Annotated in this window: 99 protein-coding genes and 2 pseudogenes (2 of these 101 running past the window's edge); 72 read left to right on the top strand and 29 right to left on the bottom strand. The window is 71.3% G+C overall.

The window, feature by feature from the left end:
• The 6 genes from ACZ5VQ_RS10300 to ACZ5VQ_RS10275 all read left to right on the top strand — a co-directional run.
• Positions 1–319, top strand: partial view of an aspartate aminotransferase family protein gene (locus ACZ5VQ_RS10300; protein ID WP_469104508.1) — the 3' end only. It extends 1007 nt beyond the left edge of the window; only the last 319 of its 1326 coding nucleotides appear in the window; its start codon lies off the left edge, out of view; it ends in the stop codon at positions 317–319.
• Between the two features lie 100 nt (positions 320–419).
• On the top strand, positions 420–1997 hold the full coding sequence (locus ACZ5VQ_RS10295) for a PucR family transcriptional regulator (protein WP_469104507.1): 1578 nt from the start codon (positions 420–422) through the stop codon (positions 1995–1997).
• A gap of 180 nt (positions 1998–2177) precedes the next feature.
• Positions 2178–3020, top strand: a complete 843-nt coding sequence (locus ACZ5VQ_RS10290) for a nitrilase-related carbon-nitrogen hydrolase (RefSeq protein ID WP_469104506.1) — start codon at positions 2178–2180, stop codon at positions 3018–3020.
• Between the two features lie 164 nt (positions 3021–3184).
• Entirely contained in the window at positions 3185–4588 is a 1404-nt protein-coding gene (gene hydA, locus ACZ5VQ_RS10285) for a dihydropyrimidinase (RefSeq protein ID WP_469104505.1), read from the top strand.
• Between the two features lie 18 nt (positions 4589–4606).
• On the top strand, positions 4607–5626 hold the full coding sequence (locus tag ACZ5VQ_RS10280) for a TIGR03842 family LLM class F420-dependent oxidoreductase (protein WP_306936677.1): 1020 nt from the start codon (positions 4607–4609) through the stop codon (positions 5624–5626).
• Between the two features lie 214 nt (positions 5627–5840).
• Complete coding sequence (locus ACZ5VQ_RS10275; protein WP_362084703.1) at positions 5841–7418, top strand: NCS1 family nucleobase:cation symporter-1; 1578 nt, start codon at positions 5841–5843, stop codon at positions 7416–7418.
• 28 nt (positions 7419–7446) lie between these two features.
• Here the strand turns inward: ACZ5VQ_RS10275 and ACZ5VQ_RS10270 are convergent, their stop codons facing one another.
• Both ACZ5VQ_RS10270 and ACZ5VQ_RS10265 read right to left on the bottom strand, forming a co-directional pair.
• Complete coding sequence (locus ACZ5VQ_RS10270) at positions 7447–8109, bottom strand: hypothetical protein (RefSeq protein ID WP_362084706.1); 663 nt, start codon at positions 8107–8109, stop codon at positions 7447–7449.
• A gap of 111 nt (positions 8110–8220) precedes the next feature.
• The gene (locus ACZ5VQ_RS10265; protein WP_469104504.1) at positions 8221–9273 is read right to left on the bottom strand and encodes a carboxymuconolactone decarboxylase family protein; all 1053 of its coding nucleotides are present in this window, start codon (positions 9271–9273) and stop codon (positions 8221–8223) included.
• Between the two features lie 167 nt (positions 9274–9440).
• Between ACZ5VQ_RS10265 and ACZ5VQ_RS10260 the strand changes: the two genes are divergently transcribed.
• The 11 genes from ACZ5VQ_RS10260 to ACZ5VQ_RS10210 all read left to right on the top strand — a co-directional run bounded on the left by ACZ5VQ_RS10260 (position 9441) and on the right by ACZ5VQ_RS10210 (position 32350).
• Complete coding sequence (locus tag ACZ5VQ_RS10260) at positions 9441–10541, top strand: sensor histidine kinase (protein ID WP_469104503.1); 1101 nt, start codon at positions 9441–9443, stop codon at positions 10539–10541.
• A 5-nt stretch (positions 10542–10546) separates the two neighbouring features.
• Positions 10547–11215, top strand: a complete 669-nt coding sequence (locus ACZ5VQ_RS10255) for a response regulator transcription factor (RefSeq protein WP_362084758.1) — start codon at positions 10547–10549, stop codon at positions 11213–11215.
• A 106-nt stretch (positions 11216–11321) separates the two neighbouring features.
• Positions 11322–11957, top strand: a complete 636-nt coding sequence (locus ACZ5VQ_RS10250; protein WP_469104502.1) for a DUF4232 domain-containing protein — start codon at positions 11322–11324, stop codon at positions 11955–11957.
• A 126-nt stretch (positions 11958–12083) separates the two neighbouring features.
• Complete coding sequence (locus tag ACZ5VQ_RS10245; RefSeq protein ID WP_469104501.1) at positions 12084–14162, top strand: gamma-glutamyltransferase family protein; 2079 nt, start codon at positions 12084–12086, stop codon at positions 14160–14162.
• 149 nt (positions 14163–14311) lie between these two features.
• Positions 14312–15178: an inositol monophosphatase family protein gene (locus ACZ5VQ_RS10240; RefSeq protein ID WP_362084718.1), complete on the top strand. Its 867-nt coding sequence runs from the start codon at positions 14312–14314 to the stop codon at positions 15176–15178.
• A gap of 110 nt (positions 15179–15288) precedes the next feature.
• Complete coding sequence (locus tag ACZ5VQ_RS10235) at positions 15289–16698, top strand: phytoene desaturase family protein (protein WP_469104595.1); 1410 nt, start codon at positions 15289–15291, stop codon at positions 16696–16698.
• Positions 16695–17204, top strand: a complete 510-nt coding sequence (locus tag ACZ5VQ_RS10230; protein ID WP_469104500.1) for an O-acetyl-ADP-ribose deacetylase — start codon at positions 16695–16697, stop codon at positions 17202–17204. The genes ACZ5VQ_RS10235 and ACZ5VQ_RS10230 overlap by 4 nt, the downstream gene beginning before the upstream one ends.
• Before the next feature lie 215 nt (positions 17205–17419).
• Positions 17420–21427 carry a glycoside hydrolase family 2 TIM barrel-domain containing protein gene (locus ACZ5VQ_RS10225; protein ID WP_469104499.1) on the top strand — a complete coding sequence of 1336 codons (4008 nt, stop codon included), beginning with the start codon at positions 17420–17422 and terminating at the stop codon, positions 21425–21427.
• 107 nt (positions 21428–21534) lie between these two features.
• A complete protein-coding gene (locus ACZ5VQ_RS10220; protein ID WP_469104498.1) occupies positions 21535–30267 on the top strand; it encodes a type I polyketide synthase in 8733 nt (2910 codons plus the stop codon).
• A 74-nt stretch (positions 30268–30341) separates the two neighbouring features.
• On the top strand, positions 30342–31838 hold the full coding sequence (locus ACZ5VQ_RS10215) for an AlkA N-terminal domain-containing protein (RefSeq protein ID WP_469104497.1): 1497 nt from the start codon (positions 30342–30344) through the stop codon (positions 31836–31838).
• A gap of 20 nt (positions 31839–31858) precedes the next feature.
• Complete coding sequence (locus ACZ5VQ_RS10210) at positions 31859–32350, top strand: methylated-DNA--[protein]-cysteine S-methyltransferase (protein WP_469104496.1); 492 nt, start codon at positions 31859–31861, stop codon at positions 32348–32350.
• A gap of 44 nt (positions 32351–32394) precedes the next feature.
• Here ACZ5VQ_RS10210 and ACZ5VQ_RS10205 read toward each other — a convergent pair whose 3' ends face one another.
• From ACZ5VQ_RS10205 to ACZ5VQ_RS10195, 3 genes are all read right to left on the bottom strand, one after another.
• On the bottom strand, positions 32395–33120 hold the full coding sequence (locus ACZ5VQ_RS10205; protein WP_469104495.1) for an SIR2 family NAD-dependent protein deacylase: 726 nt from the start codon (positions 33118–33120) through the stop codon (positions 32395–32397).
• Between the two features lie 219 nt (positions 33121–33339).
• Entirely contained in the window at positions 33340–33834 is a 495-nt protein-coding gene (locus ACZ5VQ_RS10200; protein ID WP_469104494.1) for an NUDIX domain-containing protein, read from the bottom strand.
• Positions 33835–33891: 57 nt separating this feature from the next.
• The gene (locus ACZ5VQ_RS10195) at positions 33892–35004 is read right to left on the bottom strand and encodes an ADP-ribosylglycohydrolase family protein (protein WP_469104493.1); all 1113 of its coding nucleotides are present in this window, start codon (positions 35002–35004) and stop codon (positions 33892–33894) included.
• A gap of 138 nt (positions 35005–35142) precedes the next feature.
• On the opposite strand from ACZ5VQ_RS10195, the gene ACZ5VQ_RS10190 reads away from it, so the two are divergent.
• Both ACZ5VQ_RS10190 and ACZ5VQ_RS10185 read left to right on the top strand, forming a co-directional pair.
• Positions 35143–35397: a hypothetical protein gene (locus tag ACZ5VQ_RS10190; RefSeq protein ID WP_200395008.1), complete on the top strand. Its 255-nt coding sequence runs from the start codon at positions 35143–35145 to the stop codon at positions 35395–35397.
• 166 nt (positions 35398–35563) lie between these two features.
• Positions 35564–36685 carry a glycerate kinase gene (locus ACZ5VQ_RS10185; protein WP_469104594.1) on the top strand — a complete coding sequence of 374 codons (1122 nt, stop codon included), beginning with the start codon at positions 35564–35566 and terminating at the stop codon, positions 36683–36685.
• A 223-nt stretch (positions 36686–36908) separates the two neighbouring features.
• Here ACZ5VQ_RS10185 and ACZ5VQ_RS10180 read toward each other — a convergent pair whose 3' ends face one another.
• The gene (locus ACZ5VQ_RS10180) at positions 36909–38105 is read right to left on the bottom strand and encodes a PucR family transcriptional regulator (RefSeq protein WP_469104492.1); all 1197 of its coding nucleotides are present in this window, start codon (positions 38103–38105) and stop codon (positions 36909–36911) included.
• 180 nt (positions 38106–38285) lie between these two features.
• On the opposite strand from ACZ5VQ_RS10180, the gene ACZ5VQ_RS10175 reads away from it, so the two are divergent.
• From ACZ5VQ_RS10175 to ACZ5VQ_RS10155, 5 genes are read left to right on the top strand one after another with little or no spacing between them, the layout of a single operon-like run.
• On the top strand, positions 38286–39119 hold the full coding sequence (locus ACZ5VQ_RS10175) for an ABC transporter ATP-binding protein (RefSeq protein WP_469104593.1): 834 nt from the start codon (positions 38286–38288) through the stop codon (positions 39117–39119).
• Positions 39120–39127: 8 nt separating this feature from the next.
• The gene (locus ACZ5VQ_RS10170) at positions 39128–40168 is read left to right on the top strand and encodes an ABC transporter ATP-binding protein (protein WP_469104491.1); all 1041 of its coding nucleotides are present in this window, start codon (positions 39128–39130) and stop codon (positions 40166–40168) included.
• The gene (locus ACZ5VQ_RS10165; RefSeq protein WP_307520277.1) at positions 40165–41055 is read left to right on the top strand and encodes a branched-chain amino acid ABC transporter permease; all 891 of its coding nucleotides are present in this window, start codon (positions 40165–40167) and stop codon (positions 41053–41055) included. Before ACZ5VQ_RS10170 ends, ACZ5VQ_RS10165 begins: the two co-directional genes overlap by 4 nt.
• Positions 41048–42181, top strand: coding sequence for a branched-chain amino acid ABC transporter permease (locus ACZ5VQ_RS10160; RefSeq protein ID WP_469104490.1), 1134 nt, complete (start codon positions 41048–41050; stop codon positions 42179–42181). Before ACZ5VQ_RS10165 ends, ACZ5VQ_RS10160 begins: the two co-directional genes overlap by 8 nt.
• Positions 42178–43443: an ABC transporter substrate-binding protein gene (locus tag ACZ5VQ_RS10155; RefSeq protein WP_469104489.1), complete on the top strand. Its 1266-nt coding sequence runs from the start codon at positions 42178–42180 to the stop codon at positions 43441–43443. Before ACZ5VQ_RS10160 ends, ACZ5VQ_RS10155 begins: the two co-directional genes overlap by 4 nt.
• Positions 43444–43504: 61 nt before the next feature.
• On the opposite strand, the gene pssA is transcribed toward ACZ5VQ_RS10155, so the two are convergent.
• The 9 genes from pssA to ACZ5VQ_RS10110 all read right to left on the bottom strand — a co-directional run bounded on the left by pssA (position 43505) and on the right by ACZ5VQ_RS10110 (position 54570).
• Complete coding sequence (pssA, locus tag ACZ5VQ_RS10150) at positions 43505–44323, bottom strand: CDP-diacylglycerol--serine O-phosphatidyltransferase (protein ID WP_362077027.1); 819 nt, start codon at positions 44321–44323, stop codon at positions 43505–43507.
• Between the two features lie 22 nt (positions 44324–44345).
• Positions 44346–45002, bottom strand: coding sequence for a phosphatidylserine decarboxylase (locus tag ACZ5VQ_RS10145; RefSeq protein ID WP_055612050.1), 657 nt, complete (start codon positions 45000–45002; stop codon positions 44346–44348).
• A gap of 170 nt (positions 45003–45172) precedes the next feature.
• Entirely contained in the window at positions 45173–46378 is a 1206-nt protein-coding gene (locus ACZ5VQ_RS10140) for an acyl-CoA dehydrogenase family protein (protein WP_362076979.1), read from the bottom strand.
• Positions 46379–46380: 2 nt separating this feature from the next.
• The gene (locus ACZ5VQ_RS10135; protein WP_469104488.1) at positions 46381–46893 is read right to left on the bottom strand and encodes a MaoC family dehydratase; all 513 of its coding nucleotides are present in this window, start codon (positions 46891–46893) and stop codon (positions 46381–46383) included.
• A 4-nt stretch (positions 46894–46897) separates the two neighbouring features.
• Complete coding sequence (locus ACZ5VQ_RS10130) at positions 46898–47863, bottom strand: HpcH/HpaI aldolase/citrate lyase family protein (RefSeq protein WP_055612052.1); 966 nt, start codon at positions 47861–47863, stop codon at positions 46898–46900.
• Positions 47860–49908, bottom strand: a complete 2049-nt coding sequence (locus ACZ5VQ_RS10125; RefSeq protein ID WP_469104487.1) for a protein meaA — start codon at positions 49906–49908, stop codon at positions 47860–47862. Before ACZ5VQ_RS10125 ends, ACZ5VQ_RS10130 begins: the two co-directional genes overlap by 4 nt.
• Before the next feature lie 10 nt (positions 49909–49918).
• On the bottom strand, positions 49919–51256 hold the full coding sequence (gene ccrA, locus ACZ5VQ_RS10120) for a crotonyl-CoA carboxylase/reductase (protein ID WP_362076972.1): 1338 nt from the start codon (positions 51254–51256) through the stop codon (positions 49919–49921).
• A 442-nt stretch (positions 51257–51698) separates the two neighbouring features.
• Complete coding sequence (locus tag ACZ5VQ_RS10115) at positions 51699–52514, bottom strand: TetR family transcriptional regulator (protein ID WP_469104486.1); 816 nt, start codon at positions 52512–52514, stop codon at positions 51699–51701.
• A 238-nt stretch (positions 52515–52752) separates the two neighbouring features.
• Positions 52753–54570, bottom strand: coding sequence for a 3-hydroxyacyl-CoA dehydrogenase family protein (locus tag ACZ5VQ_RS10110; RefSeq protein WP_469104485.1), 1818 nt, complete (start codon positions 54568–54570; stop codon positions 52753–52755).
• Positions 54571–54929: 359 nt separating this feature from the next.
• On the opposite strand from ACZ5VQ_RS10110, the gene ACZ5VQ_RS10105 reads away from it, so the two are divergent.
• The 4 genes and pseudogenes from ACZ5VQ_RS10105 to ACZ5VQ_RS10090 form a co-directional block, all read left to right on the top strand.
• Positions 54930–55523 (top strand): adenylosuccinate lyase, encoded by a 594-nt coding sequence (locus ACZ5VQ_RS10105; protein ID WP_469104484.1) that lies wholly within the window; start codon positions 54930–54932, stop codon positions 55521–55523.
• 391 nt (positions 55524–55914) lie between these two features.
• Positions 55915–56364 carry a hypothetical protein gene (locus tag ACZ5VQ_RS10100; protein WP_469104483.1) on the top strand — a complete coding sequence of 150 codons (450 nt, stop codon included), beginning with the start codon at positions 55915–55917 and terminating at the stop codon, positions 56362–56364.
• Positions 56365–56374: 10 nt separating this feature from the next.
• Positions 56375–56956 carry an RNA-guided endonuclease InsQ/TnpB family protein gene (locus ACZ5VQ_RS10095; RefSeq protein WP_469104482.1) on the top strand — a complete coding sequence of 194 codons (582 nt, stop codon included), beginning with the start codon at positions 56375–56377 and terminating at the stop codon, positions 56954–56956.
• Between the two features lie 205 nt (positions 56957–57161).
• Positions 57162–57434: pseudogene (locus ACZ5VQ_RS10090) on the top strand (sensor histidine kinase); the annotation flags it as partial.
• 49 nt (positions 57435–57483) lie between these two features.
• On the opposite strand, the gene ACZ5VQ_RS10085 reads toward ACZ5VQ_RS10090, so the two are convergent.
• The 4 genes from ACZ5VQ_RS10085 to ACZ5VQ_RS10070 all read right to left on the bottom strand — a co-directional run bounded on the left by ACZ5VQ_RS10085 (position 57484) and on the right by ACZ5VQ_RS10070 (position 61494).
• Complete coding sequence (locus ACZ5VQ_RS10085) at positions 57484–58047, bottom strand: GNAT family N-acetyltransferase (protein ID WP_469104481.1); 564 nt, start codon at positions 58045–58047, stop codon at positions 57484–57486.
• A gap of 81 nt (positions 58048–58128) precedes the next feature.
• A complete protein-coding gene (locus tag ACZ5VQ_RS10080) occupies positions 58129–58527 on the bottom strand; it encodes a RidA family protein (protein WP_469104480.1) in 399 nt (132 codons plus the stop codon).
• A gap of 66 nt (positions 58528–58593) precedes the next feature.
• The gene (locus ACZ5VQ_RS10075; RefSeq protein ID WP_469104592.1) at positions 58594–60132 is read right to left on the bottom strand and encodes an alpha/beta hydrolase; all 1539 of its coding nucleotides are present in this window, start codon (positions 60130–60132) and stop codon (positions 58594–58596) included.
• A gap of 327 nt (positions 60133–60459) precedes the next feature.
• Positions 60460–61494 carry an Rv2578c family radical SAM protein gene (locus ACZ5VQ_RS10070; RefSeq protein WP_469104479.1) on the bottom strand — a complete coding sequence of 345 codons (1035 nt, stop codon included), beginning with the start codon at positions 61492–61494 and terminating at the stop codon, positions 60460–60462.
• A 183-nt stretch (positions 61495–61677) separates the two neighbouring features.
• Between ACZ5VQ_RS10070 and ACZ5VQ_RS10065 the strand changes: the two genes are divergently transcribed.
• The 19 genes from ACZ5VQ_RS10065 (at position 61678) to ACZ5VQ_RS09975 (ending at position 85207) form a co-directional block, all read left to right on the top strand.
• A complete protein-coding gene (locus ACZ5VQ_RS10065; RefSeq protein WP_362076942.1) occupies positions 61678–62121 on the top strand; it encodes an SRPBCC family protein in 444 nt (147 codons plus the stop codon).
• 220 nt (positions 62122–62341) lie between these two features.
• On the top strand, positions 62342–64738 hold the full coding sequence (locus ACZ5VQ_RS10060; protein WP_469104478.1) for an MFS transporter: 2397 nt from the start codon (positions 62342–62344) through the stop codon (positions 64736–64738).
• A gap of 218 nt (positions 64739–64956) precedes the next feature.
• On the top strand, positions 64957–67404 hold the full coding sequence (locus tag ACZ5VQ_RS10055; protein ID WP_469104477.1) for a SpoIIE family protein phosphatase: 2448 nt from the start codon (positions 64957–64959) through the stop codon (positions 67402–67404).
• Positions 67405–67606: 202 nt separating this feature from the next.
• The gene (locus ACZ5VQ_RS10050; RefSeq protein ID WP_469104476.1) at positions 67607–68329 is read left to right on the top strand and encodes a class I SAM-dependent methyltransferase; all 723 of its coding nucleotides are present in this window, start codon (positions 67607–67609) and stop codon (positions 68327–68329) included.
• Between the two features lie 195 nt (positions 68330–68524).
• Complete coding sequence (locus tag ACZ5VQ_RS10045; protein WP_469104475.1) at positions 68525–69703, top strand: NAD(P)/FAD-dependent oxidoreductase; 1179 nt, start codon at positions 68525–68527, stop codon at positions 69701–69703.
• A complete protein-coding gene (locus ACZ5VQ_RS10040; protein WP_362076927.1) occupies positions 69700–70008 on the top strand; it encodes a (2Fe-2S)-binding protein in 309 nt (102 codons plus the stop codon). Before ACZ5VQ_RS10045 ends, ACZ5VQ_RS10040 begins: the two co-directional genes overlap by 4 nt.
• On the top strand, positions 70001–71425 hold the full coding sequence (locus ACZ5VQ_RS10035) for an FAD-dependent oxidoreductase (RefSeq protein ID WP_469104474.1): 1425 nt from the start codon (positions 70001–70003) through the stop codon (positions 71423–71425). The genes ACZ5VQ_RS10040 and ACZ5VQ_RS10035 overlap by 8 nt, the downstream gene beginning before the upstream one ends.
• Before the next feature lie 50 nt (positions 71426–71475).
• Positions 71476–72381, top strand: a complete 906-nt coding sequence (locus ACZ5VQ_RS10030; RefSeq protein WP_469104473.1) for a dihydrodipicolinate synthase family protein — start codon at positions 71476–71478, stop codon at positions 72379–72381.
• A 115-nt stretch (positions 72382–72496) separates the two neighbouring features.
• Positions 72497–73498, top strand: coding sequence for a proline racemase family protein (locus ACZ5VQ_RS10025; RefSeq protein WP_469104472.1), 1002 nt, complete (start codon positions 72497–72499; stop codon positions 73496–73498).
• An 87-nt stretch (positions 73499–73585) separates the two neighbouring features.
• Positions 73586–74263: a GntR family transcriptional regulator gene (locus tag ACZ5VQ_RS10020; RefSeq protein ID WP_469104471.1), complete on the top strand. Its 678-nt coding sequence runs from the start codon at positions 73586–73588 to the stop codon at positions 74261–74263.
• A 91-nt stretch (positions 74264–74354) separates the two neighbouring features.
• Positions 74355–76175: an immune inhibitor A domain-containing protein gene (locus tag ACZ5VQ_RS10015; protein WP_469104470.1), complete on the top strand. Its 1821-nt coding sequence runs from the start codon at positions 74355–74357 to the stop codon at positions 76173–76175.
• Positions 76176–76221: 46 nt separating this feature from the next.
• Positions 76222–77058 carry a M55 family metallopeptidase gene (locus ACZ5VQ_RS10010; RefSeq protein ID WP_326758580.1) on the top strand — a complete coding sequence of 279 codons (837 nt, stop codon included), beginning with the start codon at positions 76222–76224 and terminating at the stop codon, positions 77056–77058.
• A complete protein-coding gene (locus ACZ5VQ_RS10005; RefSeq protein ID WP_469104469.1) occupies positions 77051–78403 on the top strand; it encodes a M20/M25/M40 family metallo-hydrolase in 1353 nt (450 codons plus the stop codon). Before ACZ5VQ_RS10010 ends, ACZ5VQ_RS10005 begins: the two co-directional genes overlap by 8 nt.
• A 6-nt stretch (positions 78404–78409) precedes the next feature.
• Positions 78410–80389, top strand: a complete 1980-nt coding sequence (locus ACZ5VQ_RS10000; RefSeq protein ID WP_469104468.1) for a prolyl oligopeptidase family serine peptidase — start codon at positions 78410–78412, stop codon at positions 80387–80389.
• On the top strand, positions 80386–81309 hold the full coding sequence (locus ACZ5VQ_RS09995; RefSeq protein WP_469104467.1) for a S66 peptidase family protein: 924 nt from the start codon (positions 80386–80388) through the stop codon (positions 81307–81309). The genes ACZ5VQ_RS10000 and ACZ5VQ_RS09995 overlap by 4 nt, the downstream gene beginning before the upstream one ends.
• 151 nt (positions 81310–81460) lie before the next feature.
• Positions 81461–81709 carry a LapA family protein gene (locus tag ACZ5VQ_RS09990; protein ID WP_469104466.1) on the top strand — a complete coding sequence of 83 codons (249 nt, stop codon included), beginning with the start codon at positions 81461–81463 and terminating at the stop codon, positions 81707–81709.
• Between the two features lie 21 nt (positions 81710–81730).
• On the top strand, positions 81731–82276 hold the full coding sequence (locus ACZ5VQ_RS09985; protein ID WP_469104465.1) for a GNAT family N-acetyltransferase: 546 nt from the start codon (positions 81731–81733) through the stop codon (positions 82274–82276).
• A 5-nt stretch (positions 82277–82281) separates the two neighbouring features.
• On the top strand, positions 82282–83181 hold the full coding sequence (locus ACZ5VQ_RS09980) for an arginase family protein (protein ID WP_469104591.1): 900 nt from the start codon (positions 82282–82284) through the stop codon (positions 83179–83181).
• A gap of 40 nt (positions 83182–83221) precedes the next feature.
• Positions 83222–85207 (top strand): DUF5107 domain-containing protein, encoded by a 1986-nt coding sequence (locus tag ACZ5VQ_RS09975; protein WP_469104464.1) that lies wholly within the window; start codon positions 83222–83224, stop codon positions 85205–85207.
• 23 nt (positions 85208–85230) lie between these two features.
• On the opposite strand, the gene ACZ5VQ_RS09970 is transcribed toward ACZ5VQ_RS09975, so the two are convergent.
• On the bottom strand, positions 85231–85584 hold the full coding sequence (locus ACZ5VQ_RS09970; RefSeq protein WP_307520235.1) for a VOC family protein: 354 nt from the start codon (positions 85582–85584) through the stop codon (positions 85231–85233).
• Between the two features lie 138 nt (positions 85585–85722).
• On the opposite strand from ACZ5VQ_RS09970, the gene ACZ5VQ_RS09965 reads away from it, so the two are divergent.
• The 14 genes from ACZ5VQ_RS09965 to ACZ5VQ_RS09900 all read left to right on the top strand — a co-directional run bounded on the left by ACZ5VQ_RS09965 (position 85723) and on the right by ACZ5VQ_RS09900 (position 96740).
• Positions 85723–86283, top strand: coding sequence for a phage holin family protein (locus ACZ5VQ_RS09965; RefSeq protein WP_469104463.1), 561 nt, complete (start codon positions 85723–85725; stop codon positions 86281–86283).
• Positions 86284–86544: 261 nt separating this feature from the next.
• Positions 86545–88215: an NAD(P)/FAD-dependent oxidoreductase gene (locus tag ACZ5VQ_RS09960; RefSeq protein ID WP_469104462.1), complete on the top strand. Its 1671-nt coding sequence runs from the start codon at positions 86545–86547 to the stop codon at positions 88213–88215.
• Entirely contained in the window at positions 88212–90059 is a 1848-nt protein-coding gene (locus ACZ5VQ_RS09955; RefSeq protein ID WP_362076885.1) for a transketolase, read from the top strand. The genes ACZ5VQ_RS09960 and ACZ5VQ_RS09955 overlap by 4 nt, the downstream gene beginning before the upstream one ends.
• A 101-nt stretch (positions 90060–90160) precedes the next feature.
• Positions 90161–91090 (top strand): non-homologous end-joining DNA ligase, encoded by a 930-nt coding sequence (ligD, locus tag ACZ5VQ_RS09950; RefSeq protein ID WP_469104461.1) that lies wholly within the window; start codon positions 90161–90163, stop codon positions 91088–91090.
• A gap of 94 nt (positions 91091–91184) precedes the next feature.
• The gene (locus ACZ5VQ_RS09945) at positions 91185–91541 is read left to right on the top strand and encodes a gas vesicle protein GvpO (protein WP_469104460.1); all 357 of its coding nucleotides are present in this window, start codon (positions 91185–91187) and stop codon (positions 91539–91541) included.
• Between the two features lie 142 nt (positions 91542–91683).
• The gene (locus tag ACZ5VQ_RS09940; protein ID WP_143640955.1) at positions 91684–92109 is read left to right on the top strand and encodes a gas vesicle structural protein GvpA; all 426 of its coding nucleotides are present in this window, start codon (positions 91684–91686) and stop codon (positions 92107–92109) included.
• Positions 92106–92855, top strand: coding sequence for a GvpL/GvpF family gas vesicle protein (locus ACZ5VQ_RS09935; RefSeq protein ID WP_469104459.1), 750 nt, complete (start codon positions 92106–92108; stop codon positions 92853–92855). Before ACZ5VQ_RS09940 ends, ACZ5VQ_RS09935 begins: the two co-directional genes overlap by 4 nt.
• 70 nt (positions 92856–92925) lie before the next feature.
• The gene (locus tag ACZ5VQ_RS09930; RefSeq protein ID WP_469104458.1) at positions 92926–93192 is read left to right on the top strand and encodes a gas vesicle protein GvpG; all 267 of its coding nucleotides are present in this window, start codon (positions 92926–92928) and stop codon (positions 93190–93192) included.
• Positions 93189–93887 (top strand): DNA primase, encoded by a 699-nt coding sequence (locus ACZ5VQ_RS09925; RefSeq protein ID WP_469104457.1) that lies wholly within the window; start codon positions 93189–93191, stop codon positions 93885–93887. Before ACZ5VQ_RS09930 ends, ACZ5VQ_RS09925 begins: the two co-directional genes overlap by 4 nt.
• The gene (locus ACZ5VQ_RS09920; protein ID WP_469104456.1) at positions 93880–95022 is read left to right on the top strand and encodes an SRPBCC family protein; all 1143 of its coding nucleotides are present in this window, start codon (positions 93880–93882) and stop codon (positions 95020–95022) included. The genes ACZ5VQ_RS09925 and ACZ5VQ_RS09920 overlap by 8 nt, the downstream gene beginning before the upstream one ends.
• Positions 95019–95381, top strand: a complete 363-nt coding sequence (locus tag ACZ5VQ_RS09915) for a gas vesicle protein (RefSeq protein ID WP_362076865.1) — start codon at positions 95019–95021, stop codon at positions 95379–95381. The genes ACZ5VQ_RS09920 and ACZ5VQ_RS09915 overlap by 4 nt, the downstream gene beginning before the upstream one ends.
• A complete protein-coding gene (locus ACZ5VQ_RS09910) occupies positions 95378–96178 on the top strand; it encodes a GvpL/GvpF family gas vesicle protein (protein ID WP_469104455.1) in 801 nt (266 codons plus the stop codon). The genes ACZ5VQ_RS09915 and ACZ5VQ_RS09910 overlap by 4 nt, the downstream gene beginning before the upstream one ends.
• Complete coding sequence (locus ACZ5VQ_RS09905) at positions 96175–96363, top strand: gas vesicle protein (RefSeq protein WP_143640948.1); 189 nt, start codon at positions 96175–96177, stop codon at positions 96361–96363. The genes ACZ5VQ_RS09910 and ACZ5VQ_RS09905 overlap by 4 nt, the downstream gene beginning before the upstream one ends.
• A 68-nt stretch (positions 96364–96431) precedes the next feature.
• On the top strand, positions 96432–96740 hold the full coding sequence (locus tag ACZ5VQ_RS09900; protein WP_469104590.1) for a gas vesicle protein K: 309 nt from the start codon (positions 96432–96434) through the stop codon (positions 96738–96740).
• Positions 96741–96772: 32 nt separating this feature from the next.
• Here the strand turns inward: ACZ5VQ_RS09900 and ACZ5VQ_RS09895 are convergent, their stop codons facing one another.
• The 3 genes from ACZ5VQ_RS09895 to ACZ5VQ_RS09885 all read right to left on the bottom strand — a co-directional run bounded on the left by ACZ5VQ_RS09895 (position 96773) and on the right by ACZ5VQ_RS09885 (position 99427).
• Positions 96773–96943, bottom strand: a complete 171-nt coding sequence (locus ACZ5VQ_RS09895) for a hydrophobic protein (RefSeq protein WP_143640947.1) — start codon at positions 96941–96943, stop codon at positions 96773–96775.
• Between the two features lie 44 nt (positions 96944–96987).
• Entirely contained in the window at positions 96988–97803 is an 816-nt protein-coding gene (locus ACZ5VQ_RS09890; RefSeq protein WP_469104454.1) for a class I SAM-dependent methyltransferase, read from the bottom strand.
• Positions 97804–97933: 130 nt separating this feature from the next.
• Complete coding sequence (locus tag ACZ5VQ_RS09885) at positions 97934–99427, bottom strand: phosphatase PAP2 family protein (protein ID WP_469104453.1); 1494 nt, start codon at positions 99425–99427, stop codon at positions 97934–97936.
• Between the two features lie 165 nt (positions 99428–99592).
• Here ACZ5VQ_RS09885 and ACZ5VQ_RS09880 point away from each other — a divergent pair, with 165 nt between their 5' ends.
• Together ACZ5VQ_RS09880 and ACZ5VQ_RS09875 are read left to right on the top strand one after the other, a co-directional pair.
• Positions 99593–101212 (top strand): ABC-F family ATP-binding cassette domain-containing protein, encoded by a 1620-nt coding sequence (locus ACZ5VQ_RS09880; RefSeq protein ID WP_469104452.1) that lies wholly within the window; start codon positions 99593–99595, stop codon positions 101210–101212.
• Positions 101213–101359: 147 nt separating this feature from the next.
• Positions 101360–101596, top strand: coding sequence for a DUF6158 family protein (locus ACZ5VQ_RS09875; protein WP_200394963.1), 237 nt, complete (start codon positions 101360–101362; stop codon positions 101594–101596).
• A gap of 91 nt (positions 101597–101687) precedes the next feature.
• Here ACZ5VQ_RS09875 and ACZ5VQ_RS09870 read toward each other — a convergent pair whose 3' ends face one another.
• The 3 genes from ACZ5VQ_RS09870 to ACZ5VQ_RS09860 form a co-directional block, all read right to left on the bottom strand.
• Complete coding sequence (locus tag ACZ5VQ_RS09870) at positions 101688–102227, bottom strand: type 1 glutamine amidotransferase domain-containing protein (RefSeq protein WP_469104451.1); 540 nt, start codon at positions 102225–102227, stop codon at positions 101688–101690.
• A 118-nt stretch (positions 102228–102345) separates the two neighbouring features.
• Positions 102346–102792: a CBS domain-containing protein gene (locus tag ACZ5VQ_RS09865; RefSeq protein ID WP_469104450.1), complete on the bottom strand. Its 447-nt coding sequence runs from the start codon at positions 102790–102792 to the stop codon at positions 102346–102348.
• An 85-nt stretch (positions 102793–102877) separates the two neighbouring features.
• Positions 102878–103297: a DUF2795 domain-containing protein gene (locus ACZ5VQ_RS09860; protein ID WP_469104449.1), complete on the bottom strand. Its 420-nt coding sequence runs from the start codon at positions 103295–103297 to the stop codon at positions 102878–102880.
• A 184-nt stretch (positions 103298–103481) separates the two neighbouring features.
• Here ACZ5VQ_RS09860 and ACZ5VQ_RS09855 point away from each other — a divergent pair, with 184 nt between their 5' ends.
• Positions 103482–103643, top strand: a complete 162-nt coding sequence (locus ACZ5VQ_RS09855; protein ID WP_362076838.1) for a hypothetical protein — start codon at positions 103482–103484, stop codon at positions 103641–103643.
• Between the two features lie 202 nt (positions 103644–103845).
• Positions 103846–104637 (top strand): RNA polymerase sigma factor SigF, encoded by a 792-nt coding sequence (locus tag ACZ5VQ_RS09850; protein ID WP_362076835.1) that lies wholly within the window; start codon positions 103846–103848, stop codon positions 104635–104637.
• Between the two features lie 114 nt (positions 104638–104751).
• Here ACZ5VQ_RS09850 and ACZ5VQ_RS09845 read toward each other — a convergent pair whose 3' ends face one another.
• On the bottom strand, positions 104752–105882 hold the full coding sequence (locus ACZ5VQ_RS09845; protein ID WP_469104448.1) for a GAF domain-containing protein: 1131 nt from the start codon (positions 105880–105882) through the stop codon (positions 104752–104754).
• 111 nt (positions 105883–105993) lie between these two features.
• On the opposite strand from ACZ5VQ_RS09845, the gene ACZ5VQ_RS09840 reads away from it, so the two are divergent.
• From ACZ5VQ_RS09840 to ACZ5VQ_RS09825, 4 genes are all read left to right on the top strand, one after another.
• Positions 105994–106710: an ANTAR domain-containing response regulator gene (locus ACZ5VQ_RS09840; protein ID WP_362076829.1), complete on the top strand. Its 717-nt coding sequence runs from the start codon at positions 105994–105996 to the stop codon at positions 106708–106710.
• 202 nt (positions 106711–106912) lie between these two features.
• Positions 106913–107761 carry a hypothetical protein gene (locus ACZ5VQ_RS09835; protein WP_469104589.1) on the top strand — a complete coding sequence of 283 codons (849 nt, stop codon included), beginning with the start codon at positions 106913–106915 and terminating at the stop codon, positions 107759–107761.
• A gap of 174 nt (positions 107762–107935) precedes the next feature.
• Entirely contained in the window at positions 107936–109159 is a 1224-nt protein-coding gene (locus ACZ5VQ_RS09830) for an aminotransferase class I/II-fold pyridoxal phosphate-dependent enzyme (protein WP_469104447.1), read from the top strand.
• Positions 109160–109173: 14 nt separating this feature from the next.
• Positions 109174–110313, top strand: a complete 1140-nt coding sequence (locus ACZ5VQ_RS09825; protein ID WP_469104446.1) for an MBL fold metallo-hydrolase — start codon at positions 109174–109176, stop codon at positions 110311–110313.
• A 57-nt stretch (positions 110314–110370) separates the two neighbouring features.
• Here the strand turns inward: ACZ5VQ_RS09825 and ACZ5VQ_RS09820 are convergent, their stop codons facing one another.
• Positions 110371–110997 (bottom strand): DedA family protein, encoded by a 627-nt coding sequence (locus tag ACZ5VQ_RS09820; protein ID WP_362076817.1) that lies wholly within the window; start codon positions 110995–110997, stop codon positions 110371–110373.
• 68 nt (positions 110998–111065) lie between these two features.
• A pseudogene (locus ACZ5VQ_RS09815) lies at positions 111066–111833 on the bottom strand (MBL fold metallo-hydrolase); the annotation flags it as partial.
• An 85-nt stretch (positions 111834–111918) separates the two neighbouring features.
• Here ACZ5VQ_RS09815 and ACZ5VQ_RS09810 point away from each other — a divergent pair.
• From ACZ5VQ_RS09810 to ACZ5VQ_RS09800, 3 genes are all read left to right on the top strand, one after another.
• Positions 111919–112344 carry a hypothetical protein gene (locus ACZ5VQ_RS09810; RefSeq protein WP_055615362.1) on the top strand — a complete coding sequence of 142 codons (426 nt, stop codon included), beginning with the start codon at positions 111919–111921 and terminating at the stop codon, positions 112342–112344.
• A gap of 174 nt (positions 112345–112518) precedes the next feature.
• Positions 112519–114603, top strand: a complete 2085-nt coding sequence (locus ACZ5VQ_RS09805) for a phage holin family protein (protein ID WP_469104445.1) — start codon at positions 112519–112521, stop codon at positions 114601–114603.
• A gap of 136 nt (positions 114604–114739) precedes the next feature.
• Positions 114740–115343, top strand: the 5' portion of a protein-coding gene (locus ACZ5VQ_RS09800) for an ATP-binding protein (RefSeq protein ID WP_469104444.1). It continues 458 nt past the right edge of the window; 604 of the gene's 1062 nt are visible here — the first part of the coding sequence; its start codon is at positions 114740–114742; its stop codon lies beyond the right edge, outside the window.

Here is a 115343-nt window from a genome sequence, read left to right as displayed (position 1 = left end):
GGGCAACGCGCGCCGTGTCGGCGGCCTGCTCATCGAGCGGCTGCGGGCCATCGCGGCGCAACTGCCGGGCGTACGGGAGGTCCGGGGCCGGGGTCTCATGATCGGCATCGAGCTGGTGAAGCCCGGCACGGATCAGGCCGACCCGGACGCGGCCGCCGCCGTGCTCGAAGCGGCCCGCGAGGGAGGCCTGTTGATCGGCAAGGGCGGCGGGCACAACACCAGCGTCCTGCGCATCGCCCCACCGCTGTCTCTCACCGTCGCGGAGGCCGAGGAGGGCGCCGCGATCCTGGAGCGCGCTCTGCGGAGCACTCAGTTCTGAGGCACTCGGTTCTGAGGCACTTGGTTCTGACGGTCAGTCAGTTCTGGGGAGCAGTCAGTTCCGAGGAGCGTTCAGCAACGCAAGATTGAAGGTTCGCCGCATGTCCACCGCCTTGGAACCCGCCCTGTCTGTCCGTCAGGTCCTCGCCCTGGAGCGGGTGCTCGCCGGGGAACCCGAGGTGGTGGCCGGCGCGAGCCAGCTCGACCGGCCCGTGCGCTGGGTGCACGTCGCCGAGGCCGCCGACGTCGGCGTGATGCTCAGCGGCGGCGAGATGGTCCTCACCACCGGGGTGCTGCTCGCGGGCGACCCGGAGGCCCAGGCCGAGTACATCCGCTCCCTGTACCGCGCGGAGGCCTCGGCCGTCGTCCTCGGACTCGGCCGGGCCTTCCCGACCCCGCCCGAGGTGATGCGCCGGGCGGCCGAGCGGTGCGGGCTGCCGATGGTGGTCCTGCACCGCCCGTTCCCCTTCGCGGAGTTGACCGAAGAGGTCCAGTCCCGGCTCGTACGGAGGAAGTTCGCGGCCGTCAGCCTTTCGGAGTCCGTCCGGACGGCGCTGACCGGGCTCATCACGGCGGGCGCTCCGCTGCAGCGGATGCTCGACGAGATCGCCTCGCACAGCGCGTGCCCCGTCGTCGTCACCAACCTCGCCCACCGCGTCCTCGCCACGGCGGGGGAGCGGTCCGCGGTCGACGACGTGCTGCGCGACTGGGAGCGCATCGCGCGGCAGGCCGGCGGCAGCGAGGGCGACGGCTGGGTTCGCGCCGAACTGGGCGGACGCGGCGAACGCTGGGGCCGCATCGTGCTGTGCGGCTACCGCGGCGACGCCGCCACCGGACGGCTGCTCGCCGACCGCGGGGCCGAGGCACTGGTCCTGCACCGCATGCTCGGCGGCACCGTGCACTCCTGGGAGGAGCAGTCCGCCGAGAGCCTGCTCACCGACCTCGTCTCCGGAGTCGTACCGGCCCGTCAACTGCTGCCCCGGGCCCGGGCGGCCGGACTGCCGGTCAACCGCCGGACGTTCGTGCCCCTGGTCGTACGGGACACGGAGGCGGCCCAACTCGACCGCGTACTGCGCCTGTTGGGGCTCCCCGGGCTCGTCGCAGAGCTGGCCGACGGGGTCATCGCCGTACTGCTGAGCCTGGCCAGGGACCAGGACGCCGAGGCGCTCGCCGCCCACTTCGCCACCCGGCTGCGTACGGAGTCCGGTGTCGGTGTCGCGGACGGCGGCAAGGCGGTCGTCGTCGCGGCGGCGGACGCGCGGACCGGGTGGGACGACGTGCCCGCCGGGCTGCGCGAGGCCCAGCACGTGGCCGACGCCGTCGCCGAGAGCCCCGCGGGGCTCGACCTGCCGGTCGTGGTGCGGCTGCGGGACGTGCATCTGCGCGGGCTGGTCCGGCTGCTGCGGGACGACCCGCACGTCCAGTCGTTCGCCGAGCGCGAGCTGGACGGGCTGCTGTGCGGGGCCGACGCCGAGTCGGAGCTGCTGCCCGTGCTGCGGACGTATCTCGCCACCGGCCGCAACAAGTCGCGCACCGCACAGCTCCACCACGTCTCGCGACCCGCGCTGTACCGGCGGCTGGAGGCGATAGAGGCGCGGCTGCGGGTCGACCTCGACGACTTCGAGCAGGCAGCCTCCGTGCACATCGCCCTCCTCGCGCACGACGCGCAACAAGGCTGAGACTCTCGACGCGCAACAGCTCCGAAACATGGGAAGACCTGGGAAAACGGTGGTGAAACATGGGCCTTGGCAAGGGTGACACCGTGGAACGCCACACGCCCTCAGACGTGACACGCTGCAACTCAAAGCCGCTCGCTGGTCTTCCTAAGCTCGCCGCACACCGAGCGACCGGAGGTCCCGATGAGCAGAGTGATCCGCGCCGCCGTCTTCCAGACCGCATGGACGGGCGACAAGGAATCGATGATCCAGGTCCACGAGCAGGCGGCCCGCGACGCGGCCGCACAGGGTGCTCAGGTCCTGTGCTTCCAGGAGCTGTTCTACGGGCCCTATTTCTGCCAGGTCCAGGACAAGGCGTTCTACGAGTACGCCGAACAGATCCCCGAGGGCCCGATCGTCCAGCGCTTCCAGGCGCTCGCCAGGGAACTGGGCATCGTCCTCGTACTGCCGATGTACGAGGAGGAGCAGCCCGGCGTCCTCTACAACACCGCGGCGGTGATCGACGCCGACGGTTCGTACCTCGGCAAGTACCGCAAGCACCACATCCCGCAGGTCGAGGGCTTCTGGGAGAAGTTCTACTTCCGCCCCGGCAACGCCGGTTGGCCGATCTTCGACACGGCGGTCGGCAAGGTCGGCGTCTACATCTGCTACGACCGGCACTTCCCGGAGGGCTGGCGCGCCCTGGGTCTTGCCGGGGCCGAGATCGTCTTCAACCCGTCGGCCACCTCGCGCGGACTGTCCGCCTACCTCTGGCAGTTGGAGCAGCCGGCCGCGGCCGTCGCCAACGAGTACTTCGTGGGTGCCATCAACCGTGTGGGTGTGGAGGAGCTGGGCTCCAACGACTTCTACGGCACCTCGTACTTCGTGGACCCGGAGGCCCAGTTCGTCGGGGAGGTGGCGAGCGACAAGGAGACCGAACTCGTCGTCCGCGACCTGGACATGGCCAAGCTCCGAACGGTCCGCGACCGCTGGCAGTTCTACCGCGACCGCCGCCCCGAGGCGTACGAGCCGCTGACGGCTCCCTGACCGGGGATCACGTCGGAGGCTCCCCGCGCCCCGGGTTTTTTAGGGGCGCGGGGCTGCGACATCATGCGGCTCCGCCGCGTGGGCGCGACCAGCCACGACGCACCCGCACGTGCCCACATGCACCGCACGCGTTCCACCGGGGTGCCACGACAGGAGAGGAAACCATGAGCAGCCGTACAGTCATCCGCGGTGGCCTAGTGATCACCGCGTCGGACGAACTCCACGCGGACGTCCTGGTAGAGGACGGCCGCATCGCCGCCCTCGCCGCGAGCGGCACCCCCGCCGCGGAGGCCTGGACGGCCGAGCGGACCATCGACGCCACCGGGAAGTACGTGATCCCGGGCGGCGTCGACGCCCACACCCACATGGAGCTGCCGTTCGGCGGCACCTTCGCCTCCGACTCCTTCGAGACGGGCACCCGGGCCGCGGCCTGGGGCGGCACGACCACGATCGTCGACTTCGCGGTGCAGAGCGTCGGCCACTCGCTGCGCGAGGGCCTCGACGCCTGGAACGCCAAGGCCGACGGCAAGTGCGCCATCGACTACGCCTTCCACATGATCGTCTCCGACGTGAACCAGGACACGCTCAAGGAGATGGACCTGCTGGTCGAGGAGGGCGTCACCTCCTTCAAGCAGTTCATGGCCTACCCCGGCGTCTTCTACAGCGACGACGGCCAGATCCTGCGCGCCATGCAGCGCTCCGCCGAGAACGGCGGACTGATCATGATGCACGCGGAGAACGGCATCGCGATCGACGTGCTGGTGGAGCAGGCGCTGGCCAGGGGCGAGACCGACCCGCGCTATCACGGCGAGGTCCGCAAGGCCCTCCTCGAAGCCGAGGCCACCCATCGCGCCATCAAGCTCGCCCAGGTCGCCGGAGCCCCCCTGTACGTCGTGCACGTCTCGGCGCAGCAGGCGGTCGCCGAGCTGGCACGCGCACGCGACGAGGGCCTGAACGTCTTCGGCGAGACCTGCCCGCAGTACCTGTTCCTGTCGACCGACAACCTCGCGGAGCCCGACTTCGAGGGCGCCAAGTACGTGTGCTCGACTCCGCTGCGGCCCAAGGAGCACCAGGCCGCCCTGTGGCGGGGCCTGCGGACCAACGACCTCCAGGTCGTCTCCACCGACCACTGCCCCTTCTGCTTCGTCGGCCAGAAGGAGCTGGGCCGCGGCGACTTCTCGAAGATCCCCAACGGTCTCCCGGGTGTCGAGAACCGCATGGACCTGCTCCACCAGGCCGTCGTCGACGGACACATCTCGCGCCGCCGCTGGATCGAGATCGCCTGCGCCACCCCCGCCCGGATGTTCGGCCTGTACCCGAAGAAGGGCACGATCGCGCCGGGCGCCGACGCGGACGTCGTCATCTACGACCCGCACGCCGAGCAGGTCATGTCCGCCGAGACGCACCACATGAACGTCGACTACTCGGCGTACGAGGGCAAGCGCACCACCGGCCGCGTCGAGACGGTCCTCTCGCGCGGCGAACTCGTCATCACCGAGCGGGAGTTCACCGGGCGCGCCGGGCACGGCGTCTACACCCCCCGCTCCACCTGTCAGTACCTTCTCTGAGCGACTAGGAGTGGCGCCATGGACTTCGGACTCGTCCTGCAGACCGACCCCCCTGCCTCCCGCGTCATCAGCCTGATGAAACGGGCCGAGCGCAACGGCTTCACGTACGGCTGGACGTTCGACTCCGCCGTGCTCTGGCAGGAGCCGTTCGTGATCTACAGCCAGATCCTCTCCAACACCACGAAGCTGAAGGTCGGCCCGATGGTGACGAACCCGGGCACCCGCACCTGGGAGGTCACCGCCTCGACCTTCGCCACGCTCAACGACATGTTCGGCAACCGCACGGTCTGCGGTATCGGGCGCGGCGACTCGGCGATGCGCGTGGCCGGCCGCAAGCCCAACACGCTCGCCCGGATCAGCGAGGCCATGAAGGTCATCCGGGCGCTGGGACGCGGTGACGAGGCGGACCTCGGCGGCACGGTGATCAAGTTCCCGTGGATCAAGCCGGGCGCCGAACTCCCCGTCTGGATGGCCGCGTACGGCCCCAAGGCGCTGAAGATGACCGGTGAGGAGGCCGACGGCTTCATCCTCCAGCTCGCCGACCTCTACCTGACCGAGTACATGGTCAAGGCCGTGAAGACCGCGGCGGCCGAGGCCGGACGCGACCCCGACGACGTCAAGATCTGTGTCGCCGCGCCCGCCTATGTCACCGAGGACGACTCGCCCGAGGCGCTCGCCCACGCGCGTGAGCAGTGCCGCTGGTTCGGCGGGATGGTCGGCAACCACGTCGCCGACCTCGTCTCCAAGTACGGCGAGCACTCCGCCGCCGTACCCGACGAACTCACCGACTACATCAAGTCCCGTGAGGGATACGACTACTCGCACCACGGACGGAGCGGCAACCCCGACACCCAGTTCGTGCCCGACGAGATCGTCGACCGGTTCTGTCTGATCGGCCCGGCCGAGAAGCACATCGAGAAGCTGAACGCGCTGCGCGAGCTGGGCGTCGACCAGTTCGCCCTGTACGACATGCATGACGCTCAAGAGGCGGTCATCGAGGCGTATGGATCAACGGTCATTCCCGCCGTCAACGGTTGAGGGCCGGCCGCGGCCGTTGACGATCTGTCCCAGTGGTTGATGGTCGACCCATCCATCAACCATTGACGGCATTCGCTCCACCCTGCTCCATCCACTCAAGTCGTCCCCTTCCCACCTCCCCGGGAAGGGGGCCGCACCACCGCACACCGCACCACCACCCCCACGGCGCCACCCGCACGGCCTTTCCCGTCCCGCCTCATTGATTGGCCTGCCCATGACCGAAACCGTCCCCACGGGGCCGCCGATATCCCAGTCCGCCGACGCCGACGGCCGGATCGAACTCAGCCCCGGGGCCTTCCCCGCCGACAGTCCCTTCGCCAACGAGGACCTGCGTCCCGTCCCCGTCTCCGAGCGCAAGTGGACGACGTACAACTTCGCGGCGCTGTGGATATCCATGGCCCACTGCATTCCCAGCTGGACCCTGGCCTCCGGCCTGGTCGCCCTCGGCATGGACTGGAAGCAGGCCGTCTTCACCATCGCCCTGGCCAACATCATCGTGCTGCTGCCGATGCTGGCCACCGGTCACGCGGGACCGAAGTACGGCATCCCGTTCCCCGTACTCGCCCGCGCCTCGTTCGGTCTTCGCGGGGCCAACATTCCGGCGCTGATCCGCGCCGCCGTGGCCTGCGGCTGGTTCGGCATCCAGACCTGGATCGGCGGCAGCGGAATCTTCGCCCTGGGCTCCAAGCTCACCGGCGGTGAGTGGGAGAACGCGGGGAAGATCGCGGGCAACCCATGGCCGCTGTGGCTCTGCTTCCTGCTCTTCTGGGCGCTGCAGATCGCGATCATCTACCGCGGCATGGACTTCCTGCGGCACTTCGAGAACTGGGCCGCACCCGTCGTGATTGTCGGCGCGTTCGCGCTGCTCATCTGGATCGCGGTCAAGGCCGACGGCTTCGGCGCGCTGCTCGACCAGCCCTCCAAGCTGGGCTGGGGCGCGGACTTCTGGCCGGTCTTCTTCCCGTCCCTGATGGGCATGATCGGCTTCTGGGCGACCCTGTCCCTCAACATCCCCGACTTCACCCGCTTCGGCGCCAGCCAGAAGGCGCAGACCTGGGGGCAGTCCCTCGGTCTGCCCACGACGATGACGCTCTTCGCGATCCTCGCCGTGCTGGTCACCTCCGGCTCCGAGGCCGTCTACGGAGAGGCGATCTGGGACCCGGTGGCCCTCGCGGCAAAGACGGACAACGCCTTCGGTCTGCTCTTCGCGCTCTTCATCGTGTTGATCGCCACGATCTCCGTCAATATCGCGGCGAACGTGGTCTCTCCGGCCTACGACCTGTCCAACCTGGCCCCGAAGTTCATCAACTTCCGTACGGGTGCGCTGATCACGGGTGTCATCGGCATCCTGATCTTCCCGTGGAAGCTGATCTCCACGCCCGAGTTCTACATCTTCACCTGGCTCGGCGTGGTCGGCGGTCTGCTCGGCACGGTCGCGGGCATCCTGATCGCCGACTACTGGATCATCCGCCGTACGGTCCTGCACCTCGCCGACCTGTACACGCCCGGCGGACGCTACTGGTACTCGAACGGCTGGAACTGGCGCGCGGTGCTGGCCTTCGCGGTCGGCGGAGTTCTGGCGATCGGCGGCTCGTACTCGAACGTCGACGCCAAGGGTGCCAAGCTGGGCCCGTTCCCGACGGACGGACTGATCCCGTTCCTCAAGCCGCTCGCGGACTACGGATGGGCGATCGGCCTCGCCTCGTCGCTCGTCCTGTACGTCGCGCTGATGGCGCCGTTCGCACGGGCGGAACGGGAGGAGCGCGCGGTGAAGGCCGACCAGGTCGTCTGACGACGACGGGCCGCGTTGGGAGCCCCTCTTACTGAGCGGCCTCCAGCGCGGCCATCGCCTCCTTGGCGGCCTTGATGGCGCCCTTGTTGATCTCGTCCGTACTCGGCGCCTTCTTCGACTCGAAGTCACTGCCGTTGTACGTGACGACCAGCACGGCGTTGGACGCCTGGACGAACACCTGGCCCTCGCGCGTCTGCTGCTTGTCCTCGGTGGTGAGGTTCACCACCGAGTAGGCCGCGTCCCCGAGACCGGGAACCACGCCTCCGCCGCTCTTCTCCGTGGTGCGCTGCTTGTAGGCGGCCTGCGCGGCCTGGTCCGATTTCTTGATTTCGTACGAAATGTCGAGCCAGCGGTAGTCGAATCCCTTGAGCGCGTTCCACGAACAGGTGCGGCGCAGCGACTCGTCCGTCGACGGGATCTCCTTGCCGGCCGTCTTGGCGTCCGGCACCAGCGAGGTCACCGTCTTCTTCGACACGCCCGTACAGGGCGCGGGCGAGGCACGGTACGTGCGGCTCGCCGCGGCGGTGGACGGCGCGGACGGTGATGCCCCGCCGTCGGGGGCCGCCTTCTTCTCCGCGGCCGGGGTCGCGGCGAACGGCCCGGACGACAACGACCAGCCCGCCAGGGCGAGCACGACAACCGGCAGCAGACGCGCGGTGAGAGCGAGTGGAAGAGAACGCACGGCGCACATTTCGTGGGGGACGGTGCGGAGAGTCCGCACAGCGGACGGGACGCCAGTGTCACATGCCTGCCTGTGGGGCGGTAGTACAAACTCGCTCCGTGCCCGGGTGGTGACAGGGACTCACCCTTGACGGTCCATGACCTCGTTCGATACCGGTGCACCGAGGGGCAATGCCCGCTCGATGCGGTCAACGGCGGCGAACGCACCGTACGCGACGAGCCGGACCAGACAGCGGTCCGTGTACGGCGGCTGCTTCCACGCCGCCACATCCTCGTCGGTGATCCGGTACGGAGCCAGCGCGGCCAGTAACGCCAGCCGCGCCCCGGGCCTGTCCCGCCGGTCGGGCAGGGCGTCCCACACCAACGGCTGATGCGTACCGTCCCACGCCGCGACGACGCTTCGTACGAGGTCCTGGTCGGCCTCGGTCAGCAGGCCGGCGCCCTCCGAGGCCGCCGTCCGCAGTGCCGCGTAGGCGGGGCCGACCGTCGTGCCCGCCGCCCAGGACGGCCCGCGGCCTGGGTCGCCGTCGAGGAGGGCGAGGCTCGTGCCCGGGGTGAGACGCCGGCGCAGGGTCTTCGCCAGGGAACGGCCGGCGAGGCTGCGGACCGGCCTGAACCGCTGGGTGTTGCCCGGCAGCAGGTTCTCCGTCAACAGGGCCGAGACGATCCGGTTGATGAAGTGGAAGGACAGGGCGGTCCCCACGTACGCGGCGGTGTGCCGGGCGAAGAAGGGCAGCGGGGTGAGATCCGGGTGGCCCGGGACGCGGGTCGCCTCGCCCCAGGCGACCATGCGCGCCTGCACCTCCTTGTCCGGGGTACCACCGCGGGCCAGCCGCTCCGCGAGGGCGTGGTTGCCGGTGGCGTGCAGCAGGACGGTGTGCGCGTCCACGCAGAACGGGCACTTGTTGGCGCGGGAGACCCCGAGCGCGGCCAGCTCCTTGCCGGTGCGGCTGCCGTCGCCCGCGAGCAGCGACTCACGCATCAGGGCCCAGGTGGCGGCGAGGAGTTCGGGCGCGGAGGACAGGACGACGAAGGTGACTGCGCCGTCGATCCCGAAGTCCTCGGAGAGCTGTCGGTAGACCTCGGCGGTCCGGCCGGTGGCGGACCTGGGCGGCGGAGGTTCGGTGTAGCGAAAGGGCGTGGTTACGAACGGGTAGCTGAAGGGTGTGGTCATGCCGAGAACCCTCGCTCCCGGGGGTGCCTCCGGGCGTCGTACGGCCGAAGGCAGTTGGCGCTGGTCCGACGCGACCGCGCCGGGCACCGGACTACTGCGCCGGGAGTAGTCGCGGGGCCGTCCACAGGGCTGACGACCCTGTCGGTACGGCGGTCTACGGTACGGGCATGGACGCGGACCAGGTCACCCTCAAGCGGCTCGCCGACGTGGCGCTCGCCGTCGTGATCGGCGCGATCGTCGTGTCCGTGGCGGCCTTCGACAAGGACACCGGGACGGTCGACTACGTGCTGATCGTGACCGGTTCGCTCGCGCTGGCCGCGTACCGGAAGGCGCCTCGCGCGGTGCTCGCCGTGACCACGGCCGCGCTGGCCGGCCATGTGCTGCACGCCGAGCCCGGGCCGGTGGCCGCCCTCCCGGTGATGGCCGCGGTCCACACGGCGGCACAGGCCGGGCACCGGGGCGTGGGCGCGGCCGCGGGCGGGGTGTTCCTCGGGGCCTGGCTCGCGACGGGAGTCACCTCCCAGGACACCGTCGAGCAGACCGCGTTGCTCGCGGGCTGGTTCCTGTGCGCCGTCGTCACCGGTCTCGCGGGCCGCAACTGGCAGGCGTATCTGCGCCAGACCGAACAGCGCGCGCTGGAGGCCGAACGCACCCGCGAGGAGGCGGCGCTGCGCAGGGCGGGCGAGGAACGCCTGCGCATCGCCCGCGAGTTGCACGACTCCCTCACGCACAGCATCTCGATCGTCAAGCTCCAGGCGGGAGTCGCCGTCCACCTCGCGCGCAAGCGCGGCGAGGAGATACCCCCGGCCCTGCTCGCCATCCAGGAGGCCGGCGGCGAGGCCATGCGCGAACTGCGCGCCACCCTTGAGGTGTTGCGCACCGACGAGCCGACCGGGACCCCGGCCCTGCTCGTGGAGCGCGCCCGGGCGGCGGGCCTCGCCGTCGACCTGACGGTGACCGGAAACGAGCGCCCGCTGACGGCGACCGTGGACCGCGCCGCGTACCGCATCGTCCAGGAGGCGCTGACGAACGCCGCCCGGCACGCGGGGCCCGCCAAGGTGGCCGTCCAACTGGACTACGAAGAGCGCGAGTTGACGATACGCGTCGACGACGACGGCACCGCCGAGCCGTCCCGGCCGCCCTCCGAGGGCATCGGGCTCACCGGCATGCGCGAACGCGTCGCGGCCCTCGGCGGCACCCTGCACGCCGCCCCGCGCGCGGAGGGCGGCTTCTCGGTACGGGCCCGAGTGCCGCTGGACCTGCCGTGAGCGGCCTGATCAGGGTCGCGCTGGTCGACGACCAGGCCCTGATGCGCGCCGGGTTCCGGGCCCTCCTGGACGCCGAGGAGGGCATCGAGGTGGTCGGCGAGGCCGCCGACGGGGAACAGGGCCTGGCGCTGGTGCGCGCGCATGTCCCGGACATCGCCCTCGTCGACGTCCAGATGCCGGTGATGACGGGCATCGAGGCGACCCGCCGCATCGCCGCGGACCCGGAACTGTCCGGCGTGCGTGTGGTGATGCTGACCAACTACGGCCTGGACGAGTACGTCTTCGAGGCGCTGCGGGCCGGGGCCAGCGGGTTTCTGCTCAAGGACACCGAGCCCGCCGACCTCCTCCAGGCCATCGAGGTCGTCGCGCGCGGCGAGGCCCTGCTGTCGCCGTCCGTCACCCGCACGCTGATCGGCGAGTTCGTGGCCAGGCCCCCGGACCGGGCCAGCGCCCCCGGACTGGAGTGCCTGACCCGCCGCGAGCGCGAGGTCACCGCGCTCGCCGCCCGCGGCCTCACCAACGAGGAGATCGCCGCCCACATGGTCATCAGCCCCTTCACGGTCAAGACCCATGTCAGCCGCGCGATGACCAAGCTCGCGGCCCGGGACCGCGCCCAACTGGTGGTGTTCGCCTATGAGTCGGGGCTGGTCGCGGCACGCGGGCAGGTGGAGTGAGGGGCACCGGGGCAACCGGGGAGGGGGAGCGGGGTTGGGGAGCGGGGCGAGGGTGCCGGGGAGCGGAGTGACGGCTTCCGGCGAGGTCCCGTGTGATGATCGGCGCGTGATCGCGATACGCCCGAGATCGGTCCACAGCGTCGCCCTCGCCTGTCTGCTGGTGCTGGGGGTGAGCGGCTGCGGGCTCTCCGCCGAGCTGGACCGGGAGCGCAACCCCGAACGCAGGCCCACACCGACGCCGACCGTGGACGTGCCGACCAGGGCGGCGAACCCGCCCCCGTCCGGGATCCCCACGCACTCTCCGTCCGTACCCGTCCAGGAGGGGCAGGGGTGCCCGCCGTCGGGCCTGCGCTTCCGGGCGGACGAGGGCGACGCGGCCATGGGACTGCGCGCCATGGGCCTCGACGTCACCAACTGTGGTGACCACCCGTACAAGTTGAACGGCTACCCGGCCGTCACCGTCCTCGACGCCTCGGGCGACCCCTTCCCGGGCGTACGGACCGTCGAGGGCACGGACAAGGTGTCCATGGCACCGGAGGATCCCGGTCCCCGGTCGCTGACCCTCGCCCCTGGTGAGAGTGCGCACGCGGCGTTGTACTGGCGGATGCACAACCAGGACGGTGTCTACCTCCGGGTCGCTCCGGAGAAGGGGGACGACACCGTGACCGTGCGGCCTCCGTATCCGCTCGACATCGGCCCCGAGAACATCCTGGGGACGACGGCCTGGCAGCCCTCGGCGTAGTCCTCTGAGCAGCCCTCGCAGTAGCCCTCGGAGCAGGGGGCGCGGCGGGGCTGCGTACGATCGCCGGACGCCTGCCGGACGCCCGCTCGCAGTCCGGATGCCCGCGCCGCAGTGAGGAGTTCCCCCGTGTTCACGACCCGACCCACGCTCCAGGGCACCTTCGGGATGGTGTCCTCCACGCACTGGCTCGCCTCGCAGTCGGCGATGGCCGTGCTGGAGGACGGCGGCAACGCGTACGACGCCGCCGTCGCCGCCGGATTCGTGCTGCACGTCGTCGAGCCGCACCTCAACGGACCCGCCGGCGAGGTGCCGATCATCCTTGCCCCGGCGGGCGGGGAGGTACGGGTGCTGTGCGGACAGGGCGTCGCACCGGCCGGGGCCACGATCGCCCACTACAGGGGACTGGGTTTGGATCTCGTACCCGGTACCGGGCCCCTCGCGGCCGCGGTGCCCGGTGCCTTCGACGCGTGGATGCTCCTGCTGCGCGACCACGGCGCGAAGTCCCTTGCGGACGTCCTGAAGTACGCCATCGGGTACGCGGAGGACGGGCACGCGCCCGTGGAGCGCGTCGGCGAGACCGTCGAGACGGTACGGGAGCTCTTCGAGACCGAGTGGACGTCCTCGGCCGACGTGTACCTGCCGGACGGGCGGCCCCCGCGGCCGGGCGAGCTGTTCCGGAATCCGGCGTTGGCCGCGACATGGAAGCGGCTGGTCGCCGAGGCCGCGCAGGAGGCCGGGGCCCGCAGGGAGGCCGATGCCGGTCGGGAGCCCGGAGTCGGTCACGAGTACGGAGCCGGTCAGGAGCCCGGGGCGCGGGATGCGGGTGAGCGTGTCGCCGAGATCGAGGCCGCGCGGCGGATCTGGCGCGAGGGCTTCATCGCCGAGGCCCTGGTACGGCAGGCGGCCCGGCCCACGATGGACACCAGCGGGGAACGGCACCCCGGCACGCTGACGGCGGCCGACCTGACCGGCTGGTCCGCGTCCTACGAAGCCCCGGCCACGTACGACTGGCGCGGCTGGACCCTGTGCAAGGCAGGCCCCTGGAGCCAGGGCCCGGTGCTCCTCCAGCAGCTGGCCCTGCTGCCGCCGGAGATGCCGCGGTACGGCTCGGCCGAGTACGTGCACCTGCTGATCGAGGGCTGCAAGCTCGCGATGGCCGACCGGGAGGCGTGGTACGGGGACGCGGGCGAGGTCCCCCTGGAGGAGCTGCTGTCGGCGGAGTACAACACCGGGCGGCGGGCGCTGGTCGGGGAGAAGGCCTCCTACGAGCTGCGGCCGGGCAGCCCCGGCGGGCGGGCACCGCGGCTCAGCGGGCACGCGCGCGTAGTGGCCGCGGGGGAGGACGGGTTCGACGCGCTGGGGGTGCCGGGGGCGGGGGAACCGACGGTGGCGCGGGCAGGGGGTGCGGTCGGCGCCGGGGAGTCGACGGTGGCTGGAGCTGGAGCTGGAGCTGGAGCTGGGCACGCGGGTGCGGGTGAGGGTGCAGGTGCGGCGGGTGTGGATGCCGGCCTGGCGGGTTCGGGTCTGGGAGCGCCGGCCGTCGCCGAGCCGCCGACCTCGCCCGTGCCCGGGGAGCCCGACGTCTCCGCGGACGGGACGACCCGGGGCGACACCTGCCACCTCGACATCGTCGACCGCTGGGGCAACATGGTGGCGGCCACGCCCAGCGGCGGCTGGCTGCAGTCCAACCCGGTCGTGCCCGAGCTGGGCTTCCCGCTCGGCACCCGGCTCCAGATGGCCTGGCTGGACGAGGGGCTGCCCAACTCCCTCACGCCGGGCCGCCGCCCACGTACGACGCTCACGCCCTCGCTCGCGCTGCGGGACGGGGTGCCGGTCATGGCCTTCGGCACGCCCGGCGGCGACCAGCAGGACCAGTGGCAGCTGCACTTCTTCCTGGCCGTCGCCCTGCGGGCGGAGGTGCGCGGCGGCCTGGACCTCCAGGGCGCCATCGACGCCCCGAACTGGCACAACGACAGCTTCCCCGGCTCCTTCTACCCGCGCGGAATGCGCCCCGGCAGCGTCACCGTCGAGTCACGCACCGACCCGGAGGTGGTGGAGGAGCTGCGCCGGCGCGGCCACGACGTCCAGGTCGGCGACGCCTGGTCCGAGGGCCGGCTGTGCGCGGTGGCGCGGGACCCGCGGACCGGAGTGCTCTCGGCGGCGGCGAATCCGCGGGGGATGCAGGGGTACGCGGTCGGACGCTGAGGCCGGTCCCGGTCCTGGCAGGGTTCCCGGTCCCGGTCCCGGCAGGGGTCACGCGGCGCTGATCTCGTAACACCCGTTGTTCATGGTGATTCCACCCGGGATACACCGGCCGGGTGTGGATTGTCAGTGGCGCGTGCTCTCATGGAGGCATGATCCAGGACATCGAAACCATCGACGAGTTTCTCGCGCACCGCACCGCCGACGTAGAAGAGGCCGTCCGCACGGCGGCCGCCACGGAGATCATGCCGCGCTTCCGGCAGCTCGCCGCCCACGAGATAGACGAGAAGACCGGCCCGCACGACCTGGTCACGGATGCCGACCGCAAGGCCGAGGAGTATCTCACCGAGGCGCTGGTCAAGCTGCTGCCCGGCTCGGTCGTCGTGGGTGAGGAGGCGGTCCACGCCAACCCCGCGACGTACGAGGCGATCAAGGGCGAGGCGCCGGTCTGGATCGTCGACCCGGTGGACGGCACTCGCCAGTTCGTCCACGGCGACCCCGGCTTCTGCACCCTGGTCGCGCTCGCCCACCGCGGAGTCCTGCTGGCGTCCTGGACGTACGCAGCGGCCCGCGACCAACTCGCCGTCGCCGTCCGGGGCAAGGGCGCACTCCTCGACGGCGAACCGCTCCGCGCCGGCTCGCCCGCTCCCGACCGTGACCTCGAAGTGGCCACGTCCCACCCGGACTACACGACGGACGACCAGAAGCGCGCGCTCCTCGGCCTCTGGACGGAAGGCGTCAGCCCGCGCGCGTGCGGCTCGGCCGGACTTGAGTACCTCGCTGTCGCCCGGGGCGAGTTGGATGCCGTTGGATTTTCCTGGGAGGCCGCCTGGGACCACGCGGCGGGCATCCTGCTCGTCGAGGAGGCGGGCGGCGCGCACCTGACGCTCGCCGGTGAGCCCTTCCGTATAACCGGCGGCAACACGCTCCCGTTCACCGCGGCACGGGACGCGGCCACGGCCCGCCGGGTCCTCGGACTGCTGTCGGGCGGGGCCCGACCCGTGACAGGCCGGGGCTGAGGCGGGCCGGGACTGAGGGCGCCCCGGGGCTGAGGCGGGGCCGTCGGAGGTCCGGCATATCCTGATCCCCAGTGGCCGTCGGCTGACAAAGGAGTCCGAAGGTGCCGTCGATGCTCGATGCCGTCGTGGTGGGTGCGGGGCCGAACGGACTGACGGCTGCCGTGGAGCTGGCCCGGCGCGGCCATTCCGTGGCCGTCTACGAAGCACGCGACACGGTCGGGGGAGGCGCCCGTACCGAGGAGCTGACCCTGCCCGGCTTCCGGCACGACCCGTGCTCCGCCGCGCATCCCCTGGGCATCAACTCGCCCGCGTTCCGCGCGATGCCGCTGGCGAGATACGGCCTGGAGTGGCTGCAGCCCGAACTGCCCATGGCGCACCCCTTCCTGGACGGTACGGCGGCCGTGCTGTCGCGTTCCGTGGCGGAGACGGCCGCCTCGTTCGGACCGCGTGACGCGGGCACGTACCGCAGACTCGTCGAGCCGTTCACCCACACCTGGGACACCCTGGCGCGGGACTTCATGTCCCTGCCGCTCACCGCGCTGCCGCGCGACCCGGTCACCCTCGCCCGCTTCGGCCTGGCCGGGCTGCCGCCCTCGACATGGCTGATGCGCCGGTTCCGCGACGACCGGGCCAGGGCCCTGCTCGCCGGACTGGTCGCGCACGTCATGGCCCCGCTGGGCGGAATCGCCACCGGCGCGGTCGGCCTCGTCTTCGCGCTGGCCGCCCACGCCCGGGGCTGGCCCGTCGCCCGCGGCGGCTCCCAGTCGATCTCCGACGCGCTGACCGCGTACCTCAAGGACCTCGGCGGCGCCGTCCACACCGACTACGAGGTCAAGCGTCTCGACGACCTGCCGCCCGCGCGCGCGTACATTTTCGACACCTCGCCGACCGCGCTGGCCCGTATCGCGGGCTTCGGGCGGTACTACGAGCGGTTCCGGTACGGGGCAGGCGTCTTCAAGGTCGACTACGCCCTCGACGGACCGGTGCCGTGGACCGCGAAGGAAGCCCGCGCCGCCGGCACGGTCCAGGTCGGCGCGAGCAGCAAGGAGATCGGTGCCGCCCTGCGCGCGGCCTCCCGGGAGGGCCGTGCCCCCGACTCGCCGTTCCTGATCACCGTGCAGCCGAGCGTCGTCGACCCGTCCAGGGCACCGGCCGGAAAGCACGTGTTCTGGGCGTACGGCCACGTACCGAACGGCTGGACCGGGGACCTCACGGACGCGATGGAGCGCCAGCTGGAGCGGTTCGCGCCCGGATTCCGGGACCGCATCCTCGCCCGCGCCACGGCGGGCCCGCCCGAGCTCGTCGCGCGCAACGCCAACTACGTGGGCGGCGACATCGCCTGCGGCGCGGCCTCCGGCCTCCAGCTGATGCTGCGCCCCAAGCTGTCCCTGTTCCCGTACAGCACCCCGCACCCGGCGGTGTTCATCTGCTCCTCGGCCACTCCTCCGGGCGCCGGCGTGCACGGCATGTCGGGGCACAACGCGGCCAAGGCCGTGTGGAGGAGACTGCGTCAGTCATGACCGCCATCGAGTTCGTCCAGGGAGACATCACCCGGCAGAGCGTGGACGCGATCGTCAACGCCGCGAACTCCTCCCTGCTGGGCGGCGGAGGCGTGGACGGCGCCATCCACCGGCGCGGCGGCCCCGAGATCCTGGCGGAGTGCCGCAAGCTCCGCGCCTCGCACTACGGCAAGGGCCTGCGGACCGGTCAGGCCGTCGCCACCACGGCGGGCAGGCTGGACGCGCGCTGGGTGATCCACACGGTCGGCCCCGTCTACAGCCGGAGCGAGGACCGCTCGGAGCTGCTGGCCTCCTGCTACCGGGAGTCGCTGCGGGTCGCCGACGAACTGGGCGCGCGGACCGTCGCGTTCCCGGCCGTCTCCGCCGGTGTCTACGGATGGCCGATGGACGACGCCGCCCGCATCGCGGTCGGGACGGTACGGGACACCGAGACGGTGGTCACCGAGGCCAGGTTCGTCCTCTTCGACGAGCGGGCGTACGAGGCGTTCGCGGCGCAGCTCCGCTGACCTGCCCTCAGGATCACACAAAGTCCGACAGGGTCATTGCTCCGATTGTGTTCGGGTCCTAGGGTTTTCTGTGGCTCAGTAGGTGTCTTTGTCCTCAGCGGTCGCATTCTGTCCTGACATCAACTTCCGTCTGTCAGTCGCTTCGACCAGCTCGACAGAGCTGACGCTCCCTCAGTTCGCGCACCCCACATGTCGTACCGAGGAAGGCCACAGTCATGCCGCACCCGCACCCGCACGCGCAGATGCCTCCCGTCAGCCGCCGTCGCCTGCTTGAGGGAGGGGCCGCCGTCCTCGGCGTGCTCGCCCTGCCCGCGTCGTCCGCCCCGACACACGCGGCCGAAAGACCCGGGGCCGCCGATGCCACACCGGAGTGGAACGGCGCCATCGACATCTTCCGGGTGGGGACCGAGCCGCCCCACACCACACTCACCCCGTACGCGGACGTCGGACAGGCGCTGGCCGGCGACCGCACGCGCTCGCCGTACCGGATGAGTCTCGACGGGAAGTGGAAGTTCGCCTACGCCGACCGCCCCGACGACCGGGACACCGACTTCCACCGCACGGACGTCGACGACAGTGCCTGGGACACCATCCCGGTCCCCTCCGCGTGGCAGGTGCACGGCTACGACTTCCCGATCTACATCAACATCACGTATCCCTACTGGGGTCCCAACGGCCTGGGCGAGGAGCCGCAGCCGCCGGCCGCCCCGACCCGCTACAACCCCGTGGGCCAGTACCGGCGCACCTTCACCGTCCCCGAGGGATGGGCGGGGCGGCGGACGTTCCTGCACTTCGAGGGTGTGAAGTCCGCCCACTACGTGTGGATCAACGGCGAGTTGGTGGGCTACAGCGAGGACTCCTACGTCCCGGCCGAGTACGACATCACCCCGCACCTCAAGCCCGGCACCAACCAGATCGCGGTGGAGGTGTACCGCTACTCCGACGGCGACTGGCTGGAGGACCAGGACATGATCCGGCTGAGCGGCATCTTCCGCTCGGTCCACCTGTACTCCACACCGGCCGTGCACCTGCGCGACTTCAAGCTGGACACCCCGCTGAGCGACGACTACAAGGCCGCCGAACTGTCCGTCACCGCGAGCGTGCGCGCCTACGGAGACGCCACGGACAAGGGCACGGACAAGAGCACGGACAAGAGCACGGGCACGGACAAGAGCACGGGCAAGGGCAAGAGCACGGACAAGGCCGAGGTCGACGGCAGCGGGCGGTACTCCGTCGAGACGCAGCTCTACGACGCGCGCGGGCACGCCGTCTGGCCCCGTCCGCTGCAGCAGGCCGTCGACCTCGGCTCGGCCCCGGCCGGCGAGGACGTGACCGTACGGGCCGCAAGGGCCGTGCCCGCGCCGAAGCTCTGGTCGGCCGAGGACCCGTACCTCTACACGGCCGTACTGCGGCTGCGCGACCCGGCGGGCAAGGTCGTCGAGACGCTCTCGCACCGGGTCGGCCTGCGTGAGTTCGCGCTCAAGGGCGGGCTGATGCGCATCAACGGCAGACCCGTCTCCTTCCGGGGCACCAACCGGCACGAGATGCACCCCGAGCGCGGCACCGCGCTCACCAGGGCGGACCTGGTCGAGGACATCGAGATCATCAAGCGGCTGAACATCAACACGGTCCGCACCTCGCACTACCCCAACAACACGCTCTGGTACGAACTCGCCGACGAGTACGGCCTGTACCTCGTGGACGAGACCAACCTCGAAACCCACGGCATCCGGAGCGAGTACCCGGGCAACCACGCCGACTGGAGCAGGGCCTGCGTCGCCCGCGCCCAGAACATGGTCCACCGCGACAAGAACCACGCCTCCGTCGTCATCTGGTCGCTCGGCAACGAGGCAGGCGGCGGCAGCACGTTCGTCGCCATGCACGACTGGATCCGCTCCTACGACCCCACCCGCGTCATCCAGTACGAGGGCGACGACCGCCCGGGGGTCAGCGACATCCGCTCGGAGATGTACGACAGTCCCGCGCGCGTCGAGCAGCGGGCGAAGGACACGGCCGACACCCGCCCGTACGTCATGATCGAGTACTCGCACTCGATGGGGAACTCGACGGGCAACTTCCAGAAGTACTGGGACGTCATCCGCCGCCACGACGTCCTCCAGGGCGGCTGGATCTGGGACTTCGTCGACCAGTCACTGAGCTGGCCGACCCCGAGGCGCGTGCTGTTCACCGAGGCCGGGCCCGGCAGGGTGCGCGGTGAGATCCAGGCAGGCAGTGCCACCTTCGACCGTGAGAAGGGCCTGTCCGGCAGTACCGTCTTCGCCCGTGACACCGGCCTCGACATCACCGGCTCGCTGACGCTGGAAGCCTGGGTCACCCCGTCCGTGACCGGCTACCACCAGCCGCTCATCGCCAAGGGCGACACCCAGTACGCCCTGAAGCAGTCGGACCGGACCCTGGAGTTCTTCATCCACGGCGGCGGCCAGTGGATCACCGCGAACTGGACGCTGCCGGACGACTGGACCGGCAAGGAGCACCACGTCGCGGGCGTCTTCGACGCGGACGCGGGCACGCTGACCCTCTACGTCGACGGCGCGGCGAAGGCCACCAGGACCACCACCCGGCGGCCCGCCAACAACACAGCACCGCTGTCGCTCGCCACCGATGTCGACAACCCGACCCGGGAGTTCAGCGGCAAGATCCGGCGGGCGCGCGTGTACGCCCGCGCCCTTTCCGCGACCGAACTCGCCTCGGACGGACGCGGACCCGGCGACGACGGGGTGCGGTTCTGGTTCGACGCGGCCACCGTCAAGGTCACCGAGAAGCGGCCGAAGGAGCGCACGTTCTTCGCGTACGGCGGCGACTGGGGCGACCACCCCAACGACGGGGCCTTCGTCGCCGACGGCATCGTCACCGCCGACCGCGGGCACACCGGCAAGGCCGCGGAGGTCAAGCAGGTCTACCAGGCGATCAACGCCGCACCGGCGTTCGGCACATCCCTCGCAGCCGGAGCCGCGGTCACCCTCACCAACGAGTACCTGTTCACCAACCTCCGTGAATTCGACGGGAGTTGGACCCTCGTGGCCGACGGCGAGGTCGTACGGCGTGGAAAGCTGAGTCGCGCCCAGCTGGACGTTCCGCCGCTCAGCAGCAAGGACGTCACCGTGCCCTTCGGGCTGCCGGCGGACCCGGCGCCCGGCGCGGAGTACTTCCTGCACCTGTCCTTCACGACCAAGGAACGCACGAAGTGGGCGAAGGCCGGTTTCGAGGTGGCCAAGAAGCAACTCCCGGTCGACGCCGACAGCCCGGCCGTGCGGCCGGTTCCACTGGAGCGCGTGCCCGCCCTGAGCCACCAGGACGGCGAACGGTCCATCACGGTCAAGGGCAAGACCTTCTCCGTCACCGTCGACAAGCGCACGGGCGTCATCACGTCGTACGAGGCCCGTGGCACCCGGCTGATCACCTCCGGGCCCGTGCCGAACTTCTGGCGGGCACCGATCGACAACGACAGGGGCAACGGCCAGCACGTCCGCAACCAGACCTGGCGTGACGCCGGGGCCCTGCGCAAGGTGACGGACGTGAGCGTGCGGGCCCTGCGCGACCGGGCCGTCGAGATCAAGGTCGCGGGGACGCTGCCCACGACCACCGAATCGACGTACACCACCACGTACACGGTCTTCGGCAACGGCGAGATCAAGGTCGACAACACCCTGCATCCGGGGGCGGCGAACCTGCCGTACATCCCGGAGGTCGGCACCCTGTTGTTCCTGCCGGGCCGGCTGGAGCGCCTGCACTACTACGGCCGCGGCCCCGAGGAGAACCACTGGGACCGCAACACCGGCACCGATGTGGGCCTCTACTCCGGGACCGTCTCCGGGCAGTGGACGAGTTACATCCGCCCGCAGGAGAACGGCAACAAGACCGACGTCCGCTGGGCCGCCCTGACCGACCGCGGCGGCACCGGGCTGCTCGTCTCCGGCGAACCGCTCCTTGAGGTCAACGCCTCGCACTTCACCCCGGAGGACCTGTCCGTCGGCACGCGCCACGACTATCAGCTGACCCCGCGGGAGGAGGTCGTACTCCGCCTGAACCACCGGCAGATGGGGGTGGGCGGCGACAACAGCTGGGGCGCGCACACGCACGACGAGTACAAGCTCTTCGCCGACCGGGACTACTCCTACACCTACCGGCTGCGTCCGCTCACCGACGTCGACACGGCGATGGCGGCCTCACGGCGGCCCACGGCGGGGGAGTTCTCCGGGTAGGGCGACACGCCCACCGTCCGGTCTCCGATTCTTTCGATCTTGTGTTTGGTGAGACGTAGGCTCGCCTCAGCAGGGGAGAACGGCTCGGGGACCGTACGGGGTGGGGCATGGTGCACGACGACGAACTGATCCGGCCGCTACCGGAGTTGCTGAAGCGGCATGCCGGAAGGGCGGGCTACGTAGTCGCGTTCTCGGACTCCGCGCGTGGTGTGACGTACGGAGAACTGGAGCGGCGCACAGGGAGGTTGGCCGGTCATCTGGCGGGGGCGGGGCTCCACCGGGGCGACCGGGTGGCGATCCTGCTGGGCAACTGCGTCGAGCTGGTGGAGAGTTGCCTCGCAGTCACGCGGGCGAGCGGGGTCGGTGTCCTGCTGAACCCCCGCTCCTCCGACGCGGAACTGGCGCACCTGCTGGCGGACAGCGGCGCCTCGGTGGTCGTCACGGATCGGGCGCACGTCGGTCAACTGGCGCGGCTGGGCGCGGAGTTCGGCCGTCTGCGAGTGCTGATCACCGGGGCGGGGCCGGTGCCCGCGGAGGCCCCCGACGGGACCGTACTCCTCGATACGGCGGTTGCGGACGAGGGCGCCGGACCGGCGCGGGACGATCTCGGACTCGACGAGCCGGCGTGGCTGCTCTACACCTCCGGAACCACCCACCGGCCCAAGGGAGTTGTGTCCACGCAGCGCACCGCCCTCTGGTCGGCAGGGGCCTGCTACGCGCCGATCTTCGGGCTCTCGCCCGGGGACCGGCTGCTGTGGCCGCTCCCGCTGTTCCACAGCTTCGGGCACTCGCTCGCCGTGCTGGGCGTCGTCGCCACCGGTGCGAGCGCGCACATCACCGGGGAACTCCTGCCGCCCGGTGGGCTGTTGCGCGTACTCGACGAGGCGAACGAGGTGACTGATGCGCACGATGCGCACGAGGCGACCGATGTGCACGGGGCGCACGAGCGGCCTGAAGGGCCGTTCACGTTGATGGCCGGTGTCCCCGCGACCTACCACCGGCTGGTGTCGGCGGCCGGGGAGACCGCCGGACCCTCGCGCACCGGGCTGCGGCACTGCGTCGTCGCGGGCGCGCCGAGTCCGCCGTCGCTCGCCCGGGCCGTCGAGGAGGTGCTCGGGGCACCCCTGCTGGACGCGTACGGCAGCACCGAGACATGCGGGATGATCGCAGTGAACCGGCCGGACGGGCCCAGGGTCGACGGCTCGTGCGGGCTTCCGGCGCCCGGTATGGACGTACGGCTCGTCGATCCTCACTCCGGGCACGACGTCGAGGACGGCGACGAGGGCGAGGTGTGGGTGCGCGGACCCGGGCTCATGACCGGTTACCACAACCAGCCCGAGGCGACCGCGGCCGCGCTCAAGGACGGCTGGTACCGCACAGGGGACCTGGCCCGCCGGGTCGAGCACGGCCATCTCGCCCTCACCGGCCGGGTCAGCGAGCTGATCATCACCGGCGGCGAGAACATCCACCCCACCGAGATCGAACAGGCCCTGCTGAGCTGCCCCGGAGTGGCCGACGCCGTCGTCGTGGGCGCCCCGCACGACGTCCTCGGAGAGGTCCCGGTGGCCTTCGTCGTGCCAGGTCCCGGTGGGCTCGACCCGCAGCGCGTACTGAGGACGTGCCGCAGCCTGCTGTCCGACCACAAGGTGCCCGCGGAGATCCACGAGATCGCCGCCGTGCCGCGTACGGCGTCCGGCAAGATCGCGCGCCGCGCGGTCGTCCCGGGGCTGGCGAGGCCCGCACCCGACCTCCGTTTCGATGCGGGAGCGCGCGGAGCGCCCGGAGCACTCGGAGCGCCCGGAGCACACGAAGGGTCTGAAGTGCCTGAAGTGCCTGAAAAGTCGGGCATGTTGAGCACCTGGGCGCTGCGCGAGCGGCTGGTACCCCTCTCCCCGGAGGAACGCGAGCGCGTGCTGCGCGAGACGGTGCTCTCCGTGACGGCGGAGGTCCGCGGCGAGCAGCCGTACGAACGGCGGGACGCGGAGCGCCCCTTCATCGAACTGGGGCTCACCTCCCTGGGCGCCGTCACGTTGATCGAACGGCTGGGCGCCGCGACCGGGCTGCGGCTGCCGACCACGCTCGTCTACGACCACCCGACACCCGCCGAGGTGGCGCGCCATCTGCGGGCGGCCCTCTTCGCCCCGGGGACGGCGGGTACCGAAAGCCCCGCGGCCGACCAGAACGAGGCCGACGACCCGGTGGTCGTCGTCGCCATGGGCTGCCGCTACCCCGGTGACGTCGAGTCGCCGGAGGACCTGTGGCGACTGGTATCCGAAGGCAGGGACGCCGTCTCGGACTTCCCGGCCGACCGGGGCTGGGACCTGGCCGCCCTGTACGACCCCGATCCGGACCGCCTCGGGACGTCGTACGCGCGCAGCGGCGGATTCCTGCACCGGGCCGCCGAGTTCGACGCGGGCCTGTTCGGGATCTCGCCGCGTGAGGCGCTGGCCATGGACCCGCAGCAGCGACTGCTCCTTGAGACCTCGTGGGAGGTCTGGGAGCGCGCCGGGATCGACCCGGCGTCCCTGCGCGACAGCGACACGGGTGTCTTCGTCGGTGTCATGTACGCCGATTACGCAGACCGATTCGGCACCGAGCCCCACGAGTTGGAGGCGCATCTCGGGCTGGGCTCGGCCGGGAGTGTCGCCTCCGGGCGGATCGCCTACACGTACGGGCTGCGCGGTCCGGCGATCACCCTCGACACCGCGTGCTCGGCCTCGTTGGTGTCGCTGCACTGGGCGGCACGTGCGCTGCGCTCCGGCGAGTGCTCGCTGGCCCTGGCGGGCGGTGTCACGGTGATGGCGACGCCGAGGTCGTTCACCATGTTCAGCAGGCAGCGTGGGCTGTCGCCCGACGGCCGCTGCAAGTCGTTCTCCTCGTCGGCGGACGGCACCGGCTGGGGCGAGGGCGTCGGGCTCGTCCTCCTGGAGCGCCTCTCCGACGCGCGGCGCAACGGGCATCCGGTGCTGGCCGTGCTGCGGGGTTCGGCCGTCAACTCCGACGGGGCCTCCAACGGGCTCACCGCGCCCAACGGCCAGGCGCAGCGGCAGCTCATCGCCCGCGCTCTCGCCGACGCCGGGCTCCGCGGGAGCGACGTCGACGTGGTGGAGGGGCACGGCACCGGCACGAAGCTCGGTGATCCGATCGAGGCGGGCGCGCTGCTGGCCACGTACGGGCAGGACCGTGCCCCGGAGCAGTCGCCGCTCTGGCTGGGCTCGGTCAAGTCCAACCTCGGGCACACCCAGGCCGCTGCCGGGGTCGCCGGAGTCATCAAGATGGTGCAGGCCATGCGGCACGCGGAGCTGCCCGCGACACTGCATGCCGAGACGCCGTCCCCGCACGTCGACTGGTCCTCGGGCCGGGTGGAACTGCTGACCGCGGCCCGGCCCTGGCCGACGTCGCCCGACCGGCCGCGTCGGGCGGGTGTATCGGCGTTCGGGATCGGCGGGACCAACGCCCACGTGATCCTCGAAGAGGCGCCGACGGTCTTGGAAGAGGCGCCGACGATCCGGGAAGGGGCGCCGACGATCCGGGAAGGGGTGCCGACGGTCCTGGAAGGGGCGCCGACGACCCGGGAGGGGGCGCTCGCACAGCCCACGGACCGACGGCAGCCGGTTCGAACGGCCGAGCCTGCTGAGACGGCCGACATGGACATGGAGGAGGACGCGGCCGATACGACTCCACTGCCCCGGCTGCCCTGGCTGCTCTCCGGGGCCGACGAGCACGCCCTGCGCGACCAAGCGCGGCGGCTGGCCGCCGAGTTGGCCGCCAGGCCCACCGCGCTCACTCCCGCAGACTCGGCCGACATCGCCCTCTCGCTCGCCGTGTCGAGGTCGGCGCTGACGCATCGCGCCGCCATCGCCCCGGGAGAGGGCGCCCCGGGAGAGGGGGAGTTGGCGGGGCGGCTCTGGGCCCTGGCGGAGGGTGAGCGCATCCCCGGAACGGTCCAGGGTGTCGCCGACTCCGGTATCCGCACGGCATTCCTGTTCACCGGGCAGGGTGCCCAACGCGTCGGCATGGGAAGGGAGTTGGCCGAGGCCTTCCCGGCGTTCGCGACCGCCTTCGACGAGGTGTGCGAGGCGCTCGACGGACGGCTCGAACGTCCGCTGCGCACGGTGGTGTTCGCGCAGGACGGTTCACCGGACGCCAGCCTGCTCGACCGTACGGACTTCACGCAGGCCGCGCTGTTCGCCTTCGAGGTGGCACTGTTCCGGCTGCTGGAATCCTGGGGCGTACGGCCCGACTTCCTGGTGGGGCACTCGGTCGGGGAACTGGCCGCGGCGCATGTCGCCGGGGTGCTGGACCTGCCCGACGCAGCCGCCCTCGTCGCGGCCCGCGGACGCCTGATGCAGGCGCTGCCGGAGGGCGGGGCGATGGTCGCGCTGTACGCGGCCGAGGAGGAGGTCCTCCCCGTACTGACCGGACTCGGTCTCACGGACCGGGTCGCGATCGCCTCCGTGAACGGGCCTCGCTCCGTGGTGATCTCCGGTGTACGTGACGCTGTGCTGGCCGTTGCGGGCACGTTCGCGGAGCGTGGGCAAAGGACCGTACGGCTGCGGGTGAGCCATGCCTTCCACTCGCCGCTGGTGGAGCCGATGCTCGACGAATTCCGGCGCGTGGCCGAGGAGTTGACGTTCCGGCCCCCGCGGATTCCGGTCGTCTCCACCGTGTCGGGGCGTCCGGCAGACACCGAGGCCGGGGAACTCTGCTCGGCGGAGTACTGGGTACGGCACGCCCGTCTGCCGGTGCGGTTCGCGGACGCCGTGCGGTGGCTCGGTGGGAACGAGGACGTCGGGGCCTTCCTGGAGGTCGGTCCCGGACCCGTGCTCATCGCGGCGGCTGAGGGGGTGCTGTCGAGTCCGGGTATCGGCGGTGGCCGTACCGAATTCACCTCCGCTGTTGGGCAGTTGTCGGGTGGGTCCGGCTTGCGGGAACCCGAGTCGCTGCTGTCGGCCGTGGCCCGGCTGCATGTGCGCGGGGCGGGTGTCGACTGGGCCGCGGTGTTCGCCGAGTCGGGGGCGCGGCGGGTCGAACTGCCGACGTACGCCTTCCAGCGCCGGAGGTACTGGCTGGACGCTCCCCGTGCGGGTGCGGGCGCTGGTGCGGGTGTTGGGGCCCGGTCCGACGCGCCGGGGCATCCGCTGCTCGGCCCGGCGTTCACGGTGCCGGACACGGACCGGACGGTACTGTCCGGGCGGCTCTCGACGGTCGCGCAGTCCTGGCTCGGCGACCACGTGGTCGCGGGGAGACTCCTCGTTCCCGCAACGGCCTTCGTGGAGATGGCAGTCCGCGCCGGCGACGAGGTCGGCTGCGCCCGCCTGGACGAACTCGTGGTCGTGGCACCGCTCGTGCTGTCCGGCGGTGCGGGGGTGCAGGTCCAGGTGGTGGTCGGTCCGGGGGACGACTCCGGGCGGCGCTCGGTGGACGTCTACTCGCGGCCGGACGGGCCGGACGGGCCCGGTGAGCCGGAGGGCGCGGAAGACGGCTGGACCCGGCATGTCACAGGGTCGCTGAGCGGGGCGCCTTCGGCGACGACGGACCCGTCGGAGAGCGACCTGAAGGTGTGGCCTCCCGAGGGCGCCGTGGAAGTACAACTCGCCGACGCGTACGAGACGTTGGCTGACGGTGACCTCGGCTACGGACCCGCGTTCCAGGGCGTCCGTGCCGTGTGGCGCCGGGGAGCGGAGCTCTTCGCCGAGGTCCGGCTCCCCGAGGAGCAGGCCGCGGACGCCGCCCGCTTCGGCATACATCCGGCTCTGCTGGACGCGGCGGTGCACAGCATGCTGCTCGCCGGGCCCGGCTCAGATGCTGGGCTCGGCTCCGGGCCCGGCTCGGGTTCCGGTCCCCGTTCCCGGCCCGGCTCCGGTTCCGTGCGGCTCCCGTTCGCGTGGAGTGGCGTGCAGTTGTACGCCGATGGGGCGTCCGAGGTACGGGTGCGGCTGACGCCGACGGGACCGGGGGCCGTCACCGTGACACTCGCCGACACGGCGGGGCGTCCGGTGGCCGGAGTCGAGTCACTGGTCACCCGAGAACTGCCCGGCGGCCAACTGGATTCGGTGGACGACGTGGTGCGGCGGGCGTTGCTGCGCCCCGACTGGACTCCGGTAGCCCCGGTTGCCGTTCCCCGCGCCCCGGTTGCCAACCCGCCTGCCGATTCCGGGGGTTGGGCCTGGACGGTGCTGGGGCCGGACGAGTTGGGCCTCGGCCCGTACCTTCCGCCGGCGGATGACGCGGATGTCTCGCCGGTCGGGAGGCCCCCCGCGCCCGACATCGTGGTGCTCACGGCCCTCACCCCCGCCGCGACCCCTGACCCCGTCTCAGCGGCACACCATCTGACCGGCAGCGTCCTGGAGGCGCTCCAGACCTGGCAGGCCAATCCACGGGCGGCGGGTTCACGGCTGCTCGTCGTCACCCGGGACGCCACCGCACCGGTCCCGGACCTGGCCGGAGCCGCCGTATGGGGCCTGGTGCGCACAGCTCAGTCGGAGATGCCGGGCAGTGTCGTCCTGGTCGACGTGGACGGACGGCCGGAGTCCTTGCGGATGCTGTCCGCGGCGGTGGCCACAGGCGAACCCCAACTATCAATAAGGGCCGGTCAGGTGACGGCACCGCGGCTCGTCGCGGCATCCGCCGCCGGGCCGCCCGAGACCGGACGCTTCGGACCGCACGGCACCGTGCTGATCACCGGCGGCACGGGCGCGCTCGGCGCTGAACTGGCCCGGCATCTGGTCACCGGTCACGGCGTACGGCACCTGCTCCTCGCCGGGCGACGCGGCCCGCAGGCGCCGGGAGCGGCCGAACTGCGTACGGAATTGGAGGAGTTGGGCGCCGAGGTGCGCCTGGTCGCGTGCGACGCGGCCGACCGTTCCGCCCTGGCGGAGGTGATCGGGCTCTGCGAGCCTCCGTTGAGTGGCGTGGTCCACGCGGCGGGGGTGCTCGACGACGGCGTACTGGACTCGCTCACGCCGGAGAGGATGGCGGCGGTGCTGCGGCCCAAAGTGGACGCGGCATGGCACCTTCATGAGCTGACCCGTGATCTGGACCTGTCGGCGTTCGTGCTGTTCTCCTCGGCGTCGGGGCTGCTCGGCCGTCCCGGCCAGGGCAACTACGCGGCGGCGAACTCCTTCCTGGACGCCCTCGCCCACCACCGCGTCTCGCTGGGGCTGCCCGGCGTCTCCCTCGCGTGGGGGCTGTGGGGCCACGACGGCGGCATGGCGGCCGGACTCCGTGGGGCGACGGGCCGGGACCTGGTCCGGGCGCTCTCCCCGGAGCAGGGCGTGGCGTTGTTCGACGCGGCGCTGCGCACCGATGAACCCGTGCTCGCACCCGTCCTGCTGGACCAGGCCGCACTCCGGTCCGCTCTCCGGTCCGCCGACGGGCTCGTACCACCGTTGTTGCGGGGGCTGGTACGCACGGGACGACCGGCGGCCGCCTCCGCCCCCGGCTCCGGAACCGGTGCCGGGGCGCAGGCCGCGGCGGAGCAGGGAGCCTGGCGCGACCAGTTGGCGGGGTTGCCCGACAGGGAACGGGAAGGCGCGCTCGCAGAGCGGGTGCGTGACGCGGTAGCCGTAGTCCTCGGATACGCCGACGGCGACGCGCTGCCGGCCGGCAAGCCCCTCGCCGACCTCGGCTTCGACTCCCTGATGGCGGTCCAGCTCCGCAACGCGCTCAGCACTGCCACGGGGCTCTGGCTGCCGGCCACGGTGGTGTTCGACCACCCCACGGCCGACGCGCTCGCCCGGCATCTGCTCGACCTGATCAGCGGCGAAACGCCCGAGGCGCAGGCGCAGGCGCCGACGCAGATGCAGATGCGGGGCCAGAGGTCGGATCCGGAGCTGAGGCAGAAGCCGTCGGATCCGAGGCCGGACCACGGCCCGGATCCGAAGAGGCAGCCCGCCCCCGCCCCCATCTCCGCCCTCGCCCCCGCCCCCGCCCGCACCGAACCCGTATCCCGCCCGTCCCAGACCCTCGCCGCCCTCTACCGCACGCTCTGCGCGAAGGGCGAGGTGACCGCGGGCATGCACATGCTGGTCTCCGCGTCCCGCGCACTGCCGACGTTCAGCGCCGACGAGAGCCGGGCGCACGCCCTCCCACCCCTCCGCCGGGCCGAGGGCCCCGCCCACCCTGTGCTCGTCTTCCTCGCCGGGCACCATCCGCCCTTCGCCGTACCGGGAGGGGAGTTCGCCGACTTCCATCGCTGCTTCGACGGCGAACGAGACGTACTGGAACTCCCCCACCCGGGCCTCGGCGCGGGCGCCGCCGTGCCCGCCCACCGGGAGGCGCTGGCGCGCACCCACGCCGAGACGGTGCTGCGGCACGTCGGTGACCGGCCCTTCGTGCTCGTCGGCGCGTCCACGGGCGGTGCCGCCGCCCACGCCGTGACCCGTCACCTCGAAGGGCTGGGGACGCCTCCGGCGGGCCAGGTCCTGCTCGACACGTACCTCATCGACGAGGACACCAGCCGCAAGGACTGGCTGCTCGCCCTGCCCGCCGCCGTCGCGCCCCGCCTGTACGAGGACACCGGCGTCGCCGCCATGGGGGCGTACACGCGGATCTTCATGGACTGGGACCCGGAACCGGTCGCGACGCCGACCCTGCTGGTACGTGCCACGGACCCCACGCCGGAGATGGCGGCGGGGCCGGACGCGGACCGCTGGCGGACCTCGTGGCCGCTGCCGCACGAGCGTGTGGACGTCCCGGGCGACCATCTGACCCTCCTGCGGGAACACGCCCGTACGACGGCGTCCGCGGTCCGCGCCTGGATCGGCACCCTCGGCACCCTCGGCACCCTCGGTGCCCACGGCGGGGCGGCGGGGGCGGCGGGAGGCGTCCTCGAGTAGCGGCGGGAGGCGCCCTCAGGTAGATGTCGGATTCTCGCCAGCCAGCGCCATGACCATGGCCGATGCTGGGAGGCATGCAGAACGGGATGCACACCGACACCGAGCGCTGCGTACGCGCCGTCCAGTCGAAGGACGCCCGCTTTGACGGGTGGTTCTTCACTGCAGTGCTGACCACGCGGATCTACTGCCGACCGAGTTGCCCCGTCGTGCCGCCGAAGCCGGAGAACATGACGTTCTACCCGAGCGCCGCCGCCTGCCAGCAGGCCGGATTCCGGGCGTGCAAGCGGTGCCGCCCCGACACGAGCCCCGGGTCGCCCGAGTGGAACCAGCGCGCCGACCTCGTGGCCCGCGCGATGCGGCTGATCGGCGACGGGATCGTGGACCGCGAGGGCGTGCCGGGCCTGGCGACCCGGCTCGGCTACAGCACCCGGCAGATCGAACGGCAGCTCCTCGCCGAGCTGGGCGCCGGACCGCTGGCCCTCGCCCGCGCCCAGCGCGCCCAGACGGCACGGCTGCTCATCGAGACGACCCCGCTCCCGATGGCCGACATCGCCTTCGCGGCGGGCTTCTCCTCCATCCGCACCTTCAACGACACGGTCCGTGAGGTATTCGCCCTCTCACCGAGCGAGCTGCGCACCAGGGTGCCGAAGAACCGAGCCGGCAGCGCCAACTCATCGGGAACGCCAGGGGTGTTGAGCCTCCGGTTGCCCTTCAGGTCCCCGCTCAACCCCGACAACCTCTTCGGTCACCTCGCCGCCACCGCCGTACCCGGCGTGGAGGAGTGGCGCGACGGCGCGTACCGGCGCACCCTGCGTCTGCCGTACGGTCACGGCGTCGTCGCGCTCACCCCGACGGCCGACCACATCGGCTGCCGACTCACCCTCAGCGACATGCGCGACCTGACCGTCGCCATCAGCCGCTGCCGCCGCATGCTCGACCTGGACGCCGACCCGGTCGCGGTGGACGACCAACTGCGTACGGACCCACTGCTGGACCCGCTCGTCGACAAGGCGCCGGGCCGCCGGGTGCCGCGTACGGTCGACGAGGCCGAGTTCGCCGTACGGGCCGTGCTGGGCCAGCAGGTCTCCACGGCGGCGGCCCGTACGCACGCGGCCAGGCTGGTCGCGGCGCACGGTGAGGCGGTCGACGACCCCGAAGGCGGGCTCACACACCTCTTCCCGTCGGCCGGGTCGCTGGCGGCCCTCGACCCGGAGGCCCTCGCCATGCCGGCCACCCGCCGGGCCACCCTCACCACCCTCGTCCACCAACTAGCCGACGGAACACTCCACTTGGGCGTGGAGAGCGACTGGTCGGAGAGCCGGGCCCGGCTGCTCGCGCTGCCCGGTTTCGGGCCGTGGACCGTCGAGGTCATCGCCATGCGCGCCCTCGGCGACCCCGACGCCTTCCTGCCCACCGACCTCGGAGTCCGGCGCGCCGCCCAGGAGTTGGGCCTGCCGTCCACCCCCGCCGCGCTCACGGCACGTGCCGCGGACTGGCGGCCCTGGCGCGCGTACGCCGTCCAGTACCTGTGGGCGACCGACAGCCACCCGATCAACTTCCTTCCCGCATGACTCCGGCCCGAGGATCTTCAGTGAAACAGCACACCGTGATCGACAGCCCCTACGGCCCGCTCACTCTCGTCGCCACCGACGGCGTCCTGTCCGGCCTCTACATGACCGACCAGCGCCACCGCCCGCCCGAGGAGACCTTCGGCGACCCTGAAGACACACCCTTCACCGAGACGATCGACGAGCTACGGGCCTATTTCGCAGGGGAGTTGAAGGAATTCACCGTCCAACTCCACCTGGACGGCACCCCGTTCCAGCGCTCCGTCTGGGCCCAGCTCCAGAAGATCCCGTACGGCGAGACCCGTTCGTACGGCGAACTCGCCGACGCCCTCGGCAACCCGAACGCATCCCGCGCGGTGGGCCTCGCCAACGGCAAGAACCCCCTCGGGATCATCGTGCCCTGCCACCGGGTCGTCGGCGCCACCGGCAGCCTGACCGGCTACGGCGGCGGCCTGGAACGCAAGCGGCAACTGCTGGACTTCGAACGGGGAGAGGCGGACCCCGCACTGTTCTGAACCGGGTGACTGCCCCTACTCCCTACTCCCTGCTCCGCCGCCGATCAGCCGGCCAGGCCCCGCAACAGCCGGGGCAGGGCCGTGCCGATCGGCTCCCGGACGACCTCGTCGGCCCGGTCGTCGTACGGGGTCGGCTCGGCGTTGACGATGACGAGCCGTGCGTCGTGGTCGGCGGCGATTCCGGCGAGGCCGGCGGCGGGCTGGACCTGGAGGCTGGTGCCGACGGCGATGAAGATCTGGCACGCCTTGGTGATGGCGACGGCCTCGCCGAGGACGACGGGGTCGAGCCGCTCACCGAAGAACACCGTCGCCGACTTCAGGATCCCGCCGCACTCAAGACACGGCGGATCCTCCTCCCCGGCCTCGACCCGGGCGAGGGCGTCCTCCATCGGCCCGCGTGCGTGACACTTCGTACACACGAAACTCCGTGCGCTGCCGTGCAGTTCGAGCACTTTGCGCGCGGGCATTCCGGCCAGCTGGTGCAGCCCGTCCACGTTCTGCGTGATCACCCTGACCGGCACCCCGGCCCGCTCCAGTTCGGCAACGGCCAGGTGCGCGCCGTTCGGCTCCGCCTGCAGCGTGCGGTTCTTCCGCCGCATCTGCCACGACCGGCGCCGGATCTCCGGATCACCCATGTAGTACTCGTACGTCACGAGCTTCTGCGCCTCGGGATCCCGCTGCCAGAGCCCGTTCGGGCCGCGGTAGTCGGGGATGCCGGAGTCGGTGGAAATACCTGCGCCACTGAGAATCGCGACGAGAGGTTTGTTCATGTGCCGAGGGTAGGTCGCCTGTCCACGCGGGAGCGAACCGATATCGGGGGCGCGGCCACGGCCTTCGATCAACGGTGCCAGGAGGCCTGTGCTCCGGCACCGTGGCCAACTGCGTTAGCAGGGGCCGGCATTGGGTCAATGGCCCGCAGGCCGTTGGCCCCGCGTGTCCCGATCCGGCTGGTGCACCCTGTCACGGGCCTCGGTCGTACCTGTTCCGGGTCAGTCGGCCCGGTGCCCGTTCTCCAGTTCCACCGTCCCCGCGCCCGACGCGAGCACGTCCAGCGCTGCGAGCACCCGGCTGCCCAAGGAACCCGACAGATACTCGGGGAACTCCTCGCGCGCGACCAGACGCCAGGACAGCAGTTCCTCCTCCTGGAGCCGGATCGCCTTGAACTGGTCCTCCGACAGGACGCCTCCGTCGTACAGGTACGCCACGATCGGCGGCCGTGTTGCGGTAGCGAGCACCCAGTCGACGGCGAGGAGCCGGCCGATCTCCAGGTCCAGGCCGATCTCCTCCAGTGTCTCCCGGCGGGCACCCTGCCGCGGGGTCTCGCCGTCGTCGGACTCGACGGTTCCGCCGGGCAGCGCCCAGCCGTCGCGGTAGTTGGGCTCAACGAGCAGCACACGGCCCTCGGCGTCACGGAAGAGCGCGGCGGCACCGACGAGGACACGGGGGAGTCCCGCGATGTACGTGGCGTAGTCAGGAGTCGTCATTGGGGCAGCGTAACGAGGCCTGCCCGGAGGGCGGGCAAGATCACCCGGGCGTAGTCCCTACGAGGTCACCGCCCCGGCGGGCAGATCGGCCCTGACCGCCAACCGCACTGTCCGCTCCGCCAGTTCACTGATCCGTACGCCGTCGAAGCCGAACACCGCGCTGTGCACGGTGTCCTCCAGGGGGACCGTCCACTGCGGGGGAATCGCGGCGGCTCCGCCCAGGACACCCGCGACGGAACCCGCGGTCGCGCCGTTCGAGTCGGTGTCCAGGCCGCCGCGGACCGTGAGGGCGATGGAGCGGGTGAAGTCGCCCTCGCCGTACAGGAGTCCGGCCGTCAGGACCGCGGCGTTCGGGACCGTGTGGATCCAGCCGAGGCCCGCCGTCTCCTCCGCCACCGTGTCGAGCGTGTCCTCCCAGCCCAGCCGGCTCTCGTGGAGGGCCATCACCCGGCGCACGATACGGGCCAGGCGGCTGCTCGCCGGGATCACCGTGAGCGCGGTGTCCAGGGCGTCCCGCACGGTCGGCGCGGTGAACGCGGCGGCCACCAGCGCGGCCGCCCACATCGCCCCGTACACGCCGTTCCCCGTATGGGACAGGACCGCGTCCCGGCGGGCCAGCGAGGCAGCACGGCGGGGCAGGCCCGGACTGGTCCAGCCGTAGATGTCGGCGCGGATGAGGGCGCCGATCCACTCCTGGTACGGGTTGTCGTAGGTCGCCGTCAGCGGCGGCTTCAGCCCGTTCGCGAGGTTCCGGTACGCGGCGCGCTCGGCCGTGAACGTCTGCAGATACGGCAGCCGCAGCAGCCACAGGTCGCCCACCTGCTCCGTGCTGAAGCCGAAACCGTGTGCCTCCAGGAGGTGCAGCCCGAGGATCGCGTAGTCCACGTCGTCGTCCCGGCAACTGCCGTGGATCCGGCCGCGTACGCACTGTCGCCACTCGGGACGCAGCACGAACTCGTCGCTCTCGTCGCTCCTGCCGCCCGGGCGGACCGGCTCCGGCAGGTAGTCCGTGAGCGGTAGCGCGTCGGCCTGCCGCAGGTAGCGGTCGATGCGGTCCCGCGTCCAGTAGTCACCCCGCTCCACCGGTTTGCCGAGCATGTTGCCCGCGATCCGGCCGAGCCAGCCGCCGAGGACACGGTCCGCGAGATCGTCAACGCCGACAGGGGTCATACACCCGGTGTACCGAATTCCCGCCCGTCCTGCCCGCCGTACGCAAATCCGGCACTGGACCACATGAGAGGCTCGTCAGGTTTTAGTCGTATTGCGGTTGGGGTCCGTGAACCGGGGCCCCGAGAGCCTGGGAGATCCATGAAGTCGATGAGCCGTACGACCGTCCTGGCGGCCGGTGCCGCCGCAGCAGCCGTCGCCGTCCTGTCCGTCACCGGTGCGGCGCCCGCGCAGGCGGCGCCCGCCGAGCCTCTGGTGAACACCGGGGACGTCGGTGTGCGGACGGGGGATGTCGATGCCATGGAGGACATCCTGGAGCACATCAGCGTGCCGTTCGGGGGCAGCGGGACACTGACGCATCAGCTGTACGACTCCCGCGGCGCCGACGCCGGCTGACCCGCGGCCGCTGTCCGGGACGTGAGAACCGCCCTGGGCAGCGGCCCCCTCCTCCGGTTAGGGTCGCAGCGGCGCGACTGCCTTGACGTGTGCAAGGCCCGAAGAGCAAGGGGAATGCAAGGTGGCGGACGCTGCAGTGAATCGGAGCCGGGGCCGGAACCAGCGGGTGCTCATCGCCGCGGACAAGTTCAAGGGCTCGCTCACGGCCGTGCAGGTGGCCGAGCGGGTGACGGCCGGACTGCGCAGGGTCGCGCCGCGGGTCGAGGTCGAGGCGCTGCCGGTCGCCGACGGCGGCGACGGCACGGTCGACGCGGCGGTCGCCGCCGGGTTCGAGCGGCGTGAGGTACGGGTCGCCGGGCCGCTCGGTGATGAGATCACCGCCGCGTTCGCGCTGCGCGACGACACCGCCGTCGTGGAGATGGCCGAGGCCAGCGGCCTCCAGCGGCTGCCCGCCGGGTCCTTCGCACCGCTCACGTCGTCCACGTACGGGTCAGGGGAGCTGCTCCGGGCCGCGCTGGACGCCGGGGCCCGGACGATCGTGTTCGGCGTCGGCGGCAGCGCCACCACGGACGGCGGGGCCGGGATGCTGGCCGCGCTCGGGGCGCGCTTCCTCGACGAGGACGGCGAGCCGGTGCCGCCCGGGGGCGGCTCCCTGGGACAGCTGGCCACGGCGGACCTGTCCGGCCTCGACCCCCGCCTCTCCTCCGTCGACGTCGTCCTCGCCAGTGACGTGGACAATCCGCTGACCGGGCCCAAGGGGGCGCCGGCGGTGTACGGGCCCCAGAAGGGGGCCTCGCCCGACGATGTGGCGGTGCTGGACACCGGGCTCGCGCATTTCGCCGCGGTGCTGGAGAAGGCGATCGGGTCCAAGGCTGCGGAGTACGCGGTCGCGCCCGGTGCCGGGGCGGCGGGGGGTATCGGATACGGGGCTCTGGTGGGTCTCGGCGCGAGCTTCCGGCCCGGCATCGAGGTCATGCTCGACGTCCTCGGCTTCGCCCCTGCGCTTGAGCGGGCCACACTGGTGATCACCGGTGAGGGGTCTCTCGACGAGCAGACCCTGCACGGGAAGGCTCCCGCCGGGGTCGCGGCCGCCGCGCGGGCCGCCGACAAGGAGGTCATCGCCGTCTGTGGCCGCCTCGCCCTGCCGCCGGAGGCCCTTGGCAGGGCCGGCATCCGGCGTGCCTACCCCCTCACGGACGTCGAGCCCGACGTCTCCCGCTGCATCGCCGAAGCGGGCCCCATCCTGGAGGACGTCGGCGAACGAATCGCCCAGGACTTCCTGATCTGAGGGCCCGACGCCAGCCAAGGCACTTTTCCGCCCCCGCCGCCCCTACCCATTCCCGTCCCTTTTCGGGGGCCAGCCCCCGAACCCCCGCTCCTCAAACGCCGGAGGGGCTAACTACTACCCCGTCCGGCGTTTGAGGACGAGGCTGTCCAGGCCGATGAGCGGGGGTCTGGGGGCGCAGCCCCCAGGGATGGGACGGGTAGGGGCGGCGGGGGCGAGAAAACCCCTAGCTCAGCCGATACGCATCCAACGCCAACGTCATCTCGATCAGATCCCGAGGCCGCGCCAACGACCGGGACGTGAGCTGCTCCAACCGCCGCAGGCGGTTGAAGACCGTGTTCCTATGGCAGTACAGACGCCCGGCCGCCCGCCCGGCAGACCCCTCGCACGCGAGCCAGACATCCAGCGTCTCCAGCAACACGGCCCGATCCGCCGGTTCGAGTTCGAGCAGTGACCCGAACACGTCGGACACAAGCCGCCCCGCCAACTCGGGCTGGCTGACGACGAGCGCCGTAGGCATCCGCTGATCGAGCCGCACAACGGCCGTCGCATCGGGCGGACACGTACGAAGGGCCAGCTCGGCCAGCCGCCGAGCCCGCCCGAGCTCGGCAAGCCCGGCGACGACGGGACTGATCCCGCCAGGACCGGAACACCGCCCGTCGAGCGCCCGCGCGACCCCGTCGAGCCCCTGCCCGTCCGCGAGGGCCACCACCCCGACCTCACAATCGGCCCGCATCCGCCAGATGAACCGGAACCCCGCCCCCTCCACGGGCCGCCGATACGACTCCCGTTCCCGTCGCTCGGAGCGCAGCACGACCACCGCATACGGCCCCCGCTCGGGAAGATCGAGCCCGGCGGCGGCCCGAGCCGCGAGTCCGGGCGCCTCCTGCCCTTCGAGGAGCGCGTCGAGCAACGCCTGAAGCCGCTCGTCGGTGCGCCGCCGAAGCTCCATCTCGGTCGCCCGGTACGCCTCGGTGGCCACGGCGGCCTGTGCGTCCACCGCGGACCACACCATGGTCGCCGAACGCATCAGCACCACGAGCCGCTCCGGCTCCTGCAGGGCCGCCGCCCCCTCCTCCATCAACGCGTCCCACACCAGATACCCCGCGGCGCGATACGCGTGCACGAGCAGCTCAAGCGGCAGCCCCTGCTGGGCCCGCCGCCGCCCCGCCTCCTCCGCGTACTCCAGGTCACGGCGGGGCGAGTCCCGGGGCGCGGAGATCGTCTGGATCCCGATCCGCATCGCCTCCTCGGCCTCCCGCCACTGCTGGTCGTACGGGAGGAACTCCCCGTAGACGGAGGAGTGTTCGGCAAGCTGCCGCATGTGCTCGTCGACGAGCTCGGGCAGCCGTTCCAGCAGCGCTGTACAGGACTCGGTGAGCAGCTTCCAGTCATGACCGGTGCGCCTTCTGCGGGCTCCCATGGCCGGAGGATGCCACTGGTGGGCCGCCCCGCACAGGCCCCTGACACGCGGTGTTGTGCGCGCGCACAACGCACGGCCGTGCCCGCTGGTCACCCGCAGCGATTCGCCCGCACCCCGTGGACGGACGCCCCCGCCGGTGCTGTGGTGAGCGCCACACGGGGCGAGAACAGGGGGCGTTCGATGGGTGGTTCGGGTGGTTCGGTCGGTTCGGTCGGTTCCGGGCTGGTCGTTCATGAGCTGTCGGTCGGATACGGGCCCGTACGCGCACTGCGCCAGGTGTCCCTGGAGGTGCCCGAGGGAGCCGTGGTCACCGTCCTCGGCGGCAACGGCGCGGGCAAGTCGACCCTGCTCCGGGCGGTCTGCCGGACGCTGTCCTTCCACGGCGGCGCGGTCACCGGCGGCACGGTGAGCCTGAACGGCCGCCGCCTCGACGGGCTGTCGCCGGACCGCGTCGTCGCCGCCGGAGTGTCCCAAATACCGGAAGGGCGGCGGGTGTTCGCCCGGATGACCGTCGCCGACAACCTCCGCGCCGGGGCACTGGGCGCCACCGGGGGCCGGGCCGGCCGGGCCGCCGCCCTGCGCCGCGTCCACGAACTGTTCCCCGTCCTCGCCGACCGCGCCCAGCAGCGGGCCGGCCTGCTGTCGGGCGGAGAACAGCAGATGCTCGCGGTCGGCCGCGGCCTGATGGCCACCCCGCGCATCCTGCTCCTCGACGAGCCGTCCCTCGGACTCGCCCCGCTGATGGCCGAGCGGATCGCCGACACCGTGCGGGAGATCAACGCCCAGGGCACCTCGATCCTGCTCGTCGAACAGAACGCCGCCCTCGCCCTGCGCCTCGCCTCCCGCGCGTACGTCCTCGAAGTCGGCGAAGTCACCCTGTCGGGTCCCGCGGACGAACTGGCCGCCTCCGACGAGGTACGCCGCCGCTATCTGGGCGTCGTCGACGAGGACGCGGCGGCCGACGCCGAACGGGCCCGCACCACGCACCCGGCACTGACCCGCTGGAAGGGGTGACCACCGACATGCCGAGCGACGCCACGCCCAGCGACGGCACACCGAGCGACGACGAGCCGGACCCCGCCCGGCCGCACAGCCGACGGGACCCGACAACCAGACCGGGCCCCACCCAGTCAGACTCCACTCGGTCAGCCCTCACCCGGTCGGACTCCCCACCGCCGGAGGCCACTTCACCCACTCCCGACGTCCCGCCGCTCCACGTAAGGGAGTTGACCGTCCGGTTCGCGGGCCTCACCGCCCTCGACGCCATCGACTTCACCGTCCGCCCCGGCACCGTCCACGCCCTCATCGGCCCCAACGGCGCCGGAAAGTCCACCTGTTTCAACGTCCTGTCCGGGGTCTACCGCGCCACCGCAGGCAGCGTCCTCTTCGGCGAGCACGAACTGACCGGCATGCCTCCGCACCGCATCGCCGATCTGGGCGTCGCCCGCATCTTCCAGAACCTCGCGCTGCCCCCGCTCGCCACGGTCGAGGACAGCCTGCTCCTCGGACGGCACCGGCTCACCCGAACCGGCTTCCTGTCAGCGGGGCTTCGCCTCCCGGCGGCGGCCCGCGAAGAGCGTCGCCACCGTGAACGCGTACGCGAGATCGCCGAGTTCGTCGGCATCGCGCCCTACCTCGACCGCCCGGCGGGCTCACTTCCGTACGGACAGCAGAAGCTCGCCGAACTCGCCCGCGCCCTCTGCATGGAGCCGCGCCTGCTGCTCCTGGACGAGCCGGTCGCGGGCATGACCGCCGACGAGCGCCGCCGAACCTCCGCCGTGATCGCGGGAGTTCGCGACAGCCTCGGCATCTCGATCGTCCTGGTGGAACACGACATGGGGGTGGTGATGCGGCTCGCCGACGCGGTGACCGTACTCGACTTCGGGCGCCTGATCGCGGACGGCGCCCCCGCCGACGTACAGAACGACCCGGCGGTCGTACGCGCCTACCTGGGGGAGCGCCGCCCCGAGGAAACCGGCGAGGCGGACCGGCCCGAGAGCCCCGAGAGGTCCAGGAACCCCGAGAGACCCGGGAAGCTCCGGGGAGAGGAGAACGCCTCGTGAGCACCTTCGCCGAACTCCTCCTCAACGGTGTGTCGATGGGGTCGGTCTACGCCCTCATCGCCCTCGGCTTCGTGGTCATCTTCCGGGCCACCGAGGTCGTCAACTTCGCCCACGCGTCACTGCTGTTGGCGGGCGGGTACGTCACCGCGACCCTCCACGACGACATCGGCTTCTGGCCCGCGCTGCTGGTCGGGATCGCCGGGGCCGCGGTGGTCGGCGCGGCCGTGGAGTTCCTGGTCATGCGTCGCTACCGGGGGTCCGACCACAGCGTCCTCGCCATCGTCACGATCGGCGTGGACATCCTGCTCACCACCGAACTGACCCGCCGCATCGGCACGGACGTCCTGCCCCTCGGCGACCCGTGGGGCGACGCCGTGCTCACCCTCGGGCCCATCTCCCTGGCCCACACGCGCATCGCCGCCTTCGTGGCCGCCGCCCTGCTCATCACCGTGTTCCTGCTCGCGTTCCGCTACACCTCCTGGGGAGTCGCGATGCGGGCCGCCGCCGAGAGCCCGGAGACGGCCGCGCTGATGGGCGTACGGCTCGGCAGGGTGTCGCTCGGGGCCTGGGCCGTGGCCGGCGGACTCGCGGCCGTGGCCGCGCTGTTCCTGACCGTCTTCCCGACCCCAGGGCTGGAGAGAGCCACGTCGCTCGCCGCCCTCAAGGCCTTCCCCGCCGCGATCCTCGGCGGCCTCGACTCCACGACGGGCGCGCTCGTCGGCGGTCTGCTAGTGGGCGTGACCGAATCCCTGGCCACCGGCTACCAGAGCGAACTGACCTTCCTGGGCCGGGGGTTGGGCGACCTCGCCCCCTACCTCGTGATGACCGTCATCCTGCTCATCCGGCCCGCCGGGCTGTTCGGCACGAAGGAGTTGGCCCGTGTCTGAGGTCCTCACGCGTGACGCGGCGGCCGACAAGCCACGGCCCGCCCGCCGCAGGCCTGCCCTGCCCACCCACGTGCGTCCGTACGTCCGGGCCGCCGGAGCCCTCCTCCTGCTCGCCCTGCCCTTCTACCTGGACCGGTTCTGGCTCCAGGCCGGGCTGTTCGCGATGGCCGCCGCGATCGGGGCGATCGGAATCAACCTCCTCACCGGCTCCACGGGCCAGCTCTCCATGGGACACGCCTTCTTCCTCGCGGTCGGTGCGTACGGCTACTGCGTGTTCGCCGCCGACGGCGGTGACGGGCTGACCGGCCTCGGCCTGCCGACCTGGCTCGCGGCCGTCCTCGCCGTCCTCGTCGCGGGCCTTGCGGGCGGCCTCTTCAGCCCCATCGCGGGCCGGTTGCGCGGCGCCTACCTGGGCATCGCCACACTCGCGCTGATCTTCATCGGTCAGCACGTGCTGTTCAACGCCCGCGACCTCACCGGCGGCTTCAACGGCCGAGACGTACCGCCCCTGAGCCTCTTCGGACTCACCTTCGACGACAGTGAACTCGTCGTCGCCGCCGTGCCGTTCGGCTCGGCGGAGAAGCTCTGGTACGCGGGACTCGTCCTCCTCCTCGGCTGCGCGCTCTTCGCCCGCGGGGTGCTGCGCGGCCGCCCCGGACGCGCCATGAACGCGATCAGGGACCACCGCATCGCGGCCGGGGTCATCGGCGTGCCCGTCGCCCGCTACCGGGCCGCCGTCTTCGTCCTGTCCTCGATGTACGCGGGCCTCGCGGGCGTCCTGCTCGCCCTGGTCTTCCAGCGGACGGTGCCGGACTACTTCGGCATCACGCTGTCGCTCGAATACCTCGCCATGATCGTCATCGGCGGGCTCGGTTCGGTCTCGGGGGCGGTGGTCGGGGCCGCGTTCGTCTCCCTGCTGCCGCAGCTGCTGACCCGCTACAGCGATGCGCTGCCCCTGGTCTCCGCCCCCGGTACGGGCGGGATCGCACCGGGCGAGGCAGCCCGGTACCTCTACGGCGCCGCCGTCGTCGCGGTGGTGCTCTTCCTGCCCGGCGGCCTGGTCAGGGTGGCCGCCGGGCGTCGTGTCAGGACCGGTCCACGGTCCATCCCAGGGGAGGAACGATGAGGACGACTTACGCGGCCCAGGTGACCGCAGGCGCGCTCGCCGCGCTGCTCGTGCTGGCCGGGTGCAGTTCCAAGGCCAAGGACGACGACAAGGACAAGGGGACTGCCGCGGGAGAGGTGAAGACCGGCGACGGCATCTCCGGCAAGACCATCACGCTCGGCGTCCTCACCGACATGACCGGCGTGTACGCGACCCTCGGCAAGAGCGTCACCCAGGCCCAGCAGCTCTATGTGAAGCAGCTGAACGCCGACGGCGGGGTCTGCGGCTACAAGGTCTCCCTCACCGTCCGCGACCACGGCTACGACCCGCAGAAGGCCCTCGCCGGGTACACCGAGCTTGAGCCGAAGGTGCTCGGCTTCACGCAGTTCATCGGCTCCCCGTTCGTCGCCGCGGTCAAGCAGCGCATCGACGGCCAGGACAAGGGCCTGGTCCTGCCGCAGGCCTGGTCGGCGACGCTGCTCGGCAGCCCGTACATCCGGGTCATCGGATCCACGTACGACATCGAGACGATCAACGCCGTCGACTTCCTGATGAAGGAGAAGGGCATCAAGAAGGGCGACAAGATCGGGCACGTCTACTTCGAGGGCGACTACGGCGAGAGCGCGCTGGTCGGCTCGAAGCACATCGCGAAGGAGGCCGGTCTGACCGTCGTCGAGCAGAAGATCAAGCCGACCGACAACGACATGACCGCACAGGTCGCCGCGCTGAAGAAGGCCGGCGTCAAGGCGGTCGTGATCAGCGCGGGCCCGCGTCAGGCGGCCTCGCTCGTCGGTGTCGCCGCGGCAAGCGGCTTCGACGTCCCGATCATCGGCAACAACTCGGCCTTCGCCCCGCAGCTCCTGGCGACCCAGGCGGGCCCGGCCCTGATGAAGAACTACTACGTGGCCTCGCCCTCGCTGCCCATCGGCGCGGACACTCCTCAGGCCCAGAAGCTGGTCGCCGACTACAAGAAGGCGTACCCGAAGGACTCCCTCGACAACGGAGTCGTCGCCGGCTGGACCGCGGTCTACGCCTTCGGCGAGGCCCTGAAGAAGGCCTGCGCGTCCAAGGACCTGACCCGCGAGGGTGTGGACAAGGCCCTCCTCACCATCAACTCCCTCGACACGGGCTTCGGCATCCCCCAGGACTTCACCGACCCGAACGCCCCCTCCTCCAAACAGAGCGTCATCCTCCAGCCCGACAAGACGGTGACAGGCGGCATGAAGGTCGTACGCGACGCCGAGGCGTCACAGGTGGCGGAGGCGTACTCCCCGGCAACGTGAGCGCGCACAACCGAAGGGCCCCGAACCACGAGGTTCGGGGCCCTTCAGTGTCGTACGACCGCTACGGCAGCTGCGCCGCCCGCGCCTCGCGGCGGTTGTCGCGGAAGTTGTTCACCCTCCGAGCCGTGGCGAAGAGGGGGATCACCGCGCCCGTGACGAGCTGCAGGGCGCAGCCGGTCTGCAGGAGGAGCTGTCCGCCGGGGGCCTCGAAGGCCCAGGCCGTCAGCAGACCCATGCTGAGCACGATCCAGGAGAGCATCGCCACGGCGAGCCGCCCCCGCGGCTTCGGGTACTCGACCCGGCTCACCATCAGCCACGCGGTGCCGATGATCGCCATGAGCGTGGCGACGAACGGCAGCTCGAGCAGCACGATGGAGACGACGGTCAGCGCGCCGAACGGCGAGGGCATGCCCTGGAAGGTGCCGTCCTTGACCGTGACGCAGGAGAATCTGGCGAGCCGGAGCACGACCGCCAGCAGGACCACGATGGCCCCCACCGCCGCCACCCGCTGGTGCGCGTCGTCGGCGACCATGCCGTAGACCAGCACGAAGTACGCCGGCGCCAGACCGAAGCTGATCAGGTCGGAGAGGTTGTCCAGCTCCGCGCCCATGGGGGAGGAGCGCAGCTTGCGGGCGACCAGTCCGTCGAACAGGTCGAAGACCGCGGCGCACAGCATCAGGATCACGGCGGTCGCGGCACTGTGCCGCGCCATGCCGGTCTCCTGGCTGCCCGTGAGGTGCGGGATCAGGATGCCGGTGGTGGTGAAGTACACCGCCATGAAGCCGCACGTGGCGTTACCGAGTGTGAGGGTGTCCGCTATTGAGAGGCGGAGAGAGAGGGGCATCTCCTCCTCGTCGTCCAGCTCGTCGGCCTCCGGCACCCAGCCGGCCTGTGTCTCGGGATCAATCACGGTCAATGCGAGTCACCCCCGCCACGGTCTTCTGTCCGACCTCCACGTCGACCTCGACACCCTCGGGGAGGTAGATGTCGACGCGGGACCCGAAGCGGATCAGCCCGATCCGGTCGCCCTGCTCGACCTTCGTGCCCTGAGGGATGTACGGCACGATGCGCCGCGCGACCGCACCGGCGATCTGGATCATCTCGATGTCGCCGAGCTCGGTGTCGAAGTGCCAGACAACGCGCTCGTTGTTCTCGCTCTCCTTGTTGAACGCCGGGACGAAACCGCCGGGGATGTGCTCGACCGACGTCACCGTGCCGGAGAGAGGCGCGCGGTTGACGTGGACGTTCAGCGGGCTCATGAAGATCGCGACGCGGGTGCGCCCGTCCTTCCACGGCATGATGCTCTGCACCACACCGTCGGCCGGGGAGATGACCCGGCCCGGGGCGATCTCGCGCTCGGGGTCGCGGAAGAACCACAGCATGCCCGCCGCCAGCGCGGTGGCGGGTACGGCGACGGCCTTGGCGGCGCCGGACTTGCGCGCGCGTACCAGGCTGAGGGCTGCGGTGGCGACGGTCGGGAGGAGCCACGGCGATGCTCCGCGCGCAATACGTACGCCTGCCAGGCTGTCGCGTGGTGCAGAGGTTTGGCTGTGGGGCATGGATGACCTTCGTAGCGGATGATGCCGCGCTGTAACGGGGGACGGCGGCTTTCCCGGGATCGTACCGGTCGCGGGCCACAACTGGGCAAGCCAGGAAGCCGAGTCGGCGTCCGAAGAGTGCTGACGGGGTGTGATCTTCTTCTCGATGAAAACACCCCGAATCGGTATATCTAGCCCTGCGTCCGATACTCTTCGAGCAACCTGCGTCCGATGATCATTTTCTGGATCTCGGCGGTACCTTCACCGATGAGCAGCATCGGGGCCTCACGGTAGAGGCGCTCGATCTCGTACTCCTTGGAGAAGCCGTAACCGCCGTGGATCCGGAAGGCGTCTTCGACCACCTCTTTGCAGTACTCGGAGGCGAGGTACTTCGCCATCCCTGCTTCGAGGTCGTTTCGCTCCCCGGAGTCCTTTTTGCGTGCCGCATTCACCATCATCGCATGGGCGGCCTCGACCTTGGTAGCCATCTCGGCCAGCTTGAACTGGATCGCCTGGTGCTGGGCGATCGGTTTGCCGAAAGTGTGACGCTGCTGGGCATAGGAGACGCCCAGTTCGAACGCACGCTGAGCGACACCGCAGCCACGCGCCGCCACGTTGACGCGGCCGACCTCGACGCCGTCCATCATTTGGTAAAACCCTCGGCCGGTGACCCCGCCGAGCACCCGATTGGCCGGAATGCGCAGGCCATCCATGATCAACTCGGTGGTGTCGACACCCTTGTACCCCATCTTGTCGATCTTCCCGGGGATGGTCAGGCCGGGGCGGACCTCACCGAAGCCGGGCTCCTTCTCCACCAGGAAGGTCGTCATCGACTTGTGGGGCGCCGTGCCCTCGGGGTGGCCTTCGTCACTCTTCACCAGAACGGCCACGAGCGTCGACGTTCCGCCGTTCGTCAGCCACATCTTCTGACCGTTGAGGACGTACTCGTCGCCGTCCTTGACCGCCTTCGACGTGATCGCCGAAACGTCCGAGCCGAGTGCCGGTTCCGACATGGAGAACGCGCCGCGCACCTCGCCCGCCGCCATCCGCGGCAGGAAGTACTCCCGCTGCTCCTGCGTGCCGTGCTGCTTGAGCATGTACGCCACGATGAAGTGGGTGTTGATGATGCCGGACACCGACATCCAGCCGCGCGCGATCTCCTCCACGCACAGAGCGTAGGTGAGGAGCGACTCGCCCAGACCCCCGTACTCCTCGGGGATCATGAGGCCGAAGAGGCCCAACTCCTTGAGCCCGTCGACGATCTGCTGCGGGTACTCGTCGCGGTGCTCCAGCTCGGTCGCGACCGGGATGATCTCCTTGTCCACGAAGTCCCGGACGGTGGACAGGATCTCCTGCTGGATGTCGGTCAGACCGGCGGTCTGGGCGAGTCGCGCCATGGCTACTTCTCCTGCTCCTTGAGCCGGGGGCGGCCGGGCTGCTCGCCGCCGCGCTCCTTGATGTACGTCTCGGTGGGGACCATCACCTTGCGGCGGAACACACAGACCAGCGTGCCGTCCTGCTTGTAGCCCTTGGTCTCGACATGGACGATCCCGCGGTCGTTCTTGGACCTCGACGGGGTCTTGTCGAGGACCGTGGTCTCGCCGTAGATCGTGTCGCCGTGGAAGGTCGGCGCGACGTGCTTCAGCGACTCGATCTCCAGGTTGGCGATCGCCTTGCCCGACACGTCCGGCACCGACATGCCCAGCAGCAGGGAGTAGATGTAGTTGCCGACCACGACGTTCTTCCCGAAGTCGGTCGTGTTCTCGGCGTAGTTGGCGTCCATGTGGAGCGGGTGGTGGTTCATCGTCAGGAGACAGAAGAGATGGTCGTCGTACTCCGTGACGGTCTTCCCGGGCCAGTGCTTGTAGACCGCGCCGACCTCGAACTCCTCGTAGGTGCGTCCGAACTGCATGTGCTCAGGCCTCCGGAGCTTCGAACTTGGACGTGCGCTGCATGCCGGCGGCCCGGCCCTTGCCGGAGATGACGAGGGCCATCTTGCGGCTGGCCTCGTCGATCATCTCGTCGCCGAGCATCGCGGAGCCCTTCTTGCCGCCCGCCTCGGACGTGTAGAAGTCGTACGCGTCCAGGATCAGCTCGGCGTGGTCGAAGTCCTCCTGGGAGGGCGAGAAGATCTCGTTGGACGCCTCGACCTGGCCCGGGTGCAGCACCCACTTGCCGTCGAAACCGAGGGCGGCGGCCCGCCCGGCGACCTCGCGGTAGCCGTCGATGTTGCGGATCTGCAGGTAGGGGCCGTCGATCGCCTGGAGGTTGTTGGCGCGGGCGGCCATCAGGATCTTCATCAGGATGTAGTGGTAGGCGTCCGCCGGGTAACCGGGCGGCTGCTCGCCCACGACCAGCGACTTCATGTTGATCGACGCCATGAAGTCGGCCGGGCCGAAGATGATCGTCTCGACGCGCTGGGAGGCCGTCGCGATCTCGTTGACGTTGTTCAGACCCTGGGCGTTCTCGATCTGCGCCTCGATACCGATCTTGCCGACCTCGAAGCCCATCGTCTTCTCGATCTGCGTCAGCAGGAGGTCAAGGGCCACGATCTGCTGGGCGTCCTGGACCTTCGGCAGCATGATGCAGTCGAGGTTGGGACCGGCGCCCTCGACCACCGTCACGACATCGCGGTACGTCCACTCGGTCGTCCAGTCGTTGACGCGCACGACCCGCGTCTTGCCCGTCCAGTCACCCTCGTTGAGGAACTTGACGATGGTGTGCCGCGCCTCGGGCTTGGCCAGCGGCGCGCACGCGTCCTCCAGGTCCAGGAACACCTGGTCGGCCGGGAGGCCCTGCGCCTTCTCCAGGAAGCGGGGGTTGCTCCCCGGCACGGCGAGGCAGGAGCGCCGCGGACGAAGGCGGTTGACGGGGCTGGTCATGCGGGGACCTCCAGTGGGTCGAGCTTGTTCGCTTTCCGGATCTCGTCGACGATCCGGCCGATGATTCCGGTGATGTCGAAATCCTTCGGAGTGAAGACCGCGGCCACTCCCGCGGCCCGCAGGTCTTCGGCGTCGCCATTCGGGATGATGCCACCGGCGATCACCGGGATGTCTGTGGCACCGGCCACACGCAGACGTTCCAGCACGTCGGGCACCAGTTGGGCGTGCGAGCCGGAGAGGATCGACAGGCCCACCGCGTGCACGTCCTCGGCGACCGCCGCGGTCACGATCTCCTCGGGCGTGAGCCGGATGCCCTGGTAGACCACCTCGAAGCCGGCGTCACGGGCCCGTACGGCGATCTGCTCGGCGCCGTTGGAATGCCCGTCCAGGCCCGGCTTGCCCACCAGGAAGCGGAGCTTGCCGACGCCCATGTCCTTCGCGGTCAGCTCCACCTTGCGGCGGACCAGCGCCATCGCCGTGCCCTCCTCGGCGGTCACCGCGACGGGCGCGGACGACACACCGGTGGGGGCGCGGAACTCGCCGAACACCTCGCGCAGGGCACCGGCCCACTCGCCGGTCGTGACCCCGGCGCGGGCGCACTCAAGGGTGGCCTCCATGAGGTTGCCGGTGCCCTTCGCGGCCTCCTTCAGCCGCTCCAGCGCCTTGCAGGGGCGAGGGTGGTTGAAGGGGGGCTGGTAGCGGGTGTCCCGCCAGTCCTTGAGGGCGGCGGTCACCCCGGCCTCGACCGCCGGGTCGACCGTCATGATCGCGGCGTCCAGATCGGCCGTGAGCGGGTTCGGCTCGGTCGACTCGAAGATGTTGACGCCGACGATCTTCTCGTCACCGGACTCGATACGGGCCCGGCGCTCGGCGTGCGACGAGACGAGCTGCGACTTCAGATAGCCCGACTCGACGGCCGCCATCGCGCCGCCCATCTCCTGGATCCGGTCGATCTCGGCGAACGAGTCCTCGACCAGCTGGGCGACCTTCGCCTCGATGACGTGCGAGCCCTCGAAGATGTCCGCGTACTCCAGCAGGTCGCTCTCGTACGCGAGCACCTGCTGCATGCGCAGCGACCACTGCTGGTCCCAGGGCCGGGGCAGGCCCAACGCCTCGTTCCAGGCCGGGAGTTGGACGGCACGCGCGCGGGCGTCCTTCGAGAGGGTCACCGCCAGCATCTCCAGCACGATCCGCTGGATGTTGTTCTCCGGCTGGGCCTCGGTCAGACCGAGCGAGTTGACCTGGACCCCGTACCGGAAGCGGCGGTGCTTGGGGTTCTCGATCCCGTACCGCTCGCGGGTGATCCTGTCCCAGATGCGACCGAACGCCCGCATCTTGCACATCTCCTCGACGAAGCGGACGCCCGCGTTCACGAAGAAGGAGATGCGCGCGACCACGTCACCCTTCTGGTCCTCGCGGATCTGCCCGGACGCGAACACCGCGTCCAGGACGGCGATCGCGGTGGACATGGCGTACGCGATCTCCTGGACCGGGGTGGCTCCCGCCTCCTGCAGGTGATAGCTGCAGATGTTGATCGGGTTCCACTTGGGGATGTTGTTGACCGTGTAGCAGATCATGTCCGTCGTCAGACGGAGCGAGGGCACCGGCGGGAAGACGTGCGTCCCCCGCGACAGGTACTCCTTCACGATGTCGTTCTGGGTCGTGCCCTGGAGCCTGGTGATGTCGACACCCTGCTCCTCGGCGACGACCTGGTAGAGCGCCAGCAGCCACATGGCGGTGGCGTTGATGGTCATCGAGGTGTTCATCTGGTCCAGGGGGATGTCCTGGAACAGCCGGCGCATGTCACCGAGGTGCGAGACGGGCACGCCGACCCGGCCGACCTCGCCGCGGGCGAGGATGTGGTCGGGGTCGTAGCCGGTCTGTGTCGGCAGGTCGAACGCGACCGACAGACCCGTCTGGCCCTTGGCGAGATTGCGCCGGTACAGCTCGTTGGACGCCTCGGCCGTGGAGTGACCGGCGTAGGTGCGCATGAGCCACGGCCGGTCCCTTACGTTCTTCGCCTGCGGCGTCTGGCGCTCAGTCATGGGGTGGCCCTCAGATGTTCCGGAAGCGGTTGATGGCGTCGACGTGCTGGGCGCGCTTCTCCTCGTCGCGTACGCCGAGGCCCTCGGTGGGCGCCAGCGCCAGGACTCCGACCTTGCCCTGATGGAGGTTGCGGTGCACGTCGTACGCGGCCTGCCCGGTCTCCTCCAGCGAGTACACCCGGGAGAGCGTCGGGTGGATCTTGCCCTTCGCGATGAGCCGGTTGGCCTCCCAGGCCTCGCGGTAGTTGGCGAAGTGTGAGCCGATGATCCGCTTCAGGGACATCCACAGGTACCGGTTGTCGTACTCGTGGTTGTAGCCCGAGGTCGAGGCGCAGGTGACGATCGTGCCGCCCTTGCGGGTGACGTAAACGCTTGCGCCGAAGGTCTCGCGGCCCGGGTGCTCGAAGACGATGTCGACGTCCTCGCCGCCGGTGAGCTCACGGATGCGCTTGCCGAAGCGCTTCCACTCCTTCGGATCCTGGTTGTGCTCGTCCTTCCAGAACCGGTAGTCCTCGGCGTTGCGGTCGATGATCGCCTCGGCGCCCATCGCGCGGCAGATGTCCGCCTTCTGCGGGCTGCTCACCACACAGATGGGGTTGGCGCCGCCGGCCAGCGCGAACTGGGTGGCGTACGAGCCGAGTCCGCCACTGGCGCCCCAGATGAGGACGTTGTCGCCCTGCTTCATGCCGGCGCCGTTGCGGGAGACCAGCTGCCGGTATGCGGTGGAGTTCACCAGACCGGGGGCGGCGGCCTCCTCCCACGACAGGTGGTCGGGCTTGGGCATCAGCTGGTTGGACTTGACGAGCGCGATCTCGGCGAGGCCGCCGAAGTTCGTCTCGAAGCCCCAGATGCGCTGCTCGGGGTCGAGCATCGTGTCGTTGTGCCCGTCGCTGGACTCCAGCTCGACGGACAGGCAGTGCGCGACGACCTCGTCACCGGGCCGCCAGGCGTTCACGCCCGGACCGGTGCGCAGTACGACGCCCGCCAGGTCGGAACCGATGATGTGGTACGGCAGGTCGTGGCGCTTGGTGAGGTCGCTGAGCTTGCCGTAGCGCTCCAGGAACCCGAAGGTCGCCATGGGCTCGAAGATCGAGGTCCACACGGAGTTGTAGTTGACCGAGGAGGCCATCACGGCCACCAGGGCCTCACCGGGGCCGAGTTCGGGCACCGGCACGTCGTCCAGGTGGATCGACTTGCGGGGGTCCTTGTCGCGGGTGGCGAGGCCGGCGAACATCTCCGTCTCGTCCTTGTGCACGGTGATCGCGCGGTACGACTCGGGGAGCGGCAGTGCGGCGAAGTCGGCGGACGTGGCCGTCCGCGACTGAATCGCGTCCAGGATTTCCTTCACGGTGGTGCCTCCGGCGATGAGCGTCTGAGGGGAACGCTGAGGGTTACGTCGGGGTGATTGCTGCTGGTGTGAGGCAGTGCCGTCGGTTCGGCGAGGGTGGTGCTCGGCAGCGCGTTGTGGCGCGGAAGGTTGCCTGTGACGCAGGCGTCCGGGCGCGCAGGCCATTGGCTTGCGGGGACAGCCGGCGTACGAAGGATCTCTGCACGCCGGCCGCCCGGACAACTTCAACGTATGGCACGCCGTGTCACGCCGCAAGGCACGGAGTGCCAGAAGTTGCGCTCAGGTGAAATCTTTACGTAACACGTGAGCGATGATCGATCAGGTGGGGGCGGGAAACGCCTGAATGTGGGCAAAAAGCTGCCGGACGCGCTCACATTGAGCTCGTCCGGCGATCAGGTGTTTGGTGAGGACAGTGGCTGAGCCGCAGTTCCGCGAGGTGCTGCTACGGCCGTTCCTTGAGCGCCTGCTCGATCGTGCGCATCACCTGGTCCAGCGGAGCGTCCACGCGGGCCACGGTCACCAGCACCTCGCCCTCCACGGACGCGGCGGAGGAGGGTGCCGACCGCGGAGTGGTCTCCCGCCCGGCCCCGATCCCCGTACCGAAGGTCTTCCGGACGATCGCGAAGGCGTGGTCCAGCTGGCTCTCGACGTCTCCCTGGCCGCCCGCCCGCAGCCACCGCCGCAGGACGTGGTTGTGGGCCGTGACGACGGCGGACGCGGCGACCTCGGCGAGCAGCGGGTCGTCGTTGGCGTCGTCGTCGTGGGCGTGCTCGTCGAAGTGGCCCAGCAGATAGCGGGTGAACAGCCGCTCGTACCGCGCCACGGACGCGATCTCCGCCTCCCGCAGGGTCGGTACCTCGCGGGTGAGCTTGTAGCGCGACACCGAGATCTCCGGCCTCGCCGCGTACATCTTCATGACTTCCTTGATGCCCCGGCACACCGTGTCGAGCGGATGCTCGTGCGCCGGCGCCGCGTTGAGCACCGCCTCGGCCCGGATCAACGTGTCGTCGTGGTCCGGGAAGATCGCCTCTTCCTTGGAGCGGAAGTGCCGGAAGAAGGTGCGCCGGGCGACCCCGGCCGCGGCCGCGATCTCGTCGACGGTCGTTGCCTCGTACCCCTTCGTCGCGAACAGCTCCATCGCGGCGGCCGCCAGTTCGCGGCGCATCTTGAGCCGCTGCGCGGCCGCACGACTGCCCGCGGCGCTCTCAGGAGCGTCGGGCGTGGCTGGGGTACGGGAGGACTTGGCGGGCTGGGACATGCCCCGAACGTACTGCATGTACGCGGCGGAGCGCTCATGACCGGGTCTTTCCCCGACCGGGACCGGGACCGGGGCGGCGGCCGGATCGAGCAGCCCGCCCCAGTCGGCGCGTTCGGCGAACAAGCCGCCGGACCGGCCATCGGCCGAGGGCCCGCCCGCAGGCCCGCCTCCGGGCAGGTCCCATGGCTCGGAGGCGGGCTCGCCGGGCCGGTCCCCGGGCCCGGCGTCGCGCGGCGGTTCAGCGCCGTGCATATTCGCGGAAGCCGCGGCCCGTCTTGCGGCCGAGGCAGCCCGCGGCCACCAGGTGCTCCAGGAGGGGTGCGGGGGCGAGGCCCGGGTCACGGAACTCGCGGTGCAGGACCTTCTCGATGGCCAGCGAGACGTCCAGGCCGACCACGTCGAGGAGCTCGAAGGGGCCCATCGGGTAACCGCCGCCGAGCCTCATCGCGGCGTCGATGTCGTCGAGCGTCGCGTAGTGCTCCTGGACCATCTTGATCGCGTTGTTCAGGTACGGGAACAGCAGCGCGTTCACGATGAAACCGGCCCGGTCGCCGCAGTCCACCGGGTGCTTGCGGACCTTCGCACAGACCTCCCGGACCGTGGCGTGCACGTCGTCGGCCGTCAGGACCGTGCGCACGACCTCGACGAGCTTCATCGCCGGTGCCGGGTTGAAGAAGTGCATGCCGATCACGTCCTGCGGCCGCGAGGTGGCGCGGGCACAGGCCACGACGGGCAGCGACGAGGTCGTGGTGGCCAGGATCGCGCCCGGCTTGCAGACCTTGTCGAAGACCGCGAACAGCTGCTGCTTGATCTCCAGGTCCTCGGCGACCGCCTCCAGGGCCAGGTCGACGTCCGCGAAGGCGTCGTACGAGCCCGCCGGAGTGATCCGTCCCAGCGTCTCGGCGGCGGCCTCGGCGGTCATCCGGCCCTTGTCGACGGAGCGCGAGAGCGACTTGCCGATACGGGCCTTGGCGGTCTGCGCCTTCTCCTCGCTGCGCGCGGCGAGCACGACCTCGTACCCGGCCTTCGCGAAGACCTCCGCGATACCGGACGCCATGGTGCCGGAGCCCGCGACGCCGACCGAGCGCACGGTACGGCCGGGCATCAGGGAGGCGCCCTCCAGGGGAGTCAGCGCGTCCCGCACGACGGTCGCGCTGCCCGGGCCGTCGTACGTGTAGAAGCCACGCCCCGACTTGCGGCCGGTCAGGCCCGCCTCGCTGAGCTGCTTGAGGATGGGGGAGGGCGCGTGCAGCCGGTCGTGGGACTCGGCGTACATGGCCTCCAGGACCGTACGCGCGGTGTCGACGCCGATCAGGTCCAGCAGGGCCAGCGGGCCCATGGGCAGGCCGCAGCCCAGCTTCATCGCGGCGTCGATGTCCTCGCGGCTCGCGTACTTCGCCTCGTACATCGCGGCGGCCTGGTTGAGGTAGCCGAAGAGCAGTCCGTCGGCGACGAAGCCGGGGCGGTCGCCGACCGCGACGGGCTCCTTGCCGAGTTCGAGGGCGAGGTCCGTGACGGCGGCGACGGCGGCCGGCGCGGTCAGCACGGACGAGACGACCTCGACCAGCTTCATCGCCGGCGCCGGGTTGAAGAAGTGCAGGCCGAGCACCCGCTCGGGGCGGGCCGAGTCGGCGGCCAGACGCGTGACGGACAGGGCGTTGGTGCCGGTCGCCAGGATCGTCTCCGGACGCACGATCCCGTCCAGCTCCCGGAAGATCTGGTGCTTGATCTCGTACGACTCCGGAGCCACCTCGATCACCAGGTCCGCGTCGGCCGCGGCCCGCAGGTCCGTCGACGTGACGAAGCGGGCTAGGGCGTCGTCGCGCTCCTGCTCGGTGAGGCGTCCGCGCTGCACGGCGCGGGCGGTCGAGGACTCCAGGGCGGCGGTGGCCTGCGTGGCGGCGGCCTCGCTGATGTCGATGCCCACGACCTCGCGGCCGGCCTTGGCCAGGATCTCGGCGATGCCGGTCCCCATCGTGCCGAGGCCGACGACGGCGACGGTCTTGAGCGGGGACGCGGAGAGCGACAGGGAAGGGTCGGACAGGGGAGTGGCCATCGCGGGACTCCAGGAATGAGTGACGACTGAGGGACGCACCCGGATACGCCAACAGGCGCACACGGTGCGGAGGTTGCGGGTGATGCCGGGCGACGAAAGCGCACAGGCCCGGCGCCGTGAGTGGGCGAAATCGCGATCCCACGAAACGGTGAGAAAGACCCGACCGGCCCTGTCCCGGAGCCGTGTCGTACTGAGGTACGTGAAGTACCGAACCGACCAGCACCCGCGGCGGCTGCGTCACCAGGCCACCACGAGCAAGTCAGCGAGTGGGTAACTCGCTCGATTGAGCTTAACTCGTGGGTAACGAGCGCGCCAGTCCCCGGTGAATGTGACGTACGTCGCCGATAGGCTTCGGCGATATGGACGAAGAGTTGCGATCGCTCACCCAGCGCTTACGGCACGAGGCGGGCGCCGCTGCCTCGTACTCGTACGAACGGCTGGCCTCGACCGACGACCTCGACGAACTGGCCGATGTGCTCATCGCACCCGAACAGCGGCTCTGGGCAAGGGAGTTGGCGGCGTTCAGGCTCGGGCTCGCCGGGGACCGGCGGGCCTTCGAGGCACTCGTCCTGCTGCTCAACCACCGCGACCCGCAGCGCTGCGCGTCCGCGGCGCACGCCCTGGCCCGGCTCGGCGACCCGCGCACGGCCCGCGCGGCGGCCGCCCTTGCCACCAACGAACTGCGCGTCGCCTACGCACTCCATCCGGTGCGGCTCCTGGTCGAACTGCGTGCTCCCGAGTCCGTACCCGCGTTGATCACGACCCTGGCCCGCAGGTTCCGTCCGCACGACCCGTACCGCCGTGTCGCCATCGCGTGCGTGGACGGCCTCGGCGCCCTGGGCGACGAACGGGCCCGCCCCGTCCTGAACGAGGCCCTCGCCCATCCGCCGCTGGCCCAGGCGGCGGCCGGTGCGCTGAAGAGGCTGCCGGCACAGCGCTCGCCACGCGAATAGGCGTCGATGGGCGTTCACGGTGGGGTGCCTTGTGAACCTTGAGAACAGAGGGGTGCCGAGTGCCCCTGGAGAAGGCGGGGTCGCCGGGGGTTCGCCCGGCGGGAGACCGGCGACCGGCAGGCGGACGAACGTCGCGGGATCCGACCTGCCGTCATCTCCGCGCATCTGGCCCGGGTCCTGCTCCCCGGCGGCCCCAGTTCGTGCGACCGCCCGGCTGGACGCGGCATCGGGATTCGGGAGTCGCTCGGCAACGGCTCGGACCGTTGTCGTGGGAGGGCGCACGTTCCGCACGGTAGGCAGTGGGCCCGGAGGCGGACATCCCCCAGTCGGGGCGAACGGCCCTCTCAACCGGGCCGCCGACCACGTCTCGCAGGTTGCGTTCGGGTCGGGGGTGAAGGATCGCAACGGTCTGCAGAAGCTGGTCTACGCGGAGATCAATGCCACGTTCGGGCTGTCGGCGCAGCCCGCGGTGCGGGTGGTGAAGAAGGTCGTGGACGCCTACAGTGCGCTCGGGGCCGGCCTGAAAGCCGGGTGGCTGCGCGGTCCGGGGTCCAAGCGGTACCGCAGCGCCGTCGGTTCGCCGGTCGGCTTCCGGCCGGAGGCCGCGCAGCCGTTCGACGACCGGTGCCTGTCCTGGCAGACGGACGCGCGCACGGTGTCGATCTGGACGGTGGGCGGGCGGATGCGGGGCATTCGCTACACCGGCTCACCGGACCAGCTCAAGACCCTGGCCGAGTACCGCAGGGGCGAGAGTGACCTGGTCCGGCGGGGCGGGAAGTGGTTTCTGATCGCGACCTGCGACCTGCGACCTGCCCGATCCGGAGGTCTACGAGCCGGCTGACTGGATCGGTGTGGACCGGGGCATCGTCAACCTCGCAACCACCAGCGACGGCAGCAATTACCAGGGCCGCCGTCTGAACCGTTACCGGCGCTGGCAGGCCCGCAAACGTGCCGAACTCCAGGCCAGGCGCACCCGTTCGGCCACCCGCCGTCTGGGTGCTCGTGCGAAGAAGGAGCAGCGTCATGCCACGGATGTGAACCATCGGATCAGCAAGGAGATCGTGTCCGTCGCCAAACGCACCGGTCGTGGGATCGCAGTCGAGCAGCTCGACGGGATCCGCGAGCGGGTACGGCTTCGTCGCGACCAGCGGGCCACGCTCTCCTCCTGGCCGTTCCATCAGCTCGGACAGCATCTCGCCCACAAGGCCCGCCGGGCCGGGGTGCCGTTCCTGGAGGTGGATCCGGCCTACACCTCGCAGCGCTGCCCGCGCTGCGGGCACGCCGAGCGGGCCAACCGGCCCGCCCGGGACCATTTTTCCTGTCGTCGGTGCGGCCTCGCTGGGCCTGCCGATGTCGTCGCTGGGGTCAACGTGCGCAACCGTGCACGCTCGGCGTGGGTGTTCGTCACCACACCCGTCCCCGCACCGGCCTGAACAGGCCGGACCGTGAGGAGATGCGACCCGTGACCGTCCCGTCGTAGGGGGCAGTCGGGAGCGCGACAAGGTGTGAACGACCGAGTGCACAAGCTCGGCCGTTCACGGCCAAGAAGGTGACCAACTATCTGGAGAACGCCCTCGCCTACGGCCGGGAGCCCGTGGAGATCACGGCGCGCGCCACCGGCGGACGCATCGAACTGCCGTCGCGGACCACGGTCCCGGTGTGCCCGAGTCCTTCGTCCCGCACCTTTTCGAGCGCTACCGCCGCGACCCCGCCACGGCGGCGGCCACCGAGGGCACCGGTCTCGGCCTGTGGATCGCCCGCAGCCTGGCCCGCGCGAACGGCGGCGACGCCTGGTACGAACCCGGCCGGCCGAACGGCGCCCGTGTTCTGCGTGAGCTTGCCCCGAGGACGACGCGAGCCCGACGACGTGAGCCCCAGGACATGACCCCAGGAAATGACCCCAGGACGTGAGCCTCAGAGCAAGAATCCCAGAACGTGAGCCCCAGAACGTGAGCCTCCCTCAGGAGCCCCCCAGCACACGGGCGTAACGCACCTCCGGCACCTCGACGCCCTCCACCTCGAAGGGCTCCTCCGCGCCGTCCGGTGCGAAGCCGGCCTTCTCGTAGAAGCGGCGCGCGCTCGTGTTCTCCTGGAGCACCCACAGCAGCATCCGGCCGTGCCCCGCGGCCGTGCAACGGGCGACGGACTCCCGAAGCAGGGCGCGGCCCACACCGCGCGCGAGCCGGTCCGAATCAACGTAGATGGCGTACAACTCGGCTTCCTCGGTGCGGACTTCACCGTCCCGGTACGGGCCGTGGCACGCCCAGCCGACGACGTCGCCGTCCCACTCCGCGACCAGGCTCACCACGCCCTGACCGGCCTGCTCGAAGCGGGCCCGCAGACGCCCGACGTCCTCCGCCGGATCGAGCCCGTCGAGGTACGTCTGCGGCATCATCCCCCTGTACGCCGTCTGCCAGCCGCGGACGCGGATCTCGGCCACGCGGGGACAGTCGGCCAGGGCCATCTCGCGCACGTGAAGGGCAGGAGGAAGGGCGGGAGAGGGGGAGCGGGGGCGTTCGTCCATGGCGGCACCCTAGGCGGCCGTGGGCGAGGGGTCCCGTGAATTCCGGCGGGCCCGTGGACCGCCCCGGGAGACACCCGTGGCTCACTCCGGCAGCAGCGCGAACGCCTCGATCTCCATCAGGAACTCCGGGCTCACCAGGGCGGCGACCTGCACGGCCGAGGCGGCCGGGAGGCGGTCCGCGGATATGTGCTCGTCCCGGGCGGCGCGGACGGCCGGCATGTACGCCATGTCCGTGACGAAGAAGGTCAGTTTGATCACGTCGTCGAAGCCTGCCCCCGCCGAGGCGAGACAGCGCCGCAGATTCTCGAAGACCTGACGGGCCTGTGCCGCCGGGTCGCCCTCCCCGACGAGCTTGCCGTCCTCGTCGAGCGCGAGCTGGCCCGAGACCGCCACGAAGCGGCCCGTGCCCATGACGACGTGGGTGTACGCGGCGGCGGGGGCGACCCCGTCGGGGGCGGAGATGCGCGTCAGTTCGGCCATGGATCCATCGTGCACCACGCCACTGACAACGCCCCCGACGGGCCGCCGCCGCTCACCTGCCGGGGCTCAGCCCCGGAATCCGAGCAGCCCGTGCAGCGTCGCGCCGCGCGACGAGCCCGAGGCCTTCTTGCTCAGCGGTGACGGGTCGGGCAGCGGCTTGCACACCGCGTCGACCTCACCGCCACTGCGCGGCACCCTGCCGTCGGCCAGATACGTGGCCAGATGCTTGTCCAGGCAGGCGTTGCCGCTCAGCGTGACGCCGTGGTTGCCGCCACCCTGCTCGACCACCAGGCTGGAGTCGCCCAGCAGATGATGGACCATGACACCGCCCTCGTACGGGGTGGCCGCGTCGTCCGTCGCCTGGAACAGCAGCACCGGCGGCACCGAGTCGTTGGAGACGTCCACGGGCTCAAGGGAGTCCGTCGGCCAGAACGCGCACGGCGCGTTGTACCAGGCGTTGCTCCAGGTCATGAAGGGCGCCTTCTCGTACACCTCCCAGTTGTCCTCGCGCCACTCCTCCCAGTCGCGCGGCCAGGACGCGTCACGGCACTGCACCGAGGTGTAGATGCTGTAGCTGTTGTCGCCCGCGGGGTCGACGGCACCGAAGTTCTCGTACGCCTCGATCAGCGGGTCGTCGTTCTTGTCGTTCACGAAGGCCGCGAACGCCTCGGCGAGATACGGCCAGTAGCCGTTGTAGTAGCCGCCGGGGACGAACGTGTCCTCCAGTTCGGAGGCGCCCACCCTCTTGTCCGCGGGCTTCTTCGCCAGCGCCGCCCTCATCGCGTACCACTTGGCCTCGATCTTCTCCGGATCGGTGCCGAGCCCGTACTTCGCGTTGTTCTTGGCGACCCAGGCCATGAAGGCCCGGTGACGGTCGTTGAAGGCGTAGTCCTGCGCGAGGTTGTCCTCGTACCAGACACCGGTGGGGTCGACGATGGAGTCGAGCACCATGCGCCGTACGCGGTCCGGGTGGAGCTTCGCGTAGACGGCGCCCAGGTAGGTGCCGTACGAGTACCCGAAGTAGTTGATCTTCTTGGCGCCGAGCGCGTGCCGGATCGCGTCCATGTCCTGGACCGCGCTCACGGTGTCGAGGTACGGCAGCAGCTTGCCGTACTTCGTGCCGCACGCCTTCGCGAAGGCCTTGACCCGGTCGAGGTTGGCCTTTTCCAGGGCGGGGGTGCTCGGCACCGAGTCGGGGCGTACGGGCTTGAAGTGCCCCGGCCTGCAGTTCGGGGCGGGCTTGCTGGCGCCGACGCCGCGCGGGTCGAAGCCGATGACGTCGTACTGCGAGGCAACCGCCTTCGGCAGCGTGGCCGCGACGAACCCGGCGAGCGTGAGACCGCTGCCGCCGGGGCCGCCCGGGTTCACCAGGAGCGGTCCCTGGGACTTCTTCGCGGTGTGCGGGACCCGTGACAGCGCGAGCGTGATGCGCTCGCCGTGCGGGTTCGCGTGGTCGAGCGGCACCTTCAGGGATGCGCACTGGAGCGTCGGATAGGAGGTGGTGCCGCACTTCTTCCAGGTGAGCTTCGCCTGGTCGGCGGAGAGCGTGGTGCGCGGTGCGGTCGCGGAGTCCGCGCTCGCGCCGGCCGGGATCGCGGTGATCATTCCGGCCACCACGGCAGCGGCACCGCACAGAGCAACTGCGCGTCGGTTCACGATGAATTGCCTCGCATGGATGTTCCGGGCAGGGATTCTGGCCTGATCCTCGGGCCGCGGGTCCGGGGGTTGTCCCCCGGGGAGATGCAGCATCGGACCTCCCAGGACGGAGGTTGTGGGCCGTGCACGCCACGGCCTTCGCCGTATCGTCCCGGAGCGGCCGCCCGGAAGAAGTGATTCCGACAAGAGTTTGACCCGATCGGCCCGCGCGATGCGCCCGGATGCAGCTGAGACGCGCTGGTCGGAGCGGGTGCCGGCGTCGTGTGCCGGTGCCGGTCAGAGAAGGGTGAGCTGGGTCGGCTCCGGGACGGCCGGTTCGGCGGGTGCCGGGATCCTGCGCGGCATCTCCGCGCGCGTGGGACCTATCCCGTACTCCTCGGCCAGTTCATGGACCTGACGGGTGATCCGGCGCTGGTACCACTTCGGGGCGTAGGCGCCCTCCGCGTACAGCCGCTCGTAACGGCGCACCAGATACGGGTGGTGGTGTGCCAACCAGCTCATGAACCACTCGCGCGCCCCCGGCCGCAGATGCAGCACGAGCGGCGTGACCGAGGTCGCGCCGGATGCCGCGATCGCCCGTACCGTCGCGCGCAGCTGGGACGGGTCGTCGCCCAGGAAGGGGATCACCGGGGCCATCAGGACCCCGCAGTCGATGCCGTGCTCGCTCAGCGTGCGGACGGCGTCGAGGCGGCGCTCGGGGGCCGGCGTGCCCGGCTCCACGGTCCGCCACAGCTCGTGGTCGGTGAAGCCCACCGAGACGGAGATCCCGACCTCGGTCACCGCGGCCGCCTGCTTCAGGAGGTCGAGGTCACGCAGGATCAGCGTGCCCTTGGTGAGGATCGAGAAGGGGTTCGCGTGGTCGCGCAGGGCCGCGATGATGCCGGGCATCAGCTGGTAGCGGCCCTCGGCGCGCTGGTAGCAGTCCACGTTCGTGCCCATCGCTATGTGATCGCCGAGCCAGCGCCGCGAGCCGAGATGCCGCCGCAGCAGATCAGGGGCGTTCACCTTCACCACGATCTGGCTGTCGAAGCCGAGGCCCGTGTCGAGGTCCAGATAGCTGTGGGTCTTGCGGGCGAAACAGTAGACACACGCGTGCGTGCACCCCCGATAGGGGTTGACCGTCCACTCGAAGGGCATGCGCGAGGCGCCCGGCACCCGGTTCACGATCGACTTGGCCCGGATCTCGTGGAACGTGATTCCACGGAACTCCGGGGTGTCGAACGTACGTGTGGTCACCGCGTCCGCGCCGAACAGCGCGGCGTCCCTCGGCAGGTTGCCGCCGGACTCCACTGTGAGGTTCTCCCAGCGCATGACGCCTCCTCGGTAGCACTGGACACAGAATAGAACACATGTTCCCTTGATCGTGCGAACTCACTTTCGACGGGCGTGGCGTCCAAGGCTCCGGGCCTTGAGGGGACCCCGATTTGGGCGGCTCGGCCGCCTGATGGTTGGCTGAGCGCTGACCCCCGAGATCCCGAGTGCTGGAGGAACGCAATGGCGCAGGTCGAGGCCACCACTGAGCGAGTCGTAGCGGCTCAGCCGGACGACGTGTTCGATGCGCTGGCCGACTACACCGGCACGCGTGCGAAGCTCCTGAGCGAGCACTTCAGCGAGTACGAGGTGCGCGAGGGCGGTGACGGCGAGGGCAGCCTCGTCCACTGGAAGCTCCAGGCCACGAGCAAGCGCGTCCGCGACTGCCTTCTTGAGGTGAGCGAGCCGACCGACGGCGAGCTCGTCGAGAAGGACCGCAACTCCTCGATGGTGACCACCTGGCGGGTCACCCCGGCCGGCGAGGGCAGGTCCCGGGTCGTCGTGACCTCGGTGTGGAACGGCGCCGGCGGCATCGGCGGCTTCTTCGAGAAGACCTTCGCGCCCAAGGGTCTCGGGCGGATCTACGACGAGGTGCTGGCGAAGCTCGCCACCGAGGTCGAGAAGTAGCTCTCGGGGCCGTCCCGGTGAGCGCGTGGACGCGCTCGGCCGGGCGATTCTCACGCTCACCGTTTCGAGTGGTTTTCGGTATGGCTCCGTCGTACGCCGTAGGGCTCCCACCGGCGGTTACGCCTGTTGAGCTCCACTGACGGGCGACTCGTCGCGCTTGCTCCCAGTTGTCGCGTAATGCGAGAAATGGGCCGCGCAGGCGCGACGAGGGGAGCAGCACGTGGGCGGGACGACTCTGGCGGCGGGCGAACGCGGCGTTTCGACCCCGGCACCTGACACGCCCCAAGGGCCGCCGGAACCACCGCAGTTCGAGGCGCTCAGCCCGGGCCGCGTGCGGATGGTGTTCTGCGCGCTGATGCTGGCGCTGCTGCTCGCCGCGCTGGAGCAGATGATCGTCGCCACCGCCCTCCCGAAGATCGTCGGTGAGTTGCACGGCCTGGACAGGATGTCCTGGGCTATCACCGCGTATCTGCTCACGGCCACCGTCGGACTGCCCGTCTACGGCAAGTTCGGCGACCTCTACGGCCGCAAGGGCGTCTTCCAGTTCGCGATCGTCGTCTTCGTGATCGGCTCCGCGCTGGCCGGATGGTCGCGCACCATGGACCAGTTGATCGCCTTCCGCGCACTCCAGGGCGTCGGCGCCGGCGGACTCATGATCGGCGTGCAGGCGATCATCGCGGACATCGTGCCGCCCCGGGAACGCGGCCGCTTCATGGGCCTGATCGGCGCCGCCTTCGGCCTCGCGTCGGTCGCGGGGCCGCTGCTCGGCGGCTACTTCACCGACCACCTCTCCTGGCGCTGGTGCTTCTACATCAACGTGCCCTTCGGCCTGGTCACGCTCGTCGTCGTCGCCGTCGTGCTCAAACTGCCCAAGCCGACCACCCGGCGCCGCCTCGACGTCCTCGGTGCCCTGCTGCTCGCCGCCGCCTCCACCTGCCTGGTCCTGCTGACCAGTTGGGGCGGAACGGAGTACGCGTGGGACTCGCGCGTCATTCTCGGACTCGGCGCGGGAGCCGTCGCCGCGACGACCCTGTTCCTCGTCGTCGAGCACTTCGCGGTCGAACCCCTCATGCCCCTGCGGTTGTTCCGCGACGGGGTCTTCAACGTCACCGCCCTGGTGGGCGTGATCGTCGGGGTCGCCCTCTTCGGAGCGGCCAGCTATCTGCCCACGTACCTGCAGATGGTCGACGGCGCCACCGCAACCGAGTCCGGCCTGCTCATGCTCCCGATGATGGCAGGCATCGTCGGCGCCTCGGTCGTCTCGGGCCAACTCATCAGCCACAGCGGCCATTACAAGATCTACCCGATCCTCGGCGGCGCCCTGTCCGTCCTCGGCATGTGGCTCCTGTCACGGCTCGACGTCGGCACGCCCCGGCTGCACTACAGCGTCTGGATGGCCGTACTCGGCGCCGGGATCGGCCTGATCATGCCCGTACTGATCCTCGCCGTGCAGAACTCCGTGGAACCCCGCGACCTCGGCACCGCGACCAGCGCCAACAACTACTTCCGGCAGATCGGCGGCAGCGTCGGCGCCGCGATCTTCGGCACGCTCTTCGCCGACCGGCTCGCCGACTCCCTCGCCGAACGGCTGCCCACCGGGGCCGGCCTGCCCGACCCCGAGTCCATCACCCCGCAGCTCGTCCACGCACTGCCCGCCGAGCTTCGCGACGGCTACATCGCGGCCTACGCCGACGCCATGCCGCGGATCTTCCTCTACCTCGTGCCGGTGCTCGTCCTGGGCCTGCTCGTCGCCTTCTTCCTCAAGGAGAAACCGCTGGTGTCCCACCACACCCCCACCGCCCCCGAGACCGCCGCGCCCTTCAACCCCTCCGTCCCGTCGGCCCGTTCGTCCTACGCTGCCGGAGTGCCCGTCTGCGGCACCGTCCAGCACCCCGACGGCACCGTCGTGCCCCGCGCCGCGCTCACCCTCATCGACGTCGCGGGACAACAGATCGGACGGGGCGCGAGCGGGGACGACGGACGGTACGCGCTGTCCACGCCCGGCGCGGGGTCGTACGTCCTCATCGCCGCGGCCGGCGGGCATCAGCCGCAGGCCGTCAGCGTCACCGTCGGGGAGCGGCCGGTCGAGCTGGACGTCGTCCTCGGCGGCGCCGGACGGCTGGCCGGGAGCGTGGTGACGGCGGACGGGACGCCCGTACGGGACGCGACCGTCACGCTCACCAACGTGCACGGCGAGGTGGTCGCCACGACACGCAGCGGGCGTGAAGGGGGTTACGTCATCACGGAGTTGGTGGCGGGGGAGTACACGTTGGCCGCGAGTGCGCCGGCCTTTCGGCCCGCCGCCCTGCCGGTGAGCGTGCAGGCCGCCCGGGAGGCTCGCCAGGATGTCGAGCTCGCGGGCGGGGCGGTGCTCCGGGGGACCGTACGGGCCAGTGGGGGACGGCTCGTCGAGGATGCGCGGGTGACGCTGCTGGACGCCGCGGGGAACGTGGTGGACACGTTGACCACCGGAGGTGACGGAACGTTCCGGTTCGTTGATCTTTCTTCGGGGGAGTACACGGTGATCGCCGCGGGGTACCCGCCGGTGGCCACCGTTCTGCAGGTGGCCGGGGGCGGGCGGACCGAGCGGGATCTTCAGTTGGGGCACGAGGACTGAAGACCGTGGCCTGAGGGTTCGTTGTCGGCCGCGGGGCGTACTGGGCTGGTCGCGCCCATGCGGCGGAGCCGCGCAGTGTCACTGCCCCGCGCCCCTGACTGGGCGCTGGTGTGCGCCGGAGTTATTTCCCTCAATGCCACACATGGCAACCAGGCGCGGACGTACCGTGGTTGTGACGGTACAGATCTTGCGGACCGTGGGGAGAGAGGGCCTGGGCCATGGACCGTGGCACCGAGAGGGGCACAGCTCACGGCCGTGCGGGCGGTAACGGGGTCGCGGCGGGCCGGATTCCGTTGGCAGTCGTGGTCGTCGACCGTGAGGGTCTGGTCTCGCACTGGAGCCGGGGCGCCCGGCGGCTGTTCGGAGCCGCCAAGGACGAGGCGGTCGGACGGCCCGCAGTCGATCTGCTGCCCGTGTCCGGTGCCCTGCCCGATGACGACGAGGTCGCTCCCTACGGGGCGTACTCGCCGTACGACGGCCTCGGACCCGACCTGGAGTCGTCCCTCGACGGGCGGCTGTCCTACCCGGCAGCGGGGCGTGCGCGGTTGTCGGCGCCCGACAGTGACCGGATCGATGTGCTGTGGTGGGCGTATCCGCTGGTGGGGCCGGGGCCCGAGCGGCTGCTCGTGCTCGCCGCCGACGCGGGCGGGCTGCGCCACGAGAACACCGGCGCGGGGCTGGCCGTGGAGCGCATCGCACCAGGGTTCGCGCTGCACACCGACTTCCCCGGCGCCGAGGAACTGGCCCGCAGGCTGCCCGAGATCCTCCCCAGCATGAGCGTCGGAGAAAGCGCCCGCATCGTCGCCCAGGTCCTCGAACTGGGTTATCCCGTCCTGGAGTTCAGCCAGAACGACCGGGTGCCCGTCACCCCCGACTGGGGCATGCCCCGGCGCGCCGAGCGCAAGGCCCGCCAGGAGCGGGCCGCCGCGGCGGTCGCATCCGGCGCACCCCTGCCGCAGGGCGTGGAGGATGAGGGCGAAGATCTCGAATACGCCGCCGTCCGCGAGCGCCTGGAATTCCTGAACGAGGTCAGCGGGCGGATCGGCACCTCGCTCGACCTGTCCCGCACCATCGTCGAGGTCAGCCGGGCCGTGGTCCCGCGATTCACCGACGTGGCAGGCACCTATCTCCGCGAACAGGTCGTCGCGGGTGAGGGCTTCCCCGAGGGCGTGCCCGACACGACCACCATGTGGCACCGGGTCGCCGTGGAGCACACCGACGAGCCGGGCCGCTGGGACGATGTCGTGCCCGTCGGCGAGGCTATGCCGTTCCCGGCACACACCCCGTTCTTCCAGTGCATGACCACCGGCGACCCCGTCCTGGTGCCCCGCATCAGCGAGCAGATGGGGCACATGATCGCCGCGCAGTTCGAGAAGCGCGACATCCGGCCCCTCATCACGGGCCGCTCCATGCTGGTCGTGCCCCTCAAAGCCCGCAACGTGGTCCTCGGCTTCATGATCCTGCTGCGCCACCCGGAGCGCGTCGAGTTCAACGACATGGACCGCGTCACCGGCGCCGAACTCGCCGCCCGCGCCGGGCTCGTACTCGACAACGCCCGGATGTACACGTACCAGGAGAGCGTCGCCGAGACCCTCCAGGACAGCATGCTGCCGCACATCGCGCCGCGCATGGCGGGCTGCGACATCGCGACCCGTTATCTGCCGGGCACGCTGCTGGGGCGGGTCGGCGGCGACTGGTTCGACTCGGTCAAACTGCCCGGGTCACGGACCGCGCTCGTCGTCGGCGACGTCATGGGGCACGGGCTCAACTCGGCCGCGATGATGGGCCAGTTGCGCACCGCCGTCCAGACCATGGCGGCTCTCGATCTGCCGCCCGCCCAACTCCTGCGCAACCTCGACGACTTGGCGCAGCGCCTCGGCGAGCACTACCTCGCGACCTGCCTGTACGCGGTGTACGACCCCATCAGGAGCGAGCTGCAGATAGCCAACGCGGGCCACATCCCACCGGTGTTGGTCCGCGCCGAGGACGGCCGCAGCGATCTGCTCGACCTGCCGACGGGTGCGCCCATCGGCGTCGGCGGGGTGCCCTTCGAGTCCGTACGGGTGCCGGTGGCGCCGGGCGACCGGCTCGTGATGTGCACCGACGGCCTGGTCGAGGTCCGCGGTGAGGACATCGGTGTCGGACTCGCCACGCTCTGCGAGTCCGCCGCGCACCCGGCCGCCTCCATGGACGACGCCTGCGACACCATCATCCGCGCCCTCAACACCCGCGGCGGCCGCAAGGACGACGTGGCGCTCCTGATGGCCCGGCTCAACGGGATCGAGCCCGAGGACGTCGCCCGGTGGCGGATCGGCCACGACCGGATGGAGGTCGGCAGGGCGCGTGCGGTGGTCCGCGAACAGCTTCACGTGTGGGGGCTGAACTCCCTTGTCGATCCCACCGAGTTGATGGTCAGCGAGCTCGTCACCAACGCCGTGCGGCACTCCCACAGCCGGCCCATCGAGCTGCGGCTCGTCCGGGGCGAGACGCTGCTGTGCGAGGTGGACGACGACGACCACACCCTGCCCACGCTGCTCAGCGCGCGCCCGCTCGACGAGTCCGGGCGCGGGATGCGTGTCGTCAGCACGCTGGCGCGGGAGTGGGGGACCAGCCGGACGAGCTCCGGCAAGACGGTGTGGTTCGAGCTGACCTTGCCACGCCGATAGCTCTCTCGGTCCTGCCCCGCCGCTGGTTCCTGGTGAGTGCCGGTTCCTGGGGAGCGAGGGGCACGAGGGGCGCACATCGGCGTGCGGCTGTCGAATGAGCAGTGAAGGTGTGCGCCGCGTGCTTGTCGCTTCACTCCGGGCGCGATAAACCGGACTGCCCGTCACTTTTCGGCGGTCCGCGGTCGCGTCCTGGGGAGCTTTCATGAGTGTGACGACTCGGTACAGAGAGGCCTGGGAGGGCTTCTGGCGTGAGGCTCCCGGTGAGCAGGGGGCCGTCTTCTGGGACGCCGAGCCCGCGGTGACGGCCGGGATCCACCTCGCGCTGTTCGAACCGCACCTGGCGGCTCCCGGCCTGCCCCTCATGGACCTCGGGTGCGGCAACGGGACCCAGACCCGGTTCCTCGCCGACCGTTATCCGCATGTCATCGGTGCCGATCTGTCGGCTGCCGCCCTCGACCACGCCCGGCTCGCGGACCCGGCGGCGCAGGCCTCCTACCGGCTGTTCGACGCGGCCGAGAAGGTCGAGGCGGAGACGCTGCATGCGGAGCTCGGTGACGCGAACGTGTATATGCGGGGTGTTCTGCATCAGTGCGAACGGGATGACCGGCAGCCGCTGGTGGACGGGCTCGCCACGCTTGTGGGTGACCGGGGGCGTGCCTTCGTCGTCGAGCTCGCGGAGGCGGCGGGGGTGATCCTGCGAGGGCTTGCGCAGGGGCCCGATGGGCCGCCGGCCAAGCTGGCGCCCGTGTTTCGGCACGGGATCGCGCCGGGGGAGGTGGCTGACGCCGCCGTGCCCGAGTATCTGCGGGCTGCTGGGCTTGTCGTTCTGGCGAGTGGGGAGTTGCCGCTTGCGACGACCGAGTTCCTGGCGGACGGGACGCGGATCGAGTTGCCGTCGAAGTGGGTTGTGGTGGGGCGCGGCTGACAGTCGGGGGCTGCGCGTCGGGTGTTTGGTGCGGGTGCGTGGGGGCTGGTCGCGCAGTTCCCCGCGCCCCTGTCGGGGCGCAGGTTGCCGCACGCCTGAACGGGCGCCGGTGATCGGGGCGGAGCGTCGCGACGCGTGCTGAAGGCAAGTCGGCGCACCCTTGGCCGATACAGAGGTATGTGACATAGTACTGGCGTGACCAAGTCGCTGACCTGCGATGTTGTGGTCGTCGGGGCCGGGATGGTCGGGGCGGCCAGTGCTCTGTACGCGGTTCGGGCGGGGCTGAGTGTCGTACTGGTGGACCGGGGGCCGGTGGCCGGGGGTACGACCGGGGCGGGTGAGGGGAATCTGCTCGTCTCGGACAAGGAACCGGGGCCCGAGCTCGAACTCGCCCTGCTCTCCGGGCGGTTGTGGTCCGATCTTGCCGCCGGGACGGGAGTGGCCGGGGCCGTCGAGTACGAGGCCAAGGGCGGGGTCGTCGTGGCGTCCGCACCTGAGGGGCTCGCGACGCTGGAGCGGTTTGCCGTCGGGCAGCGCTCAGCCGGTGTCGAGGCCGTGTCCGTCGCCGCCGGTGAACTCCACGATCTGGAGCCCTGCTTGGCGAAGGGGCTCGCGGGCGGGGTCCTCTATCCGCAGGACGCCCAGGTGATGCCGACACTGGCCGCCGCCCATCTCGTACGGCTCGCCCGCGCGGCCGGTGCCTCGCTGCGGATCGGCTGGACGGTCACGGAGGTGCTGCGCACGGCGGCGGGGGCGGTGCGTGGAGTCCGTACATCGCATGGTGACGTCCACGCGCCCGCCGTCCTCAACGCCGCCGGGACCTGGGGCGGGGAGCTGGCCGCAATGGCCGGCGTGTCACTGCCCGTGCTGCCCCGGCGCGGCTTCGTCCTGGTCACCGAGCCGCTGCCCCGCCGGGTGCGGCACAAGGTGTACGCCGCCGACTACGTGGCCGACGTGGCCAGTGACTCGGCCGCGCTGCAGACCTCCCCCGTGGTCGAGGGCACGGCGGCGGGACCGGTACTGATCGGGGCCAGCCGGGAACGGGTCGGCTTCGACCGCTCCTTCTCCCTGCCCGTCGCCCGGGCGCTCGCGGCGGGAGCGACCCGGCTGTTCCCCTTCCTGGCGGAGGTCAGGGCCATGCGCTCCTACCTCGGCTTCCGTCCGTACATGCCCGACCACCTGCCCGCCATCGGGCCGGACGCGCGTGTGCCCGGACTCTTCCACGCGTGCGGGCACGAGGGCGCGGGCATCGGACTCGCCACCGGGACGGGCCACTTGATCGCGCAGGTGCTGGCGGACAAGGCCCCCGATCTGGACCTCGCGCCATTCCGCCCCGACCGCTTTCCGGATCCGGTGAACCAGGAGGCTCCGTGACGCCCCGCACTCCGCTCGACCTGGTCGACGCCCGGCCCGGGCCCGCCTTCACCGTCACCTTCGACGGCCGGGAGATCGCCGTCCTGCCCGGTCAGACGGTCGCCGCCGCGCTCTGGTCGGCAGGCATCACGTCCTGGCGTACGACACGGGGGAGCGGCGAGCCGCGCGGTGTCTTCTGCGGCATCGGGGTGTGCTTCGACTGTCTGGTGAGCGTCAACGGGCGGGTGAACCAACGGGCTTGTCTGGTCCGGGCCGAGGCCGGGGACGTGATCCGCACGCAGGAAGGGACCGGTCACCATGACTGAACGACGGCGCCTCGCGGTGATCGGCGCCGGCCCCGCCGGACTCACGGCAGCCCTCGCCGCCGCCGCTCGCGGTGTGCGGGTGACCCTGGTCGACTCCGCCCCGCAGGCGGGCGGTCAGTTCTACCGCCAGACCGCTCCGGGGCTGGGGGCCCGCCGTCCGCAGGCCCTGCATCACCAGTGGCGTACCTGGGAACGGCTTCGGGACGGACTCGCGGCGCACATCGACGCGGGCCGCGTCACCCACCTGACGGATCATCATGTGTGGTTCGTGGAGCGGCAGTCCGGCGCCTCCACTGTCGATGACACCGGCCGAGGCTCCTTCACCGTCCACGCTCTGCTCGGGCCCGAGCAGGAAGAGCCCGTCACCGTTCACGCGGACGCCGTGCTGCTCGCCACCGGTGGGTACGAGAAGGTGCTCCCCTTTCCCGGCTGGACCCTCCCCGGAGTGGTCACCGCGGGTGGGGCGCAGGCCATGCTCAAGGGCGGGCTCGTGCTGCCGGGGCGTACCGCCGTGGTGGCCGGGACCGGGCCGTTGCTGCTGCCCGTGGCCGTCGGTCTCGCCTCGGCCGGGGCGAGGGTCGCGGCCCTCGTGGAGTCCGCCGACCCCCGCAACCTCGCCCGGCAGGCCCGCGTGCTCGCGGCCCATCCCGCGAAACTCGCCGAAGGCGCCCGGTACGCGGCCGAGTTGGCACGTCACCGGGTCAGAACCCGGGTCCGCAGCACGGTCGTCGCCGCGCACGGTACCGGGCGGCTCGAAGCCGTCACCGTCGCTGCCCTCGACGGTGACGGGCGGGTCCGGCCGGGAACCGGGCGGCGCATCCCCTGCGACACCCTCGCCGTCGGCCACGGCATGCTCCCGCACACCGATCTCGCCGAAACACTCGGCTGCCGTCTCGACGGGGTCGACGTCGCCGTGGACGACGAACAGCGCACCGACGTGCCCGGCGTCTGGGCCGCCGGCGAGACCACCGGGATCGGCGGCGCAGTGCTCGCGTCGGCCGAGGGCCGGATCGCCGGACTGTCCATCGCGGCGCGACTCAACTCTCGTACGCCCGAGCGCAGTTCGTACGCCTCGGCAGCCAAGGCGCGTGCCGGGCTGCGGGAGTTCTTCGCCGCCGTCGACACCGTCTGTGCCCCGCCCGCCCATTGGGCCGAGCAGGTCACCGACGACACCGTCGTGTGCCGGTGCGAGGAGGTGCCCGCCTCCGCGGTCCGGGAGGCCGTCGACGAGCTCGGCGCCGGGGACGTACGCACCGTGAAACTGCTGACCCGGGCCGGGATGGGCTGGTGCCAGGGGCGGATGTGCGGCCCGGCGGTCGCGGGGCTCGCGCGCTGTCCGGAGACACCCTCCCGACGGCCGTTCGCCCGGCCGGTGCCCCTCGGGGTGCTCGCTCGCGAGCCCGGCGAACCCTCATGACACGTCACCCTCCACCGAAAACCGTCTACCGAAACCGGATGGGACCCCTCATGACCGACGACAACGTCACCGACAACCGGCCCTGGCGCGGCGTCCTCGTCGCCACCGCCCTCCCGCTCAACGACGACCTCTCCGTCAACCTCGGCAAGTACGCGGAGCACTGCACGTGGCTCGTCGAGAACGGCTGCGACGGGGTCGTACCGAACGGCTCGCTCGGGGAATACCAGGTGCTCACCCCGGAGGAGCGGGCCAAGGTCGTGGAGACCGCCGTGGCCGCGATCGGCGGGCAGCGCGTGATGCCGGGCGTGGCCGCGTACGGATCCGCCGAGGCCCGTCGTTGGGCCGAGCAGGCACGCGACGCCGGCTGCGCCTCCGTGATGCTGCTGCCCCCGAACGCCTACCGCGCCGACGAGCGCTCGGTCCTCGCCCACTACGCGGAGGTCGCGAAGGCCGGCGTGCCGATCGTCGCGTACAACAACCCCATCGACACCAAGGTCGACCTCGTGCCCGAGCTGCTGGCGAAGCTGCACGGCGAGGGGCACATCCACGGGGTAAAGGAGTTCTCCGGCGACGTACGCCGTGCCTACCGCATCGCCGAACTCGCCCCGGAACTCGACCTGTTGATCGGCGCCGACGACGTGCTGCTGGAACTGGCGGTCGCGGGAGCCAAGGGCTGGGTGGCCGGTTACCCGAACGCACTGCCCTCCGCGTCCGTCGCGCTGTACCGCGCCGCCGTCGCGGGAGACCTGGACACCGCGGGCAAGCTCTACCGCCAGCTGCACCCCTTGCTGCGCTGGGACTCGAAGACCGAGTTCGTGCAGGCCATCAAGTTGTCGATGGACATCGTGGGGCGGCACGGCGGTCCGGTACGGGCGCCGCGCGTGCCGCTCCTTCCCGAGCAGGAGCAGGCCGTGCGCGAGGCCACCGAGAGGGCCGTCGCGGCCGGGCTCGCCTGAGCCTGTCCCACCACACCGGCGATGCACCGGCGGTGATGCACCGGGCGGCGTGGCACGGCCTGGCGGTACACCGGCCATCGCGAACTCGCGGGAGACCTCACCCTCAGGGAGACCCATGCGCAGCAAACTAGTCCTGCACGCCGTCGACTCGCACACCGAGGGCATGCCGACCCGTGTGATCACCGGAGGCATCGGCACGGTCCCGGGCGCGACCATGAACGAGCGACGGCTCCACTTCCGTGAACACCGCGACGACATCAAGCAGTTGCTCATGAACGAGCCGCGCGGTCACTCGGCGATGAGCGGCGCGATCCTCCAGCCGCCGACCCGTCCCGACTGCGACTACGGCGTCATCTACATCGAGGTGTCGGGCTATCTCCCGATGTGCGGGCACGGGACCATCGGGGTCGCGACCGTCCTCGTGGAGACCGGCATGGTCGAGGTCGTCGAACCGGTGACCACCATCCGCCTCGACACCCCGGCGGGGCTAGTCGTCGCCGAGGTGGCGGTGGAGGACGGCGCCGCGAAGGCGGTCACGCTCAACAACGTGCCGTCCTTCTCCGTCGCCCTGGACCGCAAGATCGAGCTCGCCGACGGGCGGACGGTGACCTACGACCTGGCGTACGGCGGCAACTTCTACGCGATCCTGCCGCTCGACCGGTTCGGGCTGCCCTTCGACCGGGCCCGCAAGGACGACATCCTCGCGGCCGGGCTCTCGCTGATGGACGCCGTCAACGCCGAGGGGGAGCCCGTCCACCCCGAGGACCCGTCCATCCGGGGCTGCCATCATGTGCAGCTCACCGCCCCGGGCTCGACGGCCCGGCACTCGCGGCACGCGATGGCCATCCACCCCGGCTGGTTCGACCGCTCACCCTGCGGTACGGGCACCTCCGCGCGCATGGCGCAGCTGCACGCCCGCGGCGAACTCCCCCTGAACACCGAGTTCTTGAACGAGTCCTTCATCGGTACCTACTTCACCGGCCGGCTTCTCGACACCGCCGAGGTCGCCGGGATCCCGGCGGTCCTGCCAAGCTTCACCGGGCGTGCCTGGGTGACCGGCACCGCCCAGTATCTGCTCGACCCCAGCGACCCGTTCCCGGCGGGCTTCGTCCTCTGAAGCCCCCGGAACCGCGCGAGATTCCCGCCCGACCACACGCACCGCCCGCTCCACCTCACGCACCGCCCGTTCCAAGGAGACCCCCGGATGCCCGCCCAGCGCGCCAGCGCCCCCGCCCTGCCCACGCTGGGCGGCAAGAAGCCCAGCTACCGCGAGCGAGTCGCGGACGCGTTGCGGGCCGCCCTCATCGCGGGGGAACTGCGTCCGGGCGAGGTGTACTCCGCACCGGGCCTCGCCACCCGCTTCGGTGTCTCGGCCACACCCGTCCGCGAGGCCATGCTCGACCTCACCAAGGAGGGCCTGGTCGACACCGTGCCGAACAAGGGCTTCCGGGTCACCGCCGTGTCCGAGAAGCAGCTCGACGAGTACACGCACATCCGCTCGCTCATCGAGATCCCCACGACCGCCTCGCTCGCCGCCACCGCCGACCCCGCAGCCCTGGAGGCACTGCGCCCGGCCGCCCAGGAGAGTGTCACCGCGGCCGCCACCGGTGACCTCATCGCGCACGTCGAGGCGGACATGCGCTTCCACCTGGGCCTGCTCGCCCTCGCGGGCAACGAACACCTGGTCGAGGTGGTCAGCGACCTCCGCAAGCGATCCCGCCTCTACGGCCTGCACGCGCTGGTGAAGGCGGGCCGCCTGGAGGCCTCCGCCGCCGAGCACCTGGACATCCTCGACGCGCTCATCGCCCGCGACGAGGAGGCGGTACGGGCCGTCATGACCCGTCACCTCGGACACGTACGGGGGTTGTGGGCGGCGGAGTGACCTCGGCGGCGACACGCTGCCGGGCAACCCGCCTCGTCCGCACCTCCATGCTCTCCTGAGTGCGCCCCGGCAGCCGCGAGAAGGACGCACGTTGAGCAAGCGCATCCGCAGGTCTCCGCTCCTCCACAGATCCGCGCTCCCCGACAGATCCGCGCTCCTCCACAGATCCCCGCGCCTGCGCGGATCCCTGGTCGCGGCCGTCGCTGCTGTCGCCGTAGCCGCGCCGGTCGTCCACGCCCCGGGCGCCTCCGCCGCGGTCGCCTCCCCCGAGACCGAAGCCGCCGCGGAGGCCCCCGACCACGATCTGCTCAGCAGGAGGGGCGAGCGGACCCAGCGCGCCCGGGCCCTGGCCCTCGCCAAGGTCGCCGCCGGACAGGCGACGGCCGAGACACGCGGTTCCTCGCAGCGCATCGAGTACCGCCAGGGCTCGTACGCGGAGACGGCCCGCACCGCGGACCGGATCTTCGTGCTTCCGGTGGAGTTCAGCGACTACACGCACAACCGGATCCCCGAGCCCGACCGCGCCACCGACAACGCCACGGTGTGGACGCGGGACTACAGCAGGGCCTACTACCAGCGGCAGATCTTCGGCACGGCGGACGAGACCGCGGGCGACACCCTCAGGTCGTACTTCCAACGCCAGTCCAGCGGCGTCTACTCGATCACCGGCACCGTCCACGACTGGACCCGAGTCGACCACCCTCTCGCGCACTACGGCACCGACGCCTGCCGGAAGAACGGCGTGGCCATCTCGACGTACTACTGCAACGAGCAGCTCGTCACCGACGGCCTCAACAGCTGGTACGAGGACCAGCGCGCGACGGGCCGGACCGCCGCCTCACTGGCCAAGTACCTTGCCACGTACGACACATGGGACCGCAACGACCACGACCGGGACGGGATCTTCAACGAACCCGACGGTTATCTCGACCGGGTGATGCTGACGTTCGCGGGGGAGTCGCAGGCCAACGGCGGCGGTGTCAACGGCACCGATGCCATCGGCTCCCACCGCGGCAGCGTCAGCTATCTGCAGTCCGGCGCGGGCAAGTTGGGCCCCGCCAACGGAAACCGGGACGGCGGCAGCCAGGTCGGCGACTCGGGCATCTGGGTCAACGACTACACGATGACCAACGAGAACAGGGGACTTGGCACGCTCGCCCACGAATACGGCCACGACCTGGGTCTGCCCGATCTGTACGACACCTCCGGCGGCGAGAACTCGACCGGCTTCTGGTCGGCCATGTCGCACGGCTCACTGCTCTCGGAGGAGACCGAACTGTCCGCCCATCCCGCCGACCTGGGCGCCTGGGCCAAGCTGCGACTCGGCTGGCTCGACCATGCGACCGCACAGGCCGGTACGGCCTCGACCGTCGTCCTGAACCCGCTGTCGGTCCACTCCTCCACGCAGGGCAAGGAAGCCCTCCTGGTGAAGCTCCCCGCGGACGCGGACGGCAACGCGCGCTACTACGTCGTCGAGAACCGGCAGTACGTCGGCGAGGACACCTACCTCAAGTCCGGACCGTTCCAGCTGGGTTGGCGTTCCACACTGCCCCGGCTCAAGGAGCGGCTGCACTACGAGAGCGGCACGCTGATCTGGTACTGGAACACCAAGTATCGGGACAACAGGACGAAGGCCAACGGCGGCCACGGTCAGATCCTGCCGGTCGACGCACACGCCGAGCCCGCCCTGGACACCTCCGGGGCCGTCATCCGGAGCCGCCTCCAGACGTACGACGCTCCCTTCGGCCGCCGGCCCACCCTTCCGCTCACCTTCCACCAGAACGGCGTGGAGACGACGATCCCCTCCCGGCCGGGTGTCCCGGTCCTCGCCGGACCCGACGGCACCACGATCACCGTGGACAAGGAGTACCCCGACGGCCGAGTGAAGGTTTCGGTCGGTTCGTCCGGCTGACCGCCCTCCCCTGTGGGGCTCCTCCCGACTGCGATACAACTGGAACATGGCAAAGATCCTCATCAGCGCCGACATGGAGGGCGCCACCGGGGTGACCTGGCCGGCCGACGTACTGCCGGGCACACCGCAGTGGGAGCGGTGCCGGTCGATGTTCACCTCGGACGTGAACGCGGCCGTCCTCGGCTTCCTCGACGGCGGCGCCGACGAGGTCCTCATCAACGAGGCCCACTGGACCATGCGCAACCTGCTCCTGGAGCAGCTGGACGAACGGGCGCAGATGCTCACCGGGCGGCACAAGTCGCTGTCCATGGTGGAGGGCGTGCAGCACGGCGACGTCGACGGCATCGCCTTCGTCGGCTACCACGCGGGAGCGGGCATGGAGGGCGTCCTCGCCCACACCTACCTCGCCAACTCGATCACCGGCGTCTGGATCAACGACGTACGGGCCAGCGAGGGCCTGCTCAACGCGCATGTCGTCGCCGAGTACGGCGTCCCCGTCGTCCTCGTCACGGGCGACGACGTGGCCTGCGAGGACGCGCTCGGTTACGCCCCCGAGGCGCTGAAGGTCGCCGTCAAGGACCATGTCTCGCGGTACGCGGCCGTGTGCCGCACACCGGCGCGTACGGCGTCCGACATCCGTGCCGCCGCCAAGGAGGCCACGCGGCTCGCGGTGCGGCACGAGCCCGTGGACGGCGGCCCGTTCACCGTGGCCCTGGAGTTCGACGCCGAGCACCTCGCGATGGCGGCCACCGTCGTCCCGGGCGTCGAGCGCGTCGGGGAGCGGAAGGTCGCGTACACCAGCCCGACCATGTACGAGGGGATTCGTACCTTCAAGGCGGTCACCACGATCGTCTCGGCCGCCGTGGAGGAGACCTATGGCTGACAGCAGGAGCGCGACCGACGAGCACACGGCCAGGCACGGGGCGGTCGACGGGCAGGCCCTGGACGAGGTCGTCCGGTTCACCTCCGATCTCATCCGGATCGACACGACCAACCGCGGCGGCGGTGACTGCCAGGAGCGGCCGGCCGCCGAGTACGCGGCCGCGCTGCTCGCCGAGGCGGGTCTGGAGCCGACGCTCCTGGAGCGCACGAAGGGGCGGGCGAACGTCGTCGCGCGCCTGGAGGGCACCGATCCGTCCGCCGACGCGCTGCTCGTCCACGGTCACCTGGACGTCGTACCGGCGCAGGCGGAGGACTGGAGCGTGCACCCGTTCTCCGGGGAGGTCCGCGACGGGGTCGTCTGGGGCCGGGGCGCGGTCGACATGAAGAACATGGACGCGATGATCCTCGCGGTCGTACGGCAGTGGGCCCGCGCGGGCGTGCGCCCCCGGCGCGACCTCGTGATCGCCTTCACCGCGGACGAGGAGGCGAGCGCCGAGGACGGCTCGGGCTTCCTCGCCGACGAGCATCCGGGGCTCTTCGAGGGGTGCACCGAGGGCATCAGCGAGTCCGGCGCCTTCACCTTCCACGACGGCTCCGGCCGCGAGCTGTACCCCGTCGCGGCGGGCGAGCGCGGCACCGGCTGGCTGAAGCTCACCGCACGCGGCCGGGCCGGTCACGGCTCCAAGGTGAACGGGGAGAACGCGGTGACCCGGCTGGCGGCCGCCATCGCGCGGATCGGCGCCCACGAGTGGCCCGTACGGATCACCCCGACGGTCCGCGCCGCGCTCACCGAGATGGCGGCGGTGTACGGCATCGCGCCCGACTTCGACGATGTGGACGCCCTGCTGGACAAGCTCGGTCCTGCCGCCTCGCTCGTCGAGGCCACCGTGCGCAACAGCGCCAACCCCACCATGCTGAACGCCGGTTACAAGGTCAACGTCATCCCCGGGGAGGCCGTCGCCTACGTGGACGGACGCTATCTGCCCGGCACCGAGGACGAGTTCCGCGCGACCCTTGACCAGCTCACCGGTCCGGACGTGGAGTGGGAGTTCCACCACCGAGAGGTGGCCCTGCAGGCACCGGTGGACTCGACGACGTACGCCAACATGCGTGCCGCCGTGGAGGAGTTCGCGCCCGAGGGGCATGTCGTGCCGTACTGCATGTCGGGCGGCACGGACGCCAAGCAGTTCTCGCGCCTCGGCATCACCGGATACGGATTCGCGCCGCTCAAGCTCCCGCCGGGCTTCGACTACCAGGCCCTCTTCCACGGGGTCGACGAACGCGTGCCCGTCGAGGCGCTGCACTTCGGCGTCCGGGTACTCGACCGCTTTCTGCGCACGGCCTAGGGAAAAATGGGGGACATCGTGCAGACCCTGGCCTACGGTTCCTGGCCCTCGCCCATCGACGCGTCGCTCGCCGCCGCGCACGACGGACACCCCGACTTCGTCGGCTTCGTCGGCGACGAGGTCTGGTGGACCGAGCCCCGGCCCACCGAGGGCGGCCGCCGCACCCTGGTGCGCCGCCGCGCCGACGGCACCGAGGACTCGGTCCTGCCCGCCCCGTGGAACGTGCGCAGCCGCGTCATGGAGTACGGCGGACAGCCCTGGGCCGGGGCGGTCGGCGACGACGGCCCGCTGGTGGTGTTCGTCGATTTCGCCGACCAGCGGCTGTACGCGTACGAGCCCGCCCGCCCCGACAAGGAGCCGCGCCCCCTGACGCCCGTGTCGCTCGTGGGCGGCGGACTGCGGTGGGTGGACCCGCGGATGCATCTCGAACTGGGCGAGGTCTGGTGCGTACTGGAGGAGTTCACCGGCGACGGGCCGACCGATGTGCGGCGGGTCGTCGCCGCGGTGCCGCTGGACGGTTCGGCCGCGCAGGACCGGGACGCGGTACGTGAACTCACCGACGGGCAGCACCGGTTCGTCACCGGACCGCGTATCTCGCCCGACGGGCGGCGCGCGGTCTGGCTGGCCTGGGACCACCCGCGGATGCCGTGGGACGGGACCGAACTGATGGTGGCCGAGGTCGGCCCCGACGGCACGTTCCGGGGGGCCCGGAAGGCCGCCGGCGGCCCCGACGAGTCGATCGCCCAGGCCGACTGGTCCGCCGACGGCACCCTGCTGTACGCGAGCGACCGCTCCGGCTGGTGGAACCTCTACCGCGACGGCGAGGCGATCTGCACGCGTGAGGAGGAGTTCGCCGGGCCGCTGTGGACGGTCGGCCGCCGCTGGTTCGCGCCCCTGGAGAGCGGACTGATCGCCGTCGTGCACGGCCGGGGCGCCACCGCGCTCGGCATCCTCGACCCGGAGACCGGTGAGGTCGTCGACGCGGCCGGACCCTGGACCGAGTACGCGGCCACGCTCGCCGCCGACGGCAGCCGGGTCGCCGCCGTCGCGGCCAGCCCGCGCAGCGCCTACGAGGTCGTCGAACTGGACGCCCGAACCGGCCGGGCACGGGTCATCGGCGCCCCGCACGACGACCCGGTGGACCCCGCCCACTACCCGGAACCGCAGATCCGCACGTTCAGCGGGCCCGCCGGGCGCGAGATCCACGCGCACATCTACCCGCCGCACCACCCCGGCCATGTCGCCCCCGGCGACGAGCTTCCGCCGTACGTCGTGTGGGCGCACGGCGGCCCCACCGGCCGTGCCCCGCTCGTCCTCGACCTGCACATCGCGTACTTCACCTCGCGGGGCATCGGGGTCGCCGAGGTCAACTACGGGGGATCCACCGGGTACGGCCGCGAGTACCGCAACCGGCTGCGCGAGCAGTGGGGTGTCGTGGACGTCGAGGACTGCGCGGCCGTCGCGCTCGCCCTCGCCGAGGAGGGCACCGCCGACCGCGACCGGCTCGCCGTCCGCGGCGGCAGCGCGGGCGGCTGGACCACGGCCGCGTCCCTGGTGAGCACCGACGTGTACGCCTGCGGGACGATCATCTACCCCATCCTCGACCTGGCGGGCTGGGGCACGGGCGAGACCCACGACTTCGAGTCCCAGTACCTGGAGACCCTGGTCGGACCGCTCGCCGAGGTCCCCGGGCGGTACGCCGAGCGCTCGCCCACCGAGCACGCCGACCGCGTCACCGTGCCCTTCCTTCTCCTCCAGGGCCTCGACGACGTCATCTGCCCGCCCGCGCAGTGCGAGCGGTTCCTGGCCAGGATGGAGGAGCGGGCGCGGCCGCTGCCGCACGCCTACATCGCCTTCGAGGGCGAGGGCCACGGCTTCCGTCGGGCCGACACGATGGTGCGTGCCCTGGAGTCCGAACTCTCCCTGTACGCCCAGGTGTTCGGCCTGAATCCGCCCGGCGTCCCCACCCTGGAGCTCGCCAAGTGAAGGAACTCGTGCGACCTCGGCGGCTGGCTCCCGGAGCCCGTGTCGCCGTCGTCGCGCCGAGCGGTCCCGTGCCCGAGGAACGGCTGCAGGCGGGCCTCGACATCCTGCGCGGCTGGGACCTGGACCCGGTCGTGGCACCTCATGTCCTCGACCGGCACGGCACGTTCGACTACCTGGCGGGCACCGACGCCGATCGGGCAGCCGACCTCCAGTCCGCCTGGTGCGACCCGAGTGTGGACGCCGTGCTGTGCGCCCGCGGCGGCTACGGCGTGCAGCGCATGGCCGAGCTGCTCGACTGGGACGCGCTCCGGGCCGCCGGCCCCAAGGTGTTCCTCGGCTTCAGCGACATCACGGCCCTGCACGAGGCCTTCGCGACCCGGCTGGGGCTCGTGACACTGCACGGACCCATGGCCGCGGGCATCGACTTCATCAAGAACGCCCGCGCCCAGGAGCACCTGCGGGCAACGCTCTTCGAACCGGAGTCGGTGCGGACCCTCACCTCGGCCGGGAGCGCGCTGGTGCCGGGGCGGGCCAGGGGCGTCCTCCTCGGCGGCTGCCTGAGCCTGCTCGCCGCCGACCTCGGCACACCCCACGCCCGGCCCTCGGCGCGCGGCGGCCTCCTGTGCCTGGAGGACGTCGGCGAGGAGACCTACCGCCTGGACCGCTATCTCACCCAACTCCTGCGCGCCGGCTGGCTCGACGGCGTCACCGGGATCCTGCTCGGCTCCTGGGAGCGGTGCGACCCGTACGACCGGATCAGGGCCCTCGCCCTCGACCGGCTCGGCGGGCTCGGGGTGCCGATCGCCGAGGAGTTCGGCTTCGGGCACTGCGAGGCGGCGCTGACGGTCCCGTTCGGGGTGCCGGCGGAGCTGGACGCCGGGGCGGGGACGCTGACGCTGGACGTGCCCGCGCTGGCCTGACGCCGGTGGCGCCGACTGAACGGCTTGGCGCCGGTGACGGCCGTGAGGGGCGTGAGGGCCATGACGGTCGAGTCACCCCTGTGGCCCCCCGCCTCACCCGGAGGAACCTCTCACCGCGCGTGACCCCCACTACCCGGCCCATCCTGGTCGCATGAGCCCGAAGACCTCGGAGAGCAGTGGTGGCGGAGGCAAGGCAGGCGGACGGAACCTGATGACGCCCGGGCGGGTGTCCGTCATCGCGCTGGCCCTGCTCGCGCTGATCTTCATCTTCGAGAACACCCGCGCCACCAAGATCCGCCTGCTGATCCCCGAGGTCACCATGCCCCTGTGGATGGCACTCCTCGGCACGGCGGTGATCGGCGCGCTGTGCGGGGCGTATTTCATGAAGCGCCGAAGCTGACCTGCCGCGTACCGTTGCGGGATGCATGGCGCTACCGAATACCTCGCCGAAGGCTCCCGTGTGGGCATACGTCACTACACCCACGAGGACGGTGCCGAGTTCATCGCCCGGGCGCGTGAGAGCAAGGCGCTGCACCAGCCCTGGCTGTTCCCGCCGGCCAATGCGGCCGCCTACGCCTCGTACGCGGGACGGCTGATCGAGGACCCGACGAAGGCCGGGTTCCTCGTCTGCGAGAAGGACGGCGGGGGGATCGCCGGGTTCATCAACATCAACAACATCGTCGAGGGCGCCTTCCAGTGCGGGGCGCTCGGCTACGGGGCCTTCGCGCACGCGGCCGGGCGCGGGCTGATGGGGGAGGGGCTCGACCTGGTGGTGCGGTACGCGTTCGGCGGGCTCGGACTGCACCGGCTGGAGATCAACGTCCAGCCGGACAACGCCGCCTCGATCGCGCTGGCCCGCCGCTGCGGCTTCCGTCTGGAGGGCTTCTCGCCGGAGTTCCTCTTCATCGACGGGGCCTGGCGGGACCACGAACGATGGGCCGTCACCGCCGATATGATTCGAACATGAGTCCTATCCGGAACCTTGTCGTCCTGGACGCCCCGTCGAACCTGGGCCTTCGCCCGTCGGCCCCGGGCACCGTCCCCGGCTGCTACAAGCTGGCCGGAGCCCTGCGCGAGCAGCGGATCGTGGCCCGGCTGCACGCCCTGGAGGGCGGCGTGGTGGTACCGCCGCGCTACGACCGGGGTGACTGGCAGGAGGGCGACGGTGTCTTCAACGCCGCCGCGATCGCCACCTACACGCGCACGCTCGCCGACCGCATCGAAGGGCACGTACGGGCCGGGGAACTGCCCGTCGTCCTCGGCGGCGACTGCTCCATCCAGCTCGGCGCCTCGCTCGCGCTGCGGCGGATCGGCCGGTACGGGCTCGTGGCGGTGGACGCCTCCCACGACTTCCGGCACCCGGGCAACTCCGAGAGGGTCGGCGCGGCCGGCGGGGAGGAAGTGGCCCTGGCGACCGGACGCGGGCAGGACGACCTGACCGACCTGGAGGGGCTGAAGCCCTATCTGCGGGACGAGGACGTGCGGTTCTTCGGCATCCGGGACGAGTTCGAGGAGGACCGGGCCGAACTCGCCGCGCTGAAGATCCCCACGGTGACCGTCGGCGACGTGCGCGAGTGGGGAGCCGACGCCCTGGCCCGGGCCACCGCCCAGGCCTTCGACGTGCCGGAGCTGGACGGCTTCTGGGTGCACCTCGACGCCGATGTGCTCGACCCGTCCGTGATGCCCGCTGTCGACAGCCCCGACCCCGGCGGACTGCTGCCCGACGAACTGACCGCGCTGCTGCGGCCGTTGGTGAACTCCCCGCACTGCGTCGGCTTCAACGTCACCATCTACGACCCCGACCTGGACCCGGACGGGACCGCCGGCGCCCTGCTCGCCGACATCGTCGTCGCGGCCTTTGCGCAATCCTGACCGGGAGTGCCCCTGGTCGGCTCGCCGTCCACGCTGTTCCATGGTCGACGTGACGACCATCCGACGTGACGTACTGACGCTGCCGGTCGCGGAGTTGGGCCCCAGCAACCCCCTCCCTCCGCTGCGTCCGCTCGACGAGACGCACCACGTGGACGAGCGGGAGCGCGAGGGCCTGCCCCGTGACATGGCCCGCCAGATCGGCTACGAGCCGCTGCGCAGCCTGCTGCCCGAACGTGTCCGCGACGGCTACGGGAGAACGCGGGAGCCCCGCGAGGTCGAGGCGCTCGTCATCGAGAACGACCGGCTGCGCGCGACCGTGCTGCCCGGCTACGGCGGCCGTGTCGTGTCCCTCTTCCACAAGCCGTCCGACCGTGAACTCCTCTACCGCAACCCGGTGTTGCAGCCCGCCGACTTCGCGCTCAACGGCGCCTGGTTCTCCGGCGGCATCGAATGGAACATCGGCGCCACCGGCCACTCGCCCCTCGCCTGCGCACCCCTGCACGCGGCCCGCGTCACCGCGCCCGACGGCGGCGAGATGCTGCGCCTGTGGGAGTGGGAACGGCTGCGCGACCTGCCGTTCCAGGTCGACCTGTGGCTGCCGGAGGGATCCGACTTCCTGTACGTCGGCGTACGCGTCCGCAACCCGCACGAGAAGGCCGCGCCGCTGTACTGGTGGTCCAACACCGCGGTCCCCGAGGAGCGCCGGGTGCTCGCGCCCGCCGAGGAGGCCTGGCACTTCGGATACGAGCGCCGGCTGCGCCGGGTGCCGGTTCCGGTGTGCGAGGGCGCCGACCGGACGTATCCGCTGCGCGGCGAGTACCCGGCCGACTACTTCTACGAGGTGCCCGACGGACAGCGGCGCTGGATCGCGGCTCTCGACGAGACGGGACAGGGGCTCGTGCAGACGTCCACCGACGTGCTCCGCGGGCGCAAGCTCTTCGTGTGGGGCTCGGGCAGTGGCGGGCGGCGCTGGCAGGAGTGGCTCACCGAGCCCGGCACCGGCGGCTACTGCGAGATCCAGGCCGGGCTCGCCCGCACCCAGCTGGAGCACCTGCGCCTCGACGCGGAGAGCGAGGTGGCGTGGCTTGAGGCGTACGGGCCGCTGACGGCCGACGCGGAGACCGTGCACGGCACCGACTGGGCCGCGGCACGCTCCGGAGTCGAGGAACGGCTCCAACAGGTCCTGCCCCGTGGGGAGTTCGAGACGGCGTACGAGAACTGGCGGACGTCCGCCGACACCGAACCCGGTGAGGTGCTGGCCGTCGGATCCGGCTGGGGCGCGCTCGAAGTCCTGCGCGGCGCGCTCAAGCTGCCCGGCACGCCCTACGAGGAGGACACGCTCGGGGACGCACAGGCGCCCTGGGCGGAGCTGCTCCGGTCCGGGGCCTTCCCGGAGCCCCGCAGGGTGGCACCGCCCGGGGAGACACTCGTCGCCCGGCACTGGCGGGACATGCTGGAGACGGCACCCGCGAAGCCGCTCACCGAGTACCACCTGGGCGTCGCCCAGTGGCACGCCGACGACCGGGCACAGGCCGTGCGCAGCTGGGAGCGGGCACTGGAACTCGCCCCGTCCCTCTGGCCGTTGCTGCGCTGCCTCGCCGTCGCCGACCAGGACGCGGGCAACCGGGAACGGGCCGCCGACCGGTACACGGAAGCCTTCGACGACCTGTGCCGGGAGCGGCGCGACGACGGGGAGGCCTGGACGGCGGCCACGGCCGCGCTCGGCCGGGAGGCGATCGCCGCACTCCTCGCGGTGCGGCGGACGGCGAACGCGCGCTCCGTCTGGGAGCGGCTGCGCCCGGCGACCCGCGAACGCGGCCGGTTCCGGCTGATCGAGGCGGAGTTGCTGCTCGCCGAGGGCGACAGGGCTGCGGCACGCGCCGTCTTCGACGCCGGCTTCGAGGTGGCCGACCTGCGTGAGGGCGCCGAGGCCATCGGCGTGACGTGGTCCCGTATCGCCGACGAGCCCCTGCCGGAGCGCTACGACTTCCGGATGCGGCCGCCCGGTACCGACAGCGCGGGATGACTTGGGCGTGGGCGCCGGGTGGCCTACTCGGCCGCGCGGCGGTCCACGTACTCGTACACGTAGCCGTCCGGGTGCATCGCGATCAGGTTGCGGCCCACCGGTGTCGCCACCGGGCCCGCCACGACGTGGGCGCCCGAGTCGGTGAGCACCCGGTGGGCTTCGTCGACGTCCGTCACCGCGATGGTCGCCGAGACCTTGCGGAGCACCTCCAGCTCCGACTCCGGCCCGCTCATCAACAGGAAGCAGCCGACGGCGGCGACGGAGACACCGCCGCGCTCGAAGCGGAGCGCCGGTCCGCCCGCCAGCTTCTCGTAGAAGGGGACCGCAGTCTCCAGGTCGTCGACGCAGATGCGCAGCGTGGCTCCCAGAATGTCCATGCGGACGAGCCTAGTTGGGGTCGGCCGGGAACGAGATCGTTTCGTACGGATCCCGGGACACGGGCCGGGGTCCCGCCGGCCGAACGGAGCCGGAGGCGCCCGGCGTTACGGGCGAAGGGGCGCGGGTACCCGGCCGCCATGGACCGCATCGAACACATGGAACATCTGGACAAGCACCTGGTCGACGAACTGGCGCAGGTGGCCCGCGACGCCGTACGCGAGGAACTGCGGGAGCAGACCGTCAAGCAGCGCCGTACGGCCTCGCTGTACGCCGCGTCCGGCGCCGTCGCCCTGTACGCGGGCGCGGCCCTCGCGCTGACCGTCGGCCTCGTCCTCGCGCTCGGCCTGCCCGACTGGGTGGCCGCGCTGATCACCGCCGTCCTGCTCGGAGCCGCGGCCTACGCGCTGCGCAACGCGGCGAGGCCGACCGCACCCCGGTCCGCGCCGACGCACGCCGCCGAGGGACAGGCCGCTGCGGGGCAGGCAGCTGCCGGACAGGCCGCCGAGGGGCAGGCGGCGAGGGTCGCCGGCAGCACGGCTCCCGGAACGCCGCCCGGCGGTCTCGCCGGGCCCTCCGCCCCGCCGGTTCCGCCCGTCGCTCCCGGCGGCGTGAGCGGGGCGCCCGGCCCCTCCGGTGCGGGCACGACCCCGATGCCGAGTGCGACGGATCCCGAGGGCCCGCATCACCCGGCCCGGTGAACCCACGGAGGCGTACCGAAGCGGTGCGCCTCCGTCGCGTGGGATGCGGTGACGGGCCGCGCCCCGGACAATCGGGGAGGAGACACCGTCCGCGGCCCCGCACGGCCGGGACCGAGCCCGACGGGTCCCGCCGGTCCTCCGGTGTGCCCGGCGCCCGGCGCGAAGCGCCCTCGCGCGGGGATCGCGTGGATCTCGACGTTTCGGCGTCCCTGCCGGGGGGACGCGGAAGGCCCCGAAGGACGACCCCGCCGGAGGCGCCCCATGAGCCGACCCCGTGTCGTGATCGTCGGAGCAGGATTCGCCGGATACCAGACGGCGCGCACCCTGTCCCGGCTGACCCGGAACAAGGCCGACATCGTCCTGCTGAACCCCACGGACTACTTTCTCTACCTTCCCCTGCTGCCCCAGGTCGCCGCCGGTGTCCTGGAGCCGCGCCGCGTCACCGTCTCGCTGACGGGCACCCTGCCGCACGTACGGCTGGTGCTGGGCGAGGCCGACGGCATCGACCTCGAAGCGCGGACCGTGCACTACACCGACCCCGAGGGCGACGGCGGCACCCTGTCGTACGACCGGCTCGTCCTGGCCGTCGGCAGCGTCAACAAACTGCTGCCCGTACCCGGTGTCGCCGAGCACGCGCACGGCTTCCGCGGACTGCCCGAGGCGCTGTACCTGCGTGACCACGTGACCCGGCAGATCGAACTCGCCGCCGCCGCGGACGATTCCAAGAACTGTTCCTCGCGCTGCACCTTCGTGGTGGTCGGTGCGGGATACACCGGTACCGAAGTCGCCGCGCAGGGACAGCTGTTCACCGACCAGCTGGTGCGCAAGCGGCCGCTCAGGGAGGGGATGCGGCCGCGGTGGCTGCTGCTCGACATCGCCCCGCGTGTGCTGCCCGAACTCGACGAACGGCTGTCGAGCACCGCCGACCGGGTGCTGCGCGAGCGCGGTGTCGACGTGCGCACCGGTACGTCCGTCGAGGAGGCCACGTCGACCGGAGTGCGGCTGAGCGACGGGGAGTTCGTCGACACCCGGACCCTTGTGTGGTGCGTGGGTGTGCGGCCCGATCCACTGGTGGCAGGGGTCGGGCGGCCGATGGAGCGCGGGCGGCTGCTCGTCGACCCGTATCTCCAGGTGCCGGGCCACCCCGAGGTGTTCGCCTGCGGTGACGCGGCCGCCGTGCCCGATCTGGAGAAGCCCGGGGAGTACACGGCGATGACCGCGCAGCACGCCTGGCGGCACGGCAAGGTCGCGGGCCACAACGTCGCCGCCTCGTTCGGTGTCGGCACCCGGCGTGCCTACCGGCACCGCGACCTGGGCTTCGTCGTCGACCTCGGCGGGGTGAAGGCCGCCGCCAATCCGCTCGGCATCCCGCTGTCCGGGCCGCTCGCCGGAGTCGTCGCCCGCGGCTACCACCTCGCCGCGATGCCCGGCAACCGTGTCCGGGTCGCCGCCGACTGGCTCCTGGACGCCGTACTCCCGCGCCAGGGCGTCCAGTTGGGCCTGGTCCGCTCCTGGTCGGTACCGCTGGAGTCCGCCTCGCCGGAGCTGGCGCGGGTGGCGGGCGGCCCGGAGAAGCGGGCAGCCGCCGCGGGCGGTGACGGGAGCCCCGCGGACTCCGGGGCGGGCGGCCCCGGTGGGTCCGGGGCGGCCCGGGTGTCCAAGGCCGAGGCGTCTGCGGTGCGTGACCCGGGCAACCGCCCGGCCCCGGATCCGGACGCCCTCGCGGCCCGGGATCCCGACGCCCCCCGGCCTCCGGCTCCCGGCCGTCCCGCGGGTCCGGCCGGGAGCCGCCCGGCGGGCAGTGCTTCCGCCCGCCCGGCAGGCGCGGCCCCCGACAGCCCGACGTCTCGCGGCCCCGGCGACCAGGCGGGCACCGACACCGACAAGCCCGCCGCCCCCAGCCCCGTACGCCCCGACGAAGGAGAGTCATGAACACCCGTCAACTCACCGAACTGGGGCAGCAGTTGCGCGTGGACAGTGTCCGCGCGGCCGCCGCGGCGGGATCCGGGCATCCCACCTCCTCGATGTCCGCCGCCGACCTGCTGGCGGTCCTGTTCGCCAACCATCTGCGCTACGACTTCGACCGCCCCGCCCACCCCGGCAACGACCGCTTCATCCTGTCCAAGGGACACGCCTCGCCGCTGTTGTACGCCGCGTACAAGGCGGCCGGGGCCATCAACGACACCGAGCTGATGACCTTCCGCAGGCTCGGCAGTCGCCTCGAAGGGCATCCGACACCGCGCCGGCTGCCGTGGGTCGAGACGGCCACCGGATCGCTCGGGCAGGGCCTGCCCGTCGGCGTGGGCATCGCGCTGTCCGGCAAGCGGCTCGACCGGGTCGGCTACCGGGTGTGGGTGCTGTGCGGCGACAGCGAGATGGCCGAGGGCTCCGTCTGGGAGGCGGCCGAGCACGCCGGATACGAGCATCTCGACAACCTCGTCGCGATCGTGGACGTCAACAGGCTCGGCCAGCGTGGCCCGACCAGGCACGGCCACGACCTCGACGCGTACGCCCGCCGCTTCCGGGCCTTCGGCTGGCACACCGTCGAGGTCGACGGCCACGACGTGGACGCGATCGACCGGGCGTACGGCGAGGCGGTCTCCACCGCCGGACAGCCGACCGCGATCATCGCCCGCACCCTCAAGGGCAAGGGCGTCGCATCCGTCCAGGACCGCGAGGGCCTGCACGGCAAGCCGCTGCCCGACGCCGACGAGGCGATCGAGGAACTCGGCGGAGTGCGCGACCTCCGCATCGAGGTCCGGCAGCCGCCCGCCGCCCGGATGCTCCACGCCGTCCGCGCCGGGCACCTGGAACTGCCGCGCTACGAGACCGGCGAGGAGGTCGCCACCCGCAACGCCTACGGGCAGGCGCTCGCCGCGCTCGGCACCGCGCGCGGAGACGTCGTCGCCCTCGACGGCGAGGTGAGCGACTCGACGCGTGCCGAGTTCTTCGCGAAGGAGCACCCCGACCGGTTCTTCGAGTGCTACATCGCCGAACAGCAGCTCGTCGCTGCCGCCGTGGGGCTCGCCGCGCGCGGCTGGGTGCCGTACGTGTCCACCTTCGCCGCCTTCCTCACGCGTGCCCACGACTTCGTCCGGATGGCGTCCGTCAGCGGGGCCGGCATCAACCTCGTCGGCTCCCACGCCGGTGTCGCGATCGGGCAGGACGGGCCCTCCCAGATGGGTCTTGAGGACCTGGCGATGTTCCGGGCGGTGCACGGCTCGACCGTGCTCTACCCGTGCGACGCCAACCAGACGGCCAAGCTCGTCGCCGAAATGGCGGGCTGCGAGGGCGTCCGCTATCTGCGCACCTCGCGCGGCGAGATGCCGGTCCTGTACGGCCCGAACGAGGAGTTCCCGGTCGGCGGCAGCAAGGTGCTGCGGGTCTCCCCGCAGGACCGGCTGACCGTCGTCGCCGCCGGAGCGACCGTGCACGAGGCGCTGAAGGCCGCGGACGCACTGGCCGCCGACGGCATCTCCGTGCAGGTCATCGACCTGTACTCGGTCAAGCCCGTGGACCGTCGGACCCTGCGCGAGGCCGCCGACCACACCGGCTGCCTGCTGACCGTGGAGGACCACCACGAGGAGGGCGGCCTCGGCGACGCGGTCCTCGACGCCTTCCTCGACGGACGCCCCACACCCCGGCTGGTCCGGCTCGCCGTGCGCACCATGCCCGGCTCGGCCTCGCCCGAGGAGCAACTGCACGCCGCCGGTATCGACGCCGAGTCGATCGCGGCCTCGGCGAAGCTGCTGGTGGAGAACGCGATCGTGCGATGACCCGTCCCGACTGGTACATGCAATGACGCGTCCCGCCCGGTACATGCGATGACGCGTCCCGCCCGGTCCGTACGGGACACGGGCGTCCGGAAGGAGTGACCATGGCCGGCACACGGTCCGTACGGGCCGGCCGGCGGACCGTCGAGGTCCACCGGCCCGACAAGGTGCTGTTCCCCGGCGACGGGTCGGCGAAGGAGTACACGAAGGCCGACCTCGTCGAGTACTACCGCGAGGTCGCCCCGTACATGCTGCCGCACCTGCGGGGACGGCCGCTGATGCTGGAGCGGTACCCGGACGGGCTCGGCGGGCCCCGGTTCATGCAGAAGAACGTCCAGGACCACGACCCGGACTGGATCAGGCGGGTCGAGGTGACCAAGGAGGGCGGCACCGTCGTCCACCCCGTGTGCGACGACACCGCGACCCTCGTGTACCTCGCCGACCAGGCCTGTCTGACCCTGCACCGGTGGCTGTCGCGGGTCTCCCAGGACGGCCGGGTGGACCGTCCCGACCGGCTGGTCTTCGACCTCGACCCCTCCGGCGACGACTTCGGGCCGGTGCGCGAGGCCGCCCGGCTGGTCGGCGAGCTCCTCGACGAACTCCGGCTGCCGTCCGCCCTGATGACCACCGGCTCCCGCGGACTGCACGTCGTCGTACCGCTCGACGGACGGCACGACTTCGACGAGGTACGAGAGTTCGCCAAGGCCGTCGCCGACACCCTCACCGAGGCGCACCCCGAGCAGCTCACCACGGCCGCCCGCAAGAAGGACCGCGGCGACCGCCTCTACCTGGACATCCAGCGCAACGCCTACGCCCAGACCTCGGTCGCCCCCTTCACCGTCCGCGCCAAGCCAGGTGCCCCGGTCGCCACCCCCCTCACCTGGGAGCAGCTCGACGACCCCGCACTCGGCCCCCGCCGCTGGACCGTCGCGGACGCCGTCGACCAGGCCCGAACCGACCCCTGGGCGGGTCTGCTCCGCAGAGGGCGCGCGCTCGGTCCTGCCCGGCGCCGGCTGAACGCGCTGCGCGGCTGAGGCGCGTACCGGCCGGGGACGAACAACCGGTCGTGGAACGCATCCTTGGAGGTTTGGCCAACGTCCGCCTGGCCACTCGGATTCCGAGGTGGCCATGTCGAACACATCCAACACATCAGGTTCACAGAGTTCATCGAACTCATCCAAGAGCAAGCAGAAAGACGCGGCGGACGAGGACGTGCCGAGCCCCATGGAGGTGCTGCGCAACGCGCGCACCCAGCTCGCGGAGCTGACCGGCATGGTGGCCGAGTCCGTGTCGTCCTTCGAACGCACAGAGGACGGCTGGACGTTGCAGATCGAGGTCTTGGAACTGGTCAGGGTCCCCGACACGATGAGCCTGCTCGCGAGCTACGAGGCGACCTGCGACCTCCAGGGCGAGCTCACCGGCTATCGGCGTGTCCGCCGTTACGAACGCGGGAGGTCCGACTCCAACAGGCCCGGCGGCCGGTAGGCCACGGCCCCTTCCCCGGTCCTTCGGAGGAGGGGCTCGGTCTCCAGTCCTTCGGGCGAGGAGACCGTCTCCAGTCCTTCGGGCGGGGAACCTCTCCCGCTTCGCCCACACACCCAACAACAGACAAGGAGGCACGGTCGGCATGACCGTTGTCCCGGCACAACAGAGTGGCGGCGGAGGCGGCACCAGCGGCCTCTACGACGTCCTGGAACTCGTCCTGGACCGAGGGATCGTCATCGACGCATTCATCCGGGTCTCCCTCGTCGGAATCGAGATCCTGAAGATCGACGTGCGCGTCGTCATCGCCAGCGTCGACACCTATCTGCGCTTCGCGGAGGCGTGCAACCGGCTCGACCTGGAGGCCGGGCCCAAGCGCAGCCCCGGACTCCCCGACCTGGTCGGCGAGATCACCGAGTCCGGCGCGCGAGGCAAGTCGAAGGGGGCGCTGTCCGGCGCCGCCGAGACCATCTCCGACGCGTTCAAGCAGTCCCGCGAGGAGAGCCAGGCCGAGTCCAGGCCGCGCGCCCGCAAGTCCACCGCGGCACGCCGGAAGGAGGAGCAGGAGTGAGTACGTACGTCTACGGCATCACCACAAGCTCGCATCCTTCGCTGCCCGACGGCATGGAAGGCGTCGGCGAGCCGGCCCGGCAGGTGCGCATCATCAAGGAGGGCGACCTCGCCGCGGTCGTCAGCGATGCGCCCGAAGGGCTGCGGCCCAAGCGCAGGGACCTGCTCGCCCACCAGAACGTGCTGGCCGAGACCGGCGCGGCCGCGGCCGTGCTGCCCATGCGGTTCGGCAGCCTCTCACCGGACGACGCGGCCGTGGCCGGGGTGCTCGCCGAGCGCGCCGACCACTTCAAGGAGCGCCTGGAGGCGCTGTCGGGCAAGGTCGAGTACAACGTCAAGGCCACGCACGACGAAGAGGCCGTACTGCACCGGGTGATGTCCGAGAACCCGGACGTCCGGGCGCTCACCGAGGCCAACCGCAAGGCGGGCGGCGGCAGTTACGACGACAAGCTGCGGCTCGGCGAGGCGGTGGTCGCCGCCGTGAAGCACCGCGAGGTGCAGGACGCCGCCGAGCTTCAGCGCGCCCTGGAACCGGTCGCCACCGCGGTGAGCGTCGGACCGGAGTCCACCGGGTGGCTGGCCAACGTGTCGTTCCTCGTGGAGCGCGCGTCGGCCGAGGGCTTCATCGCCGCGGTCGAAGAGTTCCGCAAGGGGCAACCGCATCTCGAGGTGCGGCTCCACGGGCCGCTGCCGCCCTACAGCTTCGTCGAACCCGGGCCGTCCGAGCCCGCCGAGACACACCACTGAGAGCCGAGACGGCCGAGTCGGACAAGACAGACAAGACAGATGAGACGGACGAGACAGAGGAGTCGAGGACATGGGGCTGATCGGAGAGGTCCTGATGCTGCCGTTCGCCCCCGTGCGCGGCAGCCTCTGGGCCATGCAACAGGTACTGGCCGAGGCAGAGCGCCAGTACTACGACCCGGCGGCGGTCCGCGCCGAACTGACCCGCCTCGAGCAGCAGCTCGAGGCGGGCGAGATCGACGACGCGGAGTTCGACCGCCTGGAGGACGAGCTCCTCGACCGGCTGGAGATCGCCATGACCAGGGGCACCGGAACAGGCAACAACGGGACGACACGATGAATCGACTGGGACTGGGCCTCGCGGTAGGGGCCGGATACGTCCTCGGGCGTACCAAGAAGATGAAACTGGCGTTCGCGATCGGCACGATGGTGGCCGGCAAACGGATGCACCTGAGCCCGCGGGCCCTCGCGGACCTGGTGTCCGGGCAACTGCAGAACAACCCGCAGTTCAAGGAGATCGGGGACCAGCTGCGCGAGGACCTGCGAGGCGTGGGCAAGGCCGCGTCCGGAGCTCTCGTGGAGCGGCAGATCGAGGGTATCGCCGACCGGCTGCACGGACGGACCGCACAAGTACGGGACCAGCTCTCGGGCGTGGTTCCGGATGTGCCCGGCGTCGGCGGCAAGTCCCGCGACGACCGGGAGGACGAGCCCGAGGGCGAGTACGAGGACTACGACGAGTCCGACGAACGCGACCCGGATGCCTCGGACACCTCGGACGACGGCGTTGCCGAGCGGGAGTCCGCGGAGTCCGCAGAGGACGAGGAACGGCCGCGGCCGCGCAAGAGGGCCCCGGCCAAGAAGGCCGCGAAGAAGGCTCCCGCCAAGAAGCTGAGCCCCCGCAAGGAGGCCCCGGCCAAGAAGACGGCGGCCAGGGCCGCGAAGAAGGCTCCCGCGAAGAAGACGGCCGCGGCGAAGACCGCCGGGCGCCGCGCCTCGCGGAGCCGGCCGATGAGGGGAGGCGGCGACGATGACTGACACCCTCGGATCCGCGACGAAGCACGCGAAGGACAACCCGCTCACCTCCGTCGCCCAGAGCGCGGCGGCCGACCGGCTCAAGGAAGAGGTCCAGGCGTATCTGGGCGCCCAGGCCCAGCGGCTGCTGGTCGGCGTCGGGCACAAGCTCGGCGAGACGACGGGCAAGCTCAACGACATCGCCGAGGGCAACAGTCCGGGCTTCGCCAAGCTGGCCCTCGACGGCGGCCGCAAGCTGGCCGAGGGCAAGGGGCCGCTGAGGTCCGCCGTGGAACTCGGCGCCGGCCGGGCCAAGGACAGCGTCGTCGGCGCGTTCAAGAACCTGACCGGCGGCAAGGGCAAGCGCAAGGGCGGCGCGGGCAAGAAGCCCACGGTCATCCTCGAGTACGTCGACGTCGGCGTGCCGCTGCGTACGGCCTACGACCAGTGGACCCAGTTCCAGGACTTCAGCACGTTCGCGAAGGGCGTCAGGAGCGCGGACCGCGCCGACGACACCACCTCCGACTGGCAGATGAAGATCTTCTGGTCCAACCGCAGGTGGAAGTCGCACACCACCGACCAGGTGCCCGACGACCGCATCTCCTGGACGTCCGAGGGCGCCAAGGGCACGACGAAGGGTGTCGTCTCCTTCCACTCCCTCGCAGAGAACCTCACCCGGGTCCTGCTGATCGTCGAGTACTACCCCAAGGGTCTGTTCGAGAAGACCGGCAACATCTGGCGGGCCCAGGGCCGCAGGGCCCGTCTCGACCTCAAGAACTTCGCCCGCTTCATCACGCTCAAGGGCGAGGCGAGCGACAGCTGGCGCGGCGAGATCCGCGACGGCGAAGTGGTCGTCACCCACGAGGACGCGCTCGCGGAGGAGGAGGCCGAAGACACCGAGGCGTCCGAGGAGCTCGACGACGGCGAGGAGACCGAAGCCGCCGACGAGACCGAGGCGGCCGACGAAGTCCCCGAGGACGAGGAGATCCCCGAGGACCAGGAGGCCCCGGAGGGCGAGTACGAGGAAGAGGACGAGGAGGCGTACGACGACGAGGAGAACGGCGCGTACGCCGAGGAAGAGGACGCCATGGAGGACGAGGAAGCGCTCGAAGAGGAAGCGGAAGAGACCGAGGCCGCTGAGCCCCGGAGCCGGCGATGACCACGGCTCAGCGCTTGCCGGACCCCTACGGGCACGACGGGAGCAGCGCCAACCTCGCCGACATCCTCGAACGGGTGCTGGACAAGGGCATCGTGATCGCGGGCGACATCCGCATCAACCTGCTCGACATCGAGCTGCTCACCATCAAACTGAGGCTCATCGTGTGCTCCGTCGACAAGGCGAAGGAGATGGGCATCGACTGGTGGGAGTCGGACCCTGCTCTGTCCTCAACGGCCCGCCGGAACGAACTCTCCCGGGAGAACGCCGAGCTGCGCGCGCACGTCGCCGAACTCGAACGCGGTCGTGAGGTCGCCCCCGCGCGCGAGCGCGAACCCACGGAGGAGGAAGCTCAGGGATGAGTGGTCTGCGCTACGTCTACGCCGTCTGCCGCCCCTTCGGCATACCGCTGTCGGCCCAGCTGACGGGCGTCGCGGGTGTCCCGCCCAAGCAGTTGACCCACCACGGCCTGGTCGCCGTGGTGGGTCATGTGCCGGAGGAGGACTTCGCCGAGAGGCCGTTGCGGGCCCATCTGGAGGACCTGGACTGGCTCAGCGCGACAGCGCGGGCGCACCAGAACGTGATCGACGCGCTCACCGTCGTCACCTCGCCGCTGCCGCTCCGGCTCGCGACCGTGTTCCGGGACGACAGCGGTGTCCGCACGATGATGGAACAGCGCGAGGAGACCTTCCTGCGGACGCTCGACCGGCTCGACGGGCGGGTCGAATGGGGAGTGAAGGTCTACGTGGAATCCCCGGAATCCCCGGAGTCTTCTGAGAGCACGGAATCCTCCGGGAATTCGGAGGCCCGGCCGGCACCCTCTCCCGCCAAACCCGTTTCGGGGCGCGACTATCTGCGGCAGCGGCGCGGTCAGCGCAGAGCGCACGAGGAGAAATGGGAACAGGGCGAGGAATTCTCGCGCCGGCTGCACGAAACGCTTTCCGGGTACGCGGAGGACACCCGGATCCACGCGCCGCAGAACGCGGCGCTCTCCCGCGCGTCCGGCCGGAACGTGCTCAACGCCGCCTATCTGGTGCCGCGTTCGGAATCCGAGGCGTTCGTGGAACTGGTGGACCGCACGAAGGACGACTCTCCCGGACTCCGTGTCGAACTCACCGGGCCGTGGGCGGCGTACTCGTTCAGCGGGGAGGACTCGTGACCGTCGTGGAACGCCGGGAGATCGCTCTCGTCGACCTGCTCGACCGGCTGCTCGCGGGCGGGGTCGTCATCACCGGCGACCTCACGCTGCGGATCGCCGACGTCGATCTCGTACGCATCGACCTGAACGCGCTCATCAGCTCGGTGAACGAACAGGTCCCCTCGCCCTGGAGGGAGTTGGAGTGAGCGACATGCGTGACATCAGTGACGTGAGCGATACCAGTGACGTGAGCGATACCAGTGACCGGGGTGCCATGAGTGGCGACGGCGAAACGGCCGGGAAGGCCCGGCGGAACCGGCTGGATCTCGATCCGGACACCGTGGAGCGGGACCTGGTCAAGCTCGTGCTGACCGTGGTCGAGCTGCTGCGGCAGTTGATGGAACGGCAGGCGCTGCGCCGGTTCGACACGGGAGATCTCTCGGAGGACCAGGAGGAGCGGATCGGTCTCACGCTGATGCTCCTGGACGAGCGCATGGCCGAACTGCGCGACCGCTACGGGTTGCGGCCCGAGGACCTGAATATGGACCTCGGGCCGCTCGGACCGCTACTTCCCAGGGAGTAGAACCACCGGTGGATACGGAAATCCCGGCAGATCTACCAGCGATACCAGCGGCCCCTGGAACCGCTCGCGCTCGTGCCGCGCACCAGGAATCCCAGTAGCCACACCACGATCACTATCAGTGCGATCCACCAGAGAATTTTCACCGCGAATCCGGCGCCGAAAAGAATGAGCGCCAGAAGCAGTACCAGCAGGATGGGAACCATAGTCTATTACCTCCTGCTGTCCCGGGTTTCCCGAATCAAGGAAATCAGACCGGTTTCCGGCAGAGAATTTCCCCGTGCAGGACGGAGAACCAGGCGTCCTCCTGTCGGCCCCATTCCCGCCACGCCTCAGAGACCGCGTTCAGCTGCTCCGCCGTCGCGTGACCGCCCTCCGTGGCGCGGTCCGCGTACGCGGAGGCGACCGTACGGTCCGCCCACAGGCCGCTCCACCAGGCCCGCTTCTCGGCGGTGGCGTAGCACCAGGTGCTCGACGAGCCGGCGATGTCGGTGAAGCCGGCCGCCAGCGCCCATGATTTCAGGCGCCGCCCGGCGTCCGGCTCGCCGCCGTTCGCGCGGGCCACACGCCGGTAGAGGTCCAGCCAGTCGTCCATGCCCTGCGACAGCGGGTACCAGGTCATCGCCGCGTAGTCCGAGTCGCGGACGGCCACGAAGCCGCCCGGTTTCGTGACCCGGTGCATCTCGCGCAGCGCCTGCACCGGGTCGCCCACGTGCTGCAGCACCTGGTGTGCGTGGACGACGCAGAAGGTGTCGTCCGGATACTCCAGCGCATGGACGTCCGCGACCGCGAACTCCACGTTCTCCAGGCCCCGTTCGGCCGCGGTGGCCCGGGCCCGGTCCAGGATGCCCGGCGCGTGGTCGACGGCGGTGACGTGCCCGTCCGGGACCAGTTCCGCCAGGTCGGCGGTGATGGTCCCGGGCCCGCAGCCGATGTCCAGGATCCTCATGTGCGGCTTCAGCGAGGGGAGGAGGTAGGCCGCCGAGTTCACGGCCGTGCGCCAGGTGTGCGAGCGCAGCACGGACTCGTGGTGGCCGTGCGTGTAGACGGCGGTCTCCTTCGACATGGCGTCCCCATTCCCTCGTAACCCTCGGACCGGGCCTGCGGAGCTGCTCCGCGAGCGATGAGTGTCACCGTACGCCGCCATGTCGAATGTTGAGACCCGCGTCTTGCTATGCGGACTTTGTCGTGCGTGGTCAGTGCCGCTGCTGGAGCGGCCGGTACACCGTCAGTGCCTCGGGCAGCTTCCGCAGCGTCACCTCGCCCTCCACGGTGGTGACCTCGCCGTCGTAGGCCAGCAGGGTGCCGGGCTCGACGCCCTCCACGCGGAGCGCGCCGACGCGGACCGCCGCGTGGGCGGGGGAGCGGGTGAGCGGCCCGGCGACGGCCGCGGCGAGGAGGCGTACGGCCGGAAAGCGGCCTCCGTGCACGACCCTTACGTCCAGGCGGCCGTCCGCGAGGTCGTAGCGGCGGGCGGGCAGCGGACCCATCCGGTGGTACGTGCCGTTTCCGGCGAACAGGAGCCACAACGGGTGCTCCTTGCCGCTGAGTTCGGCCTTGAGTGGGTGCCGGTCTGCGCGCAGCACGCGCAGGGTCGCGACCACTCCGGCCGGCCAGCCGCCGATCCGCTTCGACCAGCGGTCCCGCTCACGCACCAGCTCCGGATAGACGCCGAGGCTGCACGTGTTGAGGAAGTAGCCCTCCGTGCCGGCGGCGGAGAAGAGGCCCACGTCGACCCGTACGGCGTCGCCCTCCCGCAGGGCCTGGCTCAGATCGCGTACGTCCTCCACGCCCAGGTCCTGCGCGAAGTGGTTGAGCGTGCCGCCGGGCAGCACGGCGAGCGGGAGGCGGTGGCGCAGGGCCACCGTGGCGGCCGCGTTCACCGTGCCGTCGCCGCCGCAGACGCCCAGCACCTCGGCGCGGGCCGCCGCCTTCTCCAACTCGGCCCGCAGACCGGCCGGTTCGCACTCCACGAGCTCGGCGCGCGGCAGGGCGTCACCGAGGGCGCGGACGCGGTCCGAGCTGCCCGCCGCCTTGTTGACCACCATGACCAGGCCCTCCCCGTCCGGCAGCGCGGGCGCGTCCGCGCGCGGACGGCCGGGAGGCGGCAGCTGGTCGCGGGTCGGCACCAGGCCCCGCACGGCGAAGGCGGCGCCCGCGCCGAACGCCGCCCCGACGAGCACGTCGCTCGGGAAGTGCGCGCCCGTGTAGATACGGGAGAGGGCGACCGCGGCGGCCACCGGGGCCACCACCGCGCCCAGGGGGCGGGACTCCAGCGCGACACCCGTCGCGAAGGCCGCCGCCGACGCCGAGTGCCCCGACGGGAACGAGGTGGTGATCGGCTGGCGCTTCAGCTGCCGGATGATCGGCACCGCGTCCAGCAGAGGCCGCGGACGGCGCACCGAGCGCTTGCCGAGGGTGTTGATGGTGGCCGAGGCCAGGGCCAGTGAGGCGACCCCGCGGACGGCCGCGCGGCGGGCCCGCGGCGAACGCGTCGCCGCGAGCGCCGCCGCCGTGCCGAACCACAGCAGACCGTGGTTCGCGCTGCGGCTCAGCTTCGGCAGCAGCGGGTCGGCGCCCGGCCAGTGCCGGGCCGCAACGGCTTCGAACATGCGGCAGTCGAGGGCCAGCAGCCGGTCGCGCAGGGCGTGGCCGGGTCCGGTGACGGTGAGATCCAGGTCTGCGGTCATGCACCATCGTGTACCCAGACAGGGCTCTGCCGCGCATGTCTGTTCGACGAGAACCGGCTGTGTGACGTGTCTGTCCTCCGCCCGCCACTCCGGTCCGCCACTCCGGTCCGCCGACCGGGTAACCCGTTTGCCGCGCGCCCCGCCCACCCCGGACAATGCCCAACCATGGGACATCTGGAAGCCGCGCACCTGGAGTACTACCTTCCTGACGGGAGGGCGCTGCTCGGCGATGTGTCCTTCCGGGTGGGCGAAGGGGCCGTGGTCGCGCTGGTCGGGCCCAACGGAGCGGGGAAGACGACACTGCTGCGGCTGATCTCCGGCGAGCTGAAGCCGCACGGCGGCACCGTCACGGTGAGCGGCGGACTCGGCGTGATGCGCCAGTTCGTGGGATCCGTACGGGACGAGTCGACCGTACGGGACCTGCTCGTGTCGGTCGCCCAGCCGCGGATCCGGGAGGCCGCCGAGGCCGTCGACCGCGCCGAGCACCTCATCATGACCGTCGACGACGAGGCCGCCCAGATGGGTTACGCGCAGGCGCTCTCCGACTGGGCGGAGGTCCAGGGGTACGAGGCCGAGACCCTCTGGGACATGTGCACCACGGCCGCGCTCGGCATCCCGTACGACAAGGCGCAGTTCCGCGAGGTGCGCACGCTCTCCGGCGGCGAGCAGAAGCGGCTTGTCCTTGAGGCACTGCTGCGCGGCACCGACGAGGTGCTGCTGCTCGACGAGCCGGACAACTACCTCGACGTTCCGGGCAAGCGCTGGCTGGAGGAGCGGCTGCGGGAGACCCGCAAGACGGTCCTGTTCGTCTCCCACGACCGGGAGCTGCTCGCCCGCTCCGCCGAGAAGATCGTGAGCGTCGAGCCCGGGCCCGCGGGCGCCGATGCCTGGGTGCACGGCGGCGGCTTCGACACATACCACGAGGCGCGGCGCGCGCGCTTCGCGCGCTTCGAGGAGCTGCGGCGGCGCTGGGACGAGAAGCACGCCCAGCTGAAGAAGCTGGTGCTCAACCTGCGGCAGGCCGCCGCGATCAGCCCTGACATGGCCTCGCGGTACGCGGCAGCCCAGACCAGGCTGCGCAAGTTCGAGGAGGCCGGCCCGCCGCCGGAGCCGCCGCGCGAGCAGGACATCACCATGCGCCTGCACGGCGGCCGCACCGGCGTACGGGCCGTGACCTGCAAGGGGCTCGAACTCACCGGCCTGATGAAACCCTTCGACCTGGAGGTCTTCTACGGCGAGCGGGTCGCCGTCCTCGGCTCGAACGGCTCCGGCAAGTCGCACTTCCTGCGGCTTCTCGCGGGCGGCGACGTCACGCACACGGGGGAGTGGAAGCTCGGCGCGCGTGTCGTGCCCGGCCACTTCGCCCAGACTCACGCCCACCCGGAGCTGGAGGGGCGCACCCTGCTCGACATCCTGTGGTCCGAGCACTCCCAGGACCGCGGCGCCGCCGCGTCCCGGCTGCGGCGCTACGAGCTGACCGCGCAGGCCGAGCAGCGCTTCGACCGGCTCTCCGGCGGGCAGCAGGCCCGCTTCCAGATCCTCCTTCTGGAGCTGGAGGGCTGCACGGCGCTGCTTCTGGACGAGCCCACGGACAACCTCGACCTGGAGTCGGCCGAGGCGCTTCAGGAGGGTCTTGAGGCATTCCAGGGCACGGTGCTCGCGGTCACGCACGACCGCTGGTTCGCCCGTTCGTTCGATCGGTATCTGGTGTTCGGCAGCGACGGTCGTGTGCGGGAGTCGGCGGAGCCGGTGTGGGACGAGCGGCGGGTGGAGCGGGTTCGGTAGCTCTCAGCCAGGCCTGGCAGGCTGCGGCTCGTTCTTCGGGCGCGGGTCCGTCGGGGCCGGGCGCACAGTTCCCCGCGCTCCCAAGGGGGCGCGAGTGCGCCCCGGTGTTCGTAAGGTGGAGGGAGACACGACGATCGGGGTAGTGCCATGACCGGAGTCGACCCGGGCCTCCTGGATGATCAGCAGCTGATGAAAGAGCTGGAGACGATCCATCGCACCCGCCACGACACGTTGCTGCACGGCTCGAACGACGCGCTGCGCACGCACAACGTCCGGATGGCGGAACTGGAGGGCGAGTATCTGCGCCGGAACCCGCGCCGCCCGGTCGCCCTGGGCCGGACGCGGGCGGGGGCGCGGGACAGGCATCCGGACGCGAGCCGGTGAGGCCTGCGCCGGCCCTGCCGAACGGCCGCCCCCCGACGACCGGATGGCGGTCTTCCTGAACGGGTGTCGGCCCTGGCTCCGACGGCCGCGGTCAGCGCCGCTTCAGGAACTCCGGCAGGAACGCCTCGCGGAACGCCTTGAGGTCGTCCGGTTTGCGGCTGGTGACGAGTGTCGCGGGGCCGGCCTCGCAGACGACCGCCTGTTCGTCGACCCACGTACCGCCCGCGTTGCCGATGTCCGTACGCAGACTCGGCCACGAGGTGAGGGTGCGGCCGCGGACCACGTCGGCCTCGATCAGCGTCCACGGGGCGTGACAGATCGCGGCGACCGGACGGCCCTGCTCGAAGAAGCCGCGGACGAACGACACGGCCTGTTCGTCCATGCGCAGAGCGTCCGGATTGGCCACTCCGCCCGGCAGCACCAGACCGGCGAATGAGTCGGCCGAGGCATCGCCCACGACCTGCTGCACGGGGAACACGTCCGCCTTGTCGAGATGGTTGAACGCCTGGATCTGCCCCGGCTTCGTCGACAGCAGCACGGGTTCGCCGCCCGCGTCGTGGACGGCGTGCCAGGGGTCGGTGAGTTCGATCTGTTCGACGCCCTCCGGCGCCATCAGAAACGCGATGCGCATGGGTCTCCCACATCCTTTCCGGCCGCGCGGTCCGTCGCGTGGTCTGTGCTCTCGTGTCCGGCCGCCCGGTCTGTTGCGTGGTCTGTGCTGTCGTCTCCGGCCGCCTGGTCCGTTCGCGTCACGCGCGGGTCCCGCTTCCGCTTCCGCGGCCGTCCGGGGCGGCGCGGCTGATCTCCGCGAGGGCCGAATCCGGGTTCTCGGAGATGGCCAGGTCGCCCAGGCTGACCATGCCGACCGGACGGCCGTCCTCGACGACCGGGAGGCGGCGCACGGCGTGGTCGCGCATCAGCGCGACAGCCGCCGCCACCCCGTCGTCGGGGCCCACCACGACCGGATCGGGCGTGCACACCGACCGGGCGCTCACCGTCAGCGGGTCGACACCGTTCGCGACCGCGCGCAGCGCGATGTCGCGGTCGGTCAGGACGCCGATGAGAGCGTGGTCGCCCGCCACCAGGACATCACCGATGTCCTGGGCCCGCATGAGCTGGGCGGCTTCGACGAGCGAGGCGTCCGGGCGGACCGAGACGACGCCTGGCGTCATGACTTCCCTCACGAAAACAGCCATGGCTGTGGGCCTTTCCTGCGTTCCCCGGCGAAGGGGTACGGCCATGTCGGCCTGACGTCGCCCGCAGTACCCCTGAGACGGCCGGCTATGCGCCGGGCGCGCGCTCTTCGGGTGCCTCGACCCCGGTCTCCGCGGAGCGCACGACGGCCTCGGCCAGTTCCTGCACGTTCGCGTAGCGCGCGCCGCCCGGCAGCCGCTCCAGCGCTTCGACGAGCGCGTCCGGCGCGTACTGGGCCCGCAGGGCGCCGGTCAGCTCACGGGGACCCGCGGGGAACGACGTACGTCCCAGGTGGCGCGCCAGATCCAGGCGGACGGCGGCCACGGAGCCCCGGTCCGAGCCCGGCGTCACCGGGCCGCCGGCGACCGGCGGATCGTCGTCGGCGATCGGCTCCGGATCGTGCCACTCCTCCACCCGTGTCGGACGGCCGGACCTCAGCAGGCCCTGCAGTTCGTGCTTCATCTCGTCGTCCCGGTGGACGCTGAGGCGGTTGCTGCCTCGCTCCATGTGTCCCTCCAGATGTTCGGGGTGGACCCCCGCGTACCCGTCTCCCGGACATCGACACGGACGGTTTGCACCGGGGGTTTGCAGTGGCACGGGCACAGGCGTGTGCGCAGGAGGTTTGCCCGTCGGAGACCAGGAGACTCGGTCTCCACCCTCCACTGTGATCCCTTTGGGGAAGGACAGGACCATGGCGGTACTCGCTGTGATCATTCCGGTCCTGATGCTCGGCGTCGTCCTGGCACTCGGCCGCTACGAGGAATGGCTGCTCCCGAACGAGGACTGGCTGCTTCCACCGGCTCAGCCCGCCCAGCAGCCGGGCACGACCGACGGCGCCACGCTGAGCCACTGAGCGACCGATCCCCTGAGCCATTGAGCCGGGCAAGTCGAGTTTGCAGGGCAGGGCGAGGGGCAGGCGAAGCACAGTGCTTCGGACAGGAGGCACGTCCGTGGGAGCGGTGTATCCCCCCACCACGGGTGTGCCCGTCCGGCTCGGGGTGCGCTCCCACGGTGACCGTCCACCCAAGGCACCCCTCAAGGGAGTTGCACGCACCATGCGAACTCACGCGAGCGCCAAGCACCCTCATGACGACGCCCCGGACACCGCGGAGGACTTCCGCAGGCTCGCTTCGTTGCCTCCGGGCCAGCTGCGCGAGACCCTCCGAGAGCAGATCATCGAGGCCTGGCTGCCCATGGCGAACCGCCTGGCAGGCCGTTTCCGCAACCGTGGCGAGAGCTACGACGACCTGCGGCAGGTCGCGGCCATGGGCCTGGTCAAGGCCGTCGACCGCTACGACCCCGAACTCGGCAACGCCTTCGAGAGCTATGCCGTACCGACCATCACGGGTGAGGTGAAGCGCCACTTCCGTGACCACATGTGGACCCTGCACGTGCCTCGCCGGGTCCAGGACCTGCGCAACCGCGTCCGCTTCGCCCGCCAGGACCTCTCGCAGACCATCCCGGGCCGGCAGCCCACGGTCGCCGAGATCGCCGAGCACGCGCAGATGAGCGAAGAGGACGTACGCGCCGGTCTGGAGGCACTGGAGAGCTTCACCGCGCTCTCGCTCGACGCCGAACTCCCGGGCAGCGAGGACGGATACTCGCTGAGCGACGCGCTCGGCTCCGCCGATCCGGCGCTGGACATCGTCATCGACCGCGAGGCGGTCAAGCCGCGGCTGCAGGCGTTGCCCGAGCGTGAACGGGCCATCCTGTACATGCGGTTCTTCGCGGACATGACGCAGAGCCGGATCGCCGAGCAGCTCGGGATCTCGCAGATGCACGTTTCCCGGCTGATCAGCCGGTGTTGCAGTCGGTTGCGGGAGCAGGTTCTGCAGGACGCCGCGTAGGCCTCCGGCGGTTCGGCGGGGGGACTGCGGTCCCGTTGTCGGCCGCGGGTTCGTTGCGGCTGGTTGCGCAGTTCCCCGCGCCCCTTTCGGGGGCGCCCAGGTGGGCCGCCCTGGCTACCTTCGGTCCAAGTTGCTCAGTGCCAGGGCTATGTGACGGGACATCATGTCCATCGCCTGGGCCTCTGCCATGGAGAAGGCCAGGCGGGGGCCGGTGCGGAAGAGGGTGAGGACGCCCTGGACCGCGCCGTCGAGGGTGAGGGGGACGCAGAGGAGAGACGTGACGTTCGCGCGGACCAGGACGGGGGCGTCGGAGGCGTCGCGGCCGAAGGCGTCCGGGTCCTCCGGGCGTACCTGGAGGGCTGTGGAACCGCCGCGTGCCGCCTCGACGACGAGCGGGCAGGCGGCAGGGTTCTGCGCCTCCAGATCCTCGGCCCGTACGTCCTGCTGGTCCGCCGGTCCGAGGACGGTCGTACGGCACAGCTGTGCGGCGCCCTCGTCGGCCACCACCCAGTCCGCGAACCGCCCGTGCAGCACCCGGGCCGCCCGCTCCAGCACGGCGGCCCGGGTCCTGGCGGGCTCGCCCAGCAGGGCCGTGGTCATCGCGTCCAGCAGGTCCATCAGTGCCGCGTGCCGTGTCGTCTCGCCGAGGTCCGGCACGGGGCCCGGGCCGCCCTCGGCCGACGGCGCCCGCGCCCCGGCGGACTGGAGCACCACGAGGACGGCGGTACGCGGCTCGCCGCTGGGCCGCAGCGCGGTGAGTGTCGCGCGCACGGGAACGGCGGGGCGCTGCTGAAGGTGGACCGTGAGACTGCGGTCGCCGTCACCGCGTGCCACCGCCGCGGTCTGCGAGCGGAACGCGGCCCGGTCCGGGTGCGCGAGGAAGCCGGAGAGGGGGCGGCCCGTCGCGTAACCCGCCCTGACACCCGTGAAGTTGGTCCCCGCGAAGTTCAGCCTGCGGACCACCGTCTCACGGTCGATCAGCGCGACGGGCAGCGGCAGCCGTTGGAAGATCCCCTTCAGAAGCTGCTGCTCCTGACGGTCGGCGGAGGACGTGCTCGCCGTGCCGGTGGCCGTCAGCCGCTCGTACCACGGCCACAACTGGTCTGCCACGTGGTCGAGTTCGAAGATCGCCGCGTCCAGTACGGTGGGCAGATCGTCATGGGGAACGGACCGTGCCGCCTTCAGCTCCGCGACACGGCGCACGAAATCCGCGAGTTCCTCACTGAATTCTTCCGTCTGCGCCATGCCATGAACGTAGCTCGTCACGAGCGCGCCCGGGGAGGCCGGGGTGGAACGCCTCCACGTCGTTTTCTCCGCAGGTGAGCGGGAAGGCGGAGGAAAGAGGAGGTGCGAAACATGCCGGATACGGAAAATCTCGGCCACCGCGGGACGGCATCCCCGGAATCTGCACTTCCGGGTCGTCGGCTGTCGGAACTCGCCGAGCAGGCCGTCCGCTGCACGACCGACTGCTGCGGCGCGGGCACCACGGTCTCCGACGGCGGCACGGAGAGGCCGGCCGCGGTGACGCACCCGGACCTCGCCGCGCTCGTCTCGATGCAGCTCCGCTCCGGCGAGGGCCCGATCCCCGCCGCACTGGAGCGCGGTGAGCCCGTCGAGTCGGGCGACCTGTTGCGCGAGGAGCGCTGGCCGCAGTACCGGGCCATGGCGCTCGACTCGGGCGTGCGCTCAAGCGTCACCCTTCCCTTTCGCCGGGCGGGCCTGACGGTCACCCTCAGCCTCTACAGCTTCCGTGCGGGCGGCCTGGAGGATGCCCCGCACGGACCCGCCCGGGCCCTCGGTGATCTCGCCGCGACCAGTCTCGTCCGTGACCGCTCCTACCGCGCCGCGCTCACCGAGCTCGACCAGCTCGGCGCCGCGATGCGCACCCGCCCCGTCGTCGACCAGGCGTGCGGCATCGTCATGCATGTGCTGGCCTGCGACGCGGACGCGGCCTTCAAGGTCCTGCGCCGTATCTCACAGGGAACCAACCGCAAGCTGTCCGAGGTCGCCTCGGCCCTCGTGGACTCACGGGGCCGCGGCCTGGAACAGGAGCTGGTCTCCCTGTCGAACTGACGCCGAACCGAACCGGTAGCGCGCCCGTGCGGTGTCACCCGCTCGGGCGTCCGCGTGGCACGAATGGTGTCCGGCCGCGCGCGCCCGGGCGGCGGCCGGGCTCTGATGGGCTGCGGGGCATGTCGGTCGTGCCCCGCCTCCGCCGCCGTCCACGGGCGTGGGGGTCTCCAGCCGCCGGCCGAAGGAGCCCGAGCCCATGCGCATGCGCCGTACCGTCCGCGCCCTGTCCGCCACCGCACTCACCGCCGTCGCCCTGGGCACCACCACCGCGGCGGCCGCCGAGAACCCGGGGGCGGAGGTCAGCCCCCGCACCGTGGCCCCGGGCGGCACGGTCACCGTCTCCGTGTCCTGCGAACCGACGGGCGGTCCCGCACCCGAGACCATCGACGCCACCTCGCAGGCCTTCGAGCACGGCACCGTCCAGCTGCACAGGACCGGAGACCGGGAGGACGCCGCGGGCGGTCCGGCCTACAGCGGCACCGCCCGTATCGCGCCCGCCGCGAACTTCGAGGAGGGCGGGCCCGACACCGTCGCCAAGGACGACGCGGTCGGCAAGGACGGTGCGGTCGGCAGGGACGACGCGGTAGGCAAGGACGGTGCGGTCGGCAGGGACGACGCGGTAGGCGAGGACGGTGCGGTCGGCAAGGACGGTGCCGTCGGCGGGGACGACGCGGTGGGCAAGGGCTCCGACTGGAGCGTCGACGGCACCTGCCCGGCCGCGCCCGGTGGTCAGGGAAAGCAGTGGAGCGCGTCCTTCACGGCGTCCCGCGACGGCTTTCGTGAGGGCTCGGGCGACGCCTCCCGCGAGGGCTCGGGCGATGCTTCCCGTGACGGCTCGCGTGACGCCTCCCGCGAGGACTCCCACGACGGTTCCCGTCTCGAAAATTCCCGAGACGGCGGAGCCGGGGTCCAGCACGGGGTGCAGGCGGGCGAGGGCGGCACCTTCACCGACTCCGTCCCCGCCCTGGTCACGGGCGGTGTCCTCATCGCGGGCGCGGCGGGCGCCGCCGTCCACAGGCTGCGCCGCCGGGAGTCCTCCTCGAACGGCTGAGTTGGCGACGCGATCCACTGGGTACGCAGAGCCTTGGGTACTCGAAGCACAGGGGCACGACAGGCACCGTGGGAACCACGACGGACCACGGACCGGCGTCCACGGATCCGCGATCCAGGGAGGTGCGGTCCACGGGACGACGGCCGGTCCACGGATCACTGCGCGGAGGCACGTATGCGGCGGACCGATCCGGAAGGCCACGGCCCCGTCCGTTACGGCCCACCGCTCCCCGGACATGACCTGCCGGTGCCGCCCGGACTCGCAGCCGCCGCGACGGGCGCGCACACCGAACCGACCGGCGGGGGACCCGCGCTCCTGGACGCAGCCCTCGCCTACTGGGCCCGGCGCGGCCTGTCCGCCGACCGCGACCGGACGGCCGCGGCGCCCGGCGCCCCCGCACTGCTCCTCGCGCTGACCGCCGCGCTCGGCGGCGACGTTCTCGTGCCGCGCCCCTGCGCGGCCTGGTGGGCGCCGCAGGCACGCCTGTTGGGCAGATCCGTCTTCCATGTGGGGACACCCGCCGAGTGCGGCGGCGTCCCGGACCCGTACGCCCTCCTGGAGACCGTGCGCCGAGTACGCGCCGAGGGCGGCGACCCGCGGCTGCTCGTCCTGTCCGTCGCCGACGACCCCACCGCCACCGTCGCGCCGCCCGAGGTCGTCCACGAGGCCATCGAGGCGGCCGTGGGCGAGGGGCTGCACGTGGTCAGCGACGAGACCTGGCGCGACACCCTGCACGAACCGCACGACACCGTGTTCCTGAGCCCCGCCGAGATGCTGCCGGAGCACGTCACGGTCCTGACCGACCTCGCCGGTCCCTTCCTGCCGCCCGGCTGGCCCGCCGCGATCGCCCGCTTCCCCGCCAACGACACCGGCACCCGGCTGCGCGACCGCGTCCTCGACGTGCTGACCGCGCTCGACGCCCGGATCGCGGCCCCGGTAGCCTCGGCCGCCGCGTACGCGCTCGGCGAGCCCGACGACATCACGCACCGCCTCGCCGCGTCGGTACGTCTGCACGCGCGCGTGGCCACCGCCGCGCACCACACCCTCGTGGCCGCGGGCGCCCTCGCCAGGCCCCCGCGCGCGGGCCGCCATCTGTACGCGGACCTCGGCCCGCTGCGCTCCGCGCTCACCGCGCGCGGTGTCGGCGACGCCCAGGAACTGGAGGACTTCCTCACCGACCGCCTCGGCATGCCCGTGCCCGGCGGCCACCGCTTCGGCGACGACCTCGGCGCGCTGCGCGTACGCCTGGCCACCGGCCCGTTCCTCGGCACAACCCACGAGGAGCGGATGGCGTCTCTCTCGTCACCGGAACCTCTGGAATTGCCGCATGTGGAACGCGCGTTGAGTCTGCTGGGCTCGGCATTCGCCGATCTCCGCGATGACGATGACGCTCGGTGACGGGAGTCCCCTCGATGACGCAGCAGTCCGAGTCGACCACGACCACCACGACCACGCACGCCGAAGACCCGGCGCCGTCCTCCCCTCTGTCCTCGCCTCTGCCCTCACCCGCGTTCGTGCCCGCCGTCGGAACACCGCTCGCCGAACCCCGTCCGCTCGGCGAACGCCGCGTCTGGCCCCGCTCGTTCGCGGACCGGCTGACCGCCCCGCTGCCGGGCCTGAGGGGCTTCGCCCGGTTCGCCCGCGAGGGCGCGCTGCGGCCTGCCCCCGAGGGCCTCGCCGACATTCCCCGACTGCCGTACGAGCCGGGCCCGTTGCCCCGGGTGGACGCCCGCACGATCGCCGTCTCCTGGGCGGGGCACGCCAGTTGGGTGGTCCGGATCGGGGGGCTCACCGTGCTCACCGACCCCGTGTGGTCCCGCAGGATCCTCGGAACTCCCGCCCGGATCACGCCCGTCGGCGTGGCCTGGAGCGCACTGCCGCGCATCGACGCGGTCGTCATCAGCCACAACCACTACGACCACCTGGACGCACCGACACTGCGCCGACTCCCGCGCGACACACCGGTGTTCGTCCCGGCCGGGCTCGGCAGCTGGTTCAGGCGCCGCCGCTTCTCGCACGTCACCGAGCTGGACTGGTGGGAGGCGGCCGAACTGCATCCGAGGGGCGGCGCCGCAGGCGCCTCGGTCGAGGGTGGTGGCGGGCGACGGGCGGGAGTCCGCTTCGACTTCGTACCGGCCCATCACTGGTCCAAGCGCAGCCTCCACGACACCTGCCGCACCCTGTGGGGCGGCTGGGTCCTGACCGCGTCCGACGGCCGACGCGTGTACTTCGCGGGCGACACGGGATACGGCCACTGGTTCTCCCTCATCGGCGCCCGCTACCCCGGTATCGACCTGGCCCTGCTCCCCATCGGCGCGTACGACCCCCGCTGGTGGCTCAGTGACGTCCACTGCGACCCCGAGGACGCGGTCCGGGCCACCCAGGACCTGGGTGCCCGCCGCATGGCCCCCATGCACTGGGCCACCTTCGTCCTCTCGGCGGAACCGGTCCTGGAACCCCTGACACGAGTGCGTACGGCATGGGAGAAAGCAGGCCTGGAGCGGGAGAACCTGTGGGACCTGCCGGTGGGCGCTTCAAGGGTGCTCGACTGAGGAGCCCTTTTCGGGTTCTTCCAAGGACACGGGCAACCGCCGCTCTTCCACCCACCCCTACCGCGGAGCGCTGCGCAAACGCCGCCAGAGCCCGGGCGCCACGCTGATCACAACGGTCAGAACAACGACCGCCACCACACCCTCCCAGGGTTCCTTGAACAAGGAACCCCCGGCCACCCCGATGAGCTGATACGTCGCGGCCCAGGCCAGGCAAGCCGGCACATCCCCCCGAGCGAACCGCCGCAACGGCCACTTGGCCATCAGGCAGGCCAGCATCACAGGAATCCGCCCCGCCGGCACCAGCCGCGACAACACCAGCACAGCCACGCCATGCTCCGCGAGCTTCTCCTGCGCCTGCGCCAGCCGGTCCTCCGGCGCACGGTCCCGTATCGCGGCCAGCCAACGCGACCCGTTCTTCGACTTCATGCCACGGCGCCCGAGCCAGTACAGCGCGACATCCCCGAGGAACGCCGCGAACGCCGCCACCACGAAGACCAGCACCATCGAGAACGGCGCGGTCTGGTGAAACGCCACCACCGCCGCCGAACTCACCAGTGCACCCGTCGGCACGACGGGCACCAGCGCCCCGATCAGCACCAGCAGGAACAGCGACGGATAACCGAGCGCCTGCTGGGTGGACTCGGGCGGCACGGTCGTGACCGCGGCGGCGAGCACATCCCTCACCGGGCTTCGCCCTCCCGCTCGTCGTCGCCCCGGCCGGCCGGCGCGTCCCTCGGGGATGACCGGTACCCCGCGACCCGCGGCCGCACACGCTGTCCGTGGTCCAGAAGGTGGACCGCCACCTCGGGCGCACGCTCGGCGGCCAGGCGCACGAACTCCTCGCCGGGCGCGTGGAATTCATGGGGGCGCACGGCGTCCATCCCGATCGGCCAGTACGTGCCGTAGTGCACCGGCACCGCGCTCCCCGGCTGCAGTCGGGCCAGCGCCTCGGCCGCCCGCCCGGCGTCCAGGTGTCCCTCGCCCAGATACGGACCCCAGCCGCCGACCGGCAGCAGCGCCACGTCGACCGGTCCGACCTCCTTGGCCATCGACTCGAAGAGGCCCGTGTCACCGGCGAAGTACGTCCGTGCCTCGCCCTCGATCACATAGCCGAGGGCGGGCGCGCGCTGCGGCCCGACTGGCAGCCGCCGCCCGTCGTGCCACGCCGGAACGGCCTGTACGACCAGGTCACCGACCCGCGTCCGGTCGCCGCTCGCCATCTCGGTGACCTGCAGATGACCGAGCCTGCGCAGCCCGGGGACGGCCCGCGGGGCACCCTTCGGCACCAGCAGCCTGGTGCCAGGGGCGAGTCGCGCCAGCGACGGGACGTGCAGATGATCGGCGTGCAGATGGGACACCAGGGCCACGTCCGCCACCGCCGCCTCGGGCGGGGGCGGCGCGCCCCGGCGCCTGCGCAGATGCGCGAGCCGGCGCGCGAAGAGCGGGTCCGTGAGCACGCGCGCGCCCGAGTCCTCGACGGTGCAGGTGGCGTGCCCCCACCAAGTGATCTCCACCGGCACTCCTTTGCCTCCTTCGCGCGACTCCCCCCGAGCGTACGGGCAGGAGTAGGGTCGGCGACGAAACCCGGAGGTGAGGGGGGACGCCATGGGAGACGCACGCCGTGCCTCCGGCATGCTTCGCGTGACGACGATCGCGAGTCTGACGCCGTTGGAGGAGCTGGAGGCGGACCCCTTCCTGGTGGACTCGCGCAGCCAGCACGCCATGTGCGCGCGCTGGGCCGCCGAGCGCGGCTATGTCGTCACCCGCGAACTGCTCGTACGGGGGCTGCGGCCCGACCACTGCGCGCTCTGGGAGGACGTCGAGGCGGGCCTCGTGGACCTGTTCGTGGCGCCGAGCCGCCGGGTCCTGGAGCGGGCGCTCGCCTCCGTCGACGAGTTCACCGCCGAGTGCGCCCGCCGCGGAGTACGGGTCGAGACGGTCGGCCACGCGGAACCCGCGTACGACGCCCAGATGAAGGCCCATGTCCACCGCCGGCTGTCGATGCCGACGGCGGGTTACGACGGCCGCTGACACCTCCGGTGGTGCCGGGCCCGGGCCGAGCAGAGGCAACCTCGTGCGGTGGCCCGCGGTCACCCTGTGTGCGCGTGGTGAGCAACCGTCGTGCTCTTGTGCGCCGCCGAAACGGCTTGCGTGCTTGTGACAGGGTTGGGGCAGGTCTGAGAGCGGGGTGGAGGTGGGCGTGGCGTGAGCGGCGCGAGGTGGCGCAGGCTGGCGAGCGCGCTCTGGCGGAGCGTTGCCGTGTGGGCAGTGTCCACGGTCACCATGCTGGCGCTGGCCGGGATCCTGCCGGACTTCAGAATCCAGTCCGCCGACGGCGACAGCGCGACCCGGATCGCCGTCACGGCCGCACTCGGCGCCGGGGCGTTCGGTGTGCTCTCCTCCGTGGTGTGGCCGCTCCTCGTCCGGGCCCTGCTCCTCGTCCCGGCCCTCGTCCTCGGCCTGCTCGTCTTCTTCCTCAACGGCTCGCTCCTGTGGCTCGCCCTGCGCATCATCCCGTCCGGTGAGAGCGAGGCCGCCCCGGAGACCGCCGTGGTGGTCGCCGCGGTGATGTCGGCCGTCGCCTCCGCCACCGGCGGTGCCCTCGCCGTCCGGGACGACGACGCGTACAGACGCAGGCTCTACCGGCTCTCCGACCGACGGCGATCGGAACTGGAGCCGGGCGCGGGCCCGTCCACCCCCGGAGTGGTCTTCCTCCAGCTCGACGGAGTCGGTCACGACGTACTCCTGGAGGCGGTCGGACGCGGTCTGATGCCGACCGTCGCCGCCTGGCTCGGCGAGGGCACCGGGACGACCCGCACCACCCACCGGCTCACCCCCTGGCGGACCGACTGGTCCAGCCAGACCGGCGCCAGCCAGCTGGGCATCCTGCACGGCTCCAACCACGACATCCCCGCCTTCCGCTGGTACGAGAAGGACACCCGGGAGGTCATGGTCTGCAACCGCCCCACCAGCGCCGCCGAACTCCAGCGCCGCGCCGTCGCGCACACCGGCGACGGCGGCCTGCTCACCATGGACGGCGCAAGCCGGGGCAACCTCTTCAGCGGCGGCGCCGACCAGCTCGCCCTGGTGCTCTCCGTGGCCGCCAGAAGGGACCGGGAGAACCGCTCCCGCGCCGGCTACTTCGCGTACTTCTCCGACCCCGCCAACGCCGTCCGTACCGCCCTGTCCTTCGTCGCCGAGGTCGGCCGCGAGATCGGCGAGTCCACCTGGGCCCGCCTCAAGAAGCGGCGCCCGCGGGTCGGCCGCGGCGGCCTCTACCCGTTCATCCGGGCCTTCGCGACCGTCATCGAGCGGGACGTCGTCGTCGCCGCGGTGATCGGGGACATGCTCGCCGGACGCTCCTCGGTCTACGCGGACCTGGTGGCGTACGACGAGGTGGCGCACCATTCGGGCCCGCGCAGCCGCGACACGGAGAAGGTCCTGCAACGCCTGGACCGCTCACTGGCCCTGATCGCGCAGGTCGCCGAGCACGCCCCGCGCGCGTACCGCATCGTCCTGCTGTCCGACCACGGCCAGAGCCCCGGCGAGACCTTCCGCACCCGCTACGGACTCGGCCTCGGCGAGCTGGTCCGGGCCGGCTGCGGGCTGCCCGTGCCCCGCAAGGCGCGCCGCACCCACAGCGGTGCCGAGGCCAGGTCCGCCGTACGGGCCGCGCTGCGCAGGCCCGTCGAGGAGGGCCACGAGCAGTACCGTCCCTCCAGCCGTCACTCGGAGCCGCTCGTGCTGGCCTCCGGCAACCTCGGCCTCGTGTCCTTCCCGGACGTGCCGCACCGGATGAGCCGCGAGGAGATCGACGCCCGCCACCCGGCCCTGCTGACCACACTCGCCAACCACCCCGGCGTCGGCTTCGTCCTCGTGCGCAGCGAGGAGCACGGCGGCCTCGTGCTCGGCGCGAACGGCGCCGAGATCCCCCTGGACGAACTGGACGACAACCCGGGCCCGCTCGCCGACTTCGGCCCGGGCGCCGCCGACGCCGTACGCCGCACGCACGCGTTCCCGCACACCGCCGACATCATGGTCAACTCCTGGTACGACCCCCAGGAGGGCGAAGTCCTCGCGTTCGAGGAGCAGATCGGCTCGCACGGTGGCCTCGGCGGAGCGCAGGGGCGGCCCTTCCTGATGTCGCCCGTCACGTTCACCGCGCCCGTCGAGGACGGGGCGGAACTGGTCGGCGCCGAGCACGTGCACCACGTACTGCGGCGCTGGTTGCGCGAGTGCGACGGCCCGCAGGTGCCCGTCGAGACCGGCCCCGAGCGGTGGGTCGCGTAGCGCTCCGGGGCACTGCTCGGGGCGCCCGTGGCGCCCCGTAAATGGGCTGCGGTCCGGGGGAGGGGCCGCGCACACTGTTCGCATCGGACATCGCGCACCGGCGCGCCCCGCTCGAACACCCTCCAGGAGCCACTGCGTGCAGGCAGCCGTCACCGTCACTCCCGCCCGTATACCGGAACTGCTGCTCGGCCTCGCGACCGTGCGGCCGGTCTTCATCTGGGGCGCTCCCGGCATCGGAAAGTCCTCCCTGGTGAGGGAGTTCGCCGAGTCGCTGGGACTGGAGTGCGTGAGCCTGCTGGGTACGCAGCTGGCGCCGGAGGACCTGATCGGCGTACCGCAGATCCGCGACGGCCGCTCGGTCTTCTGCCCGCCCGAGGCGATCGCCCGCGACGAGCCGTACTGCCTGTTCCTGGACGAGCTGAACGCGGCGACGCCGGACGTCCAGAAGGCGTTCTACTCGCTGATCCTGGAGCGGCGCATCGGCAACTACGAGCTGCCTGCGGGCTCGATCGTGATCGGCGCGGGCAACCGCGCGACGGACAACGCGCTCGCGCGCCCGATCGCGTCCGCGCTGGTCAACCGGCTCGCGCATGTGCACCTTGAGGCATCCCCGAAGGACTGGCTGGTGTGGGCGGGGGCGAACGGCATCCACCCGTGGGTGCTCGACCACCTCGTCGACCGCCCCGACCACCTGTGGTCCAGGCCGCCGAAGACCGAGGAGCCCTTCTCGACGCCCCGCT

The organism is Streptomyces sp. NPDC033178, assembly GCF_055577685.1.
The sequence above is the reverse complement of the archived record's forward strand: the minus strand, read 5'-3'. Positions and strand labels throughout refer to the sequence as shown.

Excerpts from the sequence above, each read along its gene's own strand:
- ACZ5VQ_RS10295 (WP_469104507.1), top strand. The coding sequence starts at position 420 with ATGTCCACCGCCTTGGAACCCGCCCTGTCTGTCCGTCAGGTCCTCGCC.
- ACZ5VQ_RS10290 (WP_469104506.1), top strand. The coding sequence starts at position 2,178 with ATGAGCAGAGTGATCCGCGCCGCCGTCTTCCAGACCGCATGGACGGGC.
- hydA (WP_469104505.1), top strand. The coding sequence starts at position 3,185 with ATGAGCAGCCGTACAGTCATCCGCGGTGGCCTAGTGATCACCGCGTCG.
- ACZ5VQ_RS10280 (WP_306936677.1), top strand. The coding sequence starts at position 4,607 with ATGGACTTCGGACTCGTCCTGCAGACCGACCCCCCTGCCTCCCGCGTC.
- ACZ5VQ_RS10275 (WP_362084703.1), top strand. The coding sequence starts at position 5,841 with ATGACCGAAACCGTCCCCACGGGGCCGCCGATATCCCAGTCCGCCGAC.
- ACZ5VQ_RS10270 (WP_362084706.1), bottom strand. The coding sequence starts at position 8,109 with ATGTGCGCCGTGCGTTCTCTTCCACTCGCTCTCACCGCGCGTCTGCTG.
- ACZ5VQ_RS10265 (WP_469104504.1), bottom strand. The coding sequence starts at position 9,273 with ATGACCACACCCTTCAGCTACCCGTTCGTAACCACGCCCTTTCGCTAC.
- ACZ5VQ_RS10260 (WP_469104503.1), top strand. The coding sequence starts at position 9,441 with ATGGACGCGGACCAGGTCACCCTCAAGCGGCTCGCCGACGTGGCGCTC.
- ACZ5VQ_RS10240 (WP_362084718.1), top strand. The coding sequence starts at position 14,312 with ATGATCCAGGACATCGAAACCATCGACGAGTTTCTCGCGCACCGCACC.
- ACZ5VQ_RS10235 (WP_469104595.1), top strand. The coding sequence starts at position 15,289 with ATGCTCGATGCCGTCGTGGTGGGTGCGGGGCCGAACGGACTGACGGCT.
- ACZ5VQ_RS10230 (WP_469104500.1), top strand. The coding sequence starts at position 16,695 with ATGACCGCCATCGAGTTCGTCCAGGGAGACATCACCCGGCAGAGCGTG.
- ACZ5VQ_RS10225 (WP_469104499.1), top strand. The coding sequence starts at position 17,420 with ATGCCGCACCCGCACCCGCACGCGCAGATGCCTCCCGTCAGCCGCCGT.
- ACZ5VQ_RS10220 (WP_469104498.1), top strand. The coding sequence starts at position 21,535 with ATGGTGCACGACGACGAACTGATCCGGCCGCTACCGGAGTTGCTGAAG.
- ACZ5VQ_RS10215 (WP_469104497.1), top strand. The coding sequence starts at position 30,342 with ATGCAGAACGGGATGCACACCGACACCGAGCGCTGCGTACGCGCCGTC.
- ACZ5VQ_RS10205 (WP_469104495.1), bottom strand. The coding sequence starts at position 33,120 with ATGAACAAACCTCTCGTCGCGATTCTCAGTGGCGCAGGTATTTCCACC.
- ACZ5VQ_RS10200 (WP_469104494.1), bottom strand. The coding sequence starts at position 33,834 with ATGACGACTCCTGACTACGCCACGTACATCGCGGGACTCCCCCGTGTC.
- ACZ5VQ_RS10195 (WP_469104493.1), bottom strand. The coding sequence starts at position 35,004 with ATGACCCCTGTCGGCGTTGACGATCTCGCGGACCGTGTCCTCGGCGGC.
- ACZ5VQ_RS10190 (WP_200395008.1), top strand. The coding sequence starts at position 35,143 with ATGAAGTCGATGAGCCGTACGACCGTCCTGGCGGCCGGTGCCGCCGCA.
- ACZ5VQ_RS10180 (WP_469104492.1), bottom strand. The coding sequence starts at position 38,105 with ATGGGAGCCCGCAGAAGGCGCACCGGTCATGACTGGAAGCTGCTCACC.
- ACZ5VQ_RS10175 (WP_469104593.1), top strand. The coding sequence starts at position 38,286 with ATGGGTGGTTCGGGTGGTTCGGTCGGTTCGGTCGGTTCCGGGCTGGTC.
- ACZ5VQ_RS10170 (WP_469104491.1), top strand. The coding sequence starts at position 39,128 with ATGCCGAGCGACGCCACGCCCAGCGACGGCACACCGAGCGACGACGAG.
- ACZ5VQ_RS10155 (WP_469104489.1), top strand. The coding sequence starts at position 42,178 with ATGAGGACGACTTACGCGGCCCAGGTGACCGCAGGCGCGCTCGCCGCG.
- ACZ5VQ_RS10145 (WP_055612050.1), bottom strand. The coding sequence starts at position 45,002 with ATGCCCCACAGCCAAACCTCTGCACCACGCGACAGCCTGGCAGGCGTA.
- ACZ5VQ_RS10140 (WP_362076979.1), bottom strand. The coding sequence starts at position 46,378 with ATGGCGCGACTCGCCCAGACCGCCGGTCTGACCGACATCCAGCAGGAG.
- ACZ5VQ_RS10135 (WP_469104488.1), bottom strand. The coding sequence starts at position 46,893 with ATGCAGTTCGGACGCACCTACGAGGAGTTCGAGGTCGGCGCGGTCTAC.
- ACZ5VQ_RS10130 (WP_055612052.1), bottom strand. The coding sequence starts at position 47,863 with ATGACCAGCCCCGTCAACCGCCTTCGTCCGCGGCGCTCCTGCCTCGCC.
- ACZ5VQ_RS10125 (WP_469104487.1), bottom strand. The coding sequence starts at position 49,908 with ATGACTGAGCGCCAGACGCCGCAGGCGAAGAACGTAAGGGACCGGCCG.
- ACZ5VQ_RS10115 (WP_469104486.1), bottom strand. The coding sequence starts at position 52,514 with ATGTCCCAGCCCGCCAAGTCCTCCCGTACCCCAGCCACGCCCGACGCT.
- ACZ5VQ_RS10110 (WP_469104485.1), bottom strand. The coding sequence starts at position 54,570 with ATGGCCACTCCCCTGTCCGACCCTTCCCTGTCGCTCTCCGCGTCCCCG.
- ACZ5VQ_RS10105 (WP_469104484.1), top strand. The coding sequence starts at position 54,930 with ATGGACGAAGAGTTGCGATCGCTCACCCAGCGCTTACGGCACGAGGCG.
- ACZ5VQ_RS10085 (WP_469104481.1), bottom strand. The coding sequence starts at position 58,047 with ATGGACGAACGCCCCCGCTCCCCCTCTCCCGCCCTTCCTCCTGCCCTT.
- ACZ5VQ_RS10080 (WP_469104480.1), bottom strand. The coding sequence starts at position 58,527 with ATGGCCGAACTGACGCGCATCTCCGCCCCCGACGGGGTCGCCCCCGCC.
- ACZ5VQ_RS10075 (WP_469104592.1), bottom strand. The coding sequence starts at position 60,132 with ATGATCACCGCGATCCCGGCCGGCGCGAGCGCGGACTCCGCGACCGCA.
- ACZ5VQ_RS10070 (WP_469104479.1), bottom strand. The coding sequence starts at position 61,494 with ATGCGCTGGGAGAACCTCACAGTGGAGTCCGGCGGCAACCTGCCGAGG.
- ACZ5VQ_RS10065 (WP_362076942.1), top strand. The coding sequence starts at position 61,678 with ATGGCGCAGGTCGAGGCCACCACTGAGCGAGTCGTAGCGGCTCAGCCG.
- ACZ5VQ_RS10055 (WP_469104477.1), top strand. The coding sequence starts at position 64,957 with ATGGACCGTGGCACCGAGAGGGGCACAGCTCACGGCCGTGCGGGCGGT.
- ACZ5VQ_RS10050 (WP_469104476.1), top strand. The coding sequence starts at position 67,607 with ATGAGTGTGACGACTCGGTACAGAGAGGCCTGGGAGGGCTTCTGGCGT.
- ACZ5VQ_RS10035 (WP_469104474.1), top strand. The coding sequence starts at position 70,001 with ATGACTGAACGACGGCGCCTCGCGGTGATCGGCGCCGGCCCCGCCGGA.
- ACZ5VQ_RS10030 (WP_469104473.1), top strand. The coding sequence starts at position 71,476 with ATGACCGACGACAACGTCACCGACAACCGGCCCTGGCGCGGCGTCCTC.
- ACZ5VQ_RS10025 (WP_469104472.1), top strand. The coding sequence starts at position 72,497 with ATGCGCAGCAAACTAGTCCTGCACGCCGTCGACTCGCACACCGAGGGC.
- ACZ5VQ_RS10020 (WP_469104471.1), top strand. The coding sequence starts at position 73,586 with ATGCCCGCCCAGCGCGCCAGCGCCCCCGCCCTGCCCACGCTGGGCGGC.
- ACZ5VQ_RS10010 (WP_326758580.1), top strand. The coding sequence starts at position 76,222 with ATGGCAAAGATCCTCATCAGCGCCGACATGGAGGGCGCCACCGGGGTG.
- ACZ5VQ_RS10005 (WP_469104469.1), top strand. The coding sequence starts at position 77,051 with ATGGCTGACAGCAGGAGCGCGACCGACGAGCACACGGCCAGGCACGGG.
- ACZ5VQ_RS10000 (WP_469104468.1), top strand. The coding sequence starts at position 78,410 with ATGGGGGACATCGTGCAGACCCTGGCCTACGGTTCCTGGCCCTCGCCC.
- ACZ5VQ_RS09990 (WP_469104466.1), top strand. The coding sequence starts at position 81,461 with ATGAGCCCGAAGACCTCGGAGAGCAGTGGTGGCGGAGGCAAGGCAGGC.
- ACZ5VQ_RS09985 (WP_469104465.1), top strand. The coding sequence starts at position 81,731 with ATGCATGGCGCTACCGAATACCTCGCCGAAGGCTCCCGTGTGGGCATA.
- ACZ5VQ_RS09975 (WP_469104464.1), top strand. The coding sequence starts at position 83,222 with ATGGTCGACGTGACGACCATCCGACGTGACGTACTGACGCTGCCGGTC.
- ACZ5VQ_RS09970 (WP_307520235.1), bottom strand. The coding sequence starts at position 85,584 with ATGGACATTCTGGGAGCCACGCTGCGCATCTGCGTCGACGACCTGGAG.
- ACZ5VQ_RS09965 (WP_469104463.1), top strand. The coding sequence starts at position 85,723 with ATGGACCGCATCGAACACATGGAACATCTGGACAAGCACCTGGTCGAC.
- ACZ5VQ_RS09960 (WP_469104462.1), top strand. The coding sequence starts at position 86,545 with ATGAGCCGACCCCGTGTCGTGATCGTCGGAGCAGGATTCGCCGGATAC.
- ACZ5VQ_RS09955 (WP_362076885.1), top strand. The coding sequence starts at position 88,212 with ATGAACACCCGTCAACTCACCGAACTGGGGCAGCAGTTGCGCGTGGAC.
- ligD (WP_469104461.1), top strand. The coding sequence starts at position 90,161 with ATGGCCGGCACACGGTCCGTACGGGCCGGCCGGCGGACCGTCGAGGTC.
- ACZ5VQ_RS09945 (WP_469104460.1), top strand. The coding sequence starts at position 91,185 with ATGTCGAACACATCCAACACATCAGGTTCACAGAGTTCATCGAACTCA.
- ACZ5VQ_RS09940 (WP_143640955.1), top strand. The coding sequence starts at position 91,684 with ATGACCGTTGTCCCGGCACAACAGAGTGGCGGCGGAGGCGGCACCAGC.
- ACZ5VQ_RS09930 (WP_469104458.1), top strand. The coding sequence starts at position 92,926 with ATGGGGCTGATCGGAGAGGTCCTGATGCTGCCGTTCGCCCCCGTGCGC.
- ACZ5VQ_RS09925 (WP_469104457.1), top strand. The coding sequence starts at position 93,189 with ATGAATCGACTGGGACTGGGCCTCGCGGTAGGGGCCGGATACGTCCTC.
- ACZ5VQ_RS09920 (WP_469104456.1), top strand. The coding sequence starts at position 93,880 with ATGACTGACACCCTCGGATCCGCGACGAAGCACGCGAAGGACAACCCG.
- ACZ5VQ_RS09915 (WP_362076865.1), top strand. The coding sequence starts at position 95,019 with ATGACCACGGCTCAGCGCTTGCCGGACCCCTACGGGCACGACGGGAGC.
- ACZ5VQ_RS09910 (WP_469104455.1), top strand. The coding sequence starts at position 95,378 with ATGAGTGGTCTGCGCTACGTCTACGCCGTCTGCCGCCCCTTCGGCATA.
- ACZ5VQ_RS09900 (WP_469104590.1), top strand. The coding sequence starts at position 96,432 with ATGAGTGGCGACGGCGAAACGGCCGGGAAGGCCCGGCGGAACCGGCTG.
- ACZ5VQ_RS09895 (WP_143640947.1), bottom strand. The coding sequence starts at position 96,943 with ATGGTTCCCATCCTGCTGGTACTGCTTCTGGCGCTCATTCTTTTCGGC.
- ACZ5VQ_RS09890 (WP_469104454.1), bottom strand. The coding sequence starts at position 97,803 with ATGTCGAAGGAGACCGCCGTCTACACGCACGGCCACCACGAGTCCGTG.
- ACZ5VQ_RS09885 (WP_469104453.1), bottom strand. The coding sequence starts at position 99,427 with ATGACCGCAGACCTGGATCTCACCGTCACCGGACCCGGCCACGCCCTG.
- ACZ5VQ_RS09880 (WP_469104452.1), top strand. The coding sequence starts at position 99,593 with ATGGGACATCTGGAAGCCGCGCACCTGGAGTACTACCTTCCTGACGGG.
- ACZ5VQ_RS09875 (WP_200394963.1), top strand. The coding sequence starts at position 101,360 with ATGACCGGAGTCGACCCGGGCCTCCTGGATGATCAGCAGCTGATGAAA.
- ACZ5VQ_RS09870 (WP_469104451.1), bottom strand. The coding sequence starts at position 102,227 with ATGCGCATCGCGTTTCTGATGGCGCCGGAGGGCGTCGAACAGATCGAA.
- ACZ5VQ_RS09865 (WP_469104450.1), bottom strand. The coding sequence starts at position 102,792 with ATGGCTGTTTTCGTGAGGGAAGTCATGACGCCAGGCGTCGTCTCGGTC.
- ACZ5VQ_RS09860 (WP_469104449.1), bottom strand. The coding sequence starts at position 103,297 with ATGGAGCGAGGCAGCAACCGCCTCAGCGTCCACCGGGACGACGAGATG.
- ACZ5VQ_RS09855 (WP_362076838.1), top strand. The coding sequence starts at position 103,482 with ATGGCGGTACTCGCTGTGATCATTCCGGTCCTGATGCTCGGCGTCGTC.
- ACZ5VQ_RS09850 (WP_362076835.1), top strand. The coding sequence starts at position 103,846 with ATGCGAACTCACGCGAGCGCCAAGCACCCTCATGACGACGCCCCGGAC.
- ACZ5VQ_RS09845 (WP_469104448.1), bottom strand. The coding sequence starts at position 105,882 with ATGGCGCAGACGGAAGAATTCAGTGAGGAACTCGCGGATTTCGTGCGC.
- ACZ5VQ_RS09840 (WP_362076829.1), top strand. The coding sequence starts at position 105,994 with ATGCCGGATACGGAAAATCTCGGCCACCGCGGGACGGCATCCCCGGAA.
- ACZ5VQ_RS09835 (WP_469104589.1), top strand. The coding sequence starts at position 106,913 with ATGCGCCGTACCGTCCGCGCCCTGTCCGCCACCGCACTCACCGCCGTC.
- ACZ5VQ_RS09830 (WP_469104447.1), top strand. The coding sequence starts at position 107,936 with ATGCGGCGGACCGATCCGGAAGGCCACGGCCCCGTCCGTTACGGCCCA.
- ACZ5VQ_RS09825 (WP_469104446.1), top strand. The coding sequence starts at position 109,174 with ATGACGCAGCAGTCCGAGTCGACCACGACCACCACGACCACGCACGCC.
- ACZ5VQ_RS09810 (WP_055615362.1), top strand. The coding sequence starts at position 111,919 with ATGGGAGACGCACGCCGTGCCTCCGGCATGCTTCGCGTGACGACGATC.